The sequence below is a fragment of the Streptococcus sp. KHUD_012 genome, assembly GCF_052588255.1.
Genome location: NZ_CP159355.1, coordinates 1,568,998 through 1,684,340, shown reverse-complemented (window position 1 = coordinate 1,684,340; position 115,343 = coordinate 1,568,998). Strand labels below are relative to the sequence as shown.

102 protein-coding genes and 3 pseudogenes (2 of these 105 only partly in view) are annotated in these 115,343 nt (G+C 41.4%); 90 read left to right on the top strand and 15 right to left on the bottom strand.

Going from position 1 to position 115,343, the window contains the following annotated elements:
• On the top strand, positions 1-671 hold the 3' portion of the coding sequence (locus tag ABVF55_RS08115; protein ID WP_195915394.1) for an ABC transporter ATP-binding protein. 88 nt of this gene lie to the left of the window's left edge; only the last 671 of its 759 coding nucleotides appear in the window; its start codon lies off the left edge, out of view; its stop codon occupies positions 669-671.
• Positions 672-2,656 (top strand): annotated as a pseudogene (locus tag ABVF55_RS08110) (FtsX-like permease family protein). It abuts the gene before it with no gap.
• 124 nt (positions 2,657-2,780) lie between these two features.
• Here ABVF55_RS08110 and ABVF55_RS08105 read toward each other — a convergent pair.
• Complete coding sequence (locus ABVF55_RS08105) at positions 2,781-3,044, bottom strand: SemiSWEET family transporter (RefSeq protein WP_003012241.1); 264 nt, start codon at positions 3,042-3,044, stop codon at positions 2,781-2,783.
• A gap of 285 nt (positions 3,045-3,329) precedes the next feature.
• On the opposite strand from ABVF55_RS08105, the gene ABVF55_RS08100 reads away from it, so the two are divergent.
• The 15 genes and pseudogenes from ABVF55_RS08100 to ABVF55_RS08030 all read left to right on the top strand — a co-directional run bounded on the left by ABVF55_RS08100 (position 3,330) and on the right by ABVF55_RS08030 (position 17,577).
• Complete coding sequence (locus ABVF55_RS08100) at positions 3,330-3,587, top strand: SemiSWEET family transporter (protein ID WP_003011864.1); 258 nt, start codon at positions 3,330-3,332, stop codon at positions 3,585-3,587.
• 259 nt (positions 3,588-3,846) lie between these two features.
• A complete protein-coding gene (locus tag ABVF55_RS08095) occupies positions 3,847-4,224 on the top strand; it encodes a YbgA family protein (protein WP_445285203.1) in 378 nt (125 codons plus the stop codon).
• Entirely contained in the window at positions 4,225-4,590 is a 366-nt protein-coding gene (locus ABVF55_RS08090; protein WP_445285202.1) for a TIGR02328 family protein, read from the top strand.
• 143 nt (positions 4,591-4,733) lie between these two features.
• Positions 4,734-6,305: a type I restriction-modification system subunit M gene (locus ABVF55_RS08085; protein WP_445285201.1), complete on the top strand. Its 1,572-nt coding sequence runs from the start codon at positions 4,734-4,736 to the stop codon at positions 6,303-6,305.
• Positions 6,295-6,584, top strand: a pseudogene (locus ABVF55_RS08080) (cell filamentation protein Fic); the annotation flags it as partial. The gene ABVF55_RS08085 and the pseudogene ABVF55_RS08080, both read left to right, overlap by 11 nt.
• A gap of 168 nt (positions 6,585-6,752) precedes the next feature.
• Complete coding sequence (locus ABVF55_RS08075) at positions 6,753-7,175, top strand: DUF6978 family protein (protein ID WP_445285200.1); 423 nt, start codon at positions 6,753-6,755, stop codon at positions 7,173-7,175.
• Positions 7,176-7,192: 17 nt separating this feature from the next.
• Positions 7,193-7,960, top strand: coding sequence for a DUF1828 domain-containing protein (locus ABVF55_RS08070; RefSeq protein ID WP_445285199.1), 768 nt, complete (start codon positions 7,193-7,195; stop codon positions 7,958-7,960).
• A gap of 48 nt (positions 7,961-8,008) precedes the next feature.
• On the top strand, positions 8,009-9,307 hold the full coding sequence (locus ABVF55_RS08065; RefSeq protein ID WP_445285198.1) for a restriction endonuclease subunit S: 1,299 nt from the start codon (positions 8,009-8,011) through the stop codon (positions 9,305-9,307).
• A 4-nt stretch (positions 9,308-9,311) separates the two neighbouring features.
• The gene (locus tag ABVF55_RS08060; protein ID WP_445285197.1) at positions 9,312-9,920 is read left to right on the top strand and encodes a restriction endonuclease subunit S; all 609 of its coding nucleotides are present in this window, start codon (positions 9,312-9,314) and stop codon (positions 9,918-9,920) included.
• A 55-nt stretch (positions 9,921-9,975) separates the two neighbouring features.
• Positions 9,976-13,020, top strand: coding sequence for a type I restriction endonuclease subunit R (locus tag ABVF55_RS08055; protein WP_445285196.1), 3,045 nt, complete (start codon positions 9,976-9,978; stop codon positions 13,018-13,020).
• A 185-nt stretch (positions 13,021-13,205) separates the two neighbouring features.
• Positions 13,206-14,105, top strand: a complete 900-nt coding sequence (locus tag ABVF55_RS08050) for an Rpn family recombination-promoting nuclease/putative transposase (protein ID WP_445285195.1) — start codon at positions 13,206-13,208, stop codon at positions 14,103-14,105.
• Positions 14,106-14,134: 29 nt separating this feature from the next.
• Positions 14,135-14,344, top strand: a complete 210-nt coding sequence (locus ABVF55_RS08045; protein WP_445285194.1) for a transposase — start codon at positions 14,135-14,137, stop codon at positions 14,342-14,344.
• A gap of 152 nt (positions 14,345-14,496) precedes the next feature.
• Positions 14,497-15,420: an L-lactate dehydrogenase gene (locus ABVF55_RS08040; RefSeq protein ID WP_013903259.1), complete on the top strand. Its 924-nt coding sequence runs from the start codon at positions 14,497-14,499 to the stop codon at positions 15,418-15,420.
• A gap of 244 nt (positions 15,421-15,664) precedes the next feature.
• The gene (locus ABVF55_RS08035) at positions 15,665-16,723 is read left to right on the top strand and encodes an Rpn family recombination-promoting nuclease/putative transposase (RefSeq protein WP_445285193.1); all 1,059 of its coding nucleotides are present in this window, start codon (positions 15,665-15,667) and stop codon (positions 16,721-16,723) included.
• 314 nt (positions 16,724-17,037) lie between these two features.
• A complete protein-coding gene (locus ABVF55_RS08030; protein ID WP_445285192.1) occupies positions 17,038-17,577 on the top strand; it encodes an NADPH-dependent FMN reductase in 540 nt (179 codons plus the stop codon).
• A gap of 28 nt (positions 17,578-17,605) precedes the next feature.
• Here the strand turns inward: ABVF55_RS08030 and ABVF55_RS08025 are convergent, their stop codons facing one another.
• Together ABVF55_RS08025 and ABVF55_RS08020 are read right to left on the bottom strand one after the other, a co-directional pair.
• Entirely contained in the window at positions 17,606-18,301 is a 696-nt protein-coding gene (locus ABVF55_RS08025) for a VIT1/CCC1 transporter family protein (protein ID WP_021152818.1), read from the bottom strand.
• Positions 18,302-18,576: 275 nt separating this feature from the next.
• Positions 18,577-19,971, bottom strand: a complete 1,395-nt coding sequence (locus ABVF55_RS08020) for an MFS transporter (protein ID WP_320909365.1) — start codon at positions 19,969-19,971, stop codon at positions 18,577-18,579.
• Between the two features lie 320 nt (positions 19,972-20,291).
• Here ABVF55_RS08020 and ABVF55_RS08015 point away from each other — a divergent pair, with 320 nt between their 5' ends.
• The 6 genes from ABVF55_RS08015 to ABVF55_RS07990 all read left to right on the top strand — a co-directional run bounded on the left by ABVF55_RS08015 (position 20,292) and on the right by ABVF55_RS07990 (position 27,487).
• Positions 20,292-21,584 carry a PTS transporter subunit EIIC gene (locus ABVF55_RS08015; protein WP_320909364.1) on the top strand — a complete coding sequence of 431 codons (1,293 nt, stop codon included), beginning with the start codon at positions 20,292-20,294 and terminating at the stop codon, positions 21,582-21,584.
• Positions 21,571-22,428 (top strand): alpha/beta hydrolase, encoded by an 858-nt coding sequence (locus ABVF55_RS08010; protein ID WP_320909363.1) that lies wholly within the window; start codon positions 21,571-21,573, stop codon positions 22,426-22,428. Before ABVF55_RS08015 ends, ABVF55_RS08010 begins: the two co-directional genes overlap by 14 nt.
• A gap of 83 nt (positions 22,429-22,511) precedes the next feature.
• Positions 22,512-23,630 (top strand): DUF4767 domain-containing protein, encoded by a 1,119-nt coding sequence (locus ABVF55_RS08005; protein WP_445285191.1) that lies wholly within the window; start codon positions 22,512-22,514, stop codon positions 23,628-23,630.
• Between the two features lie 213 nt (positions 23,631-23,843).
• The gene (locus ABVF55_RS08000) at positions 23,844-24,398 is read left to right on the top strand and encodes a hypothetical protein (protein ID WP_320909361.1); all 555 of its coding nucleotides are present in this window, start codon (positions 23,844-23,846) and stop codon (positions 24,396-24,398) included.
• A 325-nt stretch (positions 24,399-24,723) separates the two neighbouring features.
• On the top strand, positions 24,724-25,491 hold the full coding sequence (locus ABVF55_RS07995) for an ABC transporter ATP-binding protein (protein WP_445285190.1): 768 nt from the start codon (positions 24,724-24,726) through the stop codon (positions 25,489-25,491).
• Positions 25,484-27,487, top strand: coding sequence for an FtsX-like permease family protein (locus tag ABVF55_RS07990; RefSeq protein WP_320909359.1), 2,004 nt, complete (start codon positions 25,484-25,486; stop codon positions 27,485-27,487). The genes ABVF55_RS07995 and ABVF55_RS07990 overlap by 8 nt, the downstream gene beginning before the upstream one ends.
• Before the next feature lie 476 nt (positions 27,488-27,963).
• Here ABVF55_RS07990 and ABVF55_RS07985 read toward each other — a convergent pair whose 3' ends face one another.
• The gene (locus tag ABVF55_RS07985) at positions 27,964-29,928 is read right to left on the bottom strand and encodes a peptide ABC transporter substrate-binding protein (protein ID WP_445285189.1); all 1,965 of its coding nucleotides are present in this window, start codon (positions 29,926-29,928) and stop codon (positions 27,964-27,966) included.
• A gap of 258 nt (positions 29,929-30,186) precedes the next feature.
• On the opposite strand from ABVF55_RS07985, the gene ABVF55_RS07980 reads away from it, so the two are divergent.
• The 19 genes from ABVF55_RS07980 (at position 30,187) to ABVF55_RS07890 (ending at position 46,130) form a co-directional block, all read left to right on the top strand.
• On the top strand, positions 30,187-30,516 hold the full coding sequence (locus tag ABVF55_RS07980) for a PadR family transcriptional regulator (RefSeq protein ID WP_445285188.1): 330 nt from the start codon (positions 30,187-30,189) through the stop codon (positions 30,514-30,516).
• Positions 30,510-31,310 (top strand): hypothetical protein, encoded by an 801-nt coding sequence (locus ABVF55_RS07975; protein ID WP_445285187.1) that lies wholly within the window; start codon positions 30,510-30,512, stop codon positions 31,308-31,310. The genes ABVF55_RS07980 and ABVF55_RS07975 overlap by 7 nt, the downstream gene beginning before the upstream one ends.
• The gene (locus ABVF55_RS07970; RefSeq protein ID WP_320909357.1) at positions 31,307-32,137 is read left to right on the top strand and encodes a hypothetical protein; all 831 of its coding nucleotides are present in this window, start codon (positions 31,307-31,309) and stop codon (positions 32,135-32,137) included. Before ABVF55_RS07975 ends, ABVF55_RS07970 begins: the two co-directional genes overlap by 4 nt.
• Positions 32,138-32,421: 284 nt before the next feature.
• Positions 32,422-33,813, top strand: a complete 1,392-nt coding sequence (locus tag ABVF55_RS07965) for an APC family permease (protein WP_445285186.1) — start codon at positions 32,422-32,424, stop codon at positions 33,811-33,813.
• Positions 33,814-33,917: 104 nt separating this feature from the next.
• Positions 33,918-34,154: a DUF2829 domain-containing protein gene (locus ABVF55_RS07960; RefSeq protein WP_000141913.1), complete on the top strand. Its 237-nt coding sequence runs from the start codon at positions 33,918-33,920 to the stop codon at positions 34,152-34,154.
• Positions 34,147-34,845, top strand: coding sequence for a 3-oxoacyl-ACP reductase (locus tag ABVF55_RS07955; RefSeq protein WP_049474267.1), 699 nt, complete (start codon positions 34,147-34,149; stop codon positions 34,843-34,845). The genes ABVF55_RS07960 and ABVF55_RS07955 overlap by 8 nt, the downstream gene beginning before the upstream one ends.
• A 383-nt stretch (positions 34,846-35,228) precedes the next feature.
• Positions 35,229-35,888, top strand: coding sequence for an ABC transporter ATP-binding protein (locus ABVF55_RS07950; protein WP_024055043.1), 660 nt, complete (start codon positions 35,229-35,231; stop codon positions 35,886-35,888).
• Positions 35,889-35,892: 4 nt separating this feature from the next.
• On the top strand, positions 35,893-37,095 hold the full coding sequence (locus tag ABVF55_RS07945) for an ABC transporter permease (RefSeq protein WP_320909355.1): 1,203 nt from the start codon (positions 35,893-35,895) through the stop codon (positions 37,093-37,095).
• 98 nt (positions 37,096-37,193) lie between these two features.
• Positions 37,194-37,673, top strand: coding sequence for an NUDIX hydrolase (locus ABVF55_RS07940; protein ID WP_070589523.1), 480 nt, complete (start codon positions 37,194-37,196; stop codon positions 37,671-37,673).
• Between the two features lie 7 nt (positions 37,674-37,680).
• Positions 37,681-38,409 (top strand): GNAT family N-acetyltransferase, encoded by a 729-nt coding sequence (locus ABVF55_RS07935; protein WP_070589521.1) that lies wholly within the window; start codon positions 37,681-37,683, stop codon positions 38,407-38,409.
• A gap of 41 nt (positions 38,410-38,450) precedes the next feature.
• Complete coding sequence (locus tag ABVF55_RS07930; protein WP_195422885.1) at positions 38,451-39,353, top strand: putative PEP-binding protein; 903 nt, start codon at positions 38,451-38,453, stop codon at positions 39,351-39,353.
• Positions 39,295-39,735, top strand: coding sequence for an ASCH domain-containing protein (locus ABVF55_RS07925; RefSeq protein ID WP_195422886.1), 441 nt, complete (start codon positions 39,295-39,297; stop codon positions 39,733-39,735). The genes ABVF55_RS07930 and ABVF55_RS07925 overlap by 59 nt, the downstream gene beginning before the upstream one ends.
• Positions 39,736-39,838: 103 nt before the next feature.
• On the top strand, positions 39,839-41,218 hold the full coding sequence (glmU, locus tag ABVF55_RS07920; RefSeq protein ID WP_045759215.1) for a bifunctional UDP-N-acetylglucosamine diphosphorylase/glucosamine-1-phosphate N-acetyltransferase GlmU: 1,380 nt from the start codon (positions 39,839-39,841) through the stop codon (positions 41,216-41,218).
• A gap of 9 nt (positions 41,219-41,227) precedes the next feature.
• Positions 41,228-41,773 (top strand): NUDIX hydrolase, encoded by a 546-nt coding sequence (locus ABVF55_RS07915; RefSeq protein ID WP_003006238.1) that lies wholly within the window; start codon positions 41,228-41,230, stop codon positions 41,771-41,773.
• A gap of 11 nt (positions 41,774-41,784) precedes the next feature.
• Complete coding sequence (gene macP / locus ABVF55_RS07910; protein WP_070594427.1) at positions 41,785-42,120, top strand: cell wall synthase accessory phosphoprotein MacP; 336 nt, start codon at positions 41,785-41,787, stop codon at positions 42,118-42,120.
• 24 nt (positions 42,121-42,144) lie between these two features.
• The gene (locus ABVF55_RS07905) at positions 42,145-42,837 is read left to right on the top strand and encodes a 5'-methylthioadenosine/adenosylhomocysteine nucleosidase (RefSeq protein WP_024055895.1); all 693 of its coding nucleotides are present in this window, start codon (positions 42,145-42,147) and stop codon (positions 42,835-42,837) included.
• Between the two features lie 22 nt (positions 42,838-42,859).
• Positions 42,860-43,168, top strand: a complete 309-nt coding sequence (locus ABVF55_RS07900; RefSeq protein ID WP_049473168.1) for a hypothetical protein — start codon at positions 42,860-42,862, stop codon at positions 43,166-43,168.
• A gap of 104 nt (positions 43,169-43,272) precedes the next feature.
• Positions 43,273-43,896 (top strand): endonuclease III, encoded by a 624-nt coding sequence (gene nth / locus ABVF55_RS07895; RefSeq protein ID WP_021152845.1) that lies wholly within the window; start codon positions 43,273-43,275, stop codon positions 43,894-43,896.
• A gap of 266 nt (positions 43,897-44,162) precedes the next feature.
• Positions 44,163-46,130 carry a peptide ABC transporter substrate-binding protein gene (locus ABVF55_RS07890; RefSeq protein ID WP_445285185.1) on the top strand — a complete coding sequence of 656 codons (1,968 nt, stop codon included), beginning with the start codon at positions 44,163-44,165 and terminating at the stop codon, positions 46,128-46,130.
• Positions 46,131-46,335: 205 nt separating this feature from the next.
• On the opposite strand, the pseudogene ABVF55_RS07885 reads toward ABVF55_RS07890, so the two are convergent.
• Positions 46,336-46,428, bottom strand: a pseudogene (locus tag ABVF55_RS07885) (bleomycin resistance protein); the annotation flags it as partial.
• 100 nt (positions 46,429-46,528) lie between these two features.
• On the opposite strand from ABVF55_RS07885, the gene ABVF55_RS07880 reads away from it, so the two are divergent.
• A complete protein-coding gene (locus ABVF55_RS07880; RefSeq protein WP_024056147.1) occupies positions 46,529-47,137 on the top strand; it encodes a hypothetical protein in 609 nt (202 codons plus the stop codon).
• Positions 47,138-47,587: 450 nt separating this feature from the next.
• On the opposite strand, the gene ABVF55_RS07875 is transcribed toward ABVF55_RS07880, so the two are convergent.
• Both ABVF55_RS07875 and ABVF55_RS07870 read right to left on the bottom strand, forming a co-directional pair.
• The gene (locus ABVF55_RS07875; protein WP_272143761.1) at positions 47,588-47,974 is read right to left on the bottom strand and encodes a bleomycin resistance protein; all 387 of its coding nucleotides are present in this window, start codon (positions 47,972-47,974) and stop codon (positions 47,588-47,590) included.
• An 11-nt stretch (positions 47,975-47,985) separates the two neighbouring features.
• Positions 47,986-48,813: an exodeoxyribonuclease III gene (locus tag ABVF55_RS07870; RefSeq protein WP_445285184.1), complete on the bottom strand. Its 828-nt coding sequence runs from the start codon at positions 48,811-48,813 to the stop codon at positions 47,986-47,988.
• A gap of 135 nt (positions 48,814-48,948) precedes the next feature.
• Here ABVF55_RS07870 and ABVF55_RS07865 point away from each other — a divergent pair, with 135 nt between their 5' ends.
• The 16 genes from ABVF55_RS07865 to ABVF55_RS07790 all read left to right on the top strand — a co-directional run bounded on the left by ABVF55_RS07865 (position 48,949) and on the right by ABVF55_RS07790 (position 67,365).
• Positions 48,949-49,401: a DUF3290 family protein gene (locus ABVF55_RS07865; protein WP_445285183.1), complete on the top strand. Its 453-nt coding sequence runs from the start codon at positions 48,949-48,951 to the stop codon at positions 49,399-49,401.
• The gene (locus tag ABVF55_RS07860) at positions 49,398-50,030 is read left to right on the top strand and encodes a DUF421 domain-containing protein (RefSeq protein ID WP_414359245.1); all 633 of its coding nucleotides are present in this window, start codon (positions 49,398-49,400) and stop codon (positions 50,028-50,030) included. The genes ABVF55_RS07865 and ABVF55_RS07860 overlap by 4 nt, the downstream gene beginning before the upstream one ends.
• 422 nt (positions 50,031-50,452) lie before the next feature.
• The gene (gene pbp2b, locus ABVF55_RS07855) at positions 50,453-52,504 is read left to right on the top strand and encodes a penicillin-binding protein PBP2B (RefSeq protein WP_445285182.1); all 2,052 of its coding nucleotides are present in this window, start codon (positions 50,453-50,455) and stop codon (positions 52,502-52,504) included.
• A gap of 10 nt (positions 52,505-52,514) precedes the next feature.
• A complete protein-coding gene (gene recR, locus ABVF55_RS07850) occupies positions 52,515-53,111 on the top strand; it encodes a recombination mediator RecR (protein ID WP_003002450.1) in 597 nt (198 codons plus the stop codon).
• Positions 53,112-53,187: 76 nt separating this feature from the next.
• Entirely contained in the window at positions 53,188-54,234 is a 1,047-nt protein-coding gene (locus ABVF55_RS07845) for a D-alanine--D-alanine ligase (RefSeq protein WP_445285181.1), read from the top strand.
• Positions 54,235-54,508: 274 nt separating this feature from the next.
• Positions 54,509-55,879, top strand: coding sequence for a UDP-N-acetylmuramoyl-tripeptide--D-alanyl-D-alanine ligase (locus tag ABVF55_RS07840; RefSeq protein ID WP_445285180.1), 1,371 nt, complete (start codon positions 54,509-54,511; stop codon positions 55,877-55,879).
• Complete coding sequence (locus tag ABVF55_RS07835) at positions 55,869-56,480, top strand: NUDIX hydrolase (protein WP_445285179.1); 612 nt, start codon at positions 55,869-55,871, stop codon at positions 56,478-56,480. Before ABVF55_RS07840 ends, ABVF55_RS07835 begins: the two co-directional genes overlap by 11 nt.
• A 30-nt stretch (positions 56,481-56,510) precedes the next feature.
• Positions 56,511-57,212, top strand: coding sequence for a YwaF family protein (locus ABVF55_RS07830; protein WP_201089381.1), 702 nt, complete (start codon positions 56,511-56,513; stop codon positions 57,210-57,212).
• A gap of 24 nt (positions 57,213-57,236) precedes the next feature.
• Complete coding sequence (locus tag ABVF55_RS07825; protein WP_195422897.1) at positions 57,237-57,923, top strand: YwaF family protein; 687 nt, start codon at positions 57,237-57,239, stop codon at positions 57,921-57,923.
• A gap of 13 nt (positions 57,924-57,936) precedes the next feature.
• Complete coding sequence (locus ABVF55_RS07820) at positions 57,937-58,617, top strand: YwaF family protein (protein ID WP_195422898.1); 681 nt, start codon at positions 57,937-57,939, stop codon at positions 58,615-58,617.
• 58 nt (positions 58,618-58,675) lie between these two features.
• Positions 58,676-60,601: a DUF2207 family protein gene (locus ABVF55_RS07815; protein WP_445285178.1), complete on the top strand. Its 1,926-nt coding sequence runs from the start codon at positions 58,676-58,678 to the stop codon at positions 60,599-60,601.
• Between the two features lie 185 nt (positions 60,602-60,786).
• Positions 60,787-62,334: a peptide chain release factor 3 gene (locus ABVF55_RS07810; protein ID WP_003012237.1), complete on the top strand. Its 1,548-nt coding sequence runs from the start codon at positions 60,787-60,789 to the stop codon at positions 62,332-62,334.
• Between the two features lie 78 nt (positions 62,335-62,412).
• Positions 62,413-62,793 (top strand): PH domain-containing protein, encoded by a 381-nt coding sequence (locus ABVF55_RS07805; RefSeq protein ID WP_003015210.1) that lies wholly within the window; start codon positions 62,413-62,415, stop codon positions 62,791-62,793.
• Positions 62,794-62,833: 40 nt separating this feature from the next.
• Positions 62,834-63,742, top strand: a complete 909-nt coding sequence (locus tag ABVF55_RS07800; RefSeq protein WP_070666301.1) for a magnesium transporter CorA family protein — start codon at positions 62,834-62,836, stop codon at positions 63,740-63,742.
• An 805-nt stretch (positions 63,743-64,547) separates the two neighbouring features.
• Complete coding sequence (locus ABVF55_RS07795; RefSeq protein ID WP_445285177.1) at positions 64,548-66,119, top strand: DEAD/DEAH box helicase; 1,572 nt, start codon at positions 64,548-64,550, stop codon at positions 66,117-66,119.
• 352 nt (positions 66,120-66,471) lie between these two features.
• Positions 66,472-67,365: an aldose 1-epimerase family protein gene (locus tag ABVF55_RS07790; protein WP_445285176.1), complete on the top strand. Its 894-nt coding sequence runs from the start codon at positions 66,472-66,474 to the stop codon at positions 67,363-67,365.
• Positions 67,366-67,381: 16 nt separating this feature from the next.
• Here the strand turns inward: ABVF55_RS07790 and ABVF55_RS07785 are convergent, their stop codons facing one another.
• The 3 genes from ABVF55_RS07785 to ABVF55_RS07775 form a co-directional block, all read right to left on the bottom strand.
• Complete coding sequence (locus ABVF55_RS07785; protein WP_445285175.1) at positions 67,382-67,645, bottom strand: GIY-YIG nuclease family protein; 264 nt, start codon at positions 67,643-67,645, stop codon at positions 67,382-67,384.
• Positions 67,635-68,381 carry a tRNA1(Val) (adenine(37)-N6)-methyltransferase gene (locus ABVF55_RS07780; RefSeq protein WP_445285174.1) on the bottom strand — a complete coding sequence of 249 codons (747 nt, stop codon included), beginning with the start codon at positions 68,379-68,381 and terminating at the stop codon, positions 67,635-67,637. Before ABVF55_RS07780 ends, ABVF55_RS07785 begins: the two co-directional genes overlap by 11 nt.
• Positions 68,382-68,615: 234 nt before the next feature.
• The gene (locus ABVF55_RS07775; protein ID WP_445285173.1) at positions 68,616-70,955 is read right to left on the bottom strand and encodes a cation-translocating P-type ATPase; all 2,340 of its coding nucleotides are present in this window, start codon (positions 70,953-70,955) and stop codon (positions 68,616-68,618) included.
• Positions 70,956-71,130: 175 nt separating this feature from the next.
• Here ABVF55_RS07775 and ABVF55_RS07770 point away from each other — a divergent pair, with 175 nt between their 5' ends.
• The 14 genes from ABVF55_RS07770 (at position 71,131) to ABVF55_RS07705 (ending at position 87,571) form a co-directional block, all read left to right on the top strand.
• Entirely contained in the window at positions 71,131-71,877 is a 747-nt protein-coding gene (locus tag ABVF55_RS07770) for a lysophospholipid acyltransferase family protein (protein WP_003006324.1), read from the top strand.
• A 66-nt stretch (positions 71,878-71,943) separates the two neighbouring features.
• Positions 71,944-72,612 (top strand): helix-hairpin-helix domain-containing protein, encoded by a 669-nt coding sequence (locus ABVF55_RS07765; protein ID WP_445285172.1) that lies wholly within the window; start codon positions 71,944-71,946, stop codon positions 72,610-72,612.
• Positions 72,593-74,839, top strand: a complete 2,247-nt coding sequence (locus ABVF55_RS07760; protein WP_445285171.1) for a DNA internalization-related competence protein ComEC/Rec2 — start codon at positions 72,593-72,595, stop codon at positions 74,837-74,839. Before ABVF55_RS07765 ends, ABVF55_RS07760 begins: the two co-directional genes overlap by 20 nt.
• A 75-nt stretch (positions 74,840-74,914) precedes the next feature.
• Positions 74,915-75,517, top strand: a complete 603-nt coding sequence (locus tag ABVF55_RS07755; protein WP_315375178.1) for a DUF805 domain-containing protein — start codon at positions 74,915-74,917, stop codon at positions 75,515-75,517.
• A 23-nt stretch (positions 75,518-75,540) separates the two neighbouring features.
• Positions 75,541-76,575 carry a DNA polymerase III subunit delta gene (gene holA, locus ABVF55_RS07750; RefSeq protein WP_445285170.1) on the top strand — a complete coding sequence of 345 codons (1,035 nt, stop codon included), beginning with the start codon at positions 75,541-75,543 and terminating at the stop codon, positions 76,573-76,575.
• Between the two features lie 88 nt (positions 76,576-76,663).
• Positions 76,664-77,269: a superoxide dismutase SodA gene (gene sodA, locus ABVF55_RS07745; protein ID WP_445285169.1), complete on the top strand. Its 606-nt coding sequence runs from the start codon at positions 76,664-76,666 to the stop codon at positions 77,267-77,269.
• 209 nt (positions 77,270-77,478) lie between these two features.
• Entirely contained in the window at positions 77,479-78,951 is a 1,473-nt protein-coding gene (locus ABVF55_RS07740; protein WP_445285168.1) for a helicase HerA-like domain-containing protein, read from the top strand.
• Positions 78,952-79,049: 98 nt separating this feature from the next.
• Positions 79,050-80,126, top strand: a complete 1,077-nt coding sequence (locus ABVF55_RS07735; protein ID WP_445285167.1) for a serine hydrolase — start codon at positions 79,050-79,052, stop codon at positions 80,124-80,126.
• Between the two features lie 159 nt (positions 80,127-80,285).
• Positions 80,286-80,975, top strand: coding sequence for a Crp/Fnr family transcriptional regulator (locus tag ABVF55_RS07730; RefSeq protein ID WP_347111771.1), 690 nt, complete (start codon positions 80,286-80,288; stop codon positions 80,973-80,975).
• A 236-nt stretch (positions 80,976-81,211) separates the two neighbouring features.
• Positions 81,212-82,441 (top strand): arginine deiminase, encoded by a 1,230-nt coding sequence (gene arcA, locus ABVF55_RS07725; RefSeq protein WP_003002445.1) that lies wholly within the window; start codon positions 81,212-81,214, stop codon positions 82,439-82,441.
• A 95-nt stretch (positions 82,442-82,536) separates the two neighbouring features.
• Positions 82,537-83,553: an ornithine carbamoyltransferase gene (gene argF, locus ABVF55_RS07720; RefSeq protein ID WP_445285166.1), complete on the top strand. Its 1,017-nt coding sequence runs from the start codon at positions 82,537-82,539 to the stop codon at positions 83,551-83,553.
• Between the two features lie 85 nt (positions 83,554-83,638).
• A complete protein-coding gene (arcC, locus tag ABVF55_RS07715) occupies positions 83,639-84,583 on the top strand; it encodes a carbamate kinase (protein ID WP_445285165.1) in 945 nt (314 codons plus the stop codon).
• A 124-nt stretch (positions 84,584-84,707) separates the two neighbouring features.
• On the top strand, positions 84,708-86,219 hold the full coding sequence (locus tag ABVF55_RS07710; RefSeq protein WP_049486413.1) for a YfcC family protein: 1,512 nt from the start codon (positions 84,708-84,710) through the stop codon (positions 86,217-86,219).
• A gap of 17 nt (positions 86,220-86,236) precedes the next feature.
• Positions 86,237-87,571, top strand: coding sequence for a dipeptidase (locus ABVF55_RS07705; protein ID WP_445285164.1), 1,335 nt, complete (start codon positions 86,237-86,239; stop codon positions 87,569-87,571).
• Positions 87,572-87,600: 29 nt separating this feature from the next.
• Here ABVF55_RS07705 and ABVF55_RS07700 read toward each other — a convergent pair whose 3' ends face one another.
• Positions 87,601-88,071, bottom strand: coding sequence for an arginine repressor (locus ABVF55_RS07700; RefSeq protein ID WP_003006364.1), 471 nt, complete (start codon positions 88,069-88,071; stop codon positions 87,601-87,603).
• Between the two features lie 11 nt (positions 88,072-88,082).
• Complete coding sequence (gene queA, locus ABVF55_RS07695) at positions 88,083-89,111, bottom strand: tRNA preQ1(34) S-adenosylmethionine ribosyltransferase-isomerase QueA (RefSeq protein WP_003006367.1); 1,029 nt, start codon at positions 89,109-89,111, stop codon at positions 88,083-88,085.
• A gap of 307 nt (positions 89,112-89,418) precedes the next feature.
• Between queA and ABVF55_RS07690 the strand changes: the two genes are divergently transcribed.
• The 10 genes from ABVF55_RS07690 to alaS all read left to right on the top strand — a co-directional run bounded on the left by ABVF55_RS07690 (position 89,419) and on the right by alaS (position 101,860).
• The gene (locus ABVF55_RS07690; protein ID WP_049506139.1) at positions 89,419-90,126 is read left to right on the top strand and encodes a glucosamine-6-phosphate deaminase; all 708 of its coding nucleotides are present in this window, start codon (positions 89,419-89,421) and stop codon (positions 90,124-90,126) included.
• A gap of 188 nt (positions 90,127-90,314) precedes the next feature.
• Positions 90,315-91,661 (top strand): DUF1958 domain-containing protein, encoded by a 1,347-nt coding sequence (locus ABVF55_RS07685; protein WP_049506137.1) that lies wholly within the window; start codon positions 90,315-90,317, stop codon positions 91,659-91,661.
• Between the two features lie 70 nt (positions 91,662-91,731).
• A complete protein-coding gene (locus ABVF55_RS07680; protein WP_445285163.1) occupies positions 91,732-92,904 on the top strand; it encodes an MFS transporter in 1,173 nt (390 codons plus the stop codon).
• 167 nt (positions 92,905-93,071) lie between these two features.
• On the top strand, positions 93,072-93,647 hold the full coding sequence (locus ABVF55_RS07675) for a hypothetical protein (RefSeq protein WP_150905721.1): 576 nt from the start codon (positions 93,072-93,074) through the stop codon (positions 93,645-93,647).
• 73 nt (positions 93,648-93,720) lie between these two features.
• A complete protein-coding gene (locus tag ABVF55_RS07670; RefSeq protein ID WP_445285162.1) occupies positions 93,721-94,671 on the top strand; it encodes a competence protein CoiA in 951 nt (316 codons plus the stop codon).
• Between the two features lie 266 nt (positions 94,672-94,937).
• Positions 94,938-96,740, top strand: coding sequence for an oligoendopeptidase F (pepF, locus tag ABVF55_RS07665; RefSeq protein ID WP_031573459.1), 1,803 nt, complete (start codon positions 94,938-94,940; stop codon positions 96,738-96,740).
• 1 nt (position 96,741) lies between these two features.
• A complete protein-coding gene (locus ABVF55_RS07660) occupies positions 96,742-97,461 on the top strand; it encodes an O-methyltransferase (protein ID WP_003006390.1) in 720 nt (239 codons plus the stop codon).
• Between the two features lie 72 nt (positions 97,462-97,533).
• The gene (gene prsA, locus ABVF55_RS07655) at positions 97,534-98,478 is read left to right on the top strand and encodes a peptidylprolyl isomerase PrsA (protein WP_445285161.1); all 945 of its coding nucleotides are present in this window, start codon (positions 97,534-97,536) and stop codon (positions 98,476-98,478) included.
• 253 nt (positions 98,479-98,731) lie between these two features.
• Positions 98,732-99,217, top strand: a complete 486-nt coding sequence (locus ABVF55_RS07650; protein ID WP_023917679.1) for an LURP-one-related/scramblase family protein — start codon at positions 98,732-98,734, stop codon at positions 99,215-99,217.
• A 24-nt stretch (positions 99,218-99,241) separates the two neighbouring features.
• A complete protein-coding gene (gene alaS / locus ABVF55_RS07645) occupies positions 99,242-101,860 on the top strand; it encodes an alanine--tRNA ligase (RefSeq protein WP_445285160.1) in 2,619 nt (872 codons plus the stop codon).
• A 374-nt stretch (positions 101,861-102,234) separates the two neighbouring features.
• Here alaS and nrdF read toward each other — a convergent pair whose 3' ends face one another.
• The 3 genes from nrdF to nrdH all read right to left on the bottom strand — a co-directional run bounded on the left by nrdF (position 102,235) and on the right by nrdH (position 105,800).
• The gene (gene nrdF / locus ABVF55_RS07640) at positions 102,235-103,194 is read right to left on the bottom strand and encodes a class 1b ribonucleoside-diphosphate reductase subunit beta (protein WP_003011591.1); all 960 of its coding nucleotides are present in this window, start codon (positions 103,192-103,194) and stop codon (positions 102,235-102,237) included.
• Positions 103,195-103,307: 113 nt separating this feature from the next.
• A complete protein-coding gene (gene nrdE, locus ABVF55_RS07635) occupies positions 103,308-105,467 on the bottom strand; it encodes a class 1b ribonucleoside-diphosphate reductase subunit alpha (protein ID WP_129824263.1) in 2,160 nt (719 codons plus the stop codon).
• 114 nt (positions 105,468-105,581) lie between these two features.
• Positions 105,582-105,800, bottom strand: coding sequence for a glutaredoxin-like protein NrdH (gene nrdH / locus ABVF55_RS07630; RefSeq protein WP_003006408.1), 219 nt, complete (start codon positions 105,798-105,800; stop codon positions 105,582-105,584).
• A 475-nt stretch (positions 105,801-106,275) separates the two neighbouring features.
• Between nrdH and ABVF55_RS07625 the strand changes: the two genes are divergently transcribed.
• The 7 genes from ABVF55_RS07625 to ABVF55_RS07595 all read left to right on the top strand — a co-directional run.
• Positions 106,276-106,539, top strand: coding sequence for a phosphocarrier protein HPr (locus ABVF55_RS07625; protein WP_003006411.1), 264 nt, complete (start codon positions 106,276-106,278; stop codon positions 106,537-106,539).
• 4 nt (positions 106,540-106,543) lie between these two features.
• On the top strand, positions 106,544-108,277 hold the full coding sequence (ptsP, locus tag ABVF55_RS07620) for a phosphoenolpyruvate--protein phosphotransferase (protein WP_049474827.1): 1,734 nt from the start codon (positions 106,544-106,546) through the stop codon (positions 108,275-108,277).
• Between the two features lie 328 nt (positions 108,278-108,605).
• Positions 108,606-110,513 (top strand): 1,4-alpha-glucan branching protein GlgB, encoded by a 1,908-nt coding sequence (gene glgB, locus ABVF55_RS07615; protein WP_049506438.1) that lies wholly within the window; start codon positions 108,606-108,608, stop codon positions 110,511-110,513.
• Positions 110,514-110,563: 50 nt separating this feature from the next.
• Positions 110,564-111,706 (top strand): glucose-1-phosphate adenylyltransferase, encoded by a 1,143-nt coding sequence (locus tag ABVF55_RS07610; RefSeq protein ID WP_003002477.1) that lies wholly within the window; start codon positions 110,564-110,566, stop codon positions 111,704-111,706.
• Complete coding sequence (gene glgD / locus ABVF55_RS07605) at positions 111,696-112,832, top strand: glucose-1-phosphate adenylyltransferase subunit GlgD (protein WP_414391414.1); 1,137 nt, start codon at positions 111,696-111,698, stop codon at positions 112,830-112,832. Before ABVF55_RS07610 ends, glgD begins: the two co-directional genes overlap by 11 nt.
• Positions 112,832-114,259 (top strand): glycogen synthase GlgA, encoded by a 1,428-nt coding sequence (gene glgA / locus ABVF55_RS07600; RefSeq protein ID WP_445285159.1) that lies wholly within the window; start codon positions 112,832-112,834, stop codon positions 114,257-114,259. Before glgD ends, glgA begins: the two co-directional genes overlap by 1 nt.
• A gap of 234 nt (positions 114,260-114,493) precedes the next feature.
• On the top strand, positions 114,494-115,343 hold the 5' portion of the coding sequence (locus ABVF55_RS07595) for a ZmpA/ZmpB/ZmpC family metallo-endopeptidase (RefSeq protein ID WP_445285158.1). It continues 5,093 nt past the right edge of the window; 850 of the gene's 5,943 nt are visible here — the first part of the coding sequence; its start codon is at positions 114,494-114,496; its stop codon lies beyond the right edge, outside the window.

Genomic DNA, 115,343 nt, shown 5'->3' with positions numbered 1-115,343 from the left:
TCACCGTGGAAAAGGGTGAGTACGTGGCTATCATGGGGGAATCAGGATCCGGGAAATCGACCCTTCTCAATATCCTAGCCATGCTGGACCAGCCGACCGAAGGACGGGTCTACCTCAATGGCACCGATACCTCCACCATCAAGAACAAGGATGCGTCGAGCTTCCGTCGGGAAAAACTAGGCTTTGTCTTTCAAGACTTCAACCTGCTCGATACCTTGTCTGTCAAGGATAATATCCTCTTGCCACTGGTCCTTTCTCGCAGACCGGTCAAGGAAATGATGAGCAAGGTCGAGAGCGTGAGTCGGGAGTTGGGCATTCACCAACTTCTTGAAAAATACCCTTACGAAATCTCTGGTGGGCAAAAACAACGGGTAGCCGTAGCACGGGCTATCATCACCTCGCCAGAAATCCTTCTTGCCGATGAGCCAACAGGGGCGCTGGATTCCAAGTCTTCAGCTGCTTTGCTGGATGTCTTTGAAGATATCAATACCATGGGCCAAACCATTCTCATGGTGACCCACTCAACCGCAGCGGCAGCGCGTGCCAAGCGCGTGCTCTTCATCAAGGACGGGATTCTTTACAACCAGATCTTCCGCGGGGAAAAAACGGAGCGTCAGATGTTCCAAGAAATCTCGGATACTCTGACGATCATGGCAAGTGAGGTGGAGTAGATGTTTCGATTAACCACTAAATTAGCTTGCTCCAATCTGATTAAGAACCGCAAGCTCTATTATCCCTTTGCGATTGCGGTCATTCTCGCAGTGACCATCGCTTACCTCTTTGACTCCCTGACCTTTAATCCCCGTATTTCCGAGCTTCGAGGGGGCTCTTCCATAGTGTTCACTCTCAGCTTGGGGTTCTTCGTGGTCAATGCCGCAGGAGCTATCATCGTGCTCTATGCCAATAGCTTTGTCATGAAAAACCGCTCCAAAGAGCTGGGAATCTACAGCATGCTTGGCCTTGAGAAACAGCATCTCATCAGCATGATCTTCAAGGAACTATTGATTTTTGGCTTTGTAACTGTCTCAGCCGGTGTCTTGATCGGGGCTCTCTTTGACAAACTGATCTTTGCCTTTCTCTTGAAACTCATGAAGATGAAGGTTCAGCTAGTATCCACCTTCCAACCTGGGATTGTGGTCTTGGTCTTTGTCACCTTTGGTCTCATCTTTGGCCTCTTAGTTTTTCTCAATGCTTGGCGCATTCTCCGTTTGAATGCCCTGCAGTTGACGCGTGAGAAGGCTAGTGGCGAAAAGAAAGCTCGCTTTTTGTGGCCCCAAACCATCCTGGGCCTAGTCTCTCTCGGTCTTGGCTACTACCTAGCTGTGTCTGTCAAAGACCCCATTATTGCGCTTGTGACCTTCTTTCTAGCCGTTATCTTGGTCATGATTGGGACCTATCTGCTCTTTAATGCTGGGATCACCGTCTTCTTGCATCTTCTTAAGAAAAAGAAGAACTATTATTACCAACCTAACAATATGATCTCGGTCTCTAACCTCATCTATCGCATGAAGAAAAATGCAGTGGGCCTTGCGACTATTGCCATCCTCTCGACCATGGTATTGGTGACGATCTCTGCTGCCACCAACATCTATGTCGGTAGCGAAATGGTCAAGAAAATCATGGCTCCTCATGATTTCTCAGTCCAAGGAAAAGGGGTAGACCTGGAGCAGATTAATCAGAAATTTGATGAATTTGCTTCTGAGCACCAGCTTGAGATCAAGAATCGCGATCTGATGACCTACGCCAACTTTGGGGTCAAATCACAAAAGGGCACGGATTTCACCGTCTATCCGGCTGATGAACGCAGCGTCACTCCTAAAACCGTCTTTATGGTCTTTGATGCAGCTAGTTATGAACAAATGACAGGAGAACACGTTGATCTGACCGGCAACCAAGTCATCCTCTTTGCTCATAACAAGGCTCTGATAGGGCAAAAGCAGTTCACCATCAATGGGCAAGACTTCCAAGTCAAGGAAGAAGTGAGCAAGGATTTTATCACCGATCATGTTCCAAATCAGTTTAATATGCTGACGGAGGATTTCAATTACCTAGTCGTGCCAGACCTTTCAGCCTTTGTCGCTCAGTTTCCGGATCTTGCCATCAATACCAATATTTACGGTGGCTTCAATGTCAATGTTGACGAAGACCAGCAACTCAAGCTGGCAGCCAGCTATGACAAGATGATTGATGAATTGAGCAGCCAACAGGCTCAAGGAACATTTGTCTATGGGGGAACCGTGCCAATGATGTGGCAGAGTTGAATAGCCTCTTTGGTGGCATCTTCTTTATCGGTATTTTCTTGTCATTGATCTTTATGGTCGGAACGGTCATTGTCATCTACTACAAGCAAATCTCAGAAGGCTATGAAGACCGTGACCGCTTTGTCATTCTCCAACAGGTGGGGCTTGATGAACACGAGGTCAAACGGACCATCAACCGTCAAGTGCGGACCGTCTTCTTCCTCCCTCTCATCTTTGCCTTTATCCACCTGGCTTTTGCCTACCATATGATCCGCCTCATTCTCAAAGTGCTCGGTGTCATCAATAGTGGCCAAGTCCTCATCGTGACCCTCAGTGTCTGTGCCGTCTTTCTCATCACCTACCTAATCGTCTTTTGGATCACCTCTCGGAGCTATCGTAAGATTGTGCAGATTTAGGAAAAGAGAAGCCCGCTTATAGCGGGCTTTTTATTGTAAAGTCCGATCGCTATTGTCAATTGGTGTTCAAAGGGATACACAAAAAAGACTGAACCAGTCGAGTTCAGTCTTTGATCGATTTCTATTAAAGTGATGTAAGGAAAGTCAATCCCCCTAGGATGACACCTGCTGAATTTGGAATGATCAAAATCCAGTCTTTTTTAGGTTCCTTTGTCCAACCATAAATGACCCAGATCAAGCAAGAAATAGCAGCTGACAAGGGTTGGAAAGGTTGGGCCTTATTTCCCTGTAAATTAGCAATAATTTGTGGGATGTAGGCAATGAAAACGATAATCCCAATAAAGGCACCGATCGAGCCAACGATTTGGTTGATTTTTTGTTTATTCATAAAATTTTACCTCTGTGTATTAAAATAGCATAAGTAGGAAGAAAATGCAATTAATTTGCATGCTATGCAAGATGAAAGTGATTACATTCGCACAAAATTAGACAATGTGTCAAAAATGGAAACTAGAGAGAAGACTCTCTCGAAAAGAAATCCATCTTCCTGCAAAATCACAAGATTGTGACACTTTACAGTTCGGTAACATTTGAAAAAAAGACTTGAATTTGTAAAGGACAAAAGGTAGAATAGTGCATACTTAAAAAAAGAAAAGGAAATGGTAGTTTCAAAATGAATGAAAAACAAATGAAAATTCTTGGTTGGGTTGCGACCTTTATGTCTGTTATGATGTATGTGTCTTACTTCCCACAAATCATGGATAACCTCGCTGGTCACAAAGGGAACTTTATTCAACCCCTTGTTGCAGCCATCAACTGTAGCCTTTGGGTTTACTACGGACTCTTCAAAAAAGAACGCGATATTCCACTTGCTGCAGCCAATGCACCAGGGATCATCTTTGGTTTGATCACAGCCATCACAGCCTTGTAATCAATGAAAGAGAGAGTGGGACAGAAATTGGTAATTCGTTAGAATTCGATTTCGTTGTCCCACCTCCGCACAGTTGAGTAGGGCTTTAAAAGCTGATGAAATCAGCGTAGTAGAGCCCACTCAACCACTGCGTCTTGCTCGACAATCTAAAGACAATTGAGAGGCCAGGACTTTTGTCCCAGCCTCTTTTTTATAACTTCACTCATTTCCATGGTATAATGGGAGGACTATTAACCGAGAAGATCAAAAGGAGACACGAGTGGATCAAAAACATCACTGCCAAGTCCTATGGGCGAAAAATAAATACCTGGTGCTCAGTCGTTCGAGTAATATCTACAAGGAAATCCGGGAATACCTCAAGCGAGACCAGGTGGAGGTCAGCCACGTCGAGGACCTAATCCAGCAAGCGCTAGCCCTGCCGGAAAATCGTGGCCAAGTCTCCAATGCCTTTCAGCATATTTGGGGCTATTTCAAAAAGCAGGCGACTGCAGAGGAAAAGGCGGACTTTATGTTGCTACTTGAGAAGTACCAGCATGGCCAAGCTAGCCAAGAGGATCTCATCAAGGGAATCCAGACGCTATTGGAGCACTACCCGAATCGCTACTTACAAGACTCGACGCTACTAGGAGGTCAATAGATGAGACTCTGGCACCAAGACTTGATTCCCAAACTCCCTCGTCCTCAGCTCCTGGGTCAACACCGGGAATGCTGCGCCCTTCGAGGCAATGACTGGGGCAAGAAGCACGCGACGGTCAACTATGTCTTTGAATACTCGCCTTATCGCCTCTATGCCTATCACTGCCTGATCATGGAGGAGATGACGGCTCGTGGCTACAAGGTCAGCCCAGAGTGGTGGGAGCCGACCTACCGAGGCAAAACCTGCCCAGCCTACCCAGAGCTGGAAGAAGAAGCCTTGAGCACCCCTATCTATCCCGAGCATCAGGACACCTACCTCCAAGAATGCCTGGAGAATTTAGCAGAAAAAGGGATTCAATTAGATTAATCATTGGTTTAGGCGTCCCATCTAAGATTAAGTAAAAATGTAAGCTAAACCATTCGTAATCCAATTAATGCGAATGGTTTTTATTATAATTTGATAAATATGATAAAATAGAAAGGATAATAGATTAATTAAGGAAAGTAAAAATGGCAAATAAAGAAAGTGCAGAGCGCAAGGAACTTCACCGTAAAATTTGGGCGATTGCCGATGACGTTCGTGGGGCTGTAGACGGTTGGGATTTCAAGCAGTACATACTGGGAATACTATTTTATCGCTTTATTTCTGAGCATATGGCTGACTATTTTGACCGTGCTGAGCATGAGGCTGGGGATTTAGAATTCCGTTATGCTGATTTGAGTGACCAAGAAGCTGAGCAAGATTTCAAACCAGGGACAGTTGAGGATAAAGGTTTCTTTATTCTTCCAAGTCAATTATTTGAAAATGTCGTCAAGAACGCGTCACAAAATAAAAATTTAAACGAAGATTTAGCCAATATTTTCCAAGACATTGAAAAATCGGCGATTGGCTTCAAGTCAGAGGATGATATCAAAGGCTTATTTGATAACTTGGACACACGAAGCAACATCCTTGGTGGCACTGTTCCAGAAAAAAATAAACGCCTTTCTGATATCCTCAATGGTATCAATAGCATTAACTTTGGCAACTTTGAGGAAAATGATATTGATGCTTTTGGGGATGCCTATGAGTTCTTAATTTCCAACTATGCGAGCAATGCAGGAAAAAGCGGAGGTGAATTTTTCACACCTCAGACAGTTTCTAAATTACTAGCTCGTTTGGTAATGGTTGGTAAGGACAAGATTAACAAAGTCTACGACCCAACATGTGGTTCGGGTTCGCTCTTGCTTCAGATGAAAAAACAATACGAAGACCATATCTTGGAGGATGGTTTCTTTGGTCAAGAAATCAATATGACCAACTATAACTTGGCTCGTATGAATATGTTCTTACATAATATCAACTACAACAACTTTGATATTAAGCGAGGAGATACCCTTTTAAATCCGCAGCATTTGGATGAAAAACCTTTTGATGCTATAGTTTCTAACCCTCCATACTCAGTCAAATGGGTGGGAGATGGAGACCCAACTCTCATAAACGATGACCGTTTTGCGCCAGCTGGTAAACTGGCTCCTAAGTCAAAAGCTGACTTTGCCTTTATCATGCATAGTCTCAACCACTTGTCTAACAAAGGTCGAGCAGCCATTGTTTGTTTCCCAGGTATTTTCTATCGTGGTGGTGCTGAGAAGACCATTCGTCAGTATCTAGTAGATAATAACTTTGTTGAAGCAGTGATTGCTCTGCCTGATAATCTCTTCTTTGGAACCTCTATCGCAACCACGATTTTAGTGTTGGCGAAGAATAAACTAGAAAATAAAACACTCTTTATCGATGCGAGTAAGGAGTTCAAAAAAGAGACCAATAACAATGTCTTGACGGATGATAATATCGACCATATCGTTGAATTATTCACTAATTATCAAAGTGTAGACTATAAAGCAACTCTCGTTGATAATCAAGTGATTGGTTTAGAGCAGGATTACAATCTTTCTGTCTCAACCTATGTCGAACAAGAAGATACACGTGAGAAGATTGATATTGATGAGCTCAATAAAGAAATCGCTGAGACTGTTGCTAAGATTGACTACTTACGGGCAGAGATATATAAAATTGTAGAGGAGCTAAGCAATGACAAATGATGTAATTCTCTATAGAACAGATGATGGTGAGTCAGCTATTGAGCTACTTTTGGATAATGGAACTTTCTAGCTGACCCAACAGGAACTAGCTGAGCTCTTTCAAACTTCCAAGCAAAACATTAGTAAGCATATCAAGGTAATCTTTGAAGATGGTGAATAATCGGAGGAGGCAACTGTCAACTATAAGTTGACAGTTCAAAATGAGGGCAGTAGAAGTGTTCAGCGAAATGTTGTCTACTATAATCTCGACATGATTTCGCAATTGGTTATCGTGTGCGCTACATTGAAAATAATTTTTAAAAAGTAAAAAACCTTGAATTATCTGCTAAAAAAGGTATAATGGAATAAATAGGGCCGCCCACCTCTCTTGGATGTGATAAGGCGAATAGGTATAAGGAGTGGGCTTATAGAATTCTGCTATAAGCTTTTTTCATTGAAGTAGAACTAATGGAATCAAATTGTTTTCAAGAATTGTTGAATTGTATTAAATTGTTAGAACAGAAAACTATACAATTTCCTGATGTGGGAAAACAGCGGAAATATCGACTTTATTGTATTTCAGATAAAAATGAAAAATTTGAATTGATTATCAATAGAAAAGGTCATTTGAATCAGCAGAACCTTACTTATCAATTGATGTCGCATACTCTCAAAGGTGTTTTGGTTCGCCTAGATTGCAATGGGGCTCCTCATGATGATGTAGATACACCGCATGTTCATATATTTGATGAAGAACATGATTATGGACGAATTGCTATTGGGTTGAGAGATTTAGAAGTGGACTTAGCAAATGAACTTTTGGATAGTTTGATTTATTTCTTGGACTATACAAATGTGAACTATGATAATGTAGCAATCCCATTACTATAGCTTAAAAGGAGGTTACTATGGATAGTTTGAAACTGATTGATGACTATGTGAAGTGGTATCGTGAAAAACTACTTGTAAAGGATTTTGATGGGTACTCTGAAATTGTAACCCCTTATGTAAATCATTTAAATGATCGAGTGAGGCTGTATCTAGAAGAAAAACCTAATGATTTACTAAGAATTTCAGATGATGGTGAAACTTTTAATGAATTGACCATGGCAGGTCTCGATATTACGAAAGAAACAAGACAACGTATTATAACCAATGTATTGAGGCAATTTGGATCAAAGTTGGATGAAGATATTGTATATATCGAATGTGAAGCAAAGAATTTTCCAAAAGCGAAACATAAAATGATTGAAACAATTATACGTCTTTATGATTTGCTGAATACTCATCGTTCTAACGTTACAAGTCTCTTTACCGAGGAAGTACAAGATTATTTTTATGAAAAAGATTTCGGTGGTATGCCAAACGTTCGATTGACAGGATTTTCAGGAATTGATTATCAGGTTGATTATGTTTTAGGAGCTAGAAAAAATCGTCCTGAAATTTGGGTCCAAATTGTCAATCGGTTTGATTATAATAGTTTGGCAAGAGTTAACTATATTTATCAAGATATAGCTAGCAATCGAGATATTCAACAAGTTTCGAAAAAAATTCTTATTTATAATGATTTGGAAAATAAAGTTGCATCTAAGGCGATACAAGCCTCGAAAGTTAGCGATATACAGTTATTGCCTTGGTCGCAGAAAGAAGAATTTTCAGATTTATTAGCTCAGTAGCCTTATAGTGACTGCTAGGGCTATTTTTATATAAAAGAGAGGAGAAAAATGAATATTCTTGAAGAAATCCAAAACTGTCCCGTTGAGTGGAAAGAGTTGGGGGAAGTTGTACATTCCATTAAAACAGGTTTGAATCCTCGGAAATTTTTTCAATTGAATCCTACGGATGCTACGAATTATTATATCACTGTAAGAGAGATAAGGGGACATAAAATTGTTCCATCTGAAAAAACAGATTTAATAAACAATGAAGGTTTGATGCTTTGTCAAAATAGATCTAATCTTGAAAGTGGTGATGTTCTTTTTACAGGTACTGGTACAATCGGAAATGTTGCCATCATCGAAGAAGCTCCAACAAATTGGAATATAAAAGAAGGAGTATACTCCATTAAACCTAAAAAAGAGATAATATGTTCTAAATTTTTGATGTATATTTTTGAGTCTGAAAGAGTTAGAAAAGATATAGAAGGAAGAAAAGCAGGAGGGACAGTCAAAAGTGTTTCAATGACTGAGATGAAAAAAATAAAAATCCCAATTCCTCCTCTAGAAATTCAAGAAAAAATCGTGCAAATACTTGACAAGATGACTGAATATGTTACAGAATTGACCTCAGAATTGACCTCAGAATTGACCTCACGTAAAAAGCAATATTCTTTTTATCGAGATAAACTGTTATCTTTTGAAGACGAGGCTTATCATGTTGAGTGGAAGACACTTGGGGAAGTGGCGGAATGTTTAGCGGGAGCTACTCCCAGGACTTCTAATTCTTCGTATTGGGAAAATGGAACTATTCCGTGGATGAGTTCTGGAGAAGTAAACAAAGGTTTTGTTTATGATACAGAGAAAAAAATTACTCAAGAAGGTTATGATAGTTGTAGTACAAAAGTGGTACCAAGAGACACAGTTGTTATTGCCTTAGCAGGGCAGGGTAAAACAAGAGGAACAGTGGCTATTACAAAAGTTGAATTGTGTACTAATCAATCATTATGTTCAATAGTTTCAAATGATGATATAAATAGTCATTATTTATATTATTACTTAAAAGGACAATATCAAAAGTTTCGAGATATTTCTTCTGGTGAAGGAACTAGAGGAGGGTTAAATTTAAAATTGATTAGAGATTTTAGAATCCCAGTCCCATCCCTCGAAATCCAATCTCGTATTGTTCAAGTTCTAGACAACTTTGATACGGTTTGTAATGACTTGAATATCGGACTGCCCAAGGAGATTGAACTACGTCAAAAACAGTACGAATATTTTCGAGATAAACTCTTGACATTCACCGCCGAAGGCGTGTACACTGACAGTACAGTACAGTACAGTACAGTACAGACAAGACATCATTAGACTCTTGAACTGGGTATTTGGTCCAATTCGAGTGGAGTTGGGTAGTATTTGTGAATTTGTAAGAGGAAATGGTCTTCAGAAGAAAGATTTTACCCAAGTTGGAAGATCTGTTATCCACTATGGACAAATTTACACTAAATATGATTTTACAGTAGTTCACACTTTCTCCAAAACTAGTGAAATGGTGTTTAAAAAGTTAAAAAAAGCCTATCCAAATGATTTGATAATGGCAACAACATCTGAAAATGTTGAAGATGTTGGAAAAGCAATTGTTTGGGAAGGAAAAGAAGAGATTGGAATTTCTGGAGATAGTTATATCATTCGTACGAATCAAAATTCGCGGTACTTGAATTATTGGTTAAGATCGATTTCGTTTCAATCTCAAAAGGAAAGAAAAGTGACTGGGACAAAAGTTGTTCGTATAAATTCGAAGGATATGGAAAAATTTCAAATTGTAATTCCATCCCTTATCGAACAAGAAAAAATCGTCTCCATTCTCGATAATTTCAACGCTTTAACCAACTCTCTTTCTGAAGGTCTTCCAAAGGAAATTGAACTAAGACAGAAACAGTATGAATACTGGAGAGAACAATTATTAAATTTTACTAGATAAACTCTTTAATCATTTTGAGAAAGTATCTCAATTAAAACAAAAAAGGAAGCATGCTATGGTTGATTATTCAAAAATACATGAAGTAATTGCGGAAACAAATGAAGGGATTCTCTTGGCTGAGTATCAACCAGAGTATCGCACGGATAGAGAGTATCAGTCAGAGGCTGATTTAGAAAATCAGTTGATTTCTGATTTGGTAAATCATCTCAACTATGAACGCTTAAATATTCATACACCTGAAGAACTCTTAGCAAATGCCAAGGTGCAAATAGAAAAACTCAATAAGATAACGTTTACGATTGCTGAGTGGGATCGCTTTGTAGTAGAGTATCTGGATTGTCCCAATGAAGGGTTAGTTGAAAAAACTCGAAAAATCCAAGAGAATTATATCTATGATTTTGTCTTTGATGATGGACGTATTAAAAATATTTCCATCCTTGATAAGAAAAATATTCATAACAACAGTATGCAGGTCATTAACCAAGTGACCCAAGTGGGTAGCCATACTAACCGTTATGATGTCACGATTTTAGTCAATGGTCTGCCGTTAGTTCAGATTGAATTAAAGAGACGAGGGGTTAGTCTTAAACAAGCTTTTGAACAGATCCATAGATATAGTAAGGAAAGTTTCAATAGTGAAAATTCTTTATACAAATACATTCAGATCTTTGTTATTTCTAATGGAACTTATACACGCTACTTTGCAAATACGACAGCTCAAAATAAAAATCATTATGAGTTCACCTGTGAATGGGCAGACCGAAAAAATAAAACGATTCACGACCTGGAGGACTTTACCATTACCTTTTTGAGCAAACGAGTTCTTTTAGAAGTTTTAACCAAGTATTGTGTCTTTGATGCTGATAATACATTACTTATCATGCGCCCGTATCAGATAGCAGCAACAGAGAGTATTTTACGAAAGATTCATTCCACAAATGAAATGAAGAATTTCGGTACGATCAATGCCTGTGGCTATATCTGGCACACTACTGGTTCTGGGAAAACTTTAACTAGTTTTAAGACTGCTCGTTTAGCAACAGAGTTGGACTATATTGACAAAGTGATTTTTGTGGTTGATAGAAAAGACCTAGACTATCAAACCATGAAGGAATATCAAAAATTCCAACCGAATTCAGTCAATGGTAGCAACAATACAAAAGAACTCCAACGTAGTATTGAAGAAAATGATGATCGAATTGTTGTCACAACGATTCAAAAGTTAAATAAATTTATAACAGCAAATCCAAACCATGAAATCTATAGTAAAAAATGTGTTCTAATCTTTGATGAATGCCACCGTTCCCAGTTTGGAAAGGCTCAAAAACGTATCAAAAAAGCCTTTAAGCAGTATGCTTTATTTGGATTTACAGGGACCCCAATTTTTCCAGAAAATAGCTTGACTGGAGAAACAACACAAGAGGTTTTTGGAGAGCAACTTCATAACTACGTTATCACAGATGCTATTCGAGATAAAAAAGTGCTGAAGTTCAAGGTTGACTATAACTATATCAAGCCTGAAATCAATAAGTATAGAGAAGCGGAAAAGGCAGTCGGCCGAGAGCTTGATGAAAAGAAACTCAAAAAGATGGAGAAGGAACTCCTTTTACATCCAGAACGGATTGCAACCATCACAGAGTATCTGTTGAGAGTTTATAATGATAAGACGCACCGAAATCAACACTATACTCATAAACAAAAACAACTGTCTGGATTTAATGCCATGCTGGCAGTACAAAGCATTGAAGCTGCGAAATTATACTATGAAGAACTTCAGCGACAACAAGCAGCATTACCAGAAGCTAAGCGTTTGAAGGTCGCAACTATCTTTAGCTTTGCGCCTAACGAAGAACAGTCAGCTTATGGAGAAATTCAAGATGAAGAGCTAGAACCTCAAGATACAGCTATGCCTCTTTCATCTAAAGAGTTTCTTTCTAAAGCAATCTATGACTATAATCAAATGTTCAAGACCAACTTTTCGACTGATGGGAAAGAGTTTCAAAATTACTATCGTGACCTTTCTAAACGAGTTAAGTCCAAGGAAGTGGATTTGCTGATTGTAGTGGGTATGTTCTTGACAGGTTTTGATGCGCCGACCATGAATACTCTCTTTGTCGATAAAAACCTACGTTATCATGGTTTGATTCAGGCTTTTTCTAGAACCAATCGAATTTTTAACAAGGTTAAACCTTTTGGAAATATCGTATGTTTCCGTGATTTAGAAAAAGCTACTCAAGAAGCTATTAAAACCTTTGGGGATACTAATAAACTTGATATTATCTTAGAAAAAAGTTTTAGCGAATACATGGATGGTTTCGTGGATCAGATAACGGGTATCAAGGTTAAAGGTTATACAGAAGTCTGTCAGGAAATTCTCGAAAGATTCCCTAATCCACAAGAAATAGAAACAGAACATGATAAAAAAGAGTTTGTTAAGTTATTTGGTGAGTTTCTGAAACTTGATAACGTGCTCCGAAATTATGATGAGTTTCAGGAAATCGATAAGCCTATCTCGGAAGGATATCTCCAAGATTTAAGAAGTTCTTACGTGGAAATTCGAGATGAATTCTTAAACCTTAAAAACTATGAAAGAACAAAAGATTTAGGTGTTGACCTTTCAGATATTGAATTTGAGATTGAACTCTTAAAAACGGATGAGATTAATCTAGACTATATACTTGCTTTGATTGTCGAAAAATCGAAGAACTCTGAGTCTAAAGAAGCAATGAAAGCTGAAGTTAGCCGTGTCATCCGCTCAAGTATTGATATTCGTGCTAAGGAAGAGTTGGTGATTGGCTTTATCAATGATACTGATTTAGCGAGTCTGAAAGACCATGATGAAATTATCAATGCATTCTATGCTTATGGTAAAGAACGTAAAGCAATCGCTATTCGTGAATTGGCAGAGTCTGAAAATCTTGTAAAAGATTATCAATTATTCATTGATCGTTCTATCCAACGTGGTTATGCTGAGAATAGTGGAGCTGACTTGGATTCGATTATTCCACCGACAACTCGTAGACAAGGAGCTCGTGAACGTAAGAAACAAGAAGTTTTACAAAAGATACAAACATTAGTAGAAGTATATTCAGGTATTTGATCGTAAATATATGAAAAATAACCTAATTGAAAGATCGATTCAACATTAACAAAGTTAGGGTTTAATAATTAAGGATCTTATTGATAAGCGGATAGAAAAACAGTAGAAGTTTAACTATTCCCAATTTTTTTCGAATTATAGAAGTAGAGGGACCTTCCCTCTATTTTTTTCGGAAAGGAGCAGGGATGCAAAAGAGACACGCGCATGTATCACCAACCTTGGACATCATGGCCAAGAAGATTTTTAGTTTGCCGGAGGTGACGACAGCGTTTATTCGAGACATTTTAGAGCTGGATGTGGCAGACGCTCAGATTGTGGAGGGAAGCCAGCCCCATAGCATGGCCTATGAGGAGGACGACTTGTTCTCCACTGCGGTGGATGTGAGAGCCAAGCTCCATGATGGAACCGAGGTAATCATCGAGATCCAGATTCGCAAGCAGCAGTATTTCTTAAATCGGTTCCATTACTATTTGGCTAATCAGCTGGTGGAGAATGTGCAAAAACTGCGCCAGCAAGGACAGACACATAAGATGTACGAGCAGATGGAGCCCGTCTATGGAATTGCGATTTTGGAGAAGTCGCTCTTACTAGACGAAGAGGCCGCCATCAACAAATACTGGCTGACCAATAGCCACTCTGGCAAGCAACTCAAGGCCTATTATAAAAATGGCAAGAACCAAAATCTTCTGCAGGTTGCCTTTTTAGAGCTAGACAAGTATAATAAAGATGAGAATCTGACAGATGCAGGCAGACAGTGGCTGGAGTTTTTTGGGAATCTTCCCTTTACAAAAGCTCCCAGTCAGGCAGTTGCTCACGCAGATTCATTATTAGATTCATCTAGCTGGACCAAGGAGGAGAAGACCATGATAGACGAGCGTATTCGCATTCAAGAAAATTATGATATGACCCTGGAGACGGCTATTGACGAAGCGCGAGAAGAAGGTCTGGAACAAGGTCTGGAACAAGGTCGTAATGAAGAACGTCTGCAGTTAATCCGCAAAATGGTCTCACGAGGAATGACACCTGAGCTTATCTCAGATATGACGGGTTTATCGCTTGAAGAGATCAATTCTATGTTAGTATAAAATCTAGCTGGACCAAGGAGGAGAGGACCATGATAGACGAGCGGATTCGTATTCAAGAAAATTATGATATGACCCTGGAGACGGCTATGGACGAAGCGCGTGAAGAAGGATTGGAACAAGGCCGAAATGAAGCTCGTTTACAATTGATTCGTGAGATGGTCTCACGAGGAATGACGCCTGAGCTTATCTCAGATATGACGGATTTGTCGCTTGAAGAAATTGAGACTCTTCTTTCCTGAGTCGTTAAAAGAGGCACTGCCTCTTTTCTTTTTGAAAAAACTTGAAAATTTCCCCATTTTTTCAATCCGCCTTTCTAGAATTGTGGTAGAATAGAGTCAACAAAGAGCTATCCTCACCAACAGTGTGATCGATACTAGAAAAGAGGATTCTGATGACAAGAAAAATTGGTATTATTGGTTTGGGGCATGTGGGTGCGACCTTGGCCCACAGCATGATTTTGAAACACACCTGTGATCATTTGGTCTTGATTGATACCAATGAGAAAAAGGTCAAGGCAGATGCCTTGGATTTCTGTGATACAGTTGCCAATACAGGGTATCCGGTTCATATCACGGTCAATGACTACGCGGCTTTAAAAGATGCGGATGTCGTGGTGTCGACTCTTGGAAATATTGAGTTGCAGGCTAATAACACTGATGACCGTTTTGCGGAGCTTCCCTTTACCAGTAAGCAAGTGGTGCAAGTAGCGCGTGATCTGAAGGCTTCTGGTTTTAGCGGGGTCTTATTGGTAGTGACCAATCCGGTCGATGCCGTTACTCAACTCTATCAACAATATACTGGCCTTCCAAAAGAGCAGGTGATTGGGACAGGGACTTTATTGGATACAGCTCGGATGAAGCGTGCAGTCGCTGATCGTTTGCAGGTTTCTCCTGCTAGTGTATCAGGTTACAACCTCGGTGAGCACGGAAATTCTCAATTTGTCGCTTGGAGTCAGGTCCGTGTCAAAGGACACGCCATTACCGATCTCTTCTCTCAAGAAGAGCTTGACGCCATCAACTACGAGTCCTTGCGCGGCGGCCACACAGTCTTCTTTGGAAAATTCTATACCAATTTTGGGATTGCTGCAGCAGCTCAACGCTTAGCAGAAGCTGTGATCAATGATAGCCACGAGGAAATGCCAGTGTCTAACTATCGTCCAGAATATGGAACCTATCTTGGCTATCCAGCGATCGTAGGTCGAAAAGGAATTCTTGAACGATTGGATTTGCATTTGACAGAAGAAGAAAAAGAAAAATTACTCCATTCAGCCGAAACCATCAAAGAAAATACACGAAAAGGTTTGGAGCATGCATAAAAGTGAGGGCTGGGCACAATTTGTTCACCCTTCGATGTATAATATGCATAAAAGTATGACGCAGTGGTTGATTGGTATCTTTGTTCGCTTTTTAAGCTCCAAAGATAACCTAATCAACTTGTGCGGGGGTGGGAAAACGAACTCTTTTTAACTAGTCAGAGTTCTTTCCCACTCCCTTTTTTCTGCAATTTTTTCGAATGGTATAAGTGAGGGGATTCCCTACACGAAATCATTGGAGGTTGCTATGAAGAAACGACACGAGTATGTATCGCCCACCTTGGATTTAATGGTAAAAAAGATTTTTAGCCTGCCGGAGGTGACAGCAAAGTTTATCCGCGAAGTATTGGATCTGCCAGTAGAGTCCGTTGAGATTTTAGAAGGAGACCAAATCCATGAGCAAGGGTTTTTAGGAGATCTTCCGTTTGAAACATCCGTTGATGTGAGAGCAAGACTAGATAGTGGGCTTGAAGTGATCATTGAGATTCAAGTTTTGAAGCAAGAATATTTCCTGAATCGTTTCCACTATTATTTAGCCAATCAGCTAGTAGAAAATGTCCAACGCAAGCGAAAGAAAGGGGCGACCCATTCTATGTACCGGGAGCTGGAGCCGGTCTATGGGATCGCTATCCTTGAGCGAAGTATTTTTCCTCATTTAGATTCACCTGTCAATGTCTATGAAATGCGCCATACAGTAGATGGGACACCTCTTTATAGCTCTCGAAAGGATGGAGTAGCGCACAATATGTTAAAGGTTGCCTTTTTAGAGTTGGATAAGTATAATGAAAGTAGAGATACGGAGTTGAATGCTCACTGGAGACAATGGCTTGAATTTTTTGGCAATCGCCCATTCAGTCATCAACCAGATCAAGTGATCGAGCAGGCAGAATCACTCCTGATCCCATCAAATTGGACAAGGGAGGAAAAAGAAATGATTGATGAACGGATTCGTATCAGAGAAAATTGGGAAATGAGCATGGATACCTTTCGGAAAGAACAACTGGAAGCCGGTTTTCAGAAAGGGTTGAAAAAAGGTCTTGAACAGGGACTCGAACAGGGACTCGAACAAGGTCTTGAACAAGGTCTTGAACAAGGTTTAGAACAAGGTCTCGAGCGTGGTCTTGAACAGGGATTGGAACAAGGCAGACAAGAAGGCATGGAGTTAGGAGTTCAAGCTGGTCAGCAGTCTCTGATTCAGAAACTGGCTTTGAAGGGGATGAGTATCGAGATGATTGCTGAAATGACGGATTTATCCAGCGAATCCATCAAAAAAATGTTGGCTACGGATTCGTCTGACGAGGAGTAGTAGCGTGAACAGAATTTTGGGAACAATGAAACTTCGAGAATTACCTTGCTGAGAAAAAAGTAGTTCTAAAATGGATTGTAAAGATCGTCAGGAGTTCGTTATTTTTGGATCTTGATCCTCTACAGATTTGTACAGTTATGATTTATTGAAGGTTGGAGACTTTTGTCCAACCTTTTTTCTCATTCCTCTTGGCCCATCCTTAGTGAAATGGAATAAAAGTTTAAAATATCCGAGTTGTAATCCTTGACATTACATTATGATCCTGTATAATAGCTATTGTAACAAAAAGTCTTACAACAGAAAGAGGAACATCTATGAAAAACATTTTATTTATCGTCGGATCTCTTCGTCAAGGATCTTTTAACCACCAAATGGCTAAGAAAGCAGAAAGCCTTCTGGAAGGAAAAGCAACGGTGACTTACTTGGACTACAAGGACATTCCAATGATGAACCAAGATTTGGAAACACAAACCCTGCCAGCTGTGCAGGAAGCGCGTGATGCAGTTCTTGCTGTAGATGCCATCTGGATTTTCTCACCAGTCTACAACTTTGCCATTCCAGGCGTAGTGAAAAACTTGATCGATTGGCTGAGCCGTGCCCTTGACCTATCAGAAACTCGTGGCCCATCTGCCCTCCAAGACAAGATCGTAACGGTTTCTTCAGTAGCCAATGCCGGACACGAACCAATGTTTGCGGCTTACCAAGCGCTCTTGCCTTTCGTTCGGACTCAAGTGGTTGGAGAGTTTACTGGAACAACCGTTAACCCAGAAGCTTGGGAAACAGGTGAATTGGTCTTGACAGATGAAGCGGTCGCAGGGCTGGAAAAACAAGCACAAGCCTTATTAGAAGCATAAGAAAAGCTGAGACAGAAGTCTCAGCTTTTTAGATACTAAAGAGTTGTCCGAAGAAGTATGTCACACCCATGGTGAGAAGGCCAATGATGAGGTTGCGAAGCATGGCTTGCTTGGTTGGAGCTTTTCCCAGTTTTGCACTGGTATAGCCAGTGAAGATCAAGGATAGTCCAACAACGAAGACCGTCACCGGAATACGATAAGCAGTTGGAAAGAGAATGATCGAGAGCATTGGAGGAAGGGAACCAACAGAAAAAGCAAGGAAGCTAGATGCAGCAGCATGCCAAGGATTGGTAAACTCCTCGTATTCGATACCATATTTCTCTTCGACCAGGGCTTTGAGGGGATGTTTCAGAAAGGCCCGCTCTGTCAAAATCTTTGCGGAAGTTTCGCATTCTCCATTTTGAAGATAAGCATTGTAGAGAGAGTCTCTTGCTAACTTTGGATCACGATCCAACAAGGCTTGTTCGCGGTTCACAGCAGCTTCTTCCGTGTCTTTTTGTGTGGAAACAGAGACATACTCACCGCCCGCCATCGAAAAGGCACCTGCCAGAATCGCCGATAAGCCAGATAGGAAAATGATCCAGATGTTTGGTGTAGCACTGGCTACCCCAATCACCACCCCAGCAATAGAAATAATCCCATCATTGGCCCCGAGAACAGCGGCTCTCAAGATATTCAAGCGGTCGTTAAATGATTCATCTACTCCATGTTTCATTTCAGTCATACAATGTCTCCTTTATCTTATTTAGAATGATTATAAATAAAATACAATAAGAAAGCAAGGATTTTAACTCAAATGATAAAAGTTCGACAATTTAATGAAATTTAAGTTATAATCTTTGGCATTGCAAGCAAAAAGAAAGAATAGGTCATACGCCTATTCTAGCAAGATTTATTTAGCAGAAGTGATTTTACCTTTGAGGATCCTGATGGTATTCTAACGCGAGTGCGGAAAGGATAACAAAAAAACAGCAAATTGCTGTTTTCTGATGAGAAAAATTAATTCGTATCTTGTTCTTTCCCCACAACCCAAAATAAGAGAAGCAGTTGGAAGATGCCTAAGGCAAATAAGACCATAAAACCGTTGCGGCTTCCTTTAGCAGTGGCTTGGGTGAAGTCCATCTTTTGATTAGCTTGGCTCATGGCAACGATCAGCGAAGCTAGGGTTGTTCCGACAGCGCCTGCAAATTGTTGCAAGGTGTTAAAAATCGCGTTCGCATCAGGTTGCTCTTCCAGAGAGAGTTGTTTTTGTCCGTTGGTCATGATATTGCCAAAGGCAAGCCCCATACCGGTCATGAAGATCATGTAAAAGACAAGAATCAAGACATTTGATAACTTCAAGCCAAAGAGTGTGAAGAAGAAATGAGCCAGAAGGATCAAAACAGCTCCAAGGAGAATTGGTCTGCGGGCGCCTAGTTTATCTAGAATGAGACCGGAGAAAGGAGCAAAGCCAGCTCCGATGATGGCTCCTGGAAGCAGCATCAAAGCTGCAAGTGTGGTGTTAGAGTGGTTGACCAACTGGATATAATTGGGCAAGAGGAAACTCATGGCCAGAGAACCTAATTGGAAAGTGAAAAAGGCAAGAACATGGCCAGTGAGGAGATGGTTCTTTAAGATGGCAAGGTTGATAATGGGATTCTCCAACTGATTGGACCGCCAGACTAAGAGAACGAGTCCCAAGAACCCAATCACCAGCCAACCAAGGACAGAAAAACTAAAGAAAGCATGGTCAGAGAGACCGTGAATGCCTAGAATCAAGCCTAAAAATGATGCAATAATGGCGAGAAGGCTCATGATATCAAGGGTTTCTCGTTTGACTTTACTGATTTGCTCAATGGAGCGAAGTCCTGCAACTAGCGAAGCTAGAAGGATCGGGAATTGAACCAAAAAGATGGAGCGCCAGCCGAAGTTAGCTGTCAAGAGACCACCGACAGTAGGACCAATGGCGGGAGCGATAGCTGTAATCAGGGTCCCCACTCCCATCATGAGACCGATCTTGCGTTTTGGGACCTGCTCTAAAATGATATTAAACATCAGAGGAAGGGCAAAACCAACCCCCATTCCTTGGACCAATCGACCCAAGACCACAAAGCCAAAACTTGGAGCTAGGAAGTCAATGAGAACACCTAAAACAGATAGGAGATTTCCAACTAAAAAGATGGACTTCATTTTAAAAGAGCGCTTAAGGTAGGCAGATAAGGGGACTACACAGGCAACGACTAGAAGATAGATGGTGGTGACCCACTGGACGGTTGCGGTATTGATCTCAAATTCCTTCATCAATATTGGGAAGGTGATATTCATGGCAGTTTCTCCAGCCACCCCGCAAAAGGAAAGGATCCCTGTTGCAAAGATTGCAAATAAGACCTTGGCTGAAATTTTTTCTTGTGACATCGGTGTCTGATTCCTCCTAAATCTTCCTAAAGATATGGACTATGGTATAAAAATCATGGTTACGATCTGATTTTCCGTCAGCTCCAATCGCTAGGAGCATAGCACGACCAACGGTAACCTGATCCATCGTTTTGTTAGCTAACAAATAGTATAGAGGAAATGAAGACCCCTGTCAAAGAGTTTTTGAAAAGTTTTGAAAATATTAACAGCATTCTCAAAAGACGATGCTTCTCCAAACGAAAGGAAAGGCTCGCCAGTATGGTATAATAAGAAGAAAACAGTAAACGTAAAGAAGTCAATCAACTCGAACAGGAGGCCCCATGACCAAGTATTTAGTCCAGAAGTTTTTCTGGTTACGAGAAAAAAGTTTGATTCAAATTTCCCAGAAAACCCTTGTTTCCTTATTTCCTTTTTTTCTATTTTCAGGAATCATTCGGGTGATCGCTCTATCGGTCTTCTCCGATCGAGGCTATATCCATCAGCTCTTTTCGATGGATAGCTGGTTGCCGTGGGATCAGGCCATTAGTCAAGTCCTCATTAATTTTTCCAATTTTTTAGGAGGTCTAGCAGGACCTTTAGCGACTTATTTCGCTGGAAAATATACAGCTGGGCACTATGGTAGAAGTACAGGGACAGCAGGTGTCACCGCTCTTTTGGTCAGCTTGATTGTAGGGTCTCAGGAATTGTTGGTGGGACCGCTCCATGACGGGCAACTGACGCGTATCAACTTACCCGCGACGACCAATATCGTCTTAGCGATTTTTTTAGGCTATCTAATTGGGCAGATCTTTCGTCTATCCAAGGCCAGTGACGACCAGATTGTGGACAAGGATTTCATCTATCAACCCAAGACGGTGCGTCCCATTTTCTTGTCCTTAGTTCTAGGGGTCAGCCTCAATCTTCTTTTGGTTCTTGGAAATCAATTTAATATTTTTCAAACTATCCGACAGTTCTTGGCTTCTCTAACGGTAAGCAGTCATCATCTCCTGTCCACCTTTGTCATGGGTCTTTTCAGTAGCATATCTGCTTGGTTTGGTAATAGTCAAGTCTTTGCCTTGAACTCAATTGCGGATGATAGCTTTGCCTTGGAAAATCTGACCTACGCTGTGACCCATCATTCAACGACAGGCATTCCTCATCTCTATACCTTGACCAATTTGTACCGCAGTTTTGGTCTGGTGGCTGGTGTCGGCGCTGTCCTAGCGCTTTTGGTTGCAATCTTATTGGTTTCACGAAGTCAAAAGGACAAGAAAGTCAGTCTTCTCAGTCTGTTTCCAAGTCTCTTTAACAATGGGGCTTCTTTCATGGTAGGGATACCGGTCCTTCTCAACCTCCTATATGTGATTCCCTTTTTATTGATCCCTTTGGTGAATATGGCGATAGCAGCTCTAGCTTTGTGCTTCAAACTGATGCCAGCAGCCGTCTATCCCGTGCCAGATGGGACACCTAGCCTTCTTTATGCTTTTATTGGAACCGGAGGAAGTCTGAGAGCCTTAGCTGTCAGTATACTTTGTTTTGCCGTCGATGTGCTCCTTTATCTACCATTTGTCCGCATGGGAAATCGTATCCGAAAAGATCTAAAAGTGAAAGGAGAAAGCGATGAAACAATCTAAAAAAACAGCGATCGTCCTCACTTTGGTTAGTCTTTTCTTAATCGCTTTAGCCATTCCTTCTTATAGCTGGACTCGGACCAATGTTTCAAAAATCGAGAAATTTTATAATTCAAAATTGTCTCCCATCATCATGATCCCGGGAAGCTCAGCAACAGAGAACCGCTTCGATAGCTTGGTAACCAAGCTCAACCAAGGCCGCCAAGGAACCAAACACAGTCTACTTAAGCTTAAGGTTTGGAATGATGGGCATATCACCTATAGTGGTAGTATTGATGCCAAGGACAATGAGCCGGTAATTGTGGTTGGTTTTGAAAACAACAAAGATGGCTATAGCAACATTAAAAAGCAGGCTAAACTATTCAATCAAGCCTTTGAAGCCCTTCAAGCCAAATACAATTTTAATAATTTTAAGGGCTTGGGTCATTCCAACGGTGGCTTGATTTATACAGCCTTTATTGAAAATTACCTGGGGGATTATGATGTGGATCTCAAGACCCTCATGACCATCGGAACTCCCTACAATTTCACGGAGACCAATATCAAAAATAAATCTGAGATGTTGGCTGACTTTATCAAGGGAAAAGAAGCTATCCCCACAACCCTTCATATGTATTCAGTAGCAGGGACCATCACCTATGATTCAGATGAGTTGGTCCCAGATGCCAGTGTTTCTGCTGGGAAATATATCTACCAAAACCAAGCAGCTAGCTATACGGAGATTACGGTGACGGGGGAAGATGCCCAGCACTCGGATCTTCCGACCAATGATGAGGTAGTTGCCTTGGTGAAAGAGCATATTGAAAGTCAAACGGATAGTCGTGCCAAACCGAATAAAATAAACTAAGTGTGAAGAAGGGATTCCTTCCTCACCTTTTTTTTAGTATAATAAAGTTTAGTATGAAAATAAGGGAGACTATAGGAAATAAGATGAAAAGAAAACAATGGGTGCAGTTAGGAATAGTGGCTTCGAGTATGGTCATGTTAACAGGATGTTACCAAAGATACCAACGCCAGTCCAGTCCCAAAAAAGAGGCTGCAACAAGCCAGACCTCAGCAAAGAAACAAGCGAAAAAAGCAGATAACAAACAATTATACCAGTCTGTTTTTTCAGACTACCAAAAGATTTTTGCCACTTCAAAAGATTTAGATGCTATTTCCAAATTGAATGATGCATTAGCCAAAGAAGATCGGATGATCAATAGCTGGGTGATCGAGACCGTGATCAATCAGCCAGATGCCGTTCGCTATGCCTTTAAGGACTTAAATAACGATGGGGTAGATGAGATGATCATCGCCAATCAGCAGACCTATGGAAGCTACTTTGTGACAGGAGTTTATTACCTCAAGAACCAAAAACCGACCCTGCTAGCTGAAGGTTTCGTCGCTGGACACGGTGGAGCGCGCAATGCGACGACCCTCTATCAGGGAGGAGAAGTCTTAGAAGTCAGCTGGATGTCAGGAACTGGCCGTGGGGTAGCTGTGCTCTCACGGATAGAAAAGACGCCTCAAGCTGCGACCAAAGTCCAGGAAGAAGAAGTCCAAGTACCTGGTTCAGATCTGAATAGCCTCTTTGGAAAATCGGATGAGAATAAACTGGATCTCAAGGCTTTTGACTGGCAAACTTTTGACAGCGCACCATCAGCGGGAAATAGCCAAAGCCAGGAAAAAACGCCTTGGAACGCTGAAAAATCAGCAAAATTAGCAGAATTTATGAAGACCTGGGGAGAAAAGATGGGCCAACCCAACTATCAAAAAGGCATCGCTGGCGGTGATGTAGGACCAGACAACCTCTATACTCTAGGGGAAAATAGCAAGATGGATGCCATTTATACAGATACTGGTCAGGGAAATGCAAAATACCGCATCGTGGAACGCTATAGCAATTGGGACAAGTATCCAGATGTGCATAGTTATTTCTTTGCCATTACAGATACAGGAGAAGGCATTGTCTTTCATTCTCCAACGACTAATGGTGGAAAGATGTATCTAAAACCAACGGACAACAAGGAACTTCAAGAAGAATTTACACAGTTGCTTCATCAATAAAAAGAAGAATAAACCAGAAAAGGACTGTTTTTCTGGTTTTGTTTATCCAAAGAATGAATAAAAATACAATAAAAGAAATAATTTTTAGGATATAAAATATGTTAAGAACTAGTGATAATTAGCGGTGCATAAGTATTTGAAAACAGAAAATGTTTGACAATTAAAGGAAAATCATTTAAAATATATTCATTCTTTATTTATAGGAGAAAAAATATGAAAAAACTTCTTACAGCCGGTGTGGCTCTCTTGTCGGTTGCAACGTTAGCAGCTTGTTCTGGTAAAACTGCTTCAGAATCATCAAGCAAGGATTCAAAAGCTTCTTCTAGCAAAGTAGAAAAATCATCTACTTCAGAAAGCAAATCAAGCAGTTCATCTAAATCAGCAACCTCTTCTGTTGATATTCCAGAAATTGTCTTGTTGACTGATGATGAAATCGATAACGCCAAAACACTTGGTGATATGAAAACCATTTATGGAAAAATGATCGATAACTACACAAAATATCTCAAAGAAATTGGTGATAAGATTCCAGCTTCTGGTAAAGAGGCCTATAATAAGCAAGTAGATGCAGGTATCCAATCTATGGAAACTGCAAGAAAAGCTTTTAACGAGTCACTTTCATCCCTTGGTTCTGATGATACAGTTGTGCCTGAGCAACCTCGTGCTCAATTTGCACAACAAATAAAGAGTGCTCGCGATATTGCCCAAAAAGCTCTTGAAGGTGCTTATCAATCAATTGCACCATTGCTCTCTTCATCAGCTGAATAATTCATAAATGAAAATGAGAGTAGGACAGAAATAGGTAATTCGTTAGAATTCGATTTCGTCGTCCCACCTCCGCACAGTTGAGTAGGGCTGTAAAAGCTGATGAAATCAGCGTAGTAGAGACCACTCAACCACTGCGTCTTGCTCGACAATCCAAAAACAATTAATAGGCTAGGACTTTTGTCCTAGCCTATTTTTGTTTTCTTACAAAAATGTAAGAAATAAAGGGTAAAATGTAAGGTTATGTTATGGTGAAAGCGTTCTTATTTTAGTACAATTGATTTGTAAAAAACAATTGAAGCTTTTTCGAGCTAGAAAGGAACAGACCATGACCCTACTAGACGTTCAACATATCAAAAAAATTTACAAAACCCGCTTTCAAGGAACGCAGGTCGAAGCCTTAAAGGATATCCATTTTACCGTGGAAAAAGGTGAGTACGTCGCTATCATGGGGGAATCAGGATCTGGGAAATCCACCCTCCTCAATATCCTAGCCATGCTGGATCAGCCGACTGAAGGGCGGGTTTGCCTAAATAGCATAGACACCTCGACCATCAAGAACAAGGACGCGTCGAGCTTCCGTCGCGAAAAACTAGGCTTCGTCTTTCAAGATTTCAACCTGCTCGATACCTTGTCTGTCAAGGACAATATCCTCCTGCCTCTCGTCCTCTCTCGCAGACCGGTCAAGGAAATGATGAGCAAGGTCGATAGCGTCAGTCGGGAGTTGGGCATTCACCAGCTCTTAGAAAAATACCCTTACGAAATCTCTGGTGGGCAAAAGCAACGGGTGGCCGTAGCACGGGCCATCATCACCTCGCCAGAAATCCTCCTGGCGGATGAGCCAACAGGGGCGCTGGATTCCAAGTCTTCGGCTGCTTTGCTGGATGTCTTTGAAGATATTAATACAATGGGGCAAACCATCCTCATGGTGACCCACTCAACTGCAGCGGCTGCTCGGGCCAAGCGCGTGCTCTTTATCAAAGACGGAATTCTCTACAACCAGATCTTCCGCGGGGAAAAAACAGAACGTCAGATGTTCCAAGAAATCTCGGATACCTTGACGGTCATGGCGAGTAAGGAGGATCGTGATGTTTAAATTAACAAGTAAATTAGCTCTTTCCAACCTCAAACAAAATCGTAAGCTCTATTACCCTTTTGCTATAGCTATCATTTTAACGACTATGATCCTCTATAGCTTTATCGCCCTGGCAACGACCCCTCATTTAGAAGCTTCTTACGGAGGACGAACGGCAAGAGCTGTCCTTGGTTTTGGTTGTTTCGTCGTCCAGCTGGTCGTCGTCATTTTAGTGGCTTATGCCAATGGCTATGTTATGAAAAATCGTTCCAAAGAATTGGGATTATACAGTGTTTTGGGGATGGAGAAGAAGCATCTCCTCGTCATGACTTTATGGGAATTGCTTATCTTCTATATCCTCACAGTTGGAGTAGGACTGGGCTTGGGGCTCTTGTTTGATCCCTTGATTTTTGCCCTCCTCTTAAAATGTATGGGGCTTCCAGTCGTCATTCAATCGACCTTCCAGATAGGGGCTGTTCTTAACACTTTATTTGGGCTAGCCTTAGCTTTTGCCCTCATTCTCTTGTTAAATTCTTTCCGTCTCTTGCGCTACAGTTCCCTCCACCTCATGCAACAGAAAAAGGCAGGAGAGAAGAAAGGACGCTTCTTGCTGGTCCAAACTCTTTTAGGACTAGGACTCTTAGGAATTGCTTTCTATTTAGCGCTAACCGCAGAGCGTCCAGTTGCGGCTGTCCAAAGATTCTTTATTGCCGTTATCTTGGTCATTCTTGCGACTTATCTCTTATTCAACGCAGGCACCATTACCTTTTTAAGATTTCTCAAAGGTCGGAAATCCTACTATTACAAGCCAGAGAATTTTATATCCGTCTCCAACTTAATAGCACGGATGCGAAAAAATGCAGCGGGCCTTGCGACCATTAGTATTCTTTCCACCATGGTCTTGGTCACCTTAACAGGGTCGCTGAATCTCTTTATTGGAGGGCAGAATTACCTAGATACTATGTACCCTTCGGACTACAATATTAGTGTGGGGCATATGACTTCAGAAGCTGAAACAGAACCGGTTATTGAGGAGGTTCAAGCACAAATTAAGAAAGTGGCCGATGCGACACATCTATCAGATTATCAAGTGAATCAGACAACATACTGGTCGGCTGAAATTCGAAAGATTGATGGAAAGGTCTTAGAGGTTTATGACCAGTCCGATCAAGAAACTGGTCAGGAATTGAAGACAGAAGGAGTAGTCTACTTTTTTGATCAGGCAACTTATGAGCAACTGACGGGTCAAAAAGTTGAGCTTGGGGAAAATGAAATCCTAGCCTATGGGTATCAGTATCCTGGAAGACTAGACTCGCAATTAGAAATCAATGGAAAGAGCTTCGCGATTAAGCAAAAACTAGACTCCAATTTTATCCAAGGGAAACTCCCTCAAGCCGACCTGTTTCAACACCAAATGGGCTTGTATCTTGTCCTCCCTGACTTGAACCAACTGGGATTAAAAATTGATAAAAATTTGGAATTCTCTATTAGTGCTAAAAATAAAGAAAACCAAGATTTTATAGCTGGAATGGCCAAAGAGCTTTATTCGACAGACAAAATGAGTCAATATGGTGGGACTTTGTTTGGTGGGGTTGATCGATACAGCATGGAGAAGGAGTGGCGTGAATCAGCAGGGACAATCCTCTTTATTGGTGTTTTCCTATCTGTGATCTTTCTATTGGCTACGGTTCTCGTGATTTACTACAAACAGATTTCAGAAGGCTATGAGGACCGGGAAAATTTTGTGATCTTGCAACAAGTAGGATTGGACCAAAAGCAAACCGGCACCACCATACGCAAACAGATTCTCACCGTCTTTTTCCTTCCATTATTCTTCTCCTTCCTCTACCTAGGAGTGGCCTATAAGATGATTGCAAAAATCGTTGCTCTCTTAGGAGCGAACAATGCGGGCTTGGTCCTTCAAACAACCTTAGCCATCTGCGCTGTCTTTTTCATCTCTTATATCCTCGTCTTTCTTCTGACTTCTAGAAGTTATCGAAAGATTGTCGTGAGATAGCGTTCGAGTCTATAAAAGATTGGGAAATGAAAAAGCCGATAAGTAGACAAACTGTTTTTTTCATAGAACAAGCTAAGTGTTGCGGAAAGAATTATAATAATGTATGTTTTAAAGCTTATTTAAACAAATACTGAAACTTTCCTCCGTGAGAAAGAGAGTGGGACAGAAATCGGTAATTCGTTAGAATTCGATTTCGTCGTCCCACCTCCGCACAGTTGAGTAGGGCTGTAAAAGCTGATGAAATCAGCGTAGTAGAGCCCACTCAACCACTGCGTCTTGCTCGACAATCCAAAAATAATTGAGAGGCTAGGACTTTTGTCCCAGCCTCTCGGGAGTTTTGAAACTTTAGGTTCAAAACTAAGTTTTGAAACTTCGGAGAAGTTCGCTAACGTCCGTACTCACCTAAGGAAAGTTTCAAGGATAGGTTTTTCCTTAATCAAAAACACCGAGGTTCAACCTCGGTGTTTTTATCGTGATTATTTCACGTGTTTTGCAAGTTCTTCTTGCGCTTTTTTGTTTGATTCTTCTTTTTCTTTCAACCAATTCTTATAAGCTTTTTCGTAGTCAGCCGTTGTGACTGTCTTGTCTTGCACTTTCTGGTATTTGAAGAAGCTTGTTTCACCTTTAATACCAATTGCAGAATTTGCTGCTGAGAATGGCGTCACCTTCGTGATAGATGGAACTCCACCCTTAGAGTAGATTGGAAGAACAATGGCGTTTTCTGTCAACCAAGCTTGGGCAGCAGCGTATTTTTCATAACGTGCATTGGTATCCAATTTTTCAGCATTGGCAGCATCCAACAATTCTTTGTATTGGTTCAAACCAATTTTTTCGATGAGAGCTTGGTCTTTCTTAGGATCAAGTCCCATACCAGTCAAGGTTGAACCATCTGTTGGGTTCAAGATATCCAAGTAAGTAGATGGGTCTTGGAAGTCAGGTCCCCAACCAGTGATATCCATGTCAAAGTCTTTTTGATCTGGTGATTGGGCGAAGTAAGTAGCGTTGTCTGCATCGTCTGTAGACAATTTTTGTACATCGATCACGACATTGTCTTTACCAAGAGCTGTTTCAATAGAACTCTTCATAGAGTCTGCTTGTTGGACAAGAGCATTAGAAGATTGGTCTACGACATAGTCGATATGGATTGGGAATTGAACACCTTGTGATTGCAATTCAGATTTTGCTTTTGCAAGTTCCGCTTTGGCTTTATCCGCATTATGCAAGCTATCTTGAGCATCAGCAAAGCTCACACCTTTCCACTCATCTCCTGTTGCGGCAAGTTTTTCTTCAACGAGCGTACCGAAGTCTTTTCCGTTGGCTTGCACAAATGTTGGTGGAACTAGAAGGGTACGAAGAGTTTTTGATGCTCCGTCTTTCCCGTTAACTTGAGCGCTGTAGGAAGTTCTGTCTAAAGCAAAGTTCAAGGCTTGACGGAAGTTCTTGTTTTGAAGAGCTGTCTTAGTACTGTTCTTTTGCTCATCAGACGTCTTCTTCGTATGACCGTAGTTTTGACGGTTAACGTTGAAGTAAGCGTAGTAAACAGTAGAATCTTGAGGTGTATAAACGATGTTATCCTTGAATTTCTTCTCAATCGTACTGTAAGTTGAGCTTGTTGGGAAGAGACGAGCAGTAGATAGGTTCCCATCTGAGAAGTTACGAGCAAGGTAGTCTTGGTCGGATCCATCGAAGTAAGTTAATTTAACGGTATCGATGTGAATATTTTTCTTGTCGTAGTATTCAGGGTTCTTTTCCAACTCGATTTGTGATTTTGAAGTGAAGGACTTCAAAATGTAGGCCCCGTTGTAGAGGATCCCATTTGGTTTCACGCTACCAAAGTCTTTCCCAGCTGATTCCAAGAATTTTTCATTAACTGGCATCATGGTAGCAGTCGTCAATTTAGAATTCCAGAAAGATTCTGGTTGGTTCAAAGTATATTGAAGAGTGTGATCATCAACAGCTTTTACCCCAACGGTTGAGAAGTCTTTGGTTTTCCCATTTACATAGTCATCCAAACCTTTGACTGAGTTTTGAACCAAGTAAAGTGCATCAGATTTTTTATCGGCTACATATTTCAGAGATGTCACGAAATCTTTTGCAGTGACGTCAGCGTATTCATTTCCTTCTGAATCATACCACTTCGCGTCTTTTCGAAGCTTGTAGGTATAAGTCAGACCGTCTTTTGAAACAGACCAGTCCTCAGCAAGAGCAGGCACTAGGTTACCGTATTGGTCGTTTTCAAACAAACCATCGACCAAGTTGGTAGTAATGTCGCTTGTAGTTGAACGATTTGAAGTCAAATAGTTCAAGGAATCAGGGTCTGTACCATACACGTAGTTGTAGGTTGTTCCCTTTGACCCATTAGAAGATGAGCCACATGCAGCAAGGAAAAGCGTTGAAGCAGCGGCAACACCTGCTAAAAGAGCAAGCTTCGATTTTTTCATATTCGTGTCTCCTTTTGAATAATTTTAATTATTATACTCCAATCAATCTATAAAATAAAGTGTTTTTTGAACTTTTTTTGTATATTTACACACCAGTATACAGTGAAAGCCTTGATTTTAAAGGATTTTTAAGGAATAAAATTTTTTTTAAAAAGTTACTATTTTGCTTTACATACTAGTTGAGAAAGAGTATACTGATAGTGAATAAACTAGTATGTAAAACAAACTAGTGAATATGTGAAGAAAGAGGTGAGAAGGATGAAAGAGTCCCAATTAATAAAGGGAGTCTTGGAGGGCTGTGTGCTGGAGATTATTTCCAAAAAGGCCATTTATGGCTACGAATTGATTCAAAGTCTCAAAGAGATGGGATTTGATAAGATTGTCGCTGGGACCATTTATCCCCTACTTCAAAAATTAGAAAAACAAGGGGTTATTCATGGGGAAATGAGGCCGTCTCCAGATGGTCCCGATCGCAAGTATTTTTCACTCAGTGATGCTGGAAGAGAGCGCTTAGAGGAATTTTGGGACCAGTGGCAGGAGCTAGTCACAAAAGTAGAACGTATCAAGAAGGAGGGAGAAGAATGGTAGAAAGTTATACCGGAAAAATGTCAGATGAATTGATTCATCTAAACAAAGAGGATCAAGTCTATGTGAAAAAAATGGTGGCCTATATTGGGGCCAAATCCTATTTTTATGATGATGAAGCACTCGGTGAACAACTCTACAATATGGTTTGCGACCTGAAAGTTGCTGAAAAAGAAGGCATTCGGGCGGTGGATTATTTTGGAAAGGATCCACGGGCGATGGTGGATCAAGTTCTTTCAGACTTGCCTAAACGCTCTTTAGGATCTTATGTGGGACTCGTTTTCCTACTTGGAGTGATCTTGGTTGGCATGCGTTATTTAATGGATTTTACCTGGATGACGCCACTAAAAATCGAACCCTTGACCTATGTTGTCATTCTCCTCAATTTCTTGGTGTTCAGCCAGTTCATCACGTGGCTTTGGTCTAAACAGAGCTATGGTGAAATGAAGTGGTCTTGGGCTATGTTTATCAGTGTGATCAGCCTGATGGTATTTCTGAACATCGTACGACAATTTTCGATCTATTTTGGCCACATTGGGAGCCTCTTCTTATCAGATGGTTGGGCGATTGTTCTCGCTGTCCTAGTCTTACTTGGGTTTACGGTCATGGCTTTTAGAAGCAGGAATCGTCTGATGTCGAGTCTACTAGTCATGGGCCTGACTTTCCTAGTTACAGGATGCTGGATTCGTCTTGTGAATCAGGAAACTGCTCATTTAATAGGCTGGCTCCTTCCTCTCATGGGACTAGTCCTGACCCTTATTGTATTTTGTCTCCAAAGAAAGAAGGAAGAAGCATGAAATCAGCAATGTATTTTGAAGAAACGCAGGCCTTGATGCAAACCTTTAGCCAGGAGGACCAAGCCTATTTCCAAGATCTCTGGGATTATTTCAATTTTGCAGGTTTCTTATATGAGGAGAAAGCCTTAAGAGAGCAGGTCTATAATCTAGCGCTAGATTTTTCGCAAGCAGGAGCGGATGGCTTAACGGCCAAGGACTATTTTGGTCTCGATCCAAAGGGAATGGCAGACCAAATCATCGAAAATATGCCCAAAGAATCGACGCGGTCTGTTTTGAAATATGGGGCTATCTTTTCAGGTATTGTGATATTTTATCGCCTCTTAAGTGATTTTGCTTCTCAAGCAGTCCTTGTGCTCAAGCCACTAGTCTATTTGACAGACATCATTTTGGGACTCCTAGCTGTTGGGATCATCTTCTATCTCCTTCGTCGTCTCATTTTTGCGGAGGAAAAAACGAAAAAAGCAATTTATGTAGCATTTGTTCTAGTTCTAGGATTCTATTTTGTCGGTGAAATAGTGGGAGTCCGCTTCTTGCCAGCTCTTGCTTGGTTTGTAGTCCCTAGTCCTTGGGATACTCTTCTCATGACAGGGGCTAGCGGGGCTCTCATTCTTTGGCAATGGAAAGAAGAGTTTGGACGAGCTTTCATCTTTCCTATCGTCGCCTTTTTAGGGGTTGGATTCTTACATCGCTGGACCTTGGCACAAGGAGTTCAGAATCTTGGTATGACAGTTCTTCTGCCCACAGTGATCATCGTCTTTGGGCTGGTTATTTATTATTGGTTTACGATTCGTGCTTTGAAAAAGAATAGGACGGAAAGTGATAAATAGAAAGAAAAGGGGGGCTGGGACTAAAGTCCTAGCCTCTCAATTGTTTTTGGATTGTCGAGCAAGACGCAGTGGTTGAGTGCTCAAAGCACTGCTTTGAGGTGGTAGATAGGACTTGCTAAGCAAGTTTCCTAAGTAGTTGTTCGCTTTTCAAGTTCCAAAGATGCCCTACTCAACTGTGCGGAGGTGGGACGACGAAATCGAATTCTAAGGAATTACCGATTTCTGTCCCACTCTCTTTCTTGTCCAAGTATGATAGAATAAACTCATTAGATGGGAGAATAGATATGAATTTATTTCGAAAAAAGTCTTTGGGACAGGTTCACCCAGGGTTAAACCGCCATTTACGTTTATGGGATTTGATTATTTTAGGAATTGGTGCCATGGTGGGGACGGGGATCTTCACGATTACGGGAACCGCAGCAGCGAATTTAGCTGGTCCAGCCTTGATCATTTCGATTGTGATTGCGGCTTTTTGCGTCGGCTTATCTGCCCTCTTCTTTGCTGAGTTTGCGTCTCGCATCCCTTCAACCGGTGGAGCCTATAGTTATCTCTATGCCATCTTTGGAGAGTTTCCAGCCTGGATAGCCGGTTGGTTGACCGTGATGGAATTTATGACAGCCGTATCAGGGGTGGCTTCAGGTTGGGCTGCTTATTTCAAGGGCTTGTTGGCCAATCTTGGCTGGAGCCTGCCGACGGCTTTAAACGGGACTTTTGATCCAGTTAAGGGAACTTATGTGGATCTCTTGCCTATTTTGGTTATGGTCCTCGTCACAGCCTTAGTCCTTATGAATGCAAAAGCGGTTTTACGCTTTAATTCCTTGCTGGTCTTACTCAAGTTTTCTGCTCTTGCTTTGTTTATTCTTGTCGGGATTTTTCACCTAAATCCTGACAACTGGGCAAACTTTGCTCCGTATGGATTTGGCGAAATCTATGGTGGTCAGACAGGGATTATGGCTGGTGCTTCGCTCATGTTCTTTGCCTTTCTTGGTTTTGAGTCCATTTCCATGGCGGTCGACGAAATCAAGGAACCACAAAAGAACGTCCCTCGCGGTATTGTCCTCAGTCTCTTGATCACAACCGTTCTTTATATCTTGGTCACCCTGGTTTTGACCGGTATGGTTCCTTTTAAGAACTTAAATGTAGAAGACGCGGTTGCCTTTGCCCTTCGTCAGGTCGGAGCTGGTTGGGCTGGAAATTATGTATCCTTAGTGGCTATTTTGACCTTGATTACCGTCTGCATTTCCATGACCTTTGCCCTCTCACGGATGATTTACAGTTTGGCGCGGGATGGTCTCCTGCCAAAAGCTATGAAACAACTCGATCCAAAAACTAGAATTCCCAAAAATGCAACACTAGTAGCTGGATCAATGGCTGCTATTGCTGGTGGAGTCTTTCCACTAGCCAGTATCGCTTCCTTCTTAAATATTTGTACCTTGGCTTACCTGGTTATGTTGGCCTTTGCCCTCTTGAAATTGCGCAAGGAACACGGGGCTCCTGGACCTGGTGAATTTAAAACACCCTTGGTTCCAGTCTTGCCAATTCTATCAATTGTGGTCTGCCTGTCCTTTATGACCCAGTATTCCCTATCGACCTGGCTGGCCTTCGGAGTTGCTCTCCTGATTGGGATCGGAATTTATTTCGGTTATGGGTATCGCCATTCAGAAGAAAATCAATAAAAGATGAAAGCTAGAGTAGAAGAACTCTGGCTTTTTGTATAGGGAAAGCTCTTTTTTTGATATAATAAAGGGAGAAAGTTAACTAGATAACAAAGGAGAAAAACATGACATTTGAAGAGATTTTACCAGGCTTAAAGGCTAAGAAAAAATATGTGCGAACCGGTTGGGGCGGAGCAGAAAACTATGTCCAATTGTTTGATACCATTGAGCAAAATGGGGTGGCTCTGGAAGTGACACCTTATTTCCTCATCAATGTCTCTGGCGAGGGTGAAGGTTTCTCCATGTGGAGTCCAACTCCTTGTGATGTTTTAGCGACAGATTGGGTGGAAGTCCATGACTAAACGGGTCTTGATTACAGGCGTGAGTTCCGGGATTGGTCTGGCTCAAGCTCGCCTCTTTCTAGAGAAGGGCTACCAGGTATATGGGGTGGACCAGGGAGCGGATCCTCAGTTAGCAGGTGATTTTCACTTCTTACAGAGGGACTTAACTCTTGATTTGACGCCGATTTTTGATTGGTGTCCTGAGGTAGAAGTCTTGTGCAATACAGCCGGAGTTTTGGATGATTACAAACCGCTTCTGGAGCAAAGCGCTCAGGAGATTCAGGAGATCTTTGAGATCAACTATGTGACCCCGGTGGAGCTGACGCGGCATTATCTGACTCAAATGTTGGAGAAGAAGCAAGGTATCATCATCAATATGTGCTCCATTGCTTCTAGCCTGGCAGGAGGCGGCGGTCACGCTTATACCTCGTCCAAGCATGCCTTAGCAGGATTTACCAAACAGTTGGCCCTGGATTATGCAGAAGCTGGTATTCAGGTCTTTGGGATTGCTCCTGGGGCTGTCAAAACAGGCATGACCGCAGCGGATTTTGAACCAGGTGGATTGGCTGACTGGGTAGCCAGTGAGACGCCGATCAAGCGCTGGATTAATCCAGAAGAAGTAGCAGAAGTCAGCCTCTTTTTGGCTAGCGGGAAGGCATCTGCCATGCAAGGACAAATCCTTACCATTGATGGTGGTTGGAGTTTGAAGTAGGAGGATGAAAAAGCAAGAGTTGAAATCTTGCTAAGAAATGTAATTGTTTTTTCCTTACTGAAAGAGGATCAAACCTAGGTGAACAATTAAGTTAGGACAGTGGTGAGACAGGTATTTACCTCTATGCTAAAGAAGATCTTACTGAACGAAATTAAACCTACCAGAGTGATCAGGATGAATCAGATTTCTTTATGATTGGTCACGATGGAGATCTAGCCTTTTTCACCAAAAAAAGACAGGGATAATAACAATTATGAAGATAACTGAGGGTAAGTTCAGAAGAACTTTTTGAATGGGCTCTACCTGAAACCTTAAGAGATTGTTTTAGAAGAAACGAATAGTATAACTGATTTGCTAAGTTATTGTGGAATGAAGGTGAAGTCATGATTAAATTAGTGAATGTTACTAAATGTTTTAGTGATGGATCGAATGTCAGATATATTTTCAAAAATTGTAATTTTGAATTTAAAAAAGGTAGCACGACTGCAATAGTTGGCCGTTCTGGATTAGGAAAAACTACTCTTGTTAAATTAATATTAGGGATTACCAGTTTAAATGAGGGGGATATCTTAGTCTGTGGTAGTTCCATTTTAGATATGAAAAATTTGAGTAAGGTAAGGCGTAGGAATATTGGCTGTGTCTTCCAAAACTTTAATTTGATTTCAGGTTTCACGGTGAAAGAGAATATTCTACTTCCAAGATATTTTTTTGAAAATGGAGAGAATAACATTAACGAAATTTGTAACACTCTAGGTCTTTCAAAGGAAATGTTAAGCAAGAGTATTGATAAGATTAGTGGAGGTGAAAAACAAAGAGTTGCCTTGGCAAGAGCTCTTATTAATAATCCAGAAATATTGATAGCAGATGAACCTACTGGTAATTTAGACGCTGCTAACGAACAAAATATAATAGAATTGTTGAAGCGGATCAATGAGGAGTTAGGTATCACGATTATAATAGTAACTCATAGTGATAAGGTGGCGAATAGTATGCAGTCTATTTGCACAGTTGTTGATGGCAAAATTGAGTACGTAAGGAGATGATAAAATGAATCATTCCATATTATTCATTGCTAAAAGAGATTTAGAAGTTAACAAACGAAGATATAGATTAGTTCGACTGTCAATAGCGATCTCTGTTTTGCTAATTGTTTTAGTGATGCTCATTTCTAATTCTTTCTATAATAAAATGATTAAAGAAATGACTGTAGCAAATAAAAATGTTGTTACTGTTGCCTTTGGTAATAAAGAAAATTCTCTGAATTATAAAGCTTTACCTTTATTTTCTAGTGATGATATTGATCGAGTTAAAAAAATTGATGAAGTAAAAAATATTACAGGTGTGAAACTACTATTTACGGATGATATCAAATTCCAAAATGGCAAAACATCGGTTTCCAATACCATCCATTGTTTAGAAGAAAAGTATTTAAAAAACCTGAATATTAGAATTGCTGAAGGGAAATTTCCAGAGAAGGACAATGAAATATTAATCGGAGATTCCGTACACAAGGCTACATCAATGAATGTCGGAGATACGGTGACTATTAAGATTGATAATCATTATGAAAAGTTTGTAATTTCTGGCATTATAGACAAGCAAGAAGCGCAGTTATTTTCTACCTTGCCAACAGAAATAAATCAAATGATGGCAATCAATGTAAAAAGTAGTAGCGTTTCATCAAATAAGTATTACTATCTGAATGCTACTGTAAAAAATGGAACCGATTTAAATGAAGTAGCAAACAAGATAGAAAAGACTGTTTTAAAAAATGAAAATTTAAAACAATCTTTATCAGGAACAGGATTAGATGTTGTTGTAGCAACACAACAGGATGTTATCAATATGCTATCCAGATGGTTTTCCTACATCGACCTTTTTATCCTCTTAATCATAGTTCTTATCTCTATTGTAGCGATTATTAATATCATCAATATTCTAGCTATTACCATTCAGGAGAATCATAAACAGATCGCAACTTTTAAAATCATCGGTGCATCTGATCGACAGATAAAAAGAATATATTTATTTGAAAGCTTTATGATGGGAGTACGAGGTACAAGCGCGGGATTGGTGATAGGAATTGCTATTTCTTATTTGATCATCTTTTTGAGTGGATTACCACTAGATATTGAACTTACCAGATTGTTGTTCCCGGTATTAATAGGGATACTCACTTCAGTTTTTGCAGGATTATTGGTATCTAGAAAAATTATTAAAATTGATATTGAAAAGGTATTAAATCAATAGAGAAGAAATGATTAGGGTCAATAAGAGATGGTGTTGCAAAAAGAATAGCTATACTGGTTTCACTATCGACTGAGCTTTGAATGAAAGTAGAGGAATTGATGGAAATCAAAAAACACTTTGGTGTCTACGGCATTTGCTATGAGAATGGGAAACTTCTCTGTATTGAAAAAACAAGAGGCCCCTATCAACATCGTTTTGATCTACCGGGTGGTAGTCAGGAACTCGGTGAGGGGTTGACAGAAACCCTTAAGAGAGAAGTTCTGGAAGAGACGGGTTATACGCTTAGCCGTTACTTAAATCCTAGGATTTATGACGTGCTGGTTCAAGAAGAGGGGCAAGACTTCGCTGTACATCATACCATGGCCTTTTATGATGTAGTGCTCGATTTCGAGAGCTCTCAAAAATCCCTTCCTCATGAAGTTCTTGATGGAAGTAATGATTCAGCAAATGTTATTTGGCTGAATTTGGAAGAAATTACCGAAGAAAATGCCTCGCCTTTAGTATTAAAAGTGAAGGCAGAGTTACGAGGATTTCCAGAATTAGAACGGATAAGTTATAGGAATTGGAAGGTAAAATAGAGGGATAATGGAACTATTTAAAACATGGAAGAAAAATATGGTTCTCTATGGTCTTAAATCTCAAATTGGAACTGTATACCGAAACAGTGATGGGACAACAAGTTTTTATGATATTGGGAATTTTCTATACTTAGCAGGGGAGCTAAATTCTAGATTTTGGGAAGATTTTGTTAGGCAATATGGTTTAGATTATAAGATTATTATTTCAGAAGACACTAAGTGGCAAGATTTTCTGCATCAGAAACTGGAGCTAATTTCTTTTGCTCGCTATTCTTTTAAAGATAAGGCAAATTTTCAAGTTGAATTTCTAAATGATCTAGTTAGTCAGTTAGAGAAAGGTTACAATATTGTACCTATTGATAATCGTATTTATAACTGCCTTTCTGAGGAAGAATGGTCACAAGATTTACAGGGGGATTTTGAGTCCTACCAGGATTTTGCTTTAAAAGGTGGATTTGGCTTTGTGATTCTTAAAAATAATGAAGTGATTGCTGGGATTTCCTCAGGGTTAGTTTACCGTGAAGCAGTTGAAGTGGAAGTTGCAACTAGACCAAACGAACAAGGAAATGGATTTGCCAAAAAGCTTGGTGCTGCAATGATTCTAGAGAGTTTAAATAGAGATATGTTTCCACTTTGGGATGCTCATAACGAGGCTTCCAAAAAAGTAGCAGAATTTTTAGGATATGAGTTAGTTGAACCTTATGAAGCTTTTGAACTAGAGGAAAGTGTCATATAATGATATCTGATATTGTATCTTTTAAGACGAGGTGAATGAACATGCAAAATCAACTAGCTCTTAGTGGCGAAAAAATTGTTGAGAAAGTTTATCCCCATTTATTGCACCACGTCGGCTTGATTCGTGGGGAATACTTGTTGAGAGAACTAAACCAAAACATACTATTACCAAATTGTCAGCAATTTGTGAAAGATTATCTAGACACTATTTGTCATTTGTACTCAGATGAAGAAGTCTGGTATCGCTTTTCAGAGTTAACAAATGCAGAAGCAAATAGTCTAGACGGGACTAAAGAGTATTTTGACGAACGCCACCCCTTATTTGGATACAGAGGTATCAGGCGTTTGTTGGCGTGTCCAGATGAATTTCAGGCTGAGACTAATGTTGTTACGGAAGTTTTTCAAACCAATCCCAATCTGTCTGTTATTTTTCCTTTTGTCAATGATGCCGAACAATTAAAACAAGCTATTACAGTATTGCGTCAGTATGGTTTTACCGGGAAAGTCGGCACGATGATTGAATTACCATCAGCTTATTTCGACTTGGACAGGATACTGGAAACGGGCATTTCAAAGATTGTAGTTGGAATGAATGATTTAACTTCTTTTATTTTTGCGACTGTGAGAAACAGTCAATGGCATGATATGGAAAGTCCAATTATGTTAGATATGTTGAGACAGATGCAGGATAAAGCAAAGAAGAACAAGATTGATTTTGCTGTAGCAGGCTATCTTAATACTTCTTTCATACAAAAAATGAATCAGATGGGTATCGAATGTATTCTCCATTACAGCTCTATTCCAGAGATTTTTGATTTAGAAATTGACCATCCAGACCATCTTAAACATATAAAAGAAGAAAGTAAAAAATTACAAAGGAGAACTCATGACACCTCAAGAAATGTGGAATTCATACAAACAAATCAACCCCTCGATTGGAGATGAGATAGATGCCTGGGCGTTTGGAGTGGATCCAGACCTTTTAGCGGAACTGGTGTTTACAGGCGAAAAAACAGCAACAGCTTCAGCTTATGACCTCTATGCACTAGAGGACGAACCCCTTCCCCAAGAAGGAACCTTTGATGTTATCTTAGACAGTCAAAACCAAGCTATCTGCATTGTCGAAATTACCAAGGTTTCTGTTCAGCCCTTCCATCAAGTGTCAGCCGACCATGCCTTTAAGGAAGGTGAGGGAGACAAATCTTTAGCCTATTGGCGTCAGGTTCATGAGGACTTTTTCAAAGACTGCTTTGGAGAAGCAGGTCTGGTTTTTACACCTGACAGCAAGGTGGTTTTAGAAGAATTTCGCAGAGTTTATCCATTATAGAACACGCTCTCCTTTTCGGAGAGTTTTTTGATCTGGTCTTATTTTCCAAAAGGGGTGAAAAATGGTATAATAAGTACGATATTGTACAGAAAAGAGAAATGTTATGCCAAATTATGCCATTATTTTAGCAGCGGGGAAAGGTACCCGTATGAAATCAGATCTGCCCAAGGTTCTTCACAAGGTTGCAGGGATCTCTATGTTGGAGCATGTCTTCCGTAGTGTTGGAGCCATCTCACCTGAAAAGACTGTAACAGTTGTGGGCCACAAGGCGGAATTGGTAGAGCAAGTCTTAGCGGGACAAACAGAGTTTGTCAAACAAACCGAACAATTGGGAACTGGTCATGCGGTAATGATGGCAGAGCCAGTCTTGAAAGGCCTTGAAGGGCATACCCTCGTCATTGCAGGAGACACTCCTTTGATTACGGGTGACAGTCTCAAACACTTGATCGACTTCCATATCAACCACAAGAATGTGGCAACGATTTTGACAGCCGAAGCAGCCAATCCATTTGGCTATGGCCGGATTGTTCGTAATGACAATGCGGAAGTGCTTCGCATTGTCGAGCAAAAAGATGCGACAGATTTTGAAAAACAAATCAAAGAAATCAATACAGGGACTTATGTCTTTGACAATGCGCGCCTCTTTGAAGCTTTGAAGAATATCAATACCAACAATGCCCAAGGTGAATACTACATCACAGATGTGATTGGGATTTTCCGAGAAGCAGGAGAGAAAGTTGGAGCCTATACGCTCAAAGACTTTGATGAAAGTCTCGGGGTTAACGACCGCGTGGCCCTTGCGACAGCAGAAGGCATCATGCGTCGTCGCATTAACCAAGCCCACATGGTCAATGGGGTGAGCTTTGTCGATCCAGATGCGGCCTATATCGATGTCGATGTTGAGATCGCACCAGAAGTGCAAATCGAAGCCAATGTTACCCTAAAAGGCCACACAAAAATTGGGGCTGAGACAGTTTTAACTAATGGAACCTATATTGTGGATAGTGAAATTGGGGCAGGTGCCGTTATTACCAACTCCATGATTGAAGAGAGCACGGTAGCTGATGGCGTAACGGTAGGACCATATGCTCATATTCGCCCAGGTTCTAGCCTCGCCAAAGATGTCCATATTGGAAACTTTGTCGAAGTCAAAGGTTCGTCTATTGGCGAAAATACCAAAGCAGGTCATTTGACATACATCGGCAACTGTGAAGTCGGCAGCAACGTTAATTTTGGTGCAGGAACCATCACAGTGAATTATGATGGCCAACACAAGTTTAAAACGACGATTGGAAACAATGTCTTTGTCGGATCCAATTCGACGATTATTGCGCCAGTTGAATTAGGCGACAATTCCTTAGTCGGTGCTGGATCAACCATTACCAAGGATGTACCAGCTGATGCGATTGCGATTGGTCGTGGCCGTCAAGTGAATAAAGAAGAGTATGCCCTTCGCTTGCCACACCATCCTAAAAATAAATAGGAGATTTTCATGCAATTTGAAGAAAAAACCATTGAGCGCAAGGAGATTTATCAGGGACCGATTTTCCAAGTGGTCACTGATCAAGTAGAACTACCCGCTGGAAAAGGCCAAGCGCAGCGTGATTTAATCTTCCATAACGGAGCAGTAGCGGTTTTGCCGATCACAGAAGATGGGAAAACGATCTTGGTCAAGCAGTACCGCAAGGCGATTGAAAGGACTTCGGTGGAGATTCCAGCAGGGAAGTTAGAAAAGGGAGAAAATGCAGACCCTAAAGCGGCTGCTCTGCGCGAATTGGAAGAAGAAATTGGCTACACAGCGGATCTAGAGTTGTTGTATGATTTTTATTCAGCCATTGGATTTTGTAATGAGCGGATCAAACTTTATGGTGCGACCAACTTGAAAAAGGTGGAAAATCCACGTCCACAAGATGCGGATGAGACCTTAGAGTTATTAGAAGTGACCTTGAAGGAAGCCAAAGATTTAATCCAAACTGGCGAAATCTGTGATGCCAAGACCATCATGGCGATCCAATATTGGGACTTAATCAATAAATAGAGGAGGATCCGATGGGAAAACCTTTATTAACCGATGAAATGATTGAACGAGCAAGGCGAGGTGAGGACATCACCGGTCCTAATATGGTCGATGCTGAAGAGACGAAAATTATTCGAACAGACCACAGGGGATTTGGCTATGAACGTCCTATGAGAGAGAGTCGTATGGAGCGTCCACAAGAGCGTTATTCTCAGGATACGGTGCAGATCCAAGTGGAGCCCACAGTGACCAAGAGTCGTCGCATTGAAGAACGCAAACAAAGTGTGGTCCAATCCAAACTCAATAAGATTTTGTTCTGGATCATTGTGCTCCTCATTGTTTTAATTATTGCTATTTGGCGTCTATAAGGTCGTTACAAGGAGAGAAATGACATGAAAATTGGAATTATCGCAGCCATGCCCCAGGAGTTGAAGATCTTGGTTGAAGCCCTTGAAAATGGGGAAAAGCATCTGCGTCTTGGAAAAGTCTACTATACAGGATCAATTGGACGTCATGAGGTCGTTTTGGTGGAAAGTGGTATCGGAAAAGTCATGTCTGCTATGAGTGTAGCAGTCTTGGCCAATGATTTCAAAGTGGAAGCCATTATCAACACGGGTTCTGCAGGTGCCGTTGCCCCAGGGATGGCTGTTGGAGATATCGTCCTTGCGGACAAATTGGCCTATCATGATGTGGATGTGACAGCCTTTGGCTATAAGTATGGTCAAATGGCAGGCCAACCGCTTTACTTTGAATCTAGTCGCTATTTCGTATCAGAAATGAAAAAAGTTCTGGAAGAAGAAGCTGCAACCACACATGTGGGCTTGATTACAACAGGAGATAGCTTTATCGCGAGTGAAGAAAAAGTCGCAGCAATTCGAGAGCATTTCCCAGAAGTATTGGCAGTAGAGATGGAAGGGGCAGCCGTTGCCCAAGCTGCTCATGCAGCTGGACGTCCCTTCATGGTCATTCGAGCTATGAGTGATACGGCAGATCACGCAGCCAATATCTCTTTTGATGAATTTATCGTAGAGGCTGGTGAACGCTCTGCTCAAACCCTGATTACCTTTTTGAAGAGATTGGTGTAGAAAAAATATAGGGAAATTGAACATGTATCGTGAATCGTATTTTGATGGAGGCCTATTTTCATATATTGGCCATGTTTTATTAGCAACCTTCATTACAGTATTTACATTTGGGATTTGTGCTCCTTGGGGCGTGTGCATTATGTATAACTGGAAGGTCAAGCATACCGTGATTGATGGTCGTCGTCAGTATTTTGACGGCACGGCTATGCAGTTATTTGGAAATTGGATCAAATGGTGGTTCTTTACCATCATTACATTTGGTATCTATGTGTTCTGGTTAAATATCAAGGTCACACAATGGATTACCAAGCATACTCATTTTATAGACTAATTGAAAAGGACTCGTCTAAGGACTAGTCCTTTTTTGAAGTCGAATCTTTCAGAAATAGGGAACTTTCATGCTATAATAAAGACTAGTAATGTAAAGGAGAGAATATGGTTTTATCAAAGAAACGGGCACGTCATGTGATCGAAGAAATTATCGCCCTTTTTCCAGATGCCAAGCCAAGTCTGGATTTTCGTAATCATTTTGAATTGTTAGTAGCGGTTATGCTCTCGGCTCAGACGACTGATGCGGCTGTTAACAAAGCGACACCAGGTTTGTTTGCGGCTTTTCCAACCCCGCAAGCCATGGTAGCAGCCAGTGAAGCTGATATTGCCAAGCATATTTCTAAATTAGGCCTCTATCGAAATAAGGCCAAATTTCTCAAAAAATGTGCCCAACAATTGCTAGACAACTTTGATGGGCAAGTGCCTCAGACTCGTGAAGAGTTAGAAAGTCTAGCAGGAGTAGGGCGCAAGACAGCAAATGTTGTCATGAGTGTAGGTTTTGGTATTCCAGCTTTTGCTGTCGATACCCATGTGGAGCGGATTTGTAAGCACCATGATATCGTCAAGAAATCAGCGACGCCATTGGAAGTTGAAAAGCGGGTCATGGATGTTCTGCCAAAGAGCGAATGGCTAGCTGCCCATCAAGCCATGATTTATTTTGGGCGGGCTATCTGCCATCCTAAAAATCCTGAATGTGACCAGTACCCACAACTCTATCATTTTGATTAGGAATCAGTTCCTCTGCTCGAAAGTGCAGAGGTTCTTTTTTGTGATGAAACGTATATTTATTAAAAGGATTGAAAGGTGATATCTTTGTTGGATCTGGTGGTAGGTGCCTAGACTCCCATATCCGGCTTCTTTGAGGTCGATTTCAAGATGCTTTTTCTTTATATCTTATTATATTCATTCAGAAAAAACGAACTTTTTTTAAATAAATTTGGTTTTTTTTAAGAAATAGTGTATAATGGTAGAAAATCTAACATAAGGAGATAGTGATGAAAGCAAAAAAACTGTTAGCTCTTGCAGGAGTTTCTGTTGCAGGTGCCTTTTTCTTAGCAGCGTGTGGCGGTGGTAGTAGCAATCAAGCAACCTACTCATTCGTCTATTCAGCAGATCCAAATACCTTGGATTACATCGCTGCAACTCGTACAACGACTTCAGATGTCACAAGTAACCTTGTAGATGGTCTTCTTGAAAACGACCGATACGGAAACTTTGTGCCAAGTCTAGCAGAAGATTGGACTGTCTCTGAAGATGGATTAACCTATACTTACAAACTTCGTAAGGATGCCAAATGGTATACGAGTGAAGGAGAAGAATATGGTGCTGTAACGGCTCAAGACTTTGTTACAGGGATCAAACACGCGGTTGAGTCTAAATCAGAAGGTCTCTTCTTGATTCAAAATTCGATCAAAGGTTTGGATGCTTACGTAAAAGGGGAAACCAAAGACTTTAACACAGTTGGAGTGAAAGCTTTAGATGACCACACCATCCAATATACTTTGGTTCGTCCAGAAAGCTTCTGGAACTCCAAAACAACCTCAGGTGTTCTTTTCCCAGTCAATGCGGATTTCTTGAAATCTCAAGGAAAAGATTTTGGTTCTTTGAAACCTAGCAGTATCTTATACAATGGTCCATTCTACTTGAAATCTTTGACTTCAAAATCTGAAATTGAATTGGTCAAGAACAAAGACTATTACGATGCGAAAAATGTTCATATCGATCATGTCAAATTGACCTTTAACGATGGATCAAACCCAGATTCTATCATTAAAAACTTTGAAAAAGGTCAATATTCCTTTGCATCTGTTATGCCAAACAGTTCGACGTATAAGAGCGTTAAGAAAAACTTTGGCGACAACATTGTCTACGGTTTGCAATTGGGAACATCCTACTATCTTGGATTCAACTTGGACCGTCAAAAGTATGACCACACTGCCAAAACTACGGATGAACAAAAAGCTTCTACCAAGAAAGCAATCCTGAACAAGGACTTCCGTCAAGCGGTGAACTTTGGTTTTGACCGCAAATCATATGCGGCACAAGTATCTGGATCTGATGCGGCTGAAAATACCCTTCGTAGCACTTTGGTGCCACCAACTTATGTCCAAGTCAATGGAGAAGATTTTGGTAAGGTCGTTGAAAAACAATTGGTTACCTATGGGGATCAATGGAAGGGTGTGAGCCTGGCCGATGGTCAAACTAGCCTTTACAACCCAGAAAAAGCCAAAGCTTCATTTGCGAAAGCCAAAGCTGAATTGCAAAAACAAGGCGTTCAATTCCCAATTCATTTGGACTACATTGTCAGCCAAGTGGACAACAGCATGGTCCAACAAGCTAGCTCCTTCAAACAATCTGTAGAGTCAGCGCTTGGTGCAGACAATGTCGTTGTAGACCTTCAAAAGGTTTCGGATGATGATTTCCAAAATATCACCTACTTCAGCGATACTGCTGCTGCGAGAGATTACGATATCTCAGGCGGTGGTTGGGCTCCTGACTACCAAGACCCATCGACTTACCTCGAAAGTATCAGCCCAGTAAATGGTTCTGTCTTCTACTATCTTGGTATTGATGCAGGTTCAAATAATCCAGCCATTGCAACAGTTGGTTTGGATCAATACGCTAACATGTTGAAAGATGCCGATGCTGAATTGTTGGATCAAGCAAAACGCTATGAAAAATATGCAGCAGCGCAAGCATGGTTGACAGATAGCTCGATTACGCTTCCAACTGTTTCAAATGGTGGTGCTCCAATGCTTCAACGGACCGTACCATACAGCCGTGCTGCTTCATGGGTTGGTACAAAAGGAACAGGAACCTTCTACAAATACCTTGAAATGTCCAAAGATGTTGTCACCACAAAAGACTTTAACAAGGCCAAAGAAGAATGGTTGAAGAAAAAAGCAGAATCCAATAAAAAAGCTCAAGAAGATCTCAAAGATCACATCGAAAAGAAAAAATAAATCAATCATTGTTCCATCAATGAGGATAAAAAAAGTCGGAACCTTCATGTGAGGGTTCCGGTTTTTTAGGTATCGAATGTTAGTCCATCTCGTTCTTTTAGATGAAAGATAGATCAACCACTGCATCTTGCTCGGCAATCCAAAAACAGTTAAGAGGCTAGGACTTTTGGCCCAGCCTCTTAACTATAGACGGGTGATCATCATTCTATTCACTAAATCTTAAAAAATAGCCATCTGGATCTAAAACTGCAAATTCATGAGGATAGATATAATGGTCGCCAACAAGAAATTCTCTTTTGTTGTACCCTATGCTTTTTAGCGAAAACGTTTCCTATTTAAATAAACTCTAAAAAATGATAAAATATTTGTAAGTCAACCACTTAAGGAGGTTAAGCATTGTGAAAAACAAAATCTTATTAGGTTCTATGACGCTCCTATCTGCATTTATACTATCAGCATGCGGAAATGGAGAAAAGAAAACAAACAAAACTACAGCAGCAACAACAGAAGTAACAACAACTGCTGACACTTCTTCTGAGGAAAAATCAGTCTCATATACGGACACCCAACGTATTGGACGTGATGATATTGGGTATGTTAATGTTCCAAAAGATTGGATAATCACTAAAAGCCCAGGTGCGGAATCTGCATTAGAATACTCTTCAAAACATAAATTCCCCACCGGCACACTAAATGCTTATACTGAAAATGAAGTACCTCTACAGGACCGGTTAAAGTACGTTGCTACTACTTTTTATAATACCCTCAAAAGTAATGAACATGTGACCAATAATATAGACGGCGAATGGACAAAGGTAGCTGGAGAGAACGCCTACGTGCTTAAAGCACAAGAAAAAAATGGCAAGTATCTTTATTATATATGGTTTTTCCAAAAAGGTGCGACTGTATACGTATTTTCCCTTGAAGGTACAGAGGAAAATATTTCAACCTTCAGACCTATGCTAGAACAATCTTGGGGTTTAGATCCAAATACTCCTGGTAAATAATCTTTAATCTACTAAAAGAGACTGATTCTCTTAATCAGTCTCTTTCTTTATCCCTATACTCTTGTGGAACACTCTTCGCGTAATGTTCCATATTTCACACTGTCAGAGTACTGACCTTGGTAGTAGCGGATTTCCAAATTTTTCCTTCTTTTAGGACCCCAATTTCTCAGCAACGCCATCATTACACATTGCCACGCCCAATCGTTATACCAATATGTTCGAGCGCATCGATTTCTCGGAAAATGATACCGCACTACACAAATTCATTTTTTAGAATCTGTTTTTGCATCACGTGATTATCCGCATGCGTATCGACGCGAATATTCTCGTAATGGTCCTTACAGTAATCAACGACAGCTCTCATGATTTCCTTAGCATTGGCGTCACCGGATTTACAGGTCTGTCAATTTATATTTACCTACTGAAAAAGAGGCTAACAGCCTCCTTTTTCTATTCACTAAATCTTAAAAAATAGCCATCTGGGTCTAAAACTGCAAATTCATGAGGATAGATATAATGGTCGCCAACACGAAATTCTCTTTTGGTCAAGGGGCGATGGATGGGATAGTCAGCTTCCAGTAGCTTTTGGTGGAGCTGAGGAACATCCTCAATGCCAAAGGAAATATTGATACCACGCCCGAAAGGATAAGTCAGCTGAGCTAATTCTTCTGCGTCGCCTTCTTCTAACATGAGTTGGCAGTCTTCAAGGGAGAGGAAGAGAAATTTTTCCTCGGGGCGTTCGTATTCGACAGAGAAGCCCAGCAAGTCGCAGTAGAAGTAGCGCGACTTTTCGATGTTGGATACCACAAATTCGGGGATGACAGCTTGATAGTCCATTAGCTTTCTCCTTAGAGTTCAATCTCCAAGACAATCGGTGTGTGGTCTTGGCGTGCGCCTGAGTCGATCATATCTGACTTGGTAACTTTGTCTGCCACACGGTTACTTGTGAGCCAGTAGTCGATTCTCCAGCCTGTGTTGTTGATTTTTGATGTCTTGCTACGTTGTGCCCACCAAGTGTAGCGTTCTGGGACATCACCATGGACATGGCGGAAGGTATCTGTAAATCCTTTGGCCAAAAGATTTGTAAATCCTTCGCGTTCTTCGTCTGTGAATCCTGGCGAACGGCGGTTGCTGGCTGGGTTAGCAAGGTCGATTTCCTTGTGAGCAACGTTGTAGTCACCGGTTGCAAGGACAGGTTTTTCTTTGTCTAATTCAGCCAAATATTCAGCATATTTGACATCCCAAACTTGACGTTCTTCCAAACGTTTGAGACCATCACCAGCGTTAGGTGTGTATACCTGAGTAACGAAAAATTTATCAAATTCCAAGGTAATGATCCGACCTTCCAAGTCCATGGTCGAAGGGGCTCCGATCTCTGGGAAAGTCACAACGGGTGTGAGCTCTTTTTTATAGAGGAACATGGTTCCAGCGTAGCCTTTACGAGCCGGTTCTTGAGAAGAGCGCCAGGTGTTTTCATAGCCAGGGAAGAGTTCCTCAAGGATTTCAAGGTGTTTTTTGGTAGGTCCTTTGGCGGATAACTTGGTTTCTTGAATGGCAATGATATCCGCATCCTCAGCAACCAAGGTTTGGAGGACTTCTTGAGAAAGTTTAGCGCGTGCTGAATCACTGGTTAATGCAGCATTAAGCGAGTCGATATTCCATGAAATGAGTTTCATTGTGTTTCCTTTTCTTGACATGATGGATAATTTTATTATAACAAAAATTTAATGATTTTCTGATTAGAATGCCTTGAATTCTCTCCTGAAATACATTATAATAGCTTGAATTCATTTGGAGAAAGGGAGTTCATTATGAAATTTTACTCTTATGACTATGTATTGAGTCAGATTAGTCAGCAAAATTGGGTGACCATTGGGATCTCTGGTTTGCTCATTCTACTGACTGGTTTTTTTGCGGTAAAAGCCTATCGGGATAAGCACGATAGCAAATTCCGTGAATTATCCATTATCTCGATTTTGACTCTGGTTGCAGTCGTCTTGATCGGCATCAGCAATTTCCAAAATAGCCAAAGTAATAATGACCAATTCCAACGTTCTCTGCGTTTTATTGAGGTTATCTCAAAGGAGTTGGATGTCAAAAAAGAAGATGTCTATGTCAATACTTCAGCAGCCACAGATGGGGCGATCCTGAAGGTTGGAGAGGTTTATTACCGAGCTATCGCAGGATCTGACCCAGATAGCTACCTATTAGAAAGGATGGATCTGTATAAAACAGACGTGGAACTTGTGGAGGTGAACAAATGACAGTAGATTTTTTAGCCATTTTGATTAAATTAGCTCTCGGCTTGATTTCCTTGGTATTTGTAATCAATGTGACCGGGAAAGGAAACTTAGCACCAAGTTCTGCAGTAGACCAGATACAGAACTTTGTTCTTGGGGGAATTATTGGTGGGGTCATCTACAATAGCTCCATTACCATTCTTCAATACATTGTGATTCTCTTGATGTGGACTATTTTGATCTTACTCTTAAAATGGCTCAATACCAATGTCCGTTTTATGAAGCACTTGATCGATGGCAAACCAACTGTCATTATCAAAAATGGGAAGCTTGATCCGGAAGCTTGTCGATCCAAGGGACTTTCTGCTTCAGACGTTGCCTTGAAATTGCGTTCACAAGGAATTTTCCAATTAAAGGGAGTGAAACGAGCTGTCATTGAACAAAACGGTCAAATGATCGTTGTCCGTGCGGGGGAAGAAAATCCTAAATATCCGATCATTACGGATGGAGTGGTTCAGCTTGAAATTTTGGAAACAATTGGAAAAAGCGAAGAGTGGTTGCTGGCTGAATTGGAAAAAGAAGGCTATGACAATGTTTTGGATATTTTCATTGCCGAGTATGACAAAGGAAAAATCAATGTTGTGACTTATTAGAAGAAGAGATTGGGCGAGCCTGTCCAATCTCAAATTGAATACAAAATAGTCTTAAAAACTTTCCTTAGGTGAGTAAGGACGTCAGCGAACTTCTACGAAGTTCCATGACTTAGTTTTGAACCTAAAGTTTCAAAACTCCCGAGTTCCTGAAACAATTGTGTTTCAGGAACTTTTCTCACGGCGGAAAGTTTCGACATATGCTTGAATAAGCCTAAAAATTAAAAATCAATATTTTTTTCAACCACCTTACCTAGGGTTGTACATGTAAAAAAGTTTGTGTTAATTTCAAGATTGGGCGGGCATGTCCAATCTTTTTTCTTCATAAAATTCCAGGAAAGGTCTCTTCCTTTTCTTGAGATACTCTTGGAAAAATAGTAAAATGGAAGATAAGTGTTGATTAGAAAAGAAGGATAGAACATTTCATGAAGAAGAAAATACGGAAGTTTGAGAATCATTCGATCACACGCAGACTCTACCTGCTGTTTAGTTTGATTTGCCTTCTTTTTTTGGTTCTGATCGCCCGACTTGGCTATATGCAGATCTCTCACCAAGCCTACTATACGGATAAATTGGCAAAAGCTACCAAAAAGACGGTCAAACAAGGGAGTGTGCGAGGGCAAATCTATGATGCTTCTGGTAAGCCCTTGGTGGAAAATGTGGGAAAGCAAGTCTTGACCTTTACGCGGGATCGTAAAATGACGGCCCAAGAAATGCGAGAGACAGCTGGGAAACTCTTACAGTATGTTGATGTAGAAAATCCTCAAGTGACCGAACGGCAAGAAGTGGATTACTATCTGGCCAATACCAAAGTCTACCAAGAGGTCGTAGAGCACCTGCCTGAGAAAAAGAAATTTGATACCGATGGCAACCGCCTGCCGGAAGCCAAGATTTATCAAGCGGCAGTGGATAGTATCGACCCTTCAAAACTCGGCTATACAGATGATGAGAAAAAGATTATTTATCTCTATAGCCAGATGAATGCGGTAGAGAATTTTGCGACTGGGATCATTACGACGCAGGCACTAGGAGCTGAGCAGATTGCGACCATCGCTGCGGACAGTCAGGACCTTCCGGGAATTGCCATCACGACCAGCTGGGACCGCAAGGTTTTGGATACTCCTTTAGCTTCTATTATTGGAAATGTATCGACCGAGCAGGCAGGACTTCCAGCAGAAGAGGTTGAGGATTATATCAAAAAAGGCTATGCTCTCAATGACCGGGTTGGTACCTCTTATCTCGAAAAGGAATACGAGAATGTCCTTCAAGGAAAACGCAGTGAAAAAGAAATTCTCCTAGATAAAAATGGCAACATGGAGAAAGTGGTCGATGTTTCAAAAGGGGCCAAAGGAGAAAACCTCAAGCTCTCGATTGATTTGGATTTCCAAAAAGGAGTGGAAGATATCCTTCGCTCCGCCTTTAGCGCAGAGTTGCAAGCTGGAAATGCGACCTACTCCGAAGGTGTCTATGCCGTAGCTCTGGAGCCCGATACAGGGAAGGTCCTTGCCATGGCAGGGATTAAACACCAGGCTGGTAGTCAAGATCTATCAGCAGATGCTTTGGGAACAGTCACCAACGTCTTCGTCCCAGGATCTGTGGTCAAAGGAGCAACCTTGACTTCTGGATGGGAAAATGGAGCCATTTCTGGGAATCAGGTGCTGACCGATCAGCCGATTGTTTTTGCAGGATCAGCTCCTATCAATTCTTGGTTTACCCAATACGGTAGTCGTTCCATCAACGCGGTAGAAGCTTTGGAATACTCTTCTAATACCTATATGGTCCAAATTGCCCTTAAGATGATGGGGCAACCTTACACCCCAAACATGACCTTACAAGTGGATCAGGTTGAACCGGCTATGAAAAAACTGCGCTCTACTTTTGCAGAGTATGGTCTTGGAACATCAACGGGGATTGACCTTCCCAATGAATCGACTGGTTTTATTCCAAAAGACTACACAGTCGGCAATTATTTGACCAATGCCTTTGGTCAGTTTGACAACTATACGCCGATGCAATTGGCCCAGTATGCGGCAACCGTTGCAAATGATGGGAAGAGGGTGAGTCCTCATGTCGTCGAAGGCATCTATGACAATAATGATCAAGGGGGCCTTGGTCAGTTGAAAAAAGCGATCGAAACCAAGGAGCTCAATCAGGTCCATATCTCAGCGGAGGACATGGCTTTGATCAAGCAAGGGTTCTACCAAGTGGCCAATGGTACGAGTGGGTTGACGACAGGGAAAACCGTCGGTCAAGGTGCTAGTGTCTCTATTAGTGCCAAGACCGGTACGGCCGAAACCACAGTCGATGGAGGCAAACAAGCCATTAATACCAATGTGGTGGCTTATGCACCATCAAACAATCCAAAGATTGCGGTAGCGGTGGTTTTTCCACATAATACCAATCTACAAGCGACGGTCAGTCATTCCATTACGCGTGACATTATTAACTTATACAATCAGAAACACCCCATGAATTAGAAAGGAAACTATGCTTTATCCAGCACCTATTGCAAAATTAATTGACAGCTATTCGAAGTTGCCAGGAATTGGGATCAAAACAGCGACTCGTCTGGCTTTTTACACCATTGGTATGTCAGATGATGATGTGAATGAATTTGCCAAAAACTTACTCAATGCCAAGCGCGAGTTAGGGTATTGCAGTATTTGTGGCAATTTAACCGATGAAGAAACCTGTGAGATTTGTCGAGATGAAACGCGGGATCCATCCCTCATTCTTGTTGTAGAAGATAGCCGGGATGTATCTGCTATGGAGAATATCCAGGAATACCATGGTCGCTATCATGTCTTGCATGGCTTGATCTCGCCCATGAATGGCGTGGGACCTGATGACATCAATCTCAAGAGTTTGATTAGTCGCTTGATGGATGGAACAGTCACAGAGGTCATTGTTGCGACCAATGCGACGGCAGACGGTGAAGCGACATCTATGTATATCTCGCGTGTGCTCAAGCCAGCAGGGATCAAAGTGACACGTTTGGCACGGGGGTTAGCAGTTGGAGCCGATATCGAGTATGCGGACGAAGTGACCTTGCTTCGCGCGATTGAAAATCGGACAGAATTATAAGAGAAGTTCTTTCGAAAGGGCTATCATTGTGGTATACTATCAAGTAAGAAATCAAGGGAACAATTAGGGAGCAACTATGAGTAAACAAGACTTAATCCTGTTGTATGGTGGACGTAGTGCAGAACGTGAAGTATCTGTTCTTTCAGCAGAAAGTGTGATGCGTGCGATTGATTACCAAGCATTTTCGGTTCAAACCTACTTTATTACGCAGTCAGGAGACTTCATCCAGACGCAAGCTTTTGAAGAGAAACCAGCAGATGATGAGAAATTGATGACCAATGGTACAGTGGACTGGTCTAAAAAAGTGGCTCCATCTGCGATTTACAAGGAAGGAGCAGTGGTCTTTCCAGTTCTTCATGGACCGATGGGAGAAGATGGTTCCATTCAAGGTTTCTTAGAAGTCTTGAAGATGCCTTATGTTGGCTGTGGCATCCTAGCTTCCAGTGTTGCGATGGACAAGATCACGACCAAACGGGTTTTGGAGTCTGCAGAGATTCCGCAAGTTCCTTATGTAGCTGTAGTGGAAGGCGATGACGTGGATGAGAAAATTGCTGCAATTGAAGCCAATCTCTCTTATCCCGTCTTTACCAAGCCATCCAATATGGGTTCTAGCGTAGGGATTTCAAAATCTGAAAACCAAACAGAGCTTCGGGCTGCTCTCGAATTGGCCTTCAAGTACGATAGCCGTGTCTTAGTAGAGCAAGGGGTTAATGCGCGTGAGATTGAAGTTGGACTGCTTGGAAACTATGATGTGAAGAGTACCTTGCCAGGTGAAGTTGTGAAAGATGTGGCCTTCTATGATTATGATGCCAAATACATCGACAACAAAATTACCATGGCGATTCCGGCTCAATTGGACCCTGAGGTTGTGAAAATCATGCGGACCAACGCAGAAAAAGCCTTTCGTGCGATCGGTGGTCTGGGCTTGGCGCGTTGTGATTTCTTCTATACCGATAAAGGAGAGATCTTCTTAAACGAACTCAATACCATGCCAGGATTTACCCAATGGTCTATGTATCCCTTGCTTTGGGACAATATGGGACTCAACTATACAGATTTGATCACCAAGTTAGTAGAGCTTGGAAAAGAAGTCTTCCAAAAACACGAAGCGCATTTGTTGTAAGAAAAGAGAGAGTGGGACAGAAATCGGTAATTCGTTAGAATTCGATTTCGTCGTCCCACCTCCGCACAGTTGAGTAGGGCTGTAAAAGCTGATGAAATCAGCGTAGTAGAGCCCACTCAACCACTGCGTCTTGCTCGACAATCCAAAAACAATCAAGAGGCTAGGACTTCTGTCCCAGCCACTTTTTTTGTGGTCTAGAATATGGTATAATGAGAAGAATTTGATAGGAGCGTCCAAATCTTTGAGGACGTTACGGAGAACTGAGGAGTCGGATATGAATCTCACATTACATGAAGTTGCTCATCTAGTACATGCAAAAAATGATATCAGCCAATTTGAAGATGTGGCCCTCGTTAAGCCTGAATTTGACAGCCGTTTGATTGGGCCTGGAGACCTGTTTGTTCCTTTAAAGGGAGCGCGTGATGGTCACGACTTTATTGAGACTGCTTTTGAAAATGGAGCCGTAGCCACTTTTTCAGAGAAAGTGGTAGAAGGCCACCCTTATATTTTGGTGGAAGATGTGCTGAGCGCTTTTCAAACACTAGCTGCAGCCTATCTTCAAAAGACAAAAGTAGATGTTTTTGCAGTGACGGGGTCAAATGGTAAAACCACCACAAAAGATATGTTGGCACAGCTTTTGTCCACCACCTACCTGACCTATAAAACACAAGGAAACTATAATAACGAAATTGGTCTTCCTTATACGGTTTTGCATATGCCAGAAGGGACGGACAAACTCGTCCTTGAAATGGGGCAAGACCATCTAGGAGATATCCATCTCTTGTCAGAACTGGCGCATCCAAAAGCTGCTATTGTCACCTTGATTGGGGAAGCCCATTTGGAATTCTTCAAAGATCGAAGTGAGATCGCAAAAGGAAAACTCCAGATTGCGGATGGGATGCCAGAAGGCGGTCTTCTGGTAGTTCCAGCTGATCCGATCGTCAATGCCTACCTCCCTGAAAATCAAACAGTCGTTCGCTTTGGGCCAGACGAGGAGATTTTTATTACCGAGTTAATCGAGCGAAAGGATAGCTTAACTTTCCGAGCTAATTTCTTAGAAGAAGCGATCGATCTACCAGTAACAGGAAAATACAATGCAACCAATGCCATGATTGCAGCTTATGTTGCCCTGCAAGAAGGAGTGAGCGAAGCGGCGATTCGTGATAGTTTTGCTACCTTGCAATTGACGCGCAACCGAACGGAATGGAAAAAGGCCAGTAATGGAGCAGATATCTTATCCGATGTCTATAATGCTAATCCGACAGCTATGCGCTTGATTTTAGAAACCTTCTCGACTATTCCTGCGAATCCAAATGGCCGAAAATTAGCCGTCCTTGCAGATATGAAAGAACTAGGGGAGCAATCGGTAGATCTGCACAACCAAATGATTCTCAGCCTCTCGCCGGATGTCTTGGATACCGTTATTTTCTATGGGCAAGACATTGCGGGCTTGGCTCAATTAGCGAGTCAGATGTTCCCACTTGGACATGTCTATTATTTCAAAAAGACCGCTGAGGAAGACCAGTTTGAGGACATGGTCAAACAAGTCAAGGAAAGCTTAAAAGAGCAGGACCAAATCCTCATCAAGGGAAGCAATTCCATGCATTTAGCCAAATTGGTAGAGGAATTGGAGAATGGTAAGTAATAATGTACTGAAGGACATTCAGCGCTTGATTTCAATCACCAATACAGGCTTAGCGTTCTCAAAAGATCCATTTGATCAAGAGCGCTACCAGGATATTCGTGAAATTTTACAGGATCTTGTGAGAGAAACGACTGATCTAAATTCACAAGAATTATCGGATTTGTTTCGACCGACAAACTATTATGACACCCCCTTGATTGATGTAAGGGCCTGGATTGTCAAAGATGACAAACTTTGTCTGGTGAAAGGTCAGGGAGAAGAGACCTGGGCCTTGCCGGGTGGCTTTGGTGAGGTTGGCTATTCTCCGACGGAAAACATTTTAAAGGAAATCCAAGAAGAAACGGGCTATTTAGCACGTGTCAATCGCTTGTTGGCAGTATTTGATACCAATCGCTACCAATTGCAAAGCCGCCAATATGTGAAATTGGTATTTGAATGTGAATTGCTGGATGGAAGTTTTCAACAGAATCAGGAAATTTCTGATCTTGCATTTTTTGAGAGAGAAAAAATACCTGCTCTTTCTACCAAGCGCAATACAGAAGAACAATTGAACTTCCTTTGGGAGGTCTATGATGGGAAACGAGATTTGTATTGTGATTAAAAACGATCTATAAATTAAAGGAATGTGAAAATGACACTTTGGGATTTATTGTTTACGAACCAAAAATCAGCCCCGCCTGAGTTTGGACTCTGGTATTTTTTCCTACCAGCTTCCTTGTTGGTGGTTGGCTACTTTTCTATCAAATATGCACAGTCTAAAAGCTACCAGCGCTTTTGGTATTGGGCACAGTTGATCCAAGTTTTGACCATCAATGCTTGGTATATTCTCGCCCACATGCCTTTGACAGATAATTTGCCTTTTTATCATTGTCGCTTGGCCATGCTTGCGATCCTCTTTGCACCTAGAGGGACCTATATCAAGCAATATTTTGCCTTATTGGGAGTTCTAGGATCCATTGCCGCCTTGGTGTATCCGGCCTTTGATCCCTTCCCATTCCCCCATATCACCGTACTCAATCTGATTTTTAGTCACTGGGCCTTGTTTGCCAATAGTTTGATTTACCTGCAGGATTTTTATCAGTCGGAAAAACAAGACAGCCTACGAATTGTTAAGATCACTTTTGGAATGAATGCAGTCATCTTTTTGGTCAACCTTTTGACCAGTGGAGATTACGGCTTCTTAAAGCGTCCACCAATCATTGGAGACCACGGTGCTCTTTTGAACTACCTCTTGGTCAGCATCGTGATGGTAGCTGGTATTTGCTTGGTCAATCAACGCTATAAATACAAATACAAGATGGTCGAAGAGAGTATTGTTTCGCGTTCAGAATAAAAAAGCAGATAAGGGAAAGAAATCATGGCACTTTGGGACTTATTTTTCACTAGTCAACCAACGGCTCCTCCTCAATTGGGGGTCTGGTATTTCTTATTGCCGACTTCTTTGGTAGTGGTGGGAGTTCTGTCCGTTCGATTTGCTCACTCTAAAGGCTATCAAAACTTTTGGTATTGGGGGCAATTGATTCAGTTGCTCATTATCAACTCTTGGTATCTAGCAGCTCGCTTGCCTTTTTCAGAGAGTCTTCCCTTCTATCATAGCCGGATGGCCATGTGGATTATCCTTTTGGCCCCCAAGGGAAGCTTCAAGCAATATTTTGCCCTCGTGGGAGTCTTTGGTTCCATTATGGCCTTGGTTCATCCTGTATTTTATCCCTACCCTTTTCCTCATGTTTCCTCGATCAACAATGTCTTTGGTCACTGGGCCCTCTTGGCCAACTGCTTAATCTATCTGGTTCAATCCTACCAGGTGGAAGAAGGGGCTGTTTGGAAGATCTGTCAGATGACGTTTGGAGTCAATGCCATTATTGTTCTAGCCAACCTTGTAACGGGCGGAAACTATGGCTTTCTGCGTCGACCACCTGTGCTAGGAGACCATGGCCTTGTGCTCAACTATTTCATCGTGACAGTCCTAATGACGGGGACATTGATCCTCATCAATACTATCGTTCAGTACAGTAAGAAAAGAAGAATACCTGAATCTGTTTAAATAAGGAGACTTTATGCATCATTTTTTCACTACAGAATCAACAGCACCACCAGCAATCTCAGCACTTTGGTATAGTGTGATGGTCTTGTTAATTGTGACAGCGATCATGATGTCACTTCGCTATTATCAGAATGAGCAATTTCGCAAATGCTTTCAATACTTACAAGGCTTCCAGTTAATTTGCTTGTATCTTTGGTATTTTGCCTACCACATTCCTTGGTCCAACAGTTTACCATTTTATCATTGCCGCTTGGCCATGTTTGCGGTCTTGTTTTTACCAGACAGATGGAAAAGCAAACAGTTCTTTGCCTTGATGGGAGTGAGTGGAGCCATCTTTGCTTTGGGCTATCCAGTCTTTGACCCCTACACTTTCCCTCATATTACGAGCTTTTCTTTCCTCCTCGGACATTACTGTCTCCTGATCAATTCCTTGATTTATCTCTTGAGATGGTATGATCGAAACCTCTTAAAAAATAGGCAGATTGTTCTCTATACCTTTGCCTTAGATTTATTCCTGGTTGGAGTCAATCAATTGACGGGAGGTAATTATGGTTTGATGGCCCGCCCTCCGATTATGAGAGGGGATAAAGTCTGGCTCAACTACCTGGTTGTATCTAGTATTTTAGCCCTTGCTTTATTACTCTTTAATCAGATCTTCAATCGTAGAAGTGAGCGGGTAAAAGTGAGAAAATAACCAGTATAAAGGTTGGGGCATCTCTGTCTCAACCCTGTTTTATAGTAAAGGAGAATATATGAAGCGTTTCTTGCTAATGATCTCCCTCGTTTGGAGTTTGTTTTGTACAATAACGACAGCACATGCGGATGAAGAAGTTCGCTATTCGATTGAATCCTATGTGGGTCACCTCCAATTGCAGGAAGATAGCCAGGCAACATTTACACAAGAGATCACTTATCAGTTTCAGACAGGCTATCATGGTCAATATGTGACTCTAGGAAGCGCAGATCCTCTTCCAAAAGGGTTTAAGATTCATCGTAATCCTGAGGTGGAAGCCTATGTGGATGGGGAAAAACGAGAGATTCGTGTAGAGGAAACAGATCTGGAAGATGGCCGTCAATTAAAAATATACAATGCCCGTATCGTCGGTGGCACGGTCAAGATCAAAGTGAAATGGAAGATTGATCATCTCTTGACTTTCTACAAGGATATTGCAGAACTGAATTGGTTTCCTATTTCAGATGGAGATGAGAAAGTCGCGAAATTAGATTTTTATGTGGATGGCTTGGATGCTAAGCAAGGAAAACTGTATGCCCATACTGGTTACTTTAATCCACCAGCCCAAGTCGAACGGACTGAAACTGGTTATCATATTTGGACAAAGGATTTTCCAAAAAATGGAAAGCTCGAACTGCATGCCTATTGGCCAATGACAGAAGCCCTGCGTCGAGACCAAGCAAATGAGATTAACAAGGGAAATGGAAAAGAGAAATTTCTCAAAAAAGAGAAATCCATTGAACAAAAAACGTTCCTCTATCGGACCCTTCTACTTAAGGTTGTACCAATTGTATCGATTCTTTTATTTATCCTCGCTTTCATTCCATGGATCCGGTATTTTATCAGTACCAGAACTCGTCGGATTGCAAAAGGAGTACGATTATACGAACCACCACAGAATTTACCTCCTCTTGTCCTAGCTAAGGCACTGTATCAACTTGATTTTGAACGGATGGTGATATCTAGAGAGAAAGGACCATTAAAATTCAATCATCTCATCCAAGCAACTATATTGGATCTCATTGATCGAGGAAATCTTCGTTTGACTAGGAATGAAAATGGGGAAACCTTGACCTGTCTCCATTATGAAGGCTTGGCTGATTTTGAATTGAAGTTTATTGAAATGATCTTTGATCAAGAATCTGAAATCAATATCAGTGAAGTATTTTCAAGGTATAAAATCGACAAAGCAGCCTTAAAAAAAGATTTTCGAGCTGCTAAATCAGACACACAACGAGACCGTATTCGAAAAGTCGGAAGTGCCGTTCAATCGCTTTTAAAAAAGGATGCCCAGCAATTGTCAAAAGGGGTAGAAAAGGAAATTGCAAAATTAGGATTGCCTTCTTATTTTAGAGACTTATCTGAGAAAGAAGAAGCTTTTTCTAAAACAGGCTGTGCCTTACATTTTTGGCTCTTACTGATCTTATTTGTGAGCATGTGTTTCTTATCTCTTGGATTCGGTTCACACCTATCTTCATTCTATTTTTGGATTATTTTACTTTTGGTTTTGTTATTCATTCCATTTTATATTCTTGTGAAAATCCGTGAAGATCATCTACAATCCTTAGAGAACTTGGATTCACAATTCCAATGGATGGCCTTTCGAAATATGATCGAAAGTATTCCAAATTTCAACCAAGCAGAACTTGAGAGTGTCATCCTATGGAATCGCATCTTAGTCTATGCAACCATGTATGGCCAAGCAAAAAAAGTGAGCCAGGTACTCCAAAATCATCAGATTCCCTTACCATATGAAGACTGGGACACTGTTCTTTGGCTAACAACCTCCCCAAATACCTTCCTAGACGGCTCTACCTTGATGAACTATGCAGATGATTCCTATAGTGTTTCAAGCTTCTCTATTAACTCTTCAGATGGCAGTGGCGGCTTTGACGGCGGTGGCTTCTCTGATGGTGGCGGTGGCGGAGGATTTGGAGCCTTCTAACAGTCATGATAAGAAGACTAGAATCGACGGATTTTAGTCTTTCTTTTTGCTCTCAAAGAAGAATCATCGTTGAAAAAAGTGCCTATTTTCGCTATAATAGGACAGATAGAGAAATTGAGGAGAGATCCGATGTAGAGATGAATTTGTAAATTTATCAAAAAATAAGAAGAGAAAGAATTAGGAACATGAACGTACAAGAAGAAATTAAAAAACGCCGTACCTTTGCCATCATCTCCCACCCGGATGCTGGTAAAACGACGATTACTGAGCAGTTGCTCTACTTTGGGGGAGAGATTCGGGAAGCCGGTACTGTCAAAGGGAAGAAAACAGGAAACTTTGCTAAATCCGACTGGATGGACATTGAGAAACAACGTGGGATTTCCGTAACCTCATCTGTCATGCAGTTTGACTATGATGGAAAACGCGTTAATATCCTTGATACCCCAGGGCACGAGGACTTCTCAGAAGATACTTACCGGACCTTGATGGCGGTGGATGCGGCGGTTATGGTCGTAGACTCTGCCAAGGGTATCGAGGCCCAAACCAAGAAATTATTTGAAGTTGTCAAACACCGTGGCATTCCAGTCTTCACCTTTATGAACAAGCTGGACCGTGATGGACGTGAGCCACTGGACCTCCTGCAAGAATTGGAAGAAGTCTTGGGAATTGCTAGCTATCCGATGAACTGGCCGATCGGGATGGGGAAAGCTTTTGAGGGGCTTTACGACCTTTATAATCAACGCTTGGAACTCTACAAAGGAGACGAACGCTTTGCCAGTCTAGAAGATGGCGACAAGCTCTTTGCCAACAATCCATTCTACGAGCAGGTGAAAGACGATATCGAACTTTTGCAAGAAGCTGGAAATGAATTCTCAGAAGAAGCCATCCTTGCGGGTGAATTAACACCAGTCTTCTTTGGATCCGCTTTGACGAACTTTGGGGTACAGACTTTCTTGGAGACTTTCCTCAAGTTTGCTCCAGAACCACATGGCCACAAGAAGACCGATGGAGAAATGGTGGATCCTTACGACAAGGATTTCTCAGGCTTTGTCTTTAAAATCCAAGCCAACATGGACCCTCGTCACCGTGACCGGATTGCCTTTGTGCGAATCGTATCGGGTGAATTTGAGCGTGGCATGAGCGTCAACCTGCCTCGTACCGGTAAGGGCGCTAAGTTATCTAACGTGACTCAATTTATGGCCGAAAGCCGTGAAAATGTCAGCAATGCTGTAGCAGGAGACATCATCGGGGTTTACGATACCGGGACTTATCAGGTTGGAGATACTTTGACAGTGGGCAAAAACAAGTTTGAATTTGAACCCCTGCCAACCTTTACGCCTGAAATCTTCATGAAGGTGTCTGCTAAGAACGTCATGAAGCAAAAATCCTTCCACAAAGGGATTGAGCAATTGGTGCAAGAAGGAGCTATTCAGCTCTATACCAACTACCAAACAGGTGAATACATGCTTGGTGCCGTTGGTCAACTTCAGTTTGAAGTCTTTAAGCACCGGATGGAAAATGAATACAATGCCGAAGTGGTCATGAGCCCAATGGGTAAAAAGACCGTTCGCTGGATCAAACCAGAAGACTTAGATGAGCGCATGTCTTCAAGCCGAAACATCTTGGCGAAGGACCGCTTTGACCAACCAGTCTTCCTCTTTGAAAACGACTTTGCCCTCCGCTGGTTTGCGGATAAGTATCCAGACGTTGAGCTGGAAGAAAAGATGGGGTAAGGAACGATTCAAAACCGATCCATAACAATAGAATAAGAAGACGAAAATCTACCCGTTTTCGCTTATAAAGGAGAAACTATGGGATTACTAAGTGGTTTGATGGGCAATGCCTCTCAAAAGAATGTTGATAAAGTAGAAAGAGATCTGGAAGATATCTTGGTGCCGGGAGAGCAAGTCACACTTGCTTTTAGCTTGATTCGTGATTTAATCGTCTTTACAGAGTTTCGTTTGATCTTGGTGGATAAGCAAGGAGTAACAGGAAAGAAAACTTCCTACAAATCCCTTCCTTATCGCTCCATCTCTCGATTTTCAGTAGAAACTTCCGGTCATTTTGATTTGGATGCTGAATTAAAAATCTGGGTCTCTTCAGCAGTGGAACCTTCAGAAGTTTTACAATTCAAGAGTGACAACAGTGTCATTGAAATCCAGCAAGCATTAGCCAGTGCGGTCTTTAAATAAAAAATCATGTTGATAGAGAACAGTTGAGAAAGGAGACGGAATGTTTATCGATAAACAATTGGGTCAAGATCGGAAATGGATCAATATCGACTCGGATTTGATTGCTGAAAATTCATATCTTTATAAAAAATACGATATTGACAAAGAAACCATTGAGTACGCGATGGATAAGAACGAACGTGCCCATATGGATTACAATCGAGAAAACGGAACGATCACCTTTATCTACAATGTATTGGATTTAGAAAAGGACAAGGAATACTACGAAACCATCCCCATGACCTTTATCGTTCAAGATACGCGACTCGTGACCATCAGTAACCAGGACAATGCCTATATCATTGAACAAATGGTTCGTTATTTGGAAAGCCATGAGGAGCTGTCGATCTATAAGTTGCTTTTTGCAGGTCTTGAAATGATCAGTAATGCTTATTATCCGATTATTGATCGCTTAGATAAGCACAAAGATGAACTCAATCGTTTGCTTCGAAAGACAACGACGACAAAGAATCTTTATGCCCTGTCTGACCTTGAGACCGGTATGGTGTATCTGGTCGCGGCAGCCAAGCAAAATCGGATGTTGCTAGAACATATCAAAGCACATGTCATTTATCGCAGGATGAATGATGTTGAAAAAGAGCAGTTTGATGATGCCATGATCGAAGCGCGTCAGTTGGTTTCAATGACCGAGTTGATTTCCAATGTCTTACAGCAGTTGTCTGGATCATACAACAATATCCTAAACAACAACTTGAATGACAACTTGACAACCCTAACCATCTTTGAAGCCTTGTTGGCGGTCTTAGCCGTTATCACCGGTTTCTTTGGAATGAATATCCCTCTTCCGATGACAGAGGATCCCAATGCTTGGATCTATGTATCCCTATGTAGCTTTATATTATGGCTCATTTTGGCAAAGGTCATGCGGTGGATTGTGAAAAAAAGATAAAAAAAAAGAGGCTTGGAGAAATCCGAGCCTCTTCGTATCTAGAATAATCTGAGAAATAGGAACCATCTAGACACCTGCCCTCCTCTCCAAAGAAGGGGCAGTGTGAATAGTTCATCGACTGTACAAAATCTTCTTGGAAATAGTAGGAGTAGATTTAATAGTACTGAGTGGTTCTAAATAAATCAGAACTTAGAATAAATCGTTGAATCAGATAAAATGATCCTATTTCTTTATACAGAAATATTTTAGATACTAACTGTATTATACATATTTATTTGTAAAAACGCAAGATAAGAGTTACCAAAAAATAAAAGTTTTCCGATTTTTTTATACTCCAATGATGAAGTATATGAAATGGTCGCAAGAAGAAAACCAGTCCTGGCTAGATTTAGGGGCATTTTTATAATCTTAAGCTATCTAAGATTTTTTCCTAAAAAATAAAATTAGTCTCCTGTGACTATCATTTGCCTCTTCATTATGTTATACTAGATAAGTTGCAAACTTGTATGAGAGAAATGGTGGGGAGACTGAACAGATGGAAGGCTTCTGTTCGAAAGAAGACTCCCGCAAATAGGATCATGTTGCCTATTTGTTTGAAAAAACGATTCTAGTCAACAACATCCGTTAGGACGCAAAACATTTTTCTCTAAAGAAAATGTAGTCTTAAACAGACGGACTAGTTTTTCTTTAGATGAGTCTTGCGACAGGTAACCGGGAAGATGATTTCCTATGCAATCAGTGCGTATTCGCATTGAAAGAAGTTTGATAAAGTGGCTTCGCACCACTTTTTAGAAAGAAGAAAGAATTGAAATTCAATGAATTTAACTTATCTGCTGAATTATTAGCAGAAATCGAAAAAGCTGGCTTTGTAGAAGCAAGCCCCATCCAAGAACAAACTATTCCTTTGGCCCTTGAAGGAAAAGATGTCATCGGCCAAGCGCAAACAGGGACCGGTAAAACGGCTGCTTTTGGTCTTCCAACTTTGGAGAAGATTGATGTCGATAATACTGTGATCCAAGCTCTTGTTATTGCCCCAACGCGTGAGTTGGCGGTTCAAAGTCAGGAAGAACTCTTCCGCTTTGGACGCAGCAAGGGTGTCAAAGTCCGCTCTGTCTATGGTGGATCAAGCATTGAAAAGCAAATCAAAGCCTTGAAGTCAGGCGCTCATATCGTTGTGGGAACACCTGGCCGTTTGCTAGATTTGATCAAGCGCAAGGCCTTGAAACTTAATCATATTGAAACCTTGATCTTGGACGAAGCAGATGAAATGCTCAACATGGGCTTTTTGGAAGATATCGAAGCTATCATTAGCCGTGTTCCAGAAACACGTCAAACTCTTCTCTTTTCAGCAACGATGCCAGAAGCCATCAAACGCATTGGTGTTCAGTTTATGAAAGAACCCGAACACGTTAAGATTGCGGCCAAAGAATTGACAACTGATTTGGTCGATCAATACTATATTCGTGTCAAAGAAGGCGAAAAGTTTGATACCATGACTCGATTGATGGATGTCGAGCAGCCTGAACTTGCCATCGTCTTTGGTCGGACTAAACGCCGGGTCGATGAATTGACGCGTGGCTTGAAGATCCGTGGTTTCCGAGCAGAAGGGATTCACGGAGATTTGGATCAAAACAAACGTCTTCGTGTACTTCGTGACTTTAAAAATGGGAACTTGGACGTTTTGGTGGCAACGGACGTTGCGGCACGTGGTTTGGACATTTCAGGTGTGACCCATGTCTACAACTACGATATTCCACAAGATCCAGAAAGCTATGTTCACCGTATCGGACGGACAGGTCGTGCTGGGAAAACAGGGCAATCTATTACCTTTGTTTCGCCAAATGAAATGGGCTATTTGCAAATCATTGAAACCTTGACTAAAAAGCGGATGAAGGGAATGAAACCTGCAACAGCAGCAGAAGCCTTCCAAGCGAAAAAACAAGTAGCGCTGAAGAAAATTGAGCGAGACTTTGAGGATGAAAAAATCCGGATTAACTTTGAGAAGTTTGGTAAGGATGCTCGCAAATTGGCTGCTGAATTCACTCCTGAAGAACTGGCTATGTATATCTTGAGCTTGACTGTTCAAGATCCAGACAGTCTTCCAGAAGTCGAAATTGCGCGTGAAAAACCATTACCATTTAAACCATCCGGTGGTGGCTTTGGTGGGAAAGGCAAAGGGGGCCGTGGAAATGGCCGTCGTGGAGACCAACGCCGTGATCGAAATCGCAGAGATGACCGTGAAGGTGGACGCCGTGATTTCAAACGCAAGTCAAATAAAAATAGCCGAGACTTTGAGGGCAAAGGTAATAAACGTCCTCATCGCACTTCCAATGAAAAGAAAAATGGCTTTGTCATCCGCAATAAAGGGGATAAATAAATTCTAAAGACGGTCTAGCAATAGGCCGTCTTTTTAATGAAAAACAAAAATACAAGGGTTAACTAGCTGTTAACCCTTGTATATTTATAAGGAGACCTAAATGATAACTGACTCTTTTAGAAAAAATGTATCATGATAAGGAGCATCCAAAAAAGTCAGACAACAGAAAGAAAGAATTCCTAAAACGGAATATTTCTGTTAACATATTAAGTCTACAATTATTTCTGTGCTTTGTCAAGTTTTTTTTCTTATTTTTTTAAAAATATTTAACGAAAAAGATAAAAATTGACAATCTTAGCTAAAAGGTTATAATGAATATAGTAACTATATTAATTATAAAGAGGTATCGTCTATGGTGATTGCATTAAAAAATAATAATCTAGAAGTGCACTTTAAGACTTTTGGAGGGGAATTGAGTTCCATTCGTAGTAAAGAAGGCATAGAATATCTCTGGCAAGGGGATCCAGAGTATTGGTCAGGACAAGCACCTGTCCTGTTTCCAATTTGTGGGAGCGTCCGTAATGGCCAAGTACAGTATCATCTAAAAGATGGAGTGAAGACAGGTCAGCTGCCAAGACACGGTCTCATTCGCAAGAGAGAGTTTGAACTCAAAGAACAAATAGACAATCGTCTTGTCTTTGAAATCACCTCAAACGAAGAGAGTCTGCAAAATTATCCCTACCATTTTCGAGTGGAAATCGTTTATGAATTGCAGGGGAAAGAAATCACCATCACCTATCACGTGCAAAATCTAGAGTCTGATCAAGTCATGCCTTATTTCATTGGAGGGCATCCAGCCTTCAATTGTCCTCTTTTAGCAGATGAAGACTATGAAGACTACGAGTTGATTTTTGAAAAAGAGGAAACTTGTAGCGTCCCTCTCTTGTTCACAGAAACCGGTTTGGTCGATCGCCTGCAGCGGACGCCATTTTTAGATCATACATCTAGCTTACAGTTGAAACATGAACTTTTTGATAAAGATGCCATTATTTTAGATCAGTTAGCCTCTAAATCTGTGAAACTTATCTCGAAAAAATCAGGTAAAGGTTTGGAATTTGACTTTGCAGATTTTGAGAATCTAGTCCTTTGGTCTACCAATAACCAGGGTCCTTTCATTGCCTTAGAGCCTTGGACGGGTATTTCTACATCTGCAGAAGAGGACGATTTCTTCGAAGACAAAAAAGGTGTGATCCAGTTGGCTCCTCAAGAGACACGGAGTCATCAGTACCGTATCACCATTTTGTAAATGAAAAACCGTTGGACTATGGAGTCCGACGGTTTTTTTTGATATAGTTTAGCTTTGCTTGGCGCGATTTCTTTTTAAAGAGAGCTTCGGCAGACATCGCAGAGGGTTTATCGGGATAGGGTTCTTGGTAAAGAAGTTTAACGGGGAGGCGAGCCTGTGTGTATTTGGCGCCTTTTCCAGCATTGTGAGTCTTTAGGCGTTTTTCGACATCTGTGGTGTAGCCAGTGTAGAGGGAGCCATCCGCACACTCTAGGACATACATGTAGGCCTTAGTTTCCATAGTAGATCTCATGAATCTCGTCTGTATAGCTACCGTCTTCATTGTGAATAAAGAGAGGAGGCAGAATTTTTAAACCATCCAGTGAACCATCCTTGATCGCCTCAATCAATAACATATTCGCCTCTTTGGTCACTTTTGGATAGACAAACTGGATCCGCTTAGGTGCAAGATTGTAACGCTTCATGGTTTCGATGATATCTAAAAAGCGATCTGGACGATGGACCATCGCTAAGCGACCATTTGATTTGAGAACCCGCTGGGCCACATGGCAAATCTCATCTAAATTGGTGGTAATTTCATGCCGGGCTAAGAGGTAGTGTTCACTCTCATTGAGATTGGAATGCTCATCAACCTTGAAATAAGGGGGATTGCAAAGGATAATATCGACCTTACTCCCCTTGATATGTTGGGAGAGATACTTGAGGTCATCTGTGATCATGGACATTTGCTGGTCCAAGCCATTGAGGGAAATCGAGCGGGTAGCCATATCTGCTAAACGTTCCTGAATTTCGACACCAATGATCTGAGCCTCTGTTCGGGTACTTGCAAATAGTCCCACAGCTCCATTTCCAGCGCAGAGATCCACGATCAATCCTCGCTTGGGCAATTTTGGAAAATGCGAGAGCAGGACGCTATCCACGGAGTAACTAAAAACTTCCCGATTTTGTATGATTTTTACATCACTTGAAAAGAGTTGGTTGACGCGCTCGCCGTCTTTTAATTCGATATCTGTCATGGCTCTATTATAGCATGAAAAGAGGCTTGGGGAAAGATCGATAAAACATAAAAAGAGGCTGGAACAAAAGTCCTAGCCTCTCAATTATTTTTGGATTGTCGATCAAGACACAGTGGTTGAGTGGGCTCTACTACGCTGATTTCATCAGCTTTTACAGCCCTACTCAACTGTGCGGAGGTGGGACGACGAAATCGAATTCTAACGAATTACCGATTTCTGTCCCACTCTCTTTTTTTAATCAAATTCATATTTTTGGAGAATTGTAGTGAGGATAAAGACTCCTGTAAAGATGGCCATCAATGCCAGATAAACTGGGAAAGTAGTGGCTGTAAGGAGGGAAATCTCGATCAAGTTTTTCAACACGACCGCAGATGCGTAGAATCCTACTACAGAGAAGAGGATGAGGAGGGCCCGCCAGATATTTAGTGGCAGGCAAGCACGGATAACGGATAGGAAACCGATGGATCCAAGTAAGTAGTAGGATACAGTAGACATATCGGCTGCAGACCAACCATGGCTTGCTCCCCAAAGGCGAATGAACAAGACACTAAAGACGACCATCAAGGCGCTTGGTAAGGCTAACAGAAGGGAACGTCTCAAGAAGTGCTTTTCAACCGGTTTGATATTGCGTTCAAAGGTCAACACAAATGGTGGGAATCCTTCGACGAATTGGTCAATCAGGGTGATTTGAATAGGAATGAAAGGGAAAATCAGCAAATAGTTGACGTTAAAGAAGAGAGCACTGGCAATACAAATGATAGCCAAGAGGAAGGAATAGATCGTTTTGATAAAGAAGATTGGAGCGATTCGTCCAATGTTATTCACCACACGACGGCCTTCAAAAAGAATTTCTGGAACGTCATTAAAGTCAGAGTTCAAAAGAACAATATTGGCAATTTGACGGGTTGCTGGATCTCCCTCTGCCATCACGATGGAGCAGTCTGCTTCGCGAAGAGCAAGGATATCATTGACCCCATCTCCTGTCATAGCAGTCGTCCGACCAGCTGCTTTCAAGGTTTGGATAAGCAGTTTTTTCTGGTGAGGGGACACGCGTCCAAAGATAGCTGTTTCTTCTGCTTGATCCACTAATTGATCATCAGAAATTTTTGAACAATCGATGTAGTTCTCATAATTTTTGAAGCCAGCTTGTTGAGCGATATAAGAGACCGTCACAGGGTTATCACCGGAGATGATTTTGAGATCCACTCCTTGAGAGCGCAAATACTCAAGAGTATCTGAAGCCCCTTCACGAATGGGGTCTGTAATCTCAATAACCGCAATCCCTTCAAGATTTTCAGGCAATTTCAATTCCTGCATGCTGATCAGTTCTGAACTGTGGGCCAAGACGAGCACGCGCGATCCACGAGCTTGTGCTTCGACGACAGCAGCGGGATTTTCTTTAAGGAGCATTTCAGGAGCACCGAGAAAGACGGTTCCAAGGTTGGATAGGTGCATGGCTCCCCATTTCCGATCACTTGAGAAAGGAATAATGTTTTCAGCAGTATAAGCATGCTCCAACTCCCCATAAGCCTTGCGAATAGCTTGAGCAGTAGGATTGGTGTCCTCGCTATTTTGCATGTAAGCTGAAAGGATAACTTTGATGGTTTCCTCAGAAAAATGATCAGATAAGCTATGGAGAGCTTCGACTGTCATCTTCCCTTGAGTGATGGTACCGGTCTTATCAAGACACAAGGTATCCACACGCGCCAAGGTTTCTACTGAGTACATTTCTTGGACAAGAACCTTGCGCATACCGAGCTTAATAACCGCTGTCAAAAGAGACGTAACTGTTAGTAAAGCGATCCCCTTTGGCAACATTCCCAAGAGAGCTGTGGAAGAATTCACGACAGAATCCTTGATTGGCAGCATCTTGATCAACAATGCTTCAAAGAAGAGGGCAAGGCCAAATGGGATGATAATTTTACCAGTGAAGCTTGAAATTTTCGCTAAGTTATAAAGAATACGCGAATTGATAGGCTTCAGGGTTTTAGCTTCCATCATCAGTTTGTTAGCATAGTTGTTTGCTCCAACTCGCTTGACACGGGCATAGACTTGACCACTGGCAATATAACTACCAGAAAGCAGTTCATCACCAACTTCTTTTAAGACCAGGTCACTCTCACCAGTCAGCATAGCCTCATTAGCTTCTGCAATACCGGACATGACTTCAGCATCACTAGGGATCTGCTCACCCGAAGACAGAAGCATTAAATCACCTAGAACAAGCTTTTCTGGTGGAATCGCATCTTTTTCCCCGTCACGAATGACAGTCACTAGCTCACGACTCATGAGGTTGAGCTTATCAATCATCCGCTTGGCGCGCATCTCGGTCATGATCCCTGTAATGGCATTGAAGCAAATGACTGCAAAAAAGATCATATTGCTCCAGGCCTGTACAGCAGCCAAGGCCACAGCAATCACAAAGTTTAAGGTATTAAACAAGGTGAAGACGTTGCGCTTGACGATTTGCCAGGTGCTGGTACTGGTATTCGTTGTAAAATCATTGGTTTGTCCGCGATCCATTTTCTTGCGGACTTCACTGAGGGACAAGCCCTTTAAATCAATAGTTTCCATAGACAATATGATATCATTTTTTTGAGAAAAAGACTATCTAGAATCGGTCCGCTGAGACAATTTTTATCTAAAAAAGGTTTGCGGTCAAAATCAGGATACGGTATAATAAGAAAGAACCTTTTACAGGATGGAATATCTTGTAGAGAGACGAATGAAATGGATTTGAGGAACAACTATGTTTTATACCTATTTACGTGGCCTTGTTGCCTTTATTCTTTGGGTTTTAAATGGGAACGCCCATTACCATCATAAGGACAATATTCCAGATCGGGAAGAGAACTACATCTTGGTATCCCCTCACCGGACTTGGTGGGATCCGGTCTATATGGCCTTTGCAACCAAGCCAAAGCAGTTTATCTTTATGGCAAAAAAAGAGCTCTTCACCAATCGTATTTTTGGCTGGTGGATTCGCATGTGTGGGGCATTTCCGATCGACCGTGAAAATCCGGGAGCAGAAGCCATTAAGTATCCTGTCAATATGCTGAAAAAGAGCAACCGTTCCTTGATTATGTTCCCAAGTGGAAGCCGTCATTCTCAAGACGTCAAAGGCGGTGTTGCCATCATTGCTAAAATGGCGAAGGTCCGTATCATGCCAGTGACTTATACTGGTCCAAGAGACTTGAAAGGGTTGGCAACGGGTGAACGCATTGATATGAACTTTGGACATCCCATCGATATTTCGGATATTAAAAAGATGAATGACGAAGGAGTGGCAGAAGTTGCCCGCCGTATCCAAGAGGAGTTTGACCGCTTGGATGCGGAAGCGCAAGCGATCAACACCCCAACAAAACCTTTTATCTTGATTCGTTTGTTAAAAATCCTTTTGATTCCCCTTGTATTAGTCGTGGGCATCTTGACCTTGCTCTTTAGTTACCTAGCAAGCTTTGTATGGGATCCAGACAAACATCGGAAAAACAAGTAAAAAAACTGAGAGTTTTTCTCAGTTTTTTTTATTTTTACGAATAATAAAAGTGAGAGGAGGTTTCTTATGGAGGATATCATTGAAAAAATCAAAGAATATAAGCTCTTTTTAGCCCTTACTGCTATCGGACTCTTACTTGGAGGGTATTTTCTTTTTCATCGACCTCAGTCAAGTGCATCCACTATACCGGATCTTTATCAGGCTTCTAGTTCAACTTCGAGCAAAGAAAAAGTGCAGACCTCTAGTTCCCAAGAAGAAAAGACGGCGACTTCTGTGTCTGATTCACCCGAGATCATTACGGTCGATGTCAAAGGAGCCGTCAAACAACCAGGTGTCTATGAGTTGCGCTACAATAGCAGAGTCCATGATGCTATTTATAAGGCAGGCGGGATGACAGCAGATGCCAATAGCCAATCGGTCAACTTGGCGCAAAAACTCTCCGATGAAGCAGTGATCTATGTTGCTAAAGAAGGAGAGGATGTTCCAGCACTTGGGAGTTCAGAAAGTCCTGCAACTTCGTCAGTGCCAGCAGAAAAAACAGGCAAGGTCCATTTAAATCGAGCAACCGAATCAGAGCTTCAAACCGTATCAGGCATTGGCCAGAAACGTGCCCAGGACATTATCGCCTATCGCGAGGCAAATGGTCCTTTTCGATCAGTGGATGATCTGAAGAATGTTTCAGGAATCGGAGAGAAAACACTGGAGAAACTAAGAGATGCTTTTACGGTGGATTAAAGACCTTCCTTTTTCGCTTATCCATCTCGCCTTTGTACTCCTTTGGTTGTATTTTAGTGTCTATCAATCATCTTGGCTTTCAATCAGCGGTCTAGTAGTAGTGGGAATTTTAGCAGTTCATCACTATAAAGGGGATCGCTCAAGTTTGCTAGGGCTTGCTTTAGCAACCCTTTGTTTTGCGGCCTTCTTTGTCTTTCAGCGACTACAGGATAATCCAGTACAAGTAGAAAGTCAGCTGCCACCCCACTTACGCCTGATTCCAGATACTATCAAGATCAATGGGGATGCCCTGTCTTTTCGTGCTAAAAATCAGGGAAGAACCTATCAAGTCTTCTACACTTTAAAATCAGAAAAAGAAAAACATCAGTGGCAAAGTCAAACCCACTTGCTGGAGTTGACATATAAAGGTGTTATAGAAAAACCAGAAGGGCAGCGAAATTTTAGAGGATTTGACTACAGGTCTTATTTGCAAACACAGGGGATTCACTATCAAATAAAAATTGAAGCGATCCAATCCGCACTTCCTAGACAGACTTGGAATGTTTTTGACTGGCTATCTCAATGGAGGCGCCAAGCCATTGTTTGGAGCAAGGAGCACTTTCCGCAACCGATGAACCAGTATATGACTGGCCTTCTTTTTGGCTATTTAGATACGGATTTTGAAGAGATGGACCAGCTTTACACGAGTTTAGGAATCATCCATTTATTCGCCTTATCTGGGATGCAGGTTGGCTTTTTCATCAATGGGATCCGGAAAGCTCTCTTACGTCTAGGAATCTTGCAAGAAACAGTTGATATCTGGATGGTTCCAATTTCTTTGGTCTATGCTGGCTTGACAGGTTTTTCAGTTTCAGTGGTTCGCAGTCTCTTGCAAAAGATCCTCTCTCAAAAAGGGATCCGAGGGATGGAGAATATGGCGATGACCTTGCTGCTTTTAATGTTTCTCATGCCCAAGTTTCTCCTGACAGCTGGAGGAGTTTTGAGTTGTGCCTATGCCTTTATTTTGACCTTGGTAGATACCAGTTCTTATTCAGGACTTAAAAAGATACTAGTGGAAAGTTTCTGGATTAGCCTGGGGATTTTGCCTCTTTTGACCTATTACTTTAGTGTCTTTCAACCCTGGTCACTCCCTTTAACCTTCCTCTTTTCTTTCTTATTTGACCTTGTCCTTCTTCCGGGTTTAACGGTGCTATTTATCTTATCGATTCTAAAGCCCCTTACAATTTTTAACAGTTTCTTTCTTCTCATAGAGGAGTGTATTCGTTGGATTGCAAAGCTCACGTCGCTACCTTTGGTATTTGGTCAGCCGACGGGACCAGCTCTGATTGCTCTCTTCCTTCTTTTAGGGATCTTGTATGATCTTCGAAAGCAAAAAAAACGTCGTTTCCTGTTAATAGGTATGATTCTACTCATCTTTTGTTGGACCAAGCATCCTTTAGAAAATGAGATTACCATGGTGGATATCGGTCAAGGAGACAGTATCTTTTTACGCGATTGGAAAGGAAGAACCATATTGATTGATGTCGGAGGACGCGTCACTTTTAAAAGTGGAGACAAGTGGCAAGAGCGCAGTCAATCTGCCAATGCGGATAAAACCTTGATTCCCTATCTCAAGAGTCGAGGTGTTGGAAAAATCGATGCGCTGGTCTTGACTCATACAGACCAGGACCATATGGGCGATATGGTGGAGGTTGCCAAACAAATCCCAGTTAAAAAAGTGTATGTCAGTCCAGGTAGTCTAACTAATTCTCAATTTCGAGAGAAATTGAAACAACTTCATAGCCCGATTAAAGTAGTCCAAAGAGGGGATCGACTTCCTATTTTTGATCATGATCTAGAAGTCTTATCCCCTGATGAAGTGGGAGATGGTAAAAATGATGATTCGATTGTCCTCTATGGACAGTTCTATCAGAAACGATTTTTGTTCACAGGTGATCTAGAAGAAGCCGGAGAGAAAAAACTATTGAAAAACGATCCACAATTACAAGTGGATATCTTGAAAGTAGGCCACCACGGATCTAAAGGTTCCTCTAGTGATGTGTTTTTAGATCAGTTACATCCTCAGTTGGCCTTGATCTCTGTTGGAAAGAAAAATCGCTACCAACATCCCCATAAAGAATTGCTCGATCGTCTAGAGGAACGCTCTATTTCTTATCTTCGTACCGATGAAAGGGGAGCAATTCGCTTGATTGGGTGGGACCATTGGAGGGTAGAAACGGTCCGCTAGAGACGAGGAGAGGTTTGCTTTCTATGCTGAAAATTGCTATTATAGAAAGTGAAATCAATGTAAAGGTAGAATCGTATGAACGCATTTAAGCAATTTTGGATACAGTATGCAGATTTTTCAAGTAAGACCAGTCGGGCCCATTTTTGGCTAGCTTTTTTCTGGAATTCCCTGATTTCGTTGCCTCTTTGGGTCTTTTACATCGTGGCCTCTTTATCCCATCAAAATGCTCAAGAAACGCTCAATTTTTCAACTGTTCATTCTAAGACAGGTTTATGGGCGCTCGCTTTCTTAGCATTCTTTTACTTCCTCATTTTGGTACCCAGTCAAGCCATTTGTGTGCGTCGCTTGCGGGATGCGGGAATCCATTGGTCTTGGATCTTTTTGAACCTTGGTCCGGTTCTGCTCTATTTGTTGACGGGTCTAGATATTTTCCTATTTCTTTGGGTAATTACAGTTATTTCTCTCTTGATTCTCATGATGCTTCCAGGGAAAAACACCTTCCCACAACCAGTAGAAACTCCTATGGGAGTGGCTTCTGAACCACAGGTCACAGCGACAGGGGGGAGCTTTGGCGGCAACTCGTTTGAGCAAATTCCTAATTTTGTAGCAGCACCTGATTTGTCTGATGAAAAACCACCATTGGAACAAAAAATGGCTGCTGAACACGAAATCCACTAAACTGATAAAGATAAGAGAGTTTCATGCAAGCAATTATTGACACTAAACATCTGACGGTTCAAACTCTGCCTCCTATTCTTGTTTTGACGGGTGAGGATGTAGGTCAATTTGAATGGTTAAAAAAAGACATTTTAAAAAAAATAGGCTATGATCCCTCAGATTTGAATTATTCTTATTTTGATATGAAGGAAGCCTCCTATGCTGAGGTCGAGCTGGATTTGGTCAGTCTTCCCTTTTTTGCAGATGAAAAAATCGTGATTTTGGATCACTTATTGGATTTGACCACTGTCAAAAAACGCAATTTAACCGATGAAGATCTGAAGCAATTTGAAAATTATCTGGAAAATCCTTCTGAATCGACCCGTTTGGTGATATTTGCAGAAGGAAAATTAGATAGTAAGCGCCGCTTGGTCAAACTCCTAAAACGGGATGCCCAAATCATTGAAGCGACCACTCCTAAAGAGCAAGATTTAAAGCGTTATTTTTCTGGTCAGGCGCAAGAATTGGGCTTACACTTTGTGGGCGATTCCTTGGACCAGTTGCTCTTAAAATCTGGCTATGATTTTGGAGAGTTACAGAAGAATCTCGCTCTATTGCAGGCTTATAAAGAAGATGGTCAGATTACCCTCCAAGATATCGAGGAGGTTGTTCCAAAGTCCTTGCAAGATAATATTTTTGATCTGACACAGATGATTCTCAAACGCCAAATCGATCAAGCCAGGAATTTGGTTAAGGATCTTCGCTTACAAGGAGAAGATGAAATAAAATTGATCGCTATTTTGTTGGGGCAATTCCGAATGTTTTCTCAAGTTAAAATTTTCTCAGAAGAAGGCCAATCCGAAAGCCAAATTGTAGCGAGCTTGTCGGAGTTGTCAGGACGCAAGGTCAATCCTTATCAGGTGAAGTTTGCTTTACGGGATAGCCGCAGGCTTACCCTGTCCTTTTTGAAGCAGGCTATGATGACTTTCATCGAGACGGATTATGCGATTAAAAGTGGAACATATGAAAAAGACTACTTATTTGATTTGGCCCTGTTGAAAGTAGCGAATAGCGTCTAACGATGAATGAAATCGCAAGCAGATTAGTTGAATAATTTAGCTGTTTGCGTTATCATCAAGTCAGTAATAAAGAAAAGAGGACCATAAAATGGCTATCATTTTACCAGAATTACCATATGCTTATGATGCATTGGAACCTTATATTGATGAAGAAACCATGCATTTGCACCATGATAAACACCATCAAACATATGTAAACAATGTGAATGCAGCTCTTGAAAAACATCCTGAAATTGGAGAAGACCTTGAAAGCTTGTTAGCTGATGTTGAATCCATTCCAGCTGACATTCGCCAAGCAGTGATCAACAATGGTGGTGGTCATTTGAACCATGCTCTTTTCTGGGAATTGATGACTCCAGAACAAACAGCTCCTTCAGCAGAACTTGCTGCAGCTATTGATGCTACATTTGGTTCATTTGAAGATTTCAAAGCAGCCTTCACAGCAGCAGCAACAACACGTTTTGGTTCTGGCTGGGCATGGTTGGTTGTCAACAAAGAAGGCAAACTCGAAGTGACTTCAACAGCAAACCAAGATACACCAATCTCTGAAGGTGAAACACCAATCCTTGGTTTGGATGTTTGGGAACATGCCTACTACGTGAAATACCGTAACGTACGTCCTGACTACATCAAAGCTTTCTTCTCAGTGATCAACTGGAATAAAGTTAATGAATTGTTTGCAGCAGCAAAATAATAAAATGAAGGAATCTATAAGAGCAAGTATTGGCTCTTATAGATTTTTTTATTTGCATCTGGAAAATCGGAGTATAATTTCTTGCGTTTGGTCAGGAAAATGATACACTAGTAGGAGTGTGTCTTACTTGTCTGAAGCCTGATTTGAAGGGCCTAGGCAAGGAAAGATAAACCTTAAAATGAAAACTGAAAGATTCAGGGAGAAATGAAATGACTAGTATTACCATTACTAAAGGAGCCGTTGAGACGCCTATCTATTTGCGGATGTTGAATCGTCATGGCTTGATTGCAGGTGCAACAGGAACAGGAAAAACGGTTACTCTCAAGGTCCTAACAGAAAAATTAAGCAAAGAAGGCATTCCGGTCTTTCTAGCCGATATCAAGGGAGATTTATCTGGCTTAGCTAAAGCAGGGCAATGGACACCAAAACTGGAAGAACGCTACAAGCTTCTTGGGATCACAGATCCATTTGAGCCACAAGCCTTCCCAGTTCGATTGTGGGACGTCTTTGGCCAAGCTGGTCATCCTGTTCGGGCGACCGTCGAAGGGATGGGGTCATTGCTTCTTTCTCGTCTGCTTGATTTGAATGAAACTCAATCAGGAATTCTTGCAATTGTCTTTAAAGTGGCTCAAGAGAAAGATTGGCCTTTGATTGATTTGAAGGACCTGCAAAGCCTTTTAAAGGAAGTCTATGAACACAGCTCAGACTATTCTGCCCAATATGGTAATATCACCAAACAATCTGTCGGTGCGATCCAAAGAAGCCTCTTGGTTCTTGAAGAAGAAGGAGCGGATCAGTTTTTCGGAGAGCCTGCACTTGATTTAAATGACTTTATGCAACTCGATGCATCAGGGCGTGGGTATATCAATATTCTTTCGGCTACAAAGCTCTTTCATTCACCAAAATTGTATTCAACCTTTTTAATTTGGATGTTGTCTCGCCTCTTTGAAACACTTCCCGAGGTTGGGGATCCCGAAAAGCCAAAACTGGTTTTCTTCTTTGATGAAGCCCATCTCCTCTTTAAGGATGCAAGCAAGCTCTTTCTTGAGAAGGTCGAGCAGGTCGTGCGCCTGATTCGTTCTAAGGGTGTAGGGATTTACTTTATTACCCAAAATCCTCAAGATCTACCAGAATCTGTTTTGGCACAGCTTGGAAATCGTGTGCAGCATGCGCTTCGAGCTTATACACCAAAAGAAATGAAGGCCATCAAGGTGGCTGCCCAAAGTTTTCGTCCGAATCCAGACTTTGATACAGAAACAGTGATCACAGAATTAGGGACAGGGGAAGCCTTGGTTTCTTTCCTGAATGAGAAGGGGCAACCTAGTGTTGTTGAGCGTGCTTATATTCTCTCTCCTCAATCGAGTTTTGACCTCTTAAATGAAAGTGAACAATTGGCCTTAATCACGACATCGCCTTTCCATCAAAAGTATGCGACGACGATTGATCGGGAATCTGCCTATGAAAAATTAGCAGCTAAAGCAAGCAAGGAAGCAAAAGAAGAAGAGCAAAAAGAAGCAGAAAAAGAACGAGCTGCGGCGGAAAAAGCAGAGCAAAAACGCAGTCCAGGTCGCCCAAGAAAATCCAGTCTTGAAAAAGCCAAGGATTCCTTCTTGAGTTCCTTATTCCGGACGATTGCGCGTGAGATTGCTAAGCTAATTATGGGCTCTTTTAAACGTAAATAAGCCTTTTATGAAAAGAAAAAAACTTTTTAAAAAGAAACCGTTTTCTCTTTCTGATAATTCTTGTTATTTTCAGTAGAATCTTTTATAATTAATCTCGTATGAAAAAATATTTTAATCTACGCTCGATCATGATTGCGGTCAGTATTCTATTGTGCTTAGTGGGAACAAGCGCACTGGGCTACTTGCATATTACGCAACCAACAGCATCAGCAATTGAAAAAAAAGCAAAGAAAACAAAAGAAGCAAAAGAAGCAAAAGAAAAAGATATAGAACAGTCTACGCCTGAGACGAAAAAACCACGTGTCAAATCTCCTGAAGCTAAGCAAGCAGTAGTAGACGCAGACATGGAAACGATGAGTGCTTATGGCCTTGTTTATGATTATGCTAATAAGGGTTTGGTAGAAGTTGTCCAGGATTTCCTAGCAGAAAGTGGAATTGATCCGTCACAAGTTGCCTTCACGTATCGCAATGCCATTACAGGAGAGCAATTTGCCATGAATGATCTTCAACCAATGACGGCAGGAAGTACCTATAAGCTACCGTTGAACATGTTGGTGGTGGATGAGGTCACAAAGGGGAAACTCAATTTAACAGATCGGTTTGACATTAACAATACCTACTATGAATATGTAGGGGAACATGACAATTACGTTGCTGCCTTTGATGGAGCCATGTCTATCCCTGATATGCAACGCTATTCATTAGTTTACTCTGAAAATACCCCAGCCTATGCCTTGGCAGATCGTTTAGGGGGAATGGAGCAAGCGCGCAAGTTATTTAGTCGCTATGGTCAATCTCGCTCACCAGAAGTCAAAACCTTTAGCGAAGATAATAAAACGACAACGGATTATTATATCCATGTCTTGCAATATCTTTGGAATCATCAAGAAAAATATGCAGATTTGTTGGAATTGATTGGGGAGTCTTTCCCAGGTGAGTACTATAAGAAATTCTTGCCAGATTTGGTCATTCAACAAAAACCGGGCTATGTTGCGGAAGCGCTCAATGTGGATGCGATTGTCCGTGAATCGACTCCTTATTTGGTTGCCATTTACACTGCAGGACTTGGAGGTACGACTCCAGAAAGTTCTGAAATCAGTGGCGTTGGTCTTTATCAATTGGGACAATTGGCTTATGTTATCAATGAATGGCATCGTGTCAATATGAATGAATAATCGACAAAAGGTCTGAGGGTTGCTCAGGCCTTTTATTCTATCAAAGTAGGATGAAATTCACTTGGTGTTTCGAATTACTTTTCTGTTCCAAAGAGACTTCTTTCCCTTTTCTATAAAAAGTATGTTATACTAATAATAGTAATAAGAGGAAGTATAGACATGATTACAAAGGAAGATTACCAATTGCTCCGCTCGCATCCAGCCTTTTCTGCGCTACCAGTGGAGCTATTTGATAAATTAGCTGTTGAAATTCATGCCAGGGATATCCCTAAAGGACAAATTTTGTTTTATGCAGGAGATAGGCGGGAGCGCATTTTTCTTCTGGCAAAAGGCTTTGCCCGTATTGAGCAATTTGATTCGTCTGACCAATTCTCCTATATGGATTATATAAAGAAGGGGGCTCTGTTCCCTTATGGTGGGATGTTCCAGGATGAGCGTTACCACTATACAGCTAGTGCGGTGACGGATTTGCGTTGTTTCGTGATTCCCGTCAATCTCTATGAATTATATGCCCAAGAGAGCAAGGAGCAGTTGCTCTTTATTATGAGAAAGCTCTCCTCCATCTTAGAATTTCAAGAGTTGCGCTTGCGCAATGTCGTGACAGCTAGTGCCAGTGAGCGTGTGATTCAATCCTTAGCCATTCTGTGCAAGGACTATGAAAGCCTTGGAAATCAACTTCCATTTCCAATTAGTATGAAGGAAATCGCCAAATTAGCAGCCACAACTCGAGAAACTGTCAATCAAGTTTTAAAGAAACTCATCGATTCTCATAAGATCCAGTATGAGAGAAAACAACTAACTTTTCTAGATACAGCCTACTTTTTAAAAAGTTTTGAAGAGATCAACTAATTTGTTGATCTTTTTTTATTTTTTACAAAAAAATATATATTCATAAAAATAATATAAAAGGCAAAATATGCAAAGAAAACGCTTCATATTAACTAAAAAATAGGAAAGATTCAAAAAAACGCAAAATTCTTTGCATTCAAAAAGTAGAATCCTTTGTGAAAGCGGTATCATTAAAGACTATAATAACAACTGTAATAAGCTTGTGAACAAGCTCAAAGAAAAAAGGAGGATGACAGATGTCAACTAAACCAATTCATGTTTTCTCAGAAATTGGAAAACTGAAAAAAGTAATGTTGCACCGTCCAGGTAAAGAGTTGGAAAACTTGATGCCTGACTATCTAGAGCGTCTTCTTTTTGATGATATTCCATTCTTGGAAGATGCACAAAAAGAACACGACAATTTTGCTCAAGCGCTTCGTAACGAAGGAATCGAAGTACTTTATCTTGAAAAATTGGCAGCTGAGTCATTGACTACTCCAGAAATTCGCGAACAATTCATCGAAGAATATCTTGATGAAGCAAACATTCGTGGACGCCAAACTAAAAACGCTATTCGCGAAATCCTTCGTGGTATTGAAGACAACCAAGAATTGGTTGAAAAAACAATGGCTGGTTTCCAAAAAGCTGAGCTTCCAGAAATTCCTGAAGCTGACAAAGGCTTGACAGACCTTGTTGAATCTGACTATCCATTTGCGATTGATCCAATGCCAAACTTGTACTTCACACGTGACCCATTTGCTACAATTGGGAATGCAGTATCATTGAACCACATGTATGCTGATACACGTAACCGTGAAACTTTGTATGGTAAATATATCTTCAAATATCACCCAGTATATGGTGGTAATGTAGAATTGGTTTACAACCGTGAAGAAGATACTCGTATCGAAGGTGGGGATGAACTCGTTCTTTCTAAAGATGTTTTGGCAGTTGGTATCTCACAACGTACTGATGCTGCATCTATTGAAAAATTGTTGGTAAACATCTTCAAGAAGAACGTTGGCTTCAAGAAAGTATTGGCCTTCGAATTTGCGAACAACCGTAAATTCATGCACTTGGATACAGTATTCACAATGGTGGACTACGATAAATTTACAATCCACCCAGAAATCCAAGGAAACCTTCGTGTCTTCTCTGTAACATATGAAAATGAAGCATTGAAGATTGTTGAAGAAAAAGGGGATTTGGCAGAATTGCTTGCTGAAAACCTTGGTGTTGAAAAAGTTACATTGATCCCTTGTGGTGATGGCAATGTGGTTGCAGCTGCTCGTGAACAATGGAACGACGGTTCAAATACACTTACAATCGCACCTGGTGTGGTAGTCGTATACGATCGTAACACAGTCACAAACAAGAAATTAGAAGAATACGGACTTCGTTTGATCAAGATCCGCGGAAGTGAATTGGTTCGCGGTCGTGGTGGACCTCGTTGTATGTCAATGCCATTTGAACGTGAAGAAATCTAATCATCCTTCTACAGGTTAGACGGGCTCAGTGTCTAAACTGAGCCCTCTAAACTGAATGACAGGATCCTATCAAGCATAATTAAAGGAGATAATTAATGACAGATTCAGTGTTCCAAGGACGTAGCTTCTTGGCAGAAAAAGACTTTACACGTGCAGAGTTAGAATACCTTATCGGATTTTCAGCTCACTTGAAAGACCTTAAAAAACGCAACATCGACCACCGCTACCTTGCTGGTAAAAACATTGCGCTTTTGTTTGAAAAAACTTCAACTCGTACTCGTGCTGCCTTCACAACAGCAGCTATCGACCTTGGTGCTCACCCAGAATACCTAGGTGCAAACGACATCCAACTTGGTAAAAAAGAATCTACAGAAGATACTGCTAAAGTTCTTGGACGTATGTTTGATGGTATTGAATTCCGTGGTTTCAGCCAACGTATGGTTGAAGAATTGGCTGAATTCTCAGGTGTTCCAGTATGGAATGGTTTGACTGACGAATGGCACCCAACTCAAATGCTTGCAGACTACTTGACAGTTCAAGAAAACTTTGGACGTTTGGAAGGTTTGACACTTGTATACTGTGGTGATGGACGTAACAACGTTGCAAACAGCCTTCTTGTAACAGGTGCTATCCTTGGTGTGAATGTACACATCTTCTCACCAAAAGAACTCTTCCCAGAAAAAGAAATCGTTGAATTGGCAGAAGGATTTGCAAAAGAAAGTGGCGCTCATATCTTGATCACTGAAGATGCTGACGAAGCTGTGAAAGGTGCAGACGTACTTTACACTGACGTTTGGGTATCAATGGGTGAAGAAGACAAATTTGCAGAACGTGTTGCCCTTTTGAAACCTTACCAAGTAAACATGGATTTGATTAAGAAAGCTGATAACGAAGACTTGATCTTCTTGCACTGCTTGCCAGCCTTCCACGATACAAACACTGTTTACGGTAAAGATGTTGCTGAAAAATTCGGAGTAAAAGAAATGGAAGTTACTGACGAAGTGTTCCGCAGCAAATATGCTCGTCACTTTGACCAAGCTGAAAACCGTATGCACACTATCAAAGCGGTTATGGCAGCTACTCTTGGTAACTTGTACATTCCAAAAGTTTAAGACTTTATAACCGTATACCAACAGCTATAGGGGCTGGACTGCTAGCTTTAGTCCTGCCCCTATTTTTTATAGAAAGGGAACCTTTATGTCAAGAAAAATCGTCGTTGCTTTGGGAGGAAATGCCATTCTCTCATCTGATCCTTCTGCAAAAGCTCAACAAGAAGCACTTGTAGAAACAGCTAAACATTTAGTTAAATTAATCAAAAATGGGGATGACTTGATCATCACTCACGGAAATGGTCCTCAAGTAGGAAACCTCTTGCTCCAACACTTGGCTGCAAATTCTGAAAAGAACCCAGCTTTTCCATTGGATTCATTAGTTGCAATGACTGAAGGAAGCATTGGCTACTGGCTTCAAAATGCTCTTCAAAATGCTCTTCTTGAAGAAGGCATCGAAAAAGACGTGGCTTCTGTTGTGACACAAGTCGTTGTTGATAAGAACGACCCAGCTTTTGTTAACCTCAGCAAACCAATTGGTCCATTCTACTCAGAAGAAGAAGCGAAAGCAGAAGCTGAAAAATCAGGTGCAACCTTTAAAGAAGATGCTGGTCGTGGTTGGCGTAAAGTTGTGGCTTCACCAAAACCAGTGGATATCAAAGAAATCAATACCATTCGTACTTTGTTGAACGACGGACAAGTCGTTGTAGCTGCCGGTGGTGGTGGTATCCCGGTTGTGAAAGAAGCAGATGGTAGCTTGACTGGTGTTGAAGCTGTTATCGATAAAGACTTCGCATCTCAACGTTTGGCTGAATTAGTAGAAGCAGACCTCTTCATCGTCTTGACTGGTGTCGATTATGTCTTTGTGAACTACAACAAACCAGACCAAGCGAAATTGGAACATGTGAATGTGGCTCAATTGGAAGAATATATCAAACAAGACCAATTTGCGCCAGGAAGCATGCTTCCTAAAGTAGAAGCTGCCATCGCCTTTGTAAATGGTCGCCCAGAAGGAAAAGCAGTGATCACTTCACTAGAAAATCTTGGAGCATTGATTGAGTCTGAAAGTGGAACAATCATCCAAAAAGACTAATGAAAAATTAGGAAAAAACTAGTATTTTAAAGCTTATTGTGATAGAATAAATCTATAGGTAAGCGTTTTACAAGAGACTCTTGTAAAACATCACTCACACTTTGTTGCGTTAGGAGGAAGACAAATGAGTGAAAAAACGAAAAAAGGATTTAAGATGCCTTCATCTTTTTCCGTATTGTTAATTATCATTGCTATTATGGCAGTGTTAACTTGGATTATTCCAGCTGGTCAATACAAGGTTGACGATGCAGGTGCTATCATTGCAGGTAGTTATGAATCTGTAAAAGCACATCCTCAAGGGATTTGGGATGTCTTGATGGCCCCAATCAATGCCATGCTTGGTAAAGCACCAACTAGTGCAGCGATTGACGTAGCCTTCTTCATCTTAATGGTCGGTGGTTTCCTTGGTGTTGTGAACGAAACAGGTACCCTTGATGTAGGGATTGCTTCTATCGTTCGTAAATACAAAGGCCGCGAAAAAATGTTGATTTTGATCTTGATGCCATTGTTTGCCCTTGGTGGTACAACTTATGGTATGGGTGAAGAAACCATGGCCTTCTATCCACTTCTTGTACCTGTTATGATGTCCGTTGGTTTTGACAGCTTGACAGGGGTAGCCATTATCCTTTTAGGATCACAAATCGGATGTTTGGCGTCAACATTGAACCCATTTGCGACAGTTATCGCATCTGATACTGCAGGTATCTCAAGTGCTTCAGGTCTCTTACTTCGTGTGATCTTCTGGATCGTATTGACAGGACTTAGCACATACTATGTATACCGTTATGCAGATAAGGTTCAAAAAGACCCAACCAAATCTCTCACCTATGCAACTCGTGAAGAAGATTTGAAACACTTCAATGTTGATAGTGGCGAAGAAATTCCTTCACAAATGAACAAGAAACAAAAACGTGTCTTGGTCGTCTTCATCTCAACATTCGTTATCATGGTTGCTGGATTTATCCCATTCAAAGATTTGGGTATTACATTCTTTAACAACTTTAACGAATCTCTCCATAAAATTCCAGTACTTGGTCAATTGATCGGTAACACAGATGCTCTTGGTACATGGTACTTCCCACAAACAGCTATGCTCTTTGCCTTCATGGGAATCCTCGTTGGTATCATTTATGGCTTGAAAGAAGATAAAATCATTTCATCTTTCATGAATGGTGCAGCTGACCTCTTGAGTGTTGCTCTTATCGTAGCGGTAGCACGTGGTATCCAAGTCATCATGAACGACGGTATGATCACTGCGACAATTCTTCACTGGGGTGAAGAAGGACTTAAAGGTCTTTCATCTCAATTGTTCATTGTCTTGACTTACATTTTCTACTTGCCAATGTCATTCTTGATCCCATCATCATCTGGTCTTGCCAGTGCAACAATGGGTATCATGGCACCTCTTGGTAAATTCGTCAATGTACCAGGTAGCTTGATTGTCACAGCTTACCAATCTGCATCTGGTGTCTTGAACTTGATCGCACCAACTTCAGGTATCGTAATGGGAGCTCTTGCTCTTGGACGTGTTGACTTGAGTGCATGGTGGAAATTCATGGGTAAATTGGTCGTAGCGATTGTTGTGATCACCATTGCCCTTCTTCTACTAGGAACTGTGGTTCCATTCTTGCAATAGAATAAAGTAGGTGTTTCATGAAAAATAGAATAAAGAACGATGTAAAAGAGCAGTTTTTAAACTCGCTTCAAACCATCATTTCTTACCCTTCTGTATTAAATGAAGGGGAAAATGGAACACCGTTTGGACAAGCTATCCAAGATGTCCTAGAAAAAACCTTAGAGCTTGCTCGAGAATTAGGTTTTCAAACATATATAGATCCTGAAGGATACTATGGATATGCAGAGATCGGTCAGGGGGAAGAACTCCTGGCCGTTCTTTGTCACTTGGATGTTGTTCCAGCCGGTGATTTACAAGATTGGCAAACGCCACCTTTTGAAGCGACTATTGTCGGTGATTATATAGTAGGTCGTGGTGTGCAGGATGATAAGGGACCGTCTCTTGCTGCCCTCTATGCAGTCAAGAGTTTGCTGGATGATGGCATCCAGTTTACCAAACGAATCCGCTTTATCTTTGGGACGGATGAAGAAACCTTGTGGCGCTGTATGAACCGCTACAACCAAATCGAAGAACAAGCAGATCTTGGATTTGCACCGGATTCCTCTTTCCCATTAACCTATGCTGAAAAAGGCTTATTACAAGTGAAATTGCATGGTCCAGGTTGGGATGATCTTCCTTTACAGGCTGGTCAGGCCCTCAATGTTGTTCCAGACAAGGCGACCTATGCTGGTCATCGTTTGGAAGAGTTGCTTCCTGTTTTGGATCAAAGTGGGGTTCGGTATAGCCAAACAGAAGATTCTGTAACGGTTTTGGGTGTTTCCAAGCATTCTAAAGATGCAGCTGAAGGAGTGAATGCTATTGTCGGTTTAGCGGAAAGTTTATCCCTCATCCAACCCCATCCAGCTTTGCTCTTTATCGCAGATGCAGTTGGTGAGGATGCAACGGGAGAAGCGCTATTTGGCCCTATTTCAGATGAACCAAGTGGGGATCTTTCCTTCAATCTTGCGACCCTTGTGATCGATCAAGAACAATCGGAAATCGGAATTGATATTCGGATCCCCGTCTTAGCAGACAAGGATGCCTTGGTAGCTCGTTTGCAAGAAATTGCGGCCAGCTATCAGTTGGAATATGAAGAGTTTGATTATTTAGCTCCTTTATATGTTCCTTTGGATAGTCCTTTAGTCAGCTCTTTGATGGCCGTCTACCAGGAAGAAACTGGTGATAAGACGCCAGCTATGTCTTCTGGTGGTGCGACATTTGCGCGGACCATGGAAAATTGTGTCGCTTTTGGGGCTCTTTTCCCAGGTGCGGAACAGACCGAGCACCAAGCCAATGAACGAGCAAAAATTGACGATCTCTATGCTGCGATGGAAATCTATCGAGAAGCCATTCAACGCTTAGCTACAACATAAAAAGTTTGGAAACTTGGTTTCCAAACTTTTTATTTACTAAAGAAGAAGGGTGGGGTGAATTCTTTTAATTTTTCAAAGCAATCCAAAGCTCCTTGGTTGTCTTCGCAGATAACCAAACAGACATCATCTCCACAGATGGTGGCTACAATTTCTTGGAGTTCCAATGCATCTAAGATCGCTCCAAAAGATTGAGCGAGGCCTGGAAGAGTTTTTACAACGACCTGGTTTTGAACGGGCCGCAACATGACTAAGGCATCTTCCATATACATCCGCAGGCGCTTTTCCCAACGGGAAGGAGCGATGGTGTTCATGGCATAGTAGGAACTATCCCCCTCGTTAATTTTTACCAAATTCAAGGATTTGACATCCCGTGAAAGGGTGGACTGGGTAACGAGAACACCATTGGCTTCTAAGGCTTCCTGGAGTTCTTGTTGAGTATGAATCCTACGCTCAGAAATGATCGAGCGGATCAAGCGATGGCGGCTTTCAATTTTATTCATGAGAGACTCCTTTACTTGATGAACATAGCATCCCCGAAACTGAAGAACCGGTAGCGTTCTTGAATCGCATGGTGGTATGCTTCTAGGGTTAATTCACGGCCGGCAAAGGCAGAAACCAACATGACCAGAGTTGATTTTGGAAGGTGGAAGTTGGTAGAAAAAGCATCGACGACTTTCCATTCATAACCTGGTTTGATAAAAATATTGGTCCAGCCTGAATCGGCTTGGATATCACCATCAAATTTGTTTCCAATCGTTTCAAGAGTTCGGATAGAAGTCGTTCCGACGGCTACGATGCGTTTCCCTGCAGCTTTTACCTGACGAAGGGTCGCAGCAGCTTCTTCAGAAAGTTGGTAGAATTCAGAGTGCATCTCATGGTCTTCAAGATTGTCCACAGATACTGGACGGAAGGTTCCTAGGCCCACATGAAGGGTCAAATAGACCAGGTGAACCCCTTTTGCTTCAATTTTTTGGAGCAATTCTTGGGTGAAATGAAGACCTGCCGTCGGAGCTGCAGCAGAACCATTTTCTTTGGCGTAAACGGTTTGGTAACGCTCGCGGTCAGCCAGTTTTTCATGGATATAGGGAGGAAGTGGCATTTCACCAAGGCTTTCCAAAACTTCTAAAAAGATCCCTTGGTAGTGGAAGCGAACGATACGGCCTCCGTGCTCTAATTCTTCCTCAACGGTTGCGGTCAACCGACCATCTCCGAAGCTGACTGTGGCCCCTACCTTTAAGCGTTTTGCAGGTTTTGCCAAGACTTCCCAACAGTCATCTTGCGTATTTTTAAGGAGAAGGAATTCGACGTGACCACCTGTTTCTGGTTTGACTCCATGAAGGCGGGCTGGTAGAACGCGCGTATTGTTCATGACAAGAGCATCTCCTGGCTCCAATTCATCCAAAATTGCATCAAAATGACGGTCTTGGAATTGCCCTGTTTTTCGATCGAGGATCAAGAGTTTAGAGGCATCGCGTTTTTCAAGAGGGGTTTGAGCAATCAGTTCTTCAGGCAAATCAAAGTCAAAGTCGTTGGTATTCATTAGCGCTCCTTTTATAATAAATTTGTGAGTAGATAGATGGTAGTCCCGACAGCTAAGAGCATCAGGCTGATTCCCATCAAAAAGATCAGGACCTTGAGAATCTTTCTTTGATGAATCAAGAAAGATAAGAGAAAGACAAGGAGTCCGATCAAAAAAATGATGAATAATAGTGATACAATCATACCTTTCATTATATCACGAATCGACTTGAAAATGAAAAAAATGCCAGAAAAAGATAGCGGTTTCACTTGACAAAAATTGGTCTATACCATATAATAAAAGCATAGAGAAATAGGAGGTCTATCCAATGAAAATTATTGAAGTAAAGGACCAAATTGAGGGTGGAAAAGTTGCCTTTGATATATTGAAAGAAACTTTAAAGGAAGGTGCTCAAACCTTAGGTCTTGCGACTGGAAGCAGTCCCCTTGAGTTTTATAAACAAATTCGTGAAAGTGATCTGGATCTGTCTAATCTAATCAGTGTGAACTTAGATGAATACGTAGGATTGACGGGAGATGATCCTCAATCTTATCGGTATTTCATGGAGAAAAATCTCTTTGATGCCAAACCATTCAAAGAAAGCTATCTCCCATCAGGTGTAGAAGAATCTGCTGATCAAGAAGTGATCCGTTATAACAAAATACTCGAAGAGCATCCAGTGGACCTCCAAATCTTGGGAATCGGACGCAATGGGCATATCGGTTTTAATGAGCCAGGGACATCCTTTGATAGTCAGACCCACTTAGTTCAGTTGGATGACTCTACCATTGAGGCCAATTCTCGTTTCTTTGATAAGATCGAAGATGTACCAACCCAAGCCATTTCGATGGGGATTGCCAATATCTTAGCTGCGAAATCAATTGTCTTGTTTGCTTATGGGGAATCAAAAGCCCAAGCAATCAAAGGTACAGTAGAGGGTGAAAGGACAGAAAAAGTGCCAGCTAGTGCCCTTCAAGGACATCCAAATGTGACCATTATTGCGGATAAGGAAGCCTTGAGCTTGTTAAGTCGATAAAAAACAGGACCTATCGCCGATTTATTCGGGCCAGATAGGTTTTTTTCTGCTTCAAAATATGGTACAATACAAGTAATTATCTGCTGGGATTAGCTCTTTTCATCTACTGGGAGACAAGAGGAAAGGGCATGAGGGCTAGAAGCTTATTTTAGCCTCCAGCTGATTAGTCTGTTATAAAGGAAAAGTTTATGATAAAAAAATATTTGATCCATATTTGCCTCCTTATGAGTCTCTTATGCCAGCCAATTCTAGCGAGTGCGGATGAATTGGTGGATATGGCGCAAAAGATGTATCCAAATGACAATGTCCAAGCCATTAACCGTCCACATTCTTCGCTTATTATTGACGGAAATACGGGCAATGTTCTTTGGAAAGACAATATCGATGAAGTCAGAGATCCTGCCAGCATGAGTAAGCTCATGACGCTCTATCTCTTGTTTGAAGATATGGCAAATGGCAAGATCAGTAAGGATACAGTGATCAAGGCGACCGCTTCAGACCAAGCGATCGGAAAGATCTATGAGATCTCCAACAATAATATTGTTGCTGGGGTAGACTACACAATTCCTGAGTTGATTACCATGACAGTGGTTCCATCCTCAAATGTATCGACCCTCATGTTGGCCAATCTCATGTCCAACAATGATCCAGATGCCTTTATCGAGCGCATGAATGCCAAGGCTAAGGAATTAGGGATGACCAATACGGTCTGGAATAACCCGAGTGGGGCGGCCATCTCCACCTTGCAGGGCTACTATCAGGTCAACAATTATCCAAATGATGCGGCCAACCAGACAACTGCGCGTGATTTAGGGATTCTGGTTTATCATTTTATCAATCAATACCCAGATATTTTAAACTATACCAATCAAGCACAAGTCACGGTCAAAAAAGGGACTCCATATGAGGAAACCTTTGATACCTACAATTATTCATTGCCAGGAGCCAAGTATGCCTTGAAAGGTGTGGATGGTTTGAAAACTGGTTCAAGCCCTCGTGGAGCTTTCAACTATATCGCGACCATCAAACGGGGCAATCAGCGCTTAATTGCTGTCATTATGGGCGTAGGAGATTGGGCAGACCAAGATGGGGAATATTACCGTCACCCGTTTGGCAATGCCTTGATCGAAAAAGCCTATAAAGATTTTGGCTATAAAAAATTGCTAGATGCAGGTGTCCAGAAGATTGACGGCAAGACCTATACACTTGAAAAACCCTTCTATGCAACGGTCAAAAGAGGTGCTAAAGAACCGACCCTTGCGGTAAAAGATGGCTATCTGACAGTAGATAATGATCTCTACACCTTGTCTGAAGGTATCCGAGATGATATGAAGGTAGAAGAAGGGGCCAAGCCAGAGCTTGTCAAAGAAGCAGCAAGTGGGAAAAAGACAACGGCTAAGCACAGTAAATGGCTTTCGCTGGATCACTTCCTGATCTTGATTCCAATTCTCATTCTTGTCATCATTCTCTCGATTGAAAAACAAAGTCGTGAGAGACGCAAAAAAGAGGCACAAAAGCGCTATAATAAAGAGTAAAATAAAACCTAACTGATTGTCAGTTGGGTTTTGTCATTGTCTCATTCCGATATTTTTAGAAAGGATTCATATGAAAAAATTCCGAAATTCTTATGCGGCTTATATGCTGCTCTATAGTTTTTATTTTATGTCCACATCTCTCTTTACGACCCTTATTTCCGTTTATTTGATAGGAAAGCACTATAGTGCAACTCAAGTGTCGACCTTGGTATCGGTTGCCTTTTTCTTATCCATGGTAGCCCAACCCTTCTTTGGGTATATCAATGAGCGATTTGGAATCGTAAAAATGACGACCCTCAGTCTGAGTGTGATCATTGGTGGTGTCTTCGGTTTTCTTTGGGCCCCCAATCTATTTTGGCTGACCGTTTTTTATGGAATTGTTCTAGTCTGTTTGAATGGGACAGCTCCCATGATGGAAGTTTTTGCAACACAAAGTCCATACGCTTTTGGGAAGATTCGCGTTTGGGGAACCATTGGCTACTCGGTCGGTGTCCAAATAGCCGGCTGGGTCTATCATCAGTTTAGCCCCCAAGCTGTCTATTATACGGTTTTGATCACCATTGTATTGAGTCTCTTCTGCCTAAGTGCGGTTCGGATGAAGACAAGAGAGAAAACAGAAGAAAAGGTTAAAGAGCCGGTCTCTATTCGTCCTCTTCTTCAAAATGGACCTTATCTCTTCTTTATTGTGTTGATTGGGTTGGCTTCAGGGGTTGGAAATATTGGTCATACCTATATTCCTGAGTTGCTCATGGATAGTGGTCTACCAGTCCATATTGCCTCTACGGTTGTAGCTATCTCAGTCGTAGTGGAAGCTCCCTTGATCTTTTTCTCTGATCGATTCATGGACCACTGGCCTTTACGGGTTTTGATCGCTCTTCCAATCGGGATTATTTTTGCTCAATATGTTGTCTACGCTCTTCCAAGTCCTGTCTTCTTAAAAGTGATAATGACACTCTTAGCTAAGCATACAACAGGGATGGTGTTGATTATGGTCTCCTTACGGTTTATTGCCCAACAGGTAAATGGCAAAGACTTGGTTCTTGCCATGGCCATTGTCCAAGGAGCTCGTTATTTAGGAACCATTCTTTTACAACCTCTCGCAGCCCTCTGTATTGAAAGAGGTGGTTACCAAGTCATGAGTTTCTTTTTAGCAGGGGTTGTAGGGATCGTCTTTTTGCTGAGTTTTGCCTTAAAAATGCCCCAAGGGAAGGCTCACGGCCTTTTTGGTGGCAAAGCAGACTAATGAAATTGTTACAATTGTATGACTAATCATCGAGGAGTTGGACAGAAACACTGATTTCACAGTGTTTTGTCCAACTTTTTTGCTATTATTAAGAACTAGTGATTAATTTGACAATCAAAGTATCCGATGGTAGAATGAGGTAAAATAAATATAAAGGAGACCATTTTATGAAAAAAATGATCTTATCGACAGTTGCTCTTTTGACGATTGTTTCCCTAGCTGCTTGTTCAAACAAACAAGACACAAAGAAGGAAACTTCAAATAGTCAATCAACTACTAAAGTGACGAGCAAATCTGACAACACTTCAAAAAGTAAGGATACTTCAACAGATTCAGAAGAGACTTCATCTTCTAAACTCTTAACAGATGCTGAAATCAGTAAAGCAAAAACTGTTGGGGACTTCAAAAAGTTGTTTGCAAAATTAATGGATCAATCTGTTTCACTTACCGAAGAAGCAGGTAAGTCTGTGACAGGTTCTGCAAAAGAGCAATACGATGCAACTGTTAGCGCCTTGAAGCAAGAATTGGAAAACCAAAAAGATATCTTTAATGAAGGCTTGGAAAGCATCGGTTCAGATAGCACAGTCGTTCCTAAAGAAAAGCGTGAAGCTTTGATCGAAAGCTTGAAAGATGCTCGAGAAGAGTTGGAAAGTACTCGTAAAGAAATGAAAGATATGCAGAAAGAATTGAGTAAATCTCCTGTTGCAGATGACGACAGTGATGATTCAGATTCTGAAGAATAAAAGGAAGAAGAGGTTGGAATTTCCAGCCTTTTTCTTATTTTTTTTCGAATGATATAGATGAGGAGGTGGGGCGATGTTTATTGCCATGGATAACAATCAAAAGCGGTGGAACTGTATGGAAGAGATCCCAGCTGTGACAGAAGGTCCCTTCTATTGCTTAGCTTGTCATAGTCCAGTGCGTCTAAAAAATGGCTCGGTTCTACGGGCTCATTTTGCTCATGTAGAATTACAGCATTGTCCCTATCATCACGAAGCGGAGAGTTTTGAACATCTGGAATTGAAAGCCAGTCTTTATGACTGGGCCTCTAAGGAGTCTAAAACAGAGGTAGAAAGTTATTTAGCAGACTTTCAACAAATTGCCGATCTTTTGGTAGTAGACAAGAACTTAGCTTTGGAAGTGCAGTGCAGCTCCCTATCTTTAGAACGCTTGAAGGAGAGAAGCGATGCTTATCGATCCCATGGTTACCAGGTCTATTGGTTACTTGGTAAAAAGTTGTGGCTCAAGGAAAGACTGACAAAGCTACAGGCTGGTTTTCTTTATTTTAGTCAGAATCGCGGGTTCCATCTTTGGGAATTGGATCTGACAAAGAAAGAGTTACGTTTGCAATACCTCATCCATGAGGATTTGAGAGGGCGATTGCATTATCAAACAGAAGTTTTCCCTTTTGGTCAAAGGTCTTTACTGGAAGTCTTACGGACCCCTTATCTTTCGCAACCCATGCAGCAAATGGCAGTCGAGCTCGATCGGACATTTTTAACGTATATACAGCAGCAACTCTTTTATCGTCATCCAAAGTGGCTGAAGCTTCAGGAAGAACTCTATATGCAGGGACAACATCTGATGGAACTGGGGCTAGATTTCTTTTATCCTCTTTGTCGTCCGATCCTTTCGCAAAACTTGCTTCAAATTGAAGAGGATGTAGAAGATTACTACCAGCAATTTATGACCTATTATCAGTCGCAAGGGATCCAACCCGTTCAGATCCTCTATCCCCCACGTTTTTATGCTCAACAGAAAAGCTAACTTTCTAAGATAGAAATCCTCCCGAAATGTTCATTTTTGTCTATTAGAATAGACAATAAAAAAGAGCTGTTTTCATTTCGCTTTTTTAACTATACGGGCAAGAATTGAATACGGTTTTGAATATGGTTTTTATAAACTATTGAGAATTAACAAGTAACTATTAAAATTAGAAAGCCTTATTTTAAAAGCTTTTCAAGTATTAATAGAAATTAATAGAAAGCATTTTTCAAATATGCTAAAATAGAACCATTGGAGGATTAATCGAAATGGTAAAACAACGTAATGAAATTGATGAAAAATACCAATGGGATTTGTCGACAATTTTTGCGACAGATCAAGCTTGGGAAGAAGAAGCAGCTAGCTTAGCTGCAGATATTAAAGCAGCAAGCCACTATGCTGGTCATTTGTTGGATTCGGCGCAAACACTGTTGGATACAACCAATGCATATTTGGAATTGAGCCGTCGTTTAGAAAAAGTCTACGTCTATGCCCATATGAAAAATGACCAAGACACACGAGTGGCTAAATACCAAGAGTACCAATCAAAAGGGATGTCTCTTTATAGCTTGTTAGGTGAAACCTTTGCCTTCTATGAGCCTGAATTTATGGCCATTACGGATGAGCAGTACAAGGCCTTTGTGAGTGAAGTTCCAGCCTTGGAACAATATGGTCATTATTTTGATCGTTTGCTAGAGAAAAAAGAACATGTCTTGTCTCAAAAAGAAGAGGAATTACTTGCAGGAGCTGGTGAGATCTTTGCGGCTGGTGGTGAAACCTTTGAAATCTTGGACAATGCAGATATTGTTTTCCCAACTGTGCATGATGACAAGGGTGAAGAAGTTCAATTAACCCATGGAAACTATATTTCTTTGGTAGAATCAAAAGATCGTGCCGTTCGTAAAGAAGCTTACGAAGGCCTCTACAAGGTTTATGAACAGTACCAACATACCTATGCTAAAACCTTGCAAACCAATGTGAAAGTTCATAACTTTAATGCTAAAGTTCGCAAATTCTCTTCTGCCCGTGAAGCGGCCCTTTCTGAAAACTTTGTACCAGAAAGTGTTTATGATAGCTTGGTAGCAGCTGTGAACAAACACTTGCCACTCTTGCAACGCTATGTGCAATTGCGCTCAAAAATTCTAGGAATCTCAGACTTGAAGATGTACGATATGTATACGCCATTATCCGATACAGATTACAAGTTTACCTATGAAGAATCATTGGCCAAAGCAGAAGAAGTCTTGGCTGTTTTGGGTGAGGACTACCTTTCTCGTGTGAAACGAGCCTTCAGCGAACGGTGGATTGATGTGCATGTCAACCAAGGAAAACGCTCAGGTGCTTATTCAGGTGGTTCTTATGATACCAATGCCTTCATGTTGTTGAACTGGCAAGATACATTGGATAATCTCTTCACCTTGGTGCATGAAACTGGTCACAGTATGCATTCTAGCTATACCCGTGAAACCCAGCCTTATGTCTATGGGGACTATTCCATCTTCCTTGCTGAAATCGCCTCTACAACCAATGAAAATATCCTGACCGAACGTCTGTTAGAAGAAGTAGAAGACGATGCAACTCGCTTTGCTATTTTGAATCACTTCTTGGATGGCTTCCGTGGAACGGTCTTCCGTCAAACGCAGTTTGCTGAATTTGAGCATGCTATCCATAAAGCAGACCAAGAAGGTACCGTTTTGACTAGTGAGTTCTTAAACAACCTCTATGCAGAGCTCAATGAAAAATACTATGGTCTTTCAAAAGAAGACAACCCTGAGATCCAATATGAATGGGCTCGGATTCCTCACTTCTACTATAACTACTATGTCTTCCAATATTCAACAGGTTTTGCAGCAGCTTCAGCCTTAGCTGAAAAAATTGTTCATGGAACACAAGAAGATCGTGATAAATATATCGACTACTTGAAGGCTGGAAATTCTGACTATCCACTCAATGTCATCCGCAAAGCAGGTGTGGACATGGAAAAAGAAGACTACTTGGACGCAGCCTTTGCGGTCTTTGAACGTCGGTTGAATGAATTTGAAGCCCTAGTAGAAAAATTAGGACTCGCATAAGATGGTAGAGTCTTATAGTAAAAATGCCAACCACAATATGCGCCGGCCAGTGGTTAAAGATGAGATCGTTGACTTTATGCGCACGCGTCAAAAACCGGTAGCAGGTGCCTTGGAGGAGTTAGAAGCATTCGCCCGCAAGGAAAATATTCCGATTATTCCGCATGAAACGGTAGCTTACTTTAGACTACTCCTGCAAGCCCTACAACCAAAGAAAATCCTGGAAATTGGGACAGCAATTGGATTTTCAGCGCTCTTAATGGCTGAAAATGCTCCCGATGCACAAATTACCACTATTGATCGGAATGAAGAGATGATTGGCTTTGCCAAGGAAAATCTGGCTAAATACGATCAGAGAAAGCAAATCACCTTGCTTGAAGGAGATGCAGTAGATGTATTGCAGGATTTAACAGAGACCTATGACTTTGTCTTTATGGACTCTGCTAAGTCTAAGTACATCGTCTTTTTGCCACGAATTCTCGAACTCTTAGAGGTTGGGGGAGTCGTGGTATTGGATGATATTTTCCAAGGAGGAGATGTTGCCAAGGACATCATGGAAGTGCGTCGTGGGCAACGAACCATTTACCGGGGGCTTCAGAACCTCTTTCATGCGACTCTCAATCATCCAGATTTGACCGCTAGTTTGGTGCCACTTGGAGATGGTATATTAATGATTCGGAAAAATGCAGAGACGGTAACCTTGCCAGATCCTAGCTCTTTTTAGGTAAATTTAAGGTATTCTCTCTAATTTGTGGTAAAATAGAAGAAGTTTAAAAAGGAACGGAGAATAATTTTCATGAAGAAAAAACTTGTAGCGGGTGCTGTGACCTTGCTATCAGTCGTAACACTAACAGCGTGTGCCAATGGCACAAACAAAGATATCGTGACCATGAAAGGGGACACGATCACAGTTTCTGATTTCTATAATGAAATCAAAACCAACCAAGGTGCTCAACAAGTTCTTTTCCAAATGACCATCAATAAAGTCTTTGAAAAAGAATATGGATCAAAAGTTTCTGATAAAGAAGTCGATAAAGAATTGGCTAAACAAAAGAAACAATTAGGTAACCAATTCGATGCATACTTGGCGCAACAAGGCTTGACGGAAGAAACAGCGAAGAAACAAATCCGTAGCAATATGTTGTTGGAATATGCAGTCAACCAAGCGGCTAAGAAAGATATCAAAGAGTCTGACTACAAGGCAGCTTTTGAATCTTACACACCAGAAGTAACAGCACAAATTATCAAGTTAGATTCAGAAGATAAAGCAAAAGAAGTGTTGGAAGCTGCTAAAGCGGAAGGTGCAGACTTTGCCCAAATCGCCAAAGACAATTCAACAGATACTGCTACAAAAGATAAAGGTGGCGAAGTTAAGTTCGATTCAGGAACATCAGGTATCCCATCTCAAGTCAAAGAAGCTGCCTTTAAATTGGATGAAAACGGGATTTCAGATGTGATCACAGTTTCAGCAGGTCAAAACTATTCTGCTAGCTACTATATTGTCAAATTGAATAAGAAGACAGAAAAAGGTTCTGACTGGAAGAAATACGAAAAACGTTTGAAAGAGATCATTGTTGACGGTCGTAAGCAAGATACCAATTTCATCCGTAGCGTTATTGCAAAAGCGATGACCAATGCCAATATCAAGGTCAAAGATGATGCTTTCAAATCAACATTTAACCAATATTTGCAAAATATCGGTGTTCAAACGAGCGATAGCAGCTCATCATCTAAAAAATAGTTGACGGTTCCATTTGGAACTTGTATAATGAAATAGTTGAGAATAAATCATTGTTACTCGGAATCAGAGAAGTGGCGGGGGTGCGAGCCATGGAAGAGAAATGATTTTGCTACTCGGCTGAGACAATTGCATATAAAATGAAGAATGACAAGTTCATTGAATGAAGGTGGTACCGCGGTTTTTCGCCCTTCGTTTAGTGGCTTGTCTTTTGTTTATGGGCAGTTGTCTGGAGCTTTTTAAAGGAGATCAAAAGATGCGAACCTATCAAGTGAAACAAAAATTTCGATTGGGTGGCGAGCGATTCGATATCAAAGATGAGTTGGGAAATGTTGAATACCAGGTTGAGGGATCTTTTCTTAAGATTCCCAAGACTTTTACCATCTATGATAAGAATGGACAAGAAGTGAGCCACATTACTAAAAAAACAATCAGCTTTCTTCCCAAGTTTGTGGTTGAGTTGAAGGATGGGGACCGCTTTTTTATCCATAAAAAGCTGACGCTCTTCAGGGATAAGTACGATATCGAAGATTTGGGACTTCGGGTACAAGGAAATATCTGGGACCTAGAATTCAAATTATTCGATGATCGGGATCAAATCGTTGCTGAGATTAGCAAGGAACTCTTTCATCTAACCTCTACCTACCAAGTATCGGTGTATGAGGATGAATACGCTGATTTAGTCATCTCACTTTGTGTCGCCATCGATTATGTCGAAATGTTAGAAGCTAGCGCAAATTAATCTTAAAAAAATTAGGAGACAAATATGAAACAATTATCTAGTGCACAAGTCCGTCAAATGTGGCTTGATTTCTGGGCAAGCAAAGGCCACTCTGTAGAACCATCAGTTAGCTTGGTTCCAGTAAACGATCCAACACTTTTGTGGATCAACTCAGGGGTTGCCACTCTTAAAAAATACTTCGATGGAACCATCAAACCTGAAAATCCACGGATTACCAATGCTCAAAAAGCTATTCGTACCAATGATATCGAAAACGTAGGGAAGACTGCTCGTCACCATACTATGTTTGAAATGTTGGGGAATTTCTCAATCGGAGATTACTTCCGTGATGAAGCCATTACTTGGGCTTATGAACTTTTGACTAGTCCGGAATGGTTTGATTTCCCTAAAGACAAACTTTACATGACCTATTACCCTGATGACAAGGATTCATACAACCGTTGGATCGCTGTTGGGGTGGATCCAAGTCACTTGATCCCAATCGAAGACAACTTCTGGGAAATCGGTGCAGGGCCTTCTGGACCAGATACAGAAATCTTCTTCGACCGTGGAGAAGAATTTGACCCAGAAAACATCGGTCTTCGTCTGCTTGCAGAAGATATCGAAAACGACCGTTACATCGAAATCTGGAACATTGTCTTGTCACAATTTAACGCAGACCCTGCTGTTCCTCGTAGCGAATACAAGGAATTGCCACACAAGAACATTGATACGGGCGCTGGTTTGGAACGTTTGGTAGCCGTTATCCAAGGAGCGAAGACCAACTTTGAAACAGACCTCTTCATGCCAATCATCCGTGAAGTGGAAAAGATGTCTGGTAAGACCTATGATCCAGATGGCGATAACATGAGCTTCAAGGTGATTGCTGACCACATCCGTTCGCTTTCATTTGCGATTGGTGATGGGGCTCTTCCAGGTAATGAAGGACGCGGTTACGTTCTTCGTCGTCTCCTCCGTCGTGCTTCCATGCATGGTCAAAAATTGGGGATTGAAGGAACCTTCTTGTATAAATTGGTTCCAACCGTTGGGAAGATCATGGAAAGTTACTACCCAGAAGTACTTGAAAAACAAGACTTTATCGAAAAAATTATCAAGAGTGAAGAAGAGTCATTTGCTCGTACTTTGAATTCTGGTCAACACTTTGCCCAAACCATCGTTGAAGACTTGAAAGCCAAAGGTCAAACAGTGATTGCTGGTCAAGATGTCTTTAAACTTTATGATACATACGGATTCCCAGTGGAATTGACAGAAGAAATCGCTGAAGAAGCTGGAATGACAGTCGATCGTGAAGGTTTTGAAGCAGCCATGAAGGAACAACAAGAACGTGCGCGTGCATCTGCTGTCAAAGGTGGATCTATGGGGATGCAAAATGAAACCCTTCAAAACATTACAGTTGAAAGTAGCTTCAACTACAATGCTAGCCAATTGCCTTCTAAGTTGGTGGCTATCGTAGCGGACAATGCAGAAGTAGAAGCTGTATCTGAAGGGACTGCATCACTGATCTTTGCAGAAACTCCATTCTACGCTGAAATGGGTGGACAGGTTGCGGACCATGGTCAAATATTGGATGCTGCAGGAAACGTCGTAGCGACAGTGACAGATGTTCAAAAAGCACCAAACGGACAACCACTCCATACCGTTGAAGTTCTCGCACCTCTTACCTTGAACCAAGAATACACCTTGGCTATCGATACCAATCGTCGTCATCGTGTTATGAAGAACCACACTGCAACTCACTTGCTCCATGCGGCTCTTCACAATATCCTTGGTAACCATGCAACCCAAGCAGGATCTCTCAACGAAGTAGAATTCCTTCGCTTTGACTTTACCCACTTCCAAGCCGTAACTCCTGAAGAATTGCGCGCTATTGAACAACAAGTCAATGAAAAGATTTGGGAAGCGATCGCAGTCGAAACGATTGAAACAGATATCGATACTGCTAAAGAAATGGGAGCCATGGCCCTCTTTGGTGAAAAATACGGTAAAGAAGTTCGTGTTGTCACTATCGGGGACTACTCTGTTGAGCTCTGTGGTGGTACTCACGTAGGCAATACTTCTGAAATTGGTCTCTTCAAGATTGTCAAAGAAGAAGGGATCGGATCAGGAACTCGTCGTATCTTGGCAGTGACTGGTAAGGAAGCCTTCGAAGCTTATCGTGAACAAGAAGATGCTCTGAAAGCAGTCGCAGCAACCTTGAAAGCACCTCAACTCAAAGAAGTCCCTCATAAGGTGGAAGGTCTTCAAGAACAACTTCGTCAATTGCAAAAAGAAAATGCAGAATTGAAGGAAAAAGCAGCAGCAGCGGCAGCAGGTGATGTCTTCAAGAATGTTCAAGAAGCAAATGGACACCGTTACATTGCTAGCCAAGTTTCTGTATCAGATGCAGGTGCCCTTCGTACCTTTGCGGATAACTGGAAACAAAAAGACTACTCTGATGTGCTTGTTCTTGTCGCAGCCATCGGTGACAAGGTCAATGTCCTTGTAGCCAGCAAGACAAAAGAGGTCCATGCAGGTAATGTGATCAAAGAATTGGCTCCAATCGTCGATGGACGTGGTGGTGGTAAACCAGACATGGCCATGGCAGGAGGAAGCAACCAAGCGAAGATTCAAGAATTGTTGGATGCTGTAGCAGGTAAATTGTAATAATCGGAGAGGTTGGATGTTTGTCCAACCTCTTTTTTCAAAAAGAAGCAGATCCAATTAGAAAAAGATTGCAACAAAAAAACCTTTCCGTCTGGAAAGGTTTCAGATTGAAGATAAAGTCTTCTAAAAAACTTTTCTTAGGTGAGTACGGACGTCAGCGAACTTCAAAGAAGTTCCATGACTTAGTTTTGGACCTAAGGTTCCAAAACTCCCGAGTGCTAGAAACATGATTGTTTCTAACACTTTTCTCACGGCGGAAAGTTTTTAATCTTCAAAAAATAAAAGTCATTTTTTGAAAATCATCTATCTGTTTTATGTAAAACAATAGGTTGTCTATATTTAAAAACCTTTCCGTCTGGAAAGGTTTTTTCTTCTTATAAACCGTAATTGTAATCGTCATCCTGCATGGCTTCTACTTCACCGAGAAGGTAACCATTTCCGACTTGAGAGAAGAAGTCGTGGTTAGAGGTACCGGTTGAGATTCCGTTCATGACGATTGGGTTAACGTCATCTGCTGAGTCTGGGAAGAGTGGATCTTGTCCCAAGTTCATGAGGGCTTTATTAGCGTTGTAGCGAAGGAAGGTCTTGACTTCCTCTGTCCAGCCCACACCGTCATAGAGGCTCTCTGTGTAGCCTTCTTCATTTTCATAGAGGGTGTAGAGCAGATCGTACATCCATTCTTTGAGTTTTTCTTGTTCTTCTTCTGGTAATTCGTTAAATCCAAGTTGGAACTTGTAGCCGATATAGGTTCCGTGAACAGATTCGTCCCGAATGATCAACTTGATGATCTCAGCTACGTTGGCCAATTTGTTGTTTCCAAGATAGTAGAGAGGTGTGAAGAAACCAGAGTAGAAGAGGAAGGTTTCAAGGAAGACGCTAGCGACTTTCTTTTCAAGTGGAGTCCCATTGAGGTAGATCTCATTGATAATCTCTGCCTTCTTTTGAAGGAAAGGATTGGTATTGGTCCATTCGAAAATCTCTTCAATTTCTGACTTGGTATTCAAGGTAGAAAAGATAGAAGAGTAAGACTTAGCATGGACAGATTCCATAAATTGGATGTTGTTAAAGACAGCTTCTTCGTGTGGAGTACGAATATCCGCACGAAGAGCTTGAACACCTGTTTCAGATTGCATGGTATCTAGAAGGGTTAATCCCCCAAAGACTTTACCAACTAGGTCTTTTTCTTTATTCGACAACTTTCTCCAGTCATCCAAGTCGTTTGACAAAGGGATACGTGTATCCAACCAGAATTGCTCTGTCAGTTTTTCCCAGGTCGATTTATCGATGACATCTTCGATCGCATTCCAGTTAATGGCTTTGTAGTATGTTTCCATTTGCATCACTTTCTTTTTCTATTCATTCAATCGTTACTATTCTACCATAAATTGATAGAATACCGCACAAAAAGTCGGCGAACCGACTTTTGATAGCTATCTAGGATAGCGGATTAGATGACACAGCTTTCACATTGGTTGGCGCCAACTTCTCCACCATCATCTGTAAAGGTACGGACGTAGTAGATAGACTTGATCCCCTTGTTAAAGGCGTAGTTCCGAAGGATAGACAAGTCACGAGTGGTTTGTTTGTTTTCAGTTTTCCATTCGTAAAGACCCTTTGGAATATCGCTACGCATAAAGAGAGTCAGTGAAAGACCTTGGTCTACGTGTTCAGTTGCGGCAGCATAGACATCGATGACTTTTCGCATATCCATGTCGTAGGCAGAAGTGTAGTAAGGAATCGTTTCCGTTGACAATCCTGCTGCAGGGTAGTAGATCTTACCGATTTTTTTCTCTTGGCGTTCTTCAATCCGTTGTGTGATTGGGTGGATAGAAGCAGATACGTCATTGATGTAGCTGATAGATCCATTTGGTGCGACAGCCAAGCGGTTTTGGTGGTAAAGACCATCTGCTTGAACTTTAGCACGCAGTTCTGCCCAATCCTCTGCACTTGGGATAAAGATATCTTTAAAGAGTTCTTTGACGCGATCAGATTTTGGTACAAATTCTCCAGTCATGTACTTATCAAAGTATCTACCGTTGGCATAATCAGATTTTTCAAAATTGTGGAAGGTAACACCACGTTCGCGCGCAATGTTATTTGATTCTACGAGAGTCCAGTAGTTCATGAGCATGAAGTAGATACTTGTGAACTCAACAGACTCAGGTGATCCGTATTCAATCAATTGTTGCGCAAGGTAGCTGTGAAGTCCCATTGCTCCAAGTCCGAACGAATGCGCCAGTTTATTTCCGTGGTCAATGGTTGGAACGGCCACGATATGAGAACTATCGGTAACGAAGGTTAAAGCACGAACCATGGCACGAATCGAACGTCCAAAATCAGGTGAAGTCATCATGTTAACTACGTTGGTTGAACCAAGGTTACATGAGACGTCTGTTCCCATTTGGACAAATTCTTGGGCATCGTTGATCAAGCTTGGTTCTTGAACTTGGAGGATCTCTGAACACAAGTTACTCATGATGATTTTTCCATCAACTGGGTTGGCCCGGTTAGCAGTATCGATGTTGACTACATATGGATAGCCAGATTCTTGTTGCAATTTAGAAATTTCAGTTTCCAAATCACGTGCCTTAATTTTTGTCTTGCGGATGTTTGGATTAGCAACCAACTCATCGTATTTTTCAGTGATGTCGATGTAGTTGAATGGTACTCCGTATTCACGTTCCACAGAGTATGGGCTGAAGAGGTACATTTCTTCATTTTTACGAGCCAACTCGTAGAACTTGTCTGGCACGACGACCCCAAGTGAGAGAGTCTTCACCCGAACTTTTTCATCAGCATTTTCTTTCTTAGTTGAAAGAAAGGCGATGATGTCTGGGTGGAAGACGTTGAGGTAAACCACCCCAGCCCCTTGGCGTTGTCCCAATTGGTTAGAGTAAGAGAAGCTATCTTCGAAGAGTTTCATAACTGGAACCACTCCAGAAGCGGCTCCTTCATACCCTTTGATTGGTGCTCCAGCTTCACGAAGGTTGCTGAGGGAAATCCCAACCCCACCACCGATACGTGAAAGTTGAAGGGCAGAGTTGATGGAACGTCCGATCGCATTCATATCATCGGTTACTTGGATCAAGAAACATGAAACCAATTCTCCACGGCGGGCACGTCCAGCGTTTAAGAAAGAAGGAGTAGCTGGTTGGTAGCGTTGGTGGATAATTTCGTTTGCGATGTCTCGCGCGATAGCTTCATTTCCATCAGCAAAATAGAGAGCATTGAAGAAGACACGGTCTTCCATGCTTTCAAGATAGTATTCTCCATCATTTGTTTTCAAAGCGTATTGGTTATAGAATTTGTAGGCCGCCATGAAGGACTTGAATTGGAAGTTTTGGTCTTTGATAAATTGGGCCAATTCCTCTAAAAATTCAGGACGGTATTTCTCGATAAAAGCTCTCTCAATGTAATTGTGCTCGAGAAGGTACTGAATCTTGTCTGTAATCGAGTCAAAGGCTTTAGTATTTGGTACAACATTTTCTTTAAAGAACGCATCCAAAGCTTCTTTATCTTTATGAAGCATGATTTGGCCGTTTACTGGACGGTTGATTTCATTGTTAAGACGAAAATACGTCACATCTTCAAGAGATTTTAATCCCATAATAATCCTTTTCTAGTTCAAAAAAATGAAGAGGAGAAGTCCTCTCTTTACAAGTAAAAAGTCTAGTGTTAGGTTGCTAACGCTAGACCCTATTTAAGCAAAATACTGTGTTTATTAAGAAAGTTTCTTCAACTTAGCTGGTTGAAAACCAGAAAATACTTCATCCGGTGTTTGAATTACTGGAGCAGCATTGAAGCCAAGGTTCTTAACATGCTCTACAAATTCTGGCTGTTCATCTAAGTTAATTTCGCGGTATTCCACATGATTGCTATCGAGGAATCGCTTGGTCATTTTGCATTGAACACAATTATTTTTTGAATAAATGGTTACCATTTCTTTTCCGTTCTCCTATCGAAATATAAATCTGTAAACAGTATAAACAAAATCCAGCAACTTGTCAACAAAATAAAACTAAATATTGTGCAAAGATATGAAATGGAGTTTTCAAAGCACAATATATTGTGGTGAGTGAAAAGTGTGAAAATCGAAGAAATGGGATAGGAATAGGCTTTAAAGCATCTTTAATTAGTTATAATTTTTTGGTGAATCAATATCCTGTGGTTCAAGAGCTTCTTTTCATTGAAAGCGGAGGAAAATGTTACTTATAATATAGTAGAAAATTGAAAAGATATTTTCTCTGTTCTTCAGGTGCTTCTTAAAATGTATCTAAATTGGGATTTTTCGCAGTCTTTTTCTGTAAGTCAGTGATAAAAATCTTGAAAAAAATTTCAAAAGATGATATAATACCAAATTGTAAGGGTTATCAAAAGGTAACTCAAAAACTATTTTTTAAAAGGAGAGTCCAATTATGGCTTCTAAAGATTTCCACATCGTGGCAGAAACAGGTATCCACGCACGTCCAGCAACTTTGTTGGTTCAAACTGCTAGCAAATTTGCATCAGACATCACTCTTGAATACAAAGGTAAATCAGTTAACTTGAAATCAATCATGGGTGTTATGAGCCTTGGTGTTGGTCAAGGTGCTGACGTTGTAATTTCTGCTGAAGGTGCTGACGCTGATGATGCAATCGCAGCTATTTCAGAAACAATGACTAAAGAAGGATTGGCTTAAAAATATGACAAAAATGCTAAAAGGAATTGCAGCATCTGACGGTGTTGCCGTTGCTAAGGCATATTTGCTCATTCAACCAGACTTATCATTTGAGACTGTTTCAGTCGAAGATACAAGTGCAGAAGAAGCTCGTTTGGATGCAGCTCTTGAAGCTTCACAAAACGAGCTTTCTCTTATTCGGGAGAATGCAGTAGCAAGCCTTGGTGAAGAAGCAGCGCAAGTTTTTGATGCGCATATGATGGTTCTCGCTGACCCTGAAATGATTGGTCAGATCAAAGAAACGATTCGTACGAAAAAAATCAATGCAGAGGCTGGCTTGAAAGAAGTCACTGACATGTTCATTGCAATCTTTGAAGGAATGGAAGACAATCCTTACATGCAAGAACGTGCAGCAGATATTCGTGACGTGACCAAACGTGTCCTTGCCAACTTGCTTGGTAAGAAATTGCCAAACCCTGCTTCTATCAATGAAGAAGCAATCGTGGTAGCGCATGACTTGACACCATCTGATACAGCTCAGTTGAACAAAAAGTACGTAAAAGCTTTTGTTACGAATATCGGTGGACGTACCAGTCACTCAGCTATCATGGCGCGTACACTTGAAATCGCAGCTGTTTTGGGTACAAATAACATTACAGAACTTGTCAAAGATGGTGATGTTTTGGCTGTTTCAGGGATCACTGGTGAAGTGGTGATCAACCCTACTGAAGAACAAATCGCAGCCTTCAAAGCAGCTGGTGAAGCTTATGCCAAACAAAAAGCTGAATGGGCTCTCCTTAAAGATGCTCAAACAGTGACTGCTGATGGAAAACACTTCGAGTTGGCTGCCAACATCGGTACCCCTAAAGACGTTGAAGGTGTAAACGATAATGGTGCAGAGGCAGTTGGTCTCTATCGTACAGAATTCTTGTACATGGATTCTCAAGACTTCCCAACAGAAGATGACCAATACGAAGCCTACAAAGCTGTTCTTGAAGGTATGAACGGTAAACCTGTTGTCGTTCGTACAATGGATATTGGTGGGGATAAAGAACTTCCTTACTTCGATCTTCCTAAAGAAATGAACCCATTCTTGGGTTACCGTGCTTTGCGTATTTCTATCTCTGAAACTGGTAATCAAATGTTCCGTACACAATTGCGTGCCTTGCTTCGGGCATCTGTCCACGGTAAATTGCGGATCATGTTCCCAATGGTTGCTTTGTTGACTGAGTTCCGTACAGCTAAAGGTATTCTTGAAGAAGAAAAAGCGAAATTGCTTGCTGAAGGTGTTGCTGTGGCAGATGATATCCAAGTAGGGATCATGATTGAAATCCCAGCTGCTGCGATGCTTGCGGACCAATTTGCTAAGGAAGTTGATTTCTTCTCAATTGGTACAAACGACTTGATCCAATACACAATGGCTGCTGACCGTATGAACGAACAAGTTTCATACCTTTACCAACCATATAACCCATCTATCCTTCGTTTGATCAACAACGTGATCAAGGCGGCTCACGCTGAAGGCAAATGGGCTGGTATGTGTGGTGAAATGGCCGGTGACCAAACTGCTGTTCCACTTCTTGTCGGAATGGGCTTGGATGAGTTCTCTATGTCAGCTACATCTGTCCTTCGTACACGTAGCTTGATGAAGAAACTCGACACAGCTAAAATGCAAGAATACGCTAACCGTGCTCTTACTGAATGTTCAACAATGGAAGAAGTTCTTGAACTTTCAAAAGAATACGTGAACGTAGACTAAGAATTCAACAAGACTAAGACAAATCTGTCTTAGTCTTTTTTTACATTGTTCATAAAAATGTTCATTTTATTCGTAATAAACTAGTTAGTAATAAAAACAGTGATTTAAATGTTCGGTTTTTGTTTGATTTTCCTCGTATATATAGTATAATCGTAAGTAAGAGTAGGAGGATGACCAAGGAAGGATCGAAAAGGTTCGGGAAAGAAAATGGAAAAACTTTTCCTGATAATTTTACATGATTTTACAGGAATCAACTTGAAAATTAAGTGATTTTATAGTAGAATAATACCAAATAGAAAACGCTTTCAAAAAGCAAAGAGGTGAGTATATGGATAGAAGCACAGACTTATGGACATTTGGAAGAGGGGATAATTTCCATCTTCAAGAGTACTTAGGAGCTCACAAGGAAACAAGGGGAGAACAAGAAGGCTTTACCTTCCGTGTTTGGGCTCCCAATGCTCAGGCGGTGGATCTGATTGGTGATTTCACTGATTGGGAAGCTCGTAAAATTCCAATGGTTCGTAATGAAGGAGGCGTCTGGGAAGTCTTCTGTTCCGATGCAAAAGAGGGAGATATATACAAGTATTTGGTGACTCGACAAAATGGTCATCAGGTGCAAAAAATCGATCCTCTAGCATTATGGATGGAAAAGAGACCCAATACAGGATCTATTATTAAGACCATTCCAGAGAAAAACTGGAAAGATGGTCTCTGGAGAGCACGCCGCAAAAAACTTGGTTTTAAGGAACGACCTGTTAATATTTATGAGGTTCACGCAGGATCGTGGAAACGTAATGAGGATCACAGTTCCTATACCTTCAAACAACTAAAAGAAGAATTGATTCCATATTTGGTGGAGATGAACTACACCCACGTGGAATTTATGCCAGTGATGGCCCATCCATTGGGCTTGAGTTGGGGCTATCAGCTCATGGGCTATTTTGCACTCGAGCAGACTTATGGTAGCCCAGAAGAGTTTCAAGACTTCGTGGAAGAATGCCACCTCAACAATATCGGAGTGATCGTGGATTGGGTACCAGGACATTTCATTATCAATGATGATGCCTTGGCTTATTATGATGGAACACCAACCTTTGAATACCAGGATGAACATCGTGCTCATAACTACGGATGGGGAGCCTTGAACTTCGATTTAGGGAAGAATCAAGTCCAGTCATTCTTGATTTCTAGTTTGAAGTTTTGGATTGATACCTATCATTTAGATGGGATTCGGGTCGATGCTGTGAGCAATATGCTCTATCTTGACTACGATAGCGGTCCATGGACACCAAATATTGATGGTGGAAACCTCAACTACGAAGGCGTTCATTTCCTTAGACGGTTGAATGCGATTATCAAGAACGAACACCCAGATGTCATGATGATTGCAGAAGAAAGTTCTGCTGGTCAAAAGATCACGGGTCCTGAAGAAGAAGGTGGACTTGGCTTTGACTATAAATGGAATATGGGGTGGATGAATGATATCCTTCGATTCTACGAAGAAGATCCCATCTACCGGAAATTTGACTTTAACCTGGTAACCTTTAGTTTCATGTATGCATTTTCTGAAAACTTCTTACTACCATTTTCACATGATGAAGTGGTGCATGGTAAGAAGAGTTTGATGCATAAGATGTGGGGAGATCGTTACAATCAATTTGCTGGACTCCGTAACCTCTTGACCTATCAGATTTGCCATCCAGGTAAGAAATTACTCTTTATGGGTTCAGAATTTGGTCAATTTTTGGAATGGAAGTCAGAAGAGCAATTGGAATGGGGCAATCTAGAGGATGAAATGAATGCTAAGATGCGTCGTTTCACTTCTCAGCTCAATCATTTCTACAAAGAACACAAGGAATTGTGGGAGATTGATGATAGCTTTGATGGCTTAGAGATTATTGATGCAGATAACCGGGATCAGAGCGTCTTGTCTATGATCCGGAAAAATCGTAAGGGTGATCTTTTGGTGTGCGTCTTTAATATGGCACCAGTAGAACGCAAGGACTTTACGATTGGTGTGCCTATATCAGCGGTCTATGAAGAAATTTGGAATACAGAATTAGAAGAATGGGGAGGTGTCTGGAAAGAGCACAATCCGACAGTTCAGTCTCAAGATGGACTGTGGAAGGATTATGAACAAACTTTGACCTTTACTTTGCCGGCTTTAGGAGCTAGCATTTGGAAGGTGAAACGGAAGGTTCGCAAAACGAAATCTAAAACATCAGATAAAAAATGATGATCGGTTGACTCTAAGGGAGTCCAAGCTTTAAAAAGAGGAAGTAGTCAATGAAGAATGAAATGCTCGCTTTAATTCTTGCCGGTGGGCAAGGAACACGTCTTGGAAAATTAACCAAAAACATCGCGAAACCTGCGGTTCAATTTGGTGGGCGCTATCGGATTATCGATTTTGCTCTCTCAAACTGTGCCAACTCAGGAATTCACAATGTTGGTGTGATTACACAGTATCAACCACTTGCCCTTAACAGCCATATTGGGAATGGTTCCAGCTGGGGTTTAGATGGAATCAATACGGGTGTGTCTATTCTCCAACCTTATTCAGCTAGTGAAGGAAATCGTTGGTTTGAAGGAACTAGCCATGCTATTCTTCAAAACATCGACTATATCGATAGCATCAATCCGGAATATGTCTTGATTCTATCTGGGGACCACATTTACAAGATGGATTACGATGACATGCTTCAAGCGCACAAGGATAATAACGCAAGTTTGACCGTTGCAGTCCTAGATGTACCTTTGAAGGAAGCAAGCCGTTTTGGAATCATGAATACAGATGCCAATAATCGGATTGTCGAATTTGAAGAAAAACCAGCTGAACCAAAATCAACTAAGGCTTCCATGGGGATTTACATCTTTGACTGGGCTCGTCTGCGCAATATGTTGGTTGCTGCTGAAAAGAGTGATATCGATATGTCAGACTTCGGTAAAAATGTCATTCCAACGTATCTAGAATCAGGCGAAAGTGTTTATGCTTATGAATTCAATGGTTATTGGAAAGACGTTGGTACGATTGAGTCTCTTTGGGAAGCCAATATGGAATATATCGATCCAAATAATGCCTTGGATAGTCGCGATCGTCACTGGAAAATCTATTCACGCAACCTTATTTCACCACCAAACTTCTTTGGAGAACATGGTCACATCGAAGATTCTCTTGTCGTCGACGGTTGTTCGGTAGACGGTACAGTCAAACACTCCATCTTATCAACAGAAGCTCAAGTTCGTGAAGGAGCAGTTGTTGAAGATGCTGTCGTGATGAGCAATGCCATTATCGGTAAAGGAGCTGTCGTGAAACGCGCGATTATCGGAGAAGGTGCAATCATTGCAGAAGGTGTCGTGATTGATGGAACAGAGGAAGTACAAGTTGTCGGTTACAATGAAAAAGTGGGGGTAGCAACAGATGAAGATTGATAAATATTCAGCCATTTTAGGAAATACAGTTGGGTATCATGATATGTCCACTTTGACCAGCCATCGTCCGGTAGCCTCCCTACCGTTTGATGGGAAATACCGCTTGATTGACTTCCCGTTGTCTAGTCTTGCGAATGCTGGTATTCGTAGTGTTTTTGGGATTTTCCAACAAGAAAATATTAGTTCGGTCTTTGACCATATTCGTTCAGGTCGTGAGTGGGGCTTGTCTACTTTATTGAGCCACTATTACCTCGGAATCTATAATACTCCAGTTGAAAATACAACGGTAGGGCCAGAATACTACCAACAATTATTGACCTATTTGAAACGGTCTGGTTCCAACCAAACAGTTGCTTTAAACTGTGATGTTTTGATGAATATTGACCTCAATCAAGTTTTCCACTTGCATAATAGCGTTGACCGTCCGATTACAGTTGTTTACAAAAAGTTGCATCTTCAAAATATCTCTGAAGTCAATGCTGTCTTGAAAATTGATGAAACAGACCATGTTACAGAGCAAAGACTTTTTGATGGCAAGGATCCTGACGAAGTCTACAACATGTCAACAGATGTCTTTATTGTGGACACTCCTTGGTTGATTGAAAAAATTGAAGAAGAAGCCAAGAAAGAATACCCACAAAAATTGCGCTATATCTTGCGTGATTTGGCAGTGGAATACAATGCTTTTGCCTTTGAATATACAGGCTACCTTGCCAATATTCATTCAGTGGAATCCTACTACCATGCAAACTTGGATATGTTGGAAAACCAAAAATTCATGAAGCTCTTTTCACCAAATCAAAAAGTGTATACGAAAGTGAAGAATGAAGAACCAACGTATTATTCCAAGACTTCACATATTAAATCGTCTCAATTTGCTTCGGGTAGTATTGTAGAAGGAACCGTTGAACGATCCGTTGTTTCACGTCGGGTACACCTTCATCAAGGTTCAGAGGTCCGCAGTAGTCTTCTCTTCCCTGGTGTTGTGATTCATGAAAATGCAATCGTCGAACATGCCATCCTGGATAAGGGGGCCGAAGTGGCTGCTGGTGTGACGATTCGTGGGACAGAAGAAGCACCTGTCGTGGTTAAAAAAGGAACGATTGTTACAGAGGATATTGTCTAATGAAACTATTATTTGTTGCAGCTGAAGGAGCACCGTTTTCTAAAACAGGTGGTTTGGGAGACGTTATTGGCGCTCTTCCTAAATCCTTAGCGAAAAGTGGTCATGATGTGCGCGTGATCCTCCCTTACTATGATATGGTAGAGGCTAAGTTTGGAGATCAAATTGAAGATATCTTGCATTTTGAGACCAAGGTTGGCTGGAGAAGTCAATATGTTGGTGTGAAACGCATTGTGCGCGATGGCGTCACCTTTTACTTTATTGATAACCAACACTATTTCTTTAGAGGACATGTGTATGGTGACTTCGATGATGGCGAACGCTTTGCCTTCTTCCAGCTCGCGGCCTTAGAAACGATGGAACGAGTTGACTTCGTTCCAGATGTTCTTCATGCCCATGATTACCATACGGCGATGATTCCTTTCTTGCTGAAGGAAAAATACCGTTGGATTCAAGCTTATCATGGAATTAAAACAGTATTGACCATCCATAATTTGGAATTCCAAGGTCAGTTCGACCCAGGAATGTTGTGGGACCTATTCGGAGTTGGATTTGAACGCTATGCAGATGGAACGCTTCGGTGGAATGATTGCCTGAACTGGATGAAAGCTGGTATTCTATATGCTGACCGTGTAACAACCGTTTCTCCTAGCTATGCGCATGAGATTATGACTGCTGAATATGGTTGTGGCTTGGATCAGATCCTTCGAATGGAGTCTGGCAAGGTGACCGGAATTGTTAACGGGATTGATGCGGATCTGTATAATCCTGAAACGGATCCACTCTTGACGTATCACTTCAGTCTCTCAGATCTTTCAGGTAAAGCAGCTAGCAAACGAGCTCTTCAAGAACGTGTTGGTCTACCTGTTCGCGATGATGTTCCTTTGTTTGGGATCGTCTCTCGTTTGACACGTCAAAAAGGTTTTGATGTGGTGGTAGAAGAGTTGCATCAACTTTTGCAAAAGGATATTCAGATTGTCTTGCTCGGTACAGGAGATCCTGGATTTGAAAATGCCTTTGCTTGGTTTGGTCAAGCTTACCCAGATAAACTTTCAGCTAATATCACCTTTGATGTGCAATTGGCCCAAGAAATCTATGCAGCGTCAGATGTCTTCTTGATGCCAAGTCGTTTTGAACCATGTGGCCTTTCTCAAATGATGGCCATGCGTTATGGAACCCTTCCTTTGGTGCATGAAGTCGGCGGACTTCGAGATACGGTCCAACCGTATAATGTTGTTGATGGAAGTGGAACAGGCTTTAGCTTCAATAATTTATCTGGCTACTGGTTTAACTGGACAGTTGATGAGGCTTTAGCTGTTTACTACAATAACAAACAGGCTTGGTATGGTCTGCAAGAGCAAGCCATGACTCGTGACTTCTCATGGGATACAGCTAGTCAACGATACAACGATTTGTACCAGTCCTTATAAGTAAATCTATTGTAAAAACGCCTTTCGAGGCGTTTTTTTGTCTTGCATTCTTCCTAGAAAGAAAACGTTTTAATGTTTTGAGATGTAGAGCTTGCTAAAATAAAAGAAAAAAGATAAGATAGGTAAAGGTAAAAAATCCCGGGAAGGTTCTTATTTCTGGAAAGGATCCCATCCTCTCTAAAAATAATCAGGTCCCTGCTCGAGGGCTAAATATTACTATATAGGAATTTTAAGATGAAAAAAGCGAAACAAACGTTTGAAAAAATGACCAAATATTCGATTCGAAAATTATCTGTCGGTGTTGGTCCGGTAGCCATTGGAGCCTTTTTATTAGGAGGAAGCTTGTTAGGAGCTCGTCCTGTCCAAGCAGATCAGGTGACCCTACCTGATCATGTGCACTTAGGATATGTGACAGAAGAAGAGCTGACCGCTGAAGAAAAAGCACAGGTGATTCATGCAATCCCTGAAGAGTATCAAAATGAAGATACTTTCTATCTCGTCTATAAGAAGAAGGAAGCAATTCAGTCGGTTCTTCCTCAAACAGGAAATCAGGAAGTTGCCCTTTTTGGGCTAAGTCTAGCCACTGCTTCCTTTGCGGTCCTCTTACTCTCTAAAAAGCACCGAAAGAAAGTCATGGCTGTCCTTTTGATTGGAGCCATGGGACAAAGTCTTCTACTTCCAGTTGAAGTCGCAGCCCTACAAAATCAAGTTTTGCGCGCTTATAACCAGGATCTTGCGATCGCATCGAGCGAAGATCTGGCAAATGGCGTGATTCAAATTGACGGCTATGACTATATAGGTTATCTGCGCTACCCGTCAGTCCAAAAGACGAGCTTACAAGAGCCAAAGGCAATGCAGGAAACGAAACCTTCTGTAGAAGGAACGATCAAAACAAGTACAGGGATTCCACAAGTGGAACCACAAGCGCGTGTGACGCCAGAAGTCGCTCCAGCCTTTCCTCAAGTTGAAAAACCAAGCCTTGAAGTCTCTACTGAGCCTGTGCCGTTTGAAATTGTCAACCAAGCTGATCCTACATTAGCCAAAGGGCAAACCAAGGTGCTGACAGCTGGCCAAAATGGAGAGC

Coding starts and splice junctions, on each gene's coding strand:
- ABVF55_RS08005 (WP_445285191.1), top strand. CDS start 22,512: ATGAAAAGAAAACAATGGGTGCAGTTAGGAATAGTGGCTTCGAGTATG.
- arcC (WP_445285165.1), top strand. CDS start 83,639: ATGTCAAGAAAAATCGTCGTTGCTTTGGGAGGAAATGCCATTCTCTCA.
- ABVF55_RS07980 (WP_445285188.1), top strand. CDS start 30,187: ATGAAAGAGTCCCAATTAATAAAGGGAGTCTTGGAGGGCTGTGTGCTG.
- ABVF55_RS07945 (WP_320909355.1), top strand. CDS start 35,893: ATGAATCATTCCATATTATTCATTGCTAAAAGAGATTTAGAAGTTAAC.
- ABVF55_RS07800 (WP_070666301.1), top strand. CDS start 62,834: ATGTTTATCGATAAACAATTGGGTCAAGATCGGAAATGGATCAATATC.
- ABVF55_RS07775 (WP_445285173.1), bottom strand. CDS start 70,955: ATGGAAACTATTGATTTAAAGGGCTTGTCCCTCAGTGAAGTCCGCAAG.
- holA (WP_445285170.1), top strand. CDS start 75,541: ATGCAAGCAATTATTGACACTAAACATCTGACGGTTCAAACTCTGCCT.
- ABVF55_RS07870 (WP_445285184.1), bottom strand. CDS start 48,813: ATGAAACTCATTTCATGGAATATCGACTCGCTTAATGCTGCATTAACC.
- ABVF55_RS07770 (WP_003006324.1), top strand. CDS start 71,131: ATGTTTTATACCTATTTACGTGGCCTTGTTGCCTTTATTCTTTGGGTT.
- ABVF55_RS07900 (WP_049473168.1), top strand. CDS start 42,860: ATGTATCGTGAATCGTATTTTGATGGAGGCCTATTTTCATATATTGGC.
- ABVF55_RS07690 (WP_049506139.1), top strand. CDS start 89,419: ATGAAAATTATTGAAGTAAAGGACCAAATTGAGGGTGGAAAAGTTGCC.
- glmU (WP_045759215.1), top strand. CDS start 39,839: ATGCCAAATTATGCCATTATTTTAGCAGCGGGGAAAGGTACCCGTATG.
- ABVF55_RS07825 (WP_195422897.1), top strand. CDS start 57,237: ATGGCACTTTGGGACTTATTTTTCACTAGTCAACCAACGGCTCCTCCT.
- pbp2b (WP_445285182.1), top strand. CDS start 50,453: ATGAAGAAGAAAATACGGAAGTTTGAGAATCATTCGATCACACGCAGA.
- ABVF55_RS07915 (WP_003006238.1), top strand. CDS start 41,228: ATGCAATTTGAAGAAAAAACCATTGAGCGCAAGGAGATTTATCAGGGA.
- nrdF (WP_003011591.1), bottom strand. CDS start 103,194: ATGGAAACATACTACAAAGCCATTAACTGGAATGCGATCGAAGATGTC.
- ABVF55_RS07785 (WP_445285175.1), bottom strand. CDS start 67,645: ATGGAAACTAAGGCCTACATGTATGTCCTAGAGTGTGCGGATGGCTCC.
- ABVF55_RS07975 (WP_445285187.1), top strand. CDS start 30,510: ATGGTAGAAAGTTATACCGGAAAAATGTCAGATGAATTGATTCATCTA.
- ABVF55_RS07955 (WP_049474267.1), top strand. CDS start 34,147: ATGACTAAACGGGTCTTGATTACAGGCGTGAGTTCCGGGATTGGTCTG.
- ABVF55_RS08075 (WP_445285200.1), top strand. CDS start 6,753: ATGGAATCAAATTGTTTTCAAGAATTGTTGAATTGTATTAAATTGTTA.
- prsA (WP_445285161.1), top strand. CDS start 97,534: ATGAAGAAAAAACTTGTAGCGGGTGCTGTGACCTTGCTATCAGTCGTA.
- ABVF55_RS07815 (WP_445285178.1), top strand. CDS start 58,676: ATGAAGCGTTTCTTGCTAATGATCTCCCTCGTTTGGAGTTTGTTTTGT.
- ABVF55_RS08100 (WP_003011864.1), top strand. CDS start 3,330: ATGAATGAAAAACAAATGAAAATTCTTGGTTGGGTTGCGACCTTTATG.
- ABVF55_RS07710 (WP_049486413.1), top strand. CDS start 84,708: ATGAGTGAAAAAACGAAAAAAGGATTTAAGATGCCTTCATCTTTTTCC.
- ABVF55_RS08015 (WP_320909364.1), top strand. CDS start 20,292: ATGACCAAGTATTTAGTCCAGAAGTTTTTCTGGTTACGAGAAAAAAGT.
- ptsP (WP_049474827.1), top strand. CDS start 106,544: ATGACAAAAATGCTAAAAGGAATTGCAGCATCTGACGGTGTTGCCGTT.
- ABVF55_RS07730 (WP_347111771.1), top strand. CDS start 80,286: ATGATTACAAAGGAAGATTACCAATTGCTCCGCTCGCATCCAGCCTTT.
- ABVF55_RS07705 (WP_445285164.1), top strand. CDS start 86,237: ATGAAAAATAGAATAAAGAACGATGTAAAAGAGCAGTTTTTAAACTCG.
- ABVF55_RS07970 (WP_320909357.1), top strand. CDS start 31,307: ATGAAATCAGCAATGTATTTTGAAGAAACGCAGGCCTTGATGCAAACC.
- ABVF55_RS07830 (WP_201089381.1), top strand. CDS start 56,511: ATGACACTTTGGGATTTATTGTTTACGAACCAAAAATCAGCCCCGCCT.
- ABVF55_RS07805 (WP_003015210.1), top strand. CDS start 62,413: ATGGGATTACTAAGTGGTTTGATGGGCAATGCCTCTCAAAAGAATGTT.
- ABVF55_RS07940 (WP_070589523.1), top strand. CDS start 37,194: ATGGAAATCAAAAAACACTTTGGTGTCTACGGCATTTGCTATGAGAAT.
- ABVF55_RS07820 (WP_195422898.1), top strand. CDS start 57,937: ATGCATCATTTTTTCACTACAGAATCAACAGCACCACCAGCAATCTCA.
- nrdE (WP_129824263.1), bottom strand. CDS start 105,467: ATGGGATTAAAATCTCTTGAAGATGTGACGTATTTTCGTCTTAACAAT.
- recR (WP_003002450.1), top strand. CDS start 52,515: ATGCTTTATCCAGCACCTATTGCAAAATTAATTGACAGCTATTCGAAG.
- glgD (WP_414391414.1), top strand. CDS start 111,696: ATGAAGATTGATAAATATTCAGCCATTTTAGGAAATACAGTTGGGTAT.
- ABVF55_RS07810 (WP_003012237.1), top strand. CDS start 60,787: ATGAACGTACAAGAAGAAATTAAAAAACGCCGTACCTTTGCCATCATC.
- ABVF55_RS08000 (WP_320909361.1), top strand. CDS start 23,844: ATGAAAAAACTTCTTACAGCCGGTGTGGCTCTCTTGTCGGTTGCAACG.
- ABVF55_RS08085 (WP_445285201.1), top strand. CDS start 4,734: ATGGCAAATAAAGAAAGTGCAGAGCGCAAGGAACTTCACCGTAAAATT.
- ABVF55_RS08050 (WP_445285195.1), top strand. CDS start 13,206: ATGCAAAAGAGACACGCGCATGTATCACCAACCTTGGACATCATGGCC.
- ABVF55_RS07930 (WP_195422885.1), top strand. CDS start 38,451: ATGCAAAATCAACTAGCTCTTAGTGGCGAAAAAATTGTTGAGAAAGTT.
- ABVF55_RS07835 (WP_445285179.1), top strand. CDS start 55,869: ATGGTAAGTAATAATGTACTGAAGGACATTCAGCGCTTGATTTCAATC.
- ABVF55_RS07845 (WP_445285181.1), top strand. CDS start 53,188: ATGAGTAAACAAGACTTAATCCTGTTGTATGGTGGACGTAGTGCAGAA.
- arcA (WP_003002445.1), top strand. CDS start 81,212: ATGTCAACTAAACCAATTCATGTTTTCTCAGAAATTGGAAAACTGAAA.
- macP (WP_070594427.1), top strand. CDS start 41,785: ATGGGAAAACCTTTATTAACCGATGAAATGATTGAACGAGCAAGGCGA.
- ABVF55_RS07735 (WP_445285167.1), top strand. CDS start 79,050: ATGAAAAAATATTTTAATCTACGCTCGATCATGATTGCGGTCAGTATT.
- ABVF55_RS07765 (WP_445285172.1), top strand. CDS start 71,944: ATGGAGGATATCATTGAAAAAATCAAAGAATATAAGCTCTTTTTAGCC.
- ABVF55_RS08105 (WP_003012241.1), bottom strand. CDS start 3,044: ATGAATAAACAAAAAATCAACCAAATCGTTGGCTCGATCGGTGCCTTT.
- ABVF55_RS08090 (WP_445285202.1), top strand. CDS start 4,225: ATGAGACTCTGGCACCAAGACTTGATTCCCAAACTCCCTCGTCCTCAG.
- ABVF55_RS07650 (WP_023917679.1), top strand. CDS start 98,732: ATGCGAACCTATCAAGTGAAACAAAAATTTCGATTGGGTGGCGAGCGA.
- ABVF55_RS08010 (WP_320909363.1), top strand. CDS start 21,571: ATGAAACAATCTAAAAAAACAGCGATCGTCCTCACTTTGGTTAGTCTT.
- ABVF55_RS08040 (WP_013903259.1), top strand. CDS start 14,497: ATGACAAGAAAAATTGGTATTATTGGTTTGGGGCATGTGGGTGCGACC.
- ABVF55_RS08030 (WP_445285192.1), top strand. CDS start 17,038: ATGAAAAACATTTTATTTATCGTCGGATCTCTTCGTCAAGGATCTTTT.
- ABVF55_RS08055 (WP_445285196.1), top strand. CDS start 9,976: ATGGTTGATTATTCAAAAATACATGAAGTAATTGCGGAAACAAATGAA.
- ABVF55_RS07670 (WP_445285162.1), top strand. CDS start 93,721: ATGTTTATTGCCATGGATAACAATCAAAAGCGGTGGAACTGTATGGAA.
- ABVF55_RS07610 (WP_003002477.1), top strand. CDS start 110,564: ATGAAGAATGAAATGCTCGCTTTAATTCTTGCCGGTGGGCAAGGAACA.
- ABVF55_RS07890 (WP_445285185.1), top strand. CDS start 44,163: ATGAAAGCAAAAAAACTGTTAGCTCTTGCAGGAGTTTCTGTTGCAGGT.
- ABVF55_RS08020 (WP_320909365.1), bottom strand. CDS start 19,971: ATGTCACAAGAAAAAATTTCAGCCAAGGTCTTATTTGCAATCTTTGCA.
- ABVF55_RS07950 (WP_024055043.1), top strand. CDS start 35,229: ATGATTAAATTAGTGAATGTTACTAAATGTTTTAGTGATGGATCGAAT.
- ABVF55_RS07680 (WP_445285163.1), top strand. CDS start 91,732: ATGAAAAAATTCCGAAATTCTTATGCGGCTTATATGCTGCTCTATAGT.
- ABVF55_RS07685 (WP_049506137.1), top strand. CDS start 90,315: ATGATAAAAAAATATTTGATCCATATTTGCCTCCTTATGAGTCTCTTA.
- ABVF55_RS07905 (WP_024055895.1), top strand. CDS start 42,145: ATGAAAATTGGAATTATCGCAGCCATGCCCCAGGAGTTGAAGATCTTG.
- ABVF55_RS07625 (WP_003006411.1), top strand. CDS start 106,276: ATGGCTTCTAAAGATTTCCACATCGTGGCAGAAACAGGTATCCACGCA.
- ABVF55_RS07960 (WP_000141913.1), top strand. CDS start 33,918: ATGACATTTGAAGAGATTTTACCAGGCTTAAAGGCTAAGAAAAAATAT.
- ABVF55_RS07760 (WP_445285171.1), top strand. CDS start 72,593: ATGCTTTTACGGTGGATTAAAGACCTTCCTTTTTCGCTTATCCATCTC.
- ABVF55_RS08045 (WP_445285194.1), top strand. CDS start 14,135: ATGATAGACGAGCGGATTCGTATTCAAGAAAATTATGATATGACCCTG.
- ABVF55_RS07875 (WP_272143761.1), bottom strand. CDS start 47,974: ATGGACTATCAAGCTGTCATCCCCGAATTTGTGGTATCCAACATCGAA.
- ABVF55_RS08025 (WP_021152818.1), bottom strand. CDS start 18,301: ATGACTGAAATGAAACATGGAGTAGATGAATCATTTAACGACCGCTTG.
- ABVF55_RS07780 (WP_445285174.1), bottom strand. CDS start 68,381: ATGACAGATATCGAATTAAAAGACGGCGAGCGCGTCAACCAACTCTTT.
- ABVF55_RS07985 (WP_445285189.1), bottom strand. CDS start 29,928: ATGAAAAAATCGAAGCTTGCTCTTTTAGCAGGTGTTGCCGCTGCTTCA.
- pepF (WP_031573459.1), top strand. CDS start 94,938: ATGGTAAAACAACGTAATGAAATTGATGAAAAATACCAATGGGATTTG.
- ABVF55_RS07995 (WP_445285190.1), top strand. CDS start 24,724: ATGACCCTACTAGACGTTCAACATATCAAAAAAATTTACAAAACCCGC.
- queA (WP_003006367.1), bottom strand. CDS start 89,111: ATGAATACCAACGACTTTGACTTTGATTTGCCTGAAGAACTGATTGCT.
- glgB (WP_049506438.1), top strand. CDS start 108,606: ATGGATAGAAGCACAGACTTATGGACATTTGGAAGAGGGGATAATTTC.
- glgA (WP_445285159.1), top strand. CDS start 112,832: ATGAAACTATTATTTGTTGCAGCTGAAGGAGCACCGTTTTCTAAAACA.
- nth (WP_021152845.1), top strand. CDS start 43,273: ATGGTTTTATCAAAGAAACGGGCACGTCATGTGATCGAAGAAATTATC.
- ABVF55_RS07860 (WP_414359245.1), top strand. CDS start 49,398: ATGACAGTAGATTTTTTAGCCATTTTGATTAAATTAGCTCTCGGCTTG.
- ABVF55_RS07840 (WP_445285180.1), top strand. CDS start 54,509: ATGAATCTCACATTACATGAAGTTGCTCATCTAGTACATGCAAAAAAT.
- ABVF55_RS07675 (WP_150905721.1), top strand. CDS start 93,072: ATGAAAAAAATGATCTTATCGACAGTTGCTCTTTTGACGATTGTTTCC.
- ABVF55_RS08065 (WP_445285198.1), top strand. CDS start 8,009: ATGAATATTCTTGAAGAAATCCAAAACTGTCCCGTTGAGTGGAAAGAG.
- ABVF55_RS08035 (WP_445285193.1), top strand. CDS start 15,665: ATGAAGAAACGACACGAGTATGTATCGCCCACCTTGGATTTAATGGTA.
- ABVF55_RS07660 (WP_003006390.1), top strand. CDS start 96,742: ATGGTAGAGTCTTATAGTAAAAATGCCAACCACAATATGCGCCGGCCA.
- argF (WP_445285166.1), top strand. CDS start 82,537: ATGACAGATTCAGTGTTCCAAGGACGTAGCTTCTTGGCAGAAAAAGAC.
- ABVF55_RS07865 (WP_445285183.1), top strand. CDS start 48,949: ATGAAATTTTACTCTTATGACTATGTATTGAGTCAGATTAGTCAGCAA.
- ABVF55_RS07790 (WP_445285176.1), top strand. CDS start 66,472: ATGGTGATTGCATTAAAAAATAATAATCTAGAAGTGCACTTTAAGACT.
- sodA (WP_445285169.1), top strand. CDS start 76,664: ATGGCTATCATTTTACCAGAATTACCATATGCTTATGATGCATTGGAA.
- ABVF55_RS07755 (WP_315375178.1), top strand. CDS start 74,915: ATGAACGCATTTAAGCAATTTTGGATACAGTATGCAGATTTTTCAAGT.
- ABVF55_RS07925 (WP_195422886.1), top strand. CDS start 39,295: ATGACACCTCAAGAAATGTGGAATTCATACAAACAAATCAACCCCTCG.
- ABVF55_RS07965 (WP_445285186.1), top strand. CDS start 32,422: ATGAATTTATTTCGAAAAAAGTCTTTGGGACAGGTTCACCCAGGGTTA.
- nrdH (WP_003006408.1), bottom strand. CDS start 105,800: ATGGTAACCATTTATTCAAAAAATAATTGTGTTCAATGCAAAATGACC.
- ABVF55_RS07740 (WP_445285168.1), top strand. CDS start 77,479: ATGACTAGTATTACCATTACTAAAGGAGCCGTTGAGACGCCTATCTAT.
- alaS (WP_445285160.1), top strand. CDS start 99,242: ATGAAACAATTATCTAGTGCACAAGTCCGTCAAATGTGGCTTGATTTC.
- ABVF55_RS07935 (WP_070589521.1), top strand. CDS start 37,681: ATGGAACTATTTAAAACATGGAAGAAAAATATGGTTCTCTATGGTCTT.
- ABVF55_RS08070 (WP_445285199.1), top strand. CDS start 7,193: ATGGATAGTTTGAAACTGATTGATGACTATGTGAAGTGGTATCGTGAA.
- ABVF55_RS07990 (WP_320909359.1), top strand. CDS start 25,484: ATGTTTAAATTAACAAGTAAATTAGCTCTTTCCAACCTCAAACAAAAT.
- ABVF55_RS07700 (WP_003006364.1), bottom strand. CDS start 88,071: ATGAATAAAATTGAAAGCCGCCATCGCTTGATCCGCTCGATCATTTCT.